This window comes from Paenibacillus agilis, from assembly GCF_007786455.1.
Lineage (GTDB): Bacteria > Bacillota > Bacilli > Paenibacillales > Paenibacillaceae > Paenibacillus_B > Paenibacillus_B agilis.
Genome location: NZ_VNJK01000001.1, coordinates 792476 through 907818, shown reverse-complemented (window position 1 = coordinate 907818; position 115343 = coordinate 792476). Strand labels below are relative to the sequence as shown.

The following is a 115343-nucleotide window of genomic DNA, read 5'->3' as shown; positions in this document are numbered from 1 at the left end:
CAGCTATCGCTTGGTACTCACCATTTCGCAATGAGGCAATTACACCCTGGAAGACAGGTCTAGTATCTATTTTATCGCCTGATTTCAATTCTTTAACCTGTTTATAGGGAATACCAATAGGAATTAGCACACGGTCCATTAAGTCGCCTTGAGCCTTTAGGGCGTCTTCACCTGTTTTCCTCTCTAATTCCTCATCTTGCCGTGATTTACGTAGATAGTTAATAATGGCGGTTACACCAAATTCAGATAAGGTATTGAAAGTTACAACCATATCTACTTCTAACCTCCGTTACTTTTGGTATAGTAAATAGTATATAGCACATACCAAAAAGATTCATTACATATTTTGTATAAATAAAGAAGCCGCTAAGTATGGGCAGCGGCTTCTTCTACTTCTGGTTTCTTTACGCGCCTAGCACTTTTTACAGCGATTTCAGCAAGTGTTCTGTGCAAGTCTACCCATTCGTCGTAAGTCGCTTCACGGTCTGGTACGATAATTCCGATCCTCCCATAAGGACCGTCTATGTACCTTGCTACATGTTCGCTTATATTTGAGTAGTCGCTGGTTACGTTATCCAAAACGACCGCCCCCTATTGGCTAGTGTTATATCGTTATTCTTGAAAAAGTTAATTATTACAGGCATAAATCCCCCACAAACCTAAACATCAGGCCCTGTCTATTGAATTAAAAAGAAGTAAAAATTTCTTTATTTCTTTACTTGTTTAGTCCTTGAATCCAGGCAAGAGCTTCGCCCCAATTCTGGAAGTCCGGGGCGTCATCCCGCGGTATCCTGGCACCGTACGCCTTAATCGGATAAACGCCCCATCTGTCATATTTTCGAAACGTGATGCCAAGGGTAAGACCTAAGCGGCGCGCCTCTTTTTCTGCGTTATTCACCGTCAGGCCCATACTGTTCCTGGATTTCTTGCCAATTCACCGAAACCGCGCGAAGTACATCCTGGTCGACTTCTTCGCGGGCTACTACGTCGTCAAAGCGCTCCCAGTCACGGAATTCCAGCACATTGTCTGTTATCAGCTTTTCGATAACTTCGGGCTGTAAAGCATCCAGTTCCCAGCATTCATATCCGTACTTATCTATATAGGCCGTTGCTCGGCTGTCAGTAAGTTTAGTAGGGTTAGGCGGCGGCCCGTATTCTTCGATTTGGTCCATATTAAGCGCTAGTCGCCTAAACTCAGGAGAAACGCCGAACAATTCCAGACGATCTACAATATCGCGCGACATATCAATTCCACTAGGGTCATGGTCACCCAGGTGAAGAATTACCGTCTGCTTTCTTTGCCATTTCTCCGCACGTTCTAGGCGTTGTGCCGCTGCCCACATTTCCGACTGACTTACATAACCCCGGCAGGAAAAGTATCGTACGTCTAGCTTCTGGCAGGCTTGACCTACAACGCCTACCAGGGCGTCCTTCTCTACCCATACTTCTACGTGGTAATCCTGGTCTGCCCACTTGTCATACCGTAAGCTGTGGACCGTAGCCTGGATGATATGTGCCGGGTCTTTCCAATGTTGATTCCCTCTTACATTCCGTGTTCGGTCTTCGATGGCGTGCCAATCGATAAGGCCCGACATACGGGCGTCACTGATAAGGCTCCCTAGGTTCTTATAACTACGTTCGTTATTTGGGATAACGTCGCGGGCTACAAGTTGGTAATATACTTGGCGCAGTGTAAGGGAATAGCCCTTGCTCTGGTATTCCTCTATAATCCCATTTACACGTTCTATCAACCGTAGACTTTCTTTCCTGAATCGTATTTCCTTATAGCAAATTTTCATAGTTTACCCCTCCCGATCATTACATACATGTAACAATATAGGTAAAAAAATAAAGCTATCTTTACTTCTAAAAAGAAGTAATTACTTATTGCATAGCTTGCCTTTGCCGTCTTCTGTAGCAATCCAGAAAGGTAACTGGCAGCCCTCAACCGGTCGTAATTCTGTATCAATGTAACCGGCCTTTTGTAGCTCACCTAGCCAGCTTCCTAGCTGTCCAGGACCTAATCCGCCGGACTCTTGAACGATCCATAGTAGCCCCTTCAAAATTCGAGATTCATTCATACAGGGGACGCGTACTTACAATATGCAAGGCTTCCTTATCGCTAAACCCTTCGGCCTTTAATGCCACGTACTTACTCCGTAACAGCTGCGCTTGCGGTTGTGCCTGGGCTATAAACACCGGCAAAAATTCCAGCATCTGATCCACTGCCATTTCCATTTCAACCTTTGTCATCTTGCCGTTAGGTTTATCTTGTTGATTCATTTTTTCCTCTTTCCCCTTCCTTGGCCTAGTCTACTACGCCAGCGATCAAATTCCGTTCGGTTATACCCCGGAGCCTGTACCAGCTTGCTACGGTAGGCTGCCTTCGGTTTCTCTTGGATATATTCTGTTAATTGTTTAAAACGGTTCATATCGTCCCCTGTATCCAAGACATTAGTGACATTTTGGGTAATCACCAGAAAGGCCTCCTGCAGACGCGTAGCGGTATCCCGCATAAACTGTATTAGTTGCTCAGTCTGTTCCGTGCTTAAGTTATGGTTAAGGCGGTTCTGCACCCATTGACGTAATTCTTCTTCATTCATACATCTAACCGCATTTCTAGCTGTAGTACATACGCCCCTGTTAACCGACACCATGTATAGCCGTTCATATACTCCAAGGTTCCCAGGGTTTCGAATGTTTCTAGCTTGTGCTGGGTCGCCAACTCTCTAGCCTCTATGAGTAAATCAGCCATGGGGCACCCTATAAGCTCAGACAACCGCAATAACCGGGTAGCTACTAACGCTTTGTCTGCTACAGGTGTTTCTTGTGGCGGCCAATATGCCAAGGTTTCCTTACTAGACTTCGGTACAGTCAATTGCGCTTTATACTTCCTATCCAACTGCTGCAGCACGTCTTCCAGCATATGCAGCTGCTCTAGCTTCCAAAAATTCGGCTTGGGTACTTTTACGCCTCGTTTTTCAATAACGGCTATGATTTGCCTACGCTTGGCTTTATGGGATTCTGTTGCGGCTTCAATCATCTGCTGCGCTTTCATTGACGACTACCCCCTTGTAGGGTTCTAGTAAATAACAGGCTTCTGGGTAAAGACGTTTCATATAATGATTTTCTATTTCGTCAGCTTTACGATCCAGCGCTATAAGCGCCCAGGATATTGCTTCTATTGCCTGTTCCTCTGGAATTGATTTACCTAAAGTCCTGGTAAGGGGGAAGAAATGTATGTGCAACAGTTCATGAACCATTGTTTGCTCCATATCATATGGAGCGATGGAACTCGGGTCAAAGTCATTAGCCTCCATCATACGGATACGCGCAACACGGCTTTCTTCTAAAAGAGAAATATCCGCTACATTCGGGGCCAGGTTAAATCCACGATCAAACTTCATTTCTATCTGCCAGTCTTGCAGCCGTAACTGTGCTTGCCAGTACCGCAGCCTATCTTCTAGCATTTCTATATCCATAAAATTATTTTGCATTCCATAGCCCTCCTAGCGCCCTGGCTGTCTTATCTGAGGGGCTAAAGTGTACCGGTGGCGTGGCCTCTTCGGCATAATCCATGACATAGGCCTGTGCTTCGGCATCTGTAGAAAGCTGAACCGGCGGTATTACGATAGTGGCTGCTATACCTTCTTGCTGTAGCAGCTGATCCGTAAGCGCCCCTAGTTTTACAGGTCCTAGCGCCTCTAAGGCCGGCCCGTCGTTTACTTCATGTGGCAAAACATAAATATAGTCACGTAACGTGTAAGTTAGCAGGCGCAGCTGCAGCTTATTTTCCAGATAGTCTACCTGGCCGATAAGTTCACTAGTACTTGCCACCTGCAGGCTGGTCATGTTTATAAGGTCCTTTGCACCTGGTGTCGCATCTACTTCCCAGACTTCTATAACCCGTACGTCGTCTGGCTGCCGTATATCAATCACTCTATTTGGTAGTAAAATACAACCATCGTTCAGGCCGTATATTTGCGTCTCTAGCCATTTATGAGCTTTGGCTACACTCTCAGCATGTTCTGCTGGTACATCAAACGTAAAACGGCGAAACGACGTTATGATTTCTGCTTGAATCATAGCTTAACCTCCGTTAAAGAAACTTCACTACAAAAACTAGCACAATCAATAATGTAGCTACTGAACCCGTCATAATTCCCCTGCGAAAAGCTTTACTTTGTTCCTGGCTCAATTCACGTACCATACCGTTTATTTGCGCTTGGTGCGCTTGATTAATCTCCTTTTCTGCTTCCCAAACTTTCTTATATTTCGCTACCTGCAGTTCTAGATTATGAATGTCTTGTTGATTCTCCCAGCTACGTTGGTGCTGCTTTCTTAATGCCCCTTTATGTTTCTTCTTCATTGCTTTACGCTCCCTTAGCTCTTCGATTTTTTGTGCTCGGGTTAGCTCTCTTTGCTTGTCTTGTTGCCGCTGCTCGTAACCCTTGGCCCAGTTGTGTTCTCTTTTTGGCACAAGGTGGCACCTCCAGCAGTAAGATCAGTAGCAGCCAGGCTAAGACCTACGCTGCAGGGTTTCACTACTCCCAATTGTCATTACATTAGCTATCAATAGTGCCACGCTCTTGTCTACTTGGTCCGTCAAGTCTAGCAGACCATTGTTTGCCCAGAAGTTAACCCAGTCATCTACTTGATACCCAGCAGCTAAACTGTAAAAATTAGCTTCATTTAACTGGTCTATTGGATTTTCTTTACGACGACTGGAATTCATATAAAGAATCCACTGAACGGTATAGTTAAAGGCATCTATGACGCTGTCGTGTACCCCTTCGCCTTTCACCTGCAGGTCACCGCGCTTTACCCAGGTTCGGCAACGATCCAGTTTCTTTTCTACTTCCCAGGCCCATATCGTGCGCGCAGCTTCATATCCTCGCTTACTGTTGTAATGGATCAATGCCCGCATAAACCGGCTTTCATAATCCGTATCCTTTGCTACAAATACGTCTGTTGCTTCGGCCAAGAATGTTTCCCATGCCATCGCTTATCCTCCTTTAAGGCCGTACCAGCTTGTCTACGGCTTCCTTGTTTTTGGCTGTTTCCTTTTCCCGGCGTAAGGCCCGGTTATATTTCAATCGATGCGGATTACCATCTTGCATAAACTGAGCTAGATTATCAGCTGCCTGGATTTCGTGCAGGGTTTCTTCATACTCAGCCATACGCTTTCCCCCTAGCCCGTACAGGATAGGGATTGCATCCCGTATATGATCGACAGCAACTTTATAGCTTTCAATATTCATATTTCGCGCGGATTCCTTTGAGAATTTATAGATAGCGTCAAACTTTGCTGCTGCCTCATCTAGTCCTGGCTTCTTAGCAGCCCCGTCACCGATTCCGTCCGCCTTCTGGACCAGGTTCAGCTTCTCCTGGAACCGTGCTACTCGTACGTCACCAATACCGAAACGCGCAGCTGCAGCGTCTAGTGCATGACCTATACCGGCTTCATAGGCTAGGTAATTACCCTGGATTATTTCTGGCTGGACAAAGGTCTTGCGGTTGTCATAGGCAGCTATTTCCCTTTCACGGCGCTTCCTCTCTTGCCTATCCATAGGTCAACCTCCCTTTCCCCGTAATAAAGTGTCGCTTCGTGCCGTCTGATTTGTGCTAGATTAATAGAATCCATAAATGTATGGGCCTTCTTTATCGCATCGGTATGATTTTTAGCTGCAATCCCCATAAAGTTCGCCCGGCCACGCTTACCCCCTAAGTCTCGCGCTGAATATTCCAAAAGGTATACCTTTTCTTCTGGCTTGGCCTGCTTTATTGCTCCTGTACGCTTGTCCTGACGGTATCTACTTACAACCCAAGCTATGCGGTGCTTTTCGCTGATCCAGCCTACAAAATCCCGTGGATCGGCCTTGCTCCGCTCTACACTTACCTTTTGCGTATATTGCGTTAATCTACGTGTACCTACAACATGCATCTGGTCATGCTCCTCTCTTTTCGGCTACCCATTCATAGGCGCCTTGTTTCTTGCCCCAGGCATAGCCTACGCTACCCTCTGCTTCAATTTTCACAGGGAAATCAGGTAATGGTGGCTGCTCCATACGTGCTTTAATCCAAGCATGCGCTGCGTCTACTACGTCTGCGTTATCGTCCATTTCGAAAATAATTTCATCATGGATTTGCGCTATCATATCGGTGTGACCATGCTGCAGAAGTACATGGGCCTCATTCCGTTCTACAGCCAGCTCCTGTACATCTATGTTTAATTCCTGTGCATCGAATACAAGAGCTGTACCGCGACCAATTTCGTCGTACACATCGTTCTGTACATCCTTCATGACGTCCGCAGCCGTTCCCTGGATAGGCGTATTTCCTGCTTGACGGCCTGCGCTCTCACGTTCATAACGATTGGTGCTGTTTATGCCTGGCAGCAATCGCTTATATCCGTGAATCGTTTCAGCGTAACCTGTGTCGCGGGCTTCGGTTACAACGTCTACCTGGTATCGTGGGACGCCTGGATAAGCACGTTTTACGGCGTTTACCATCGCCAAACATTCGTCTAGCGTTTTTCGTATACCGTAATCAGTTTTGTAGGTAGTCTGCAGGCTGTGTTCCGTGCCTCCGTACGCTATACCGAAGTTCGCCGGCTTGGCGTCTGTACGTTCCTTTTTCGTTACGTCAGCTTCATCCTTACCCGTCATTTCGCTAGCAGTCTTTTTGTGCATATCGCCGCCAGTGTTGAATAGTTCTATCATTACGCCGTCTTTCGCACGCCAGGCCAGTATCCGCAGTTCGAAGCCTGAAAAGTCTATAAAGAAGAGAATTTTACCGACGCCCGGTACATAGAAATTCCGTATACCAAACGCGTCATTATCCAAACGTGGGACGTTCTGACCGTTCGGCTTGCTTGAATTAAGCCGCCCCGTTTCCGTCCATGGTGTGTAATTTGCGTGAATGCGACCACTTACCGGGTTAAGGTGCTTTTCCCTACCGTTGATATGGCTGGAAAGCAGCGTAGCGTACTTTTGAATCTTCTTCATAAGTTCTAGCAGCTTAATTCCCTGTTCCTTGTAAGGGTGATCTGGGCGCTGCCGTATTCGTATCGCCTGGCGCTGGTCTTTACCCAGGTGCGGGTCTGTATCCGGGTCTATCTTTTCCCAGCCTTCGGGTAGTTCTACAGCCAAATACTTTTCTTCGGTAAGTACCGCAAGCTTGTGCTGCAGCATGAATTCCATATCTATAAGTGCTTCTTCATCCAGGCTTACGTTACGTTCGCCGGTCTTTGTGGGCTTGCCCCACTTAGCCGCCGGAAGCTTCATAAGCTCGAAAATGACGTGCTTTACTTCGTTGGTCTTACCACCCTTACCGGGATTAATTTCTATATCAAAAGTGTCACGTACAAGCTGCTTTATATCTTCTGCAGCGGCTTCCTGTGCGGCTTCTGCTTCCTGGCGCTTGACCTCAGCTAGGTCGCTGTCCCAACGCATGCCCCAGTATTCCATTAGCCCAATTACACGACCGAAAGGCATTTCAATGTTATTTAGCCAGTCTTCGTATTTCGGAATTTGTCTAGCTATTTCCATCCAGTACATGTCGTGTTGCACGGCGTAATCCGCATCCTCTGCGGAATAGGTCAAACCGTCGCCCTGGCTTGCGTCAATTTCGTCAAAGAAGTCTACGCTATGCTTCGCTAGCAACTCTTCAAAGTTCCCCATTTGTACGCCAAAAACGTCTAACGTCGCGGGCTTCAAGCCCCAATCAGTAGCCGGGCGCTTTGGATCACTTATCTTAGCAGGGGATGCTAATTGCATGCAGCGCACCCAACATACCAGGGGATCAGCTACCGGCTTCTGGATGTACTTTTCATATTTGGCTGCGAATTTCGTTTCAAATCCTAGATTTACGGCAATCTTCCGTACATTGCGGTTACGTAATATTTTTTTGTCCAGGGTGTCCATGAAGAGCTTCCGGGCAGCATCCCTAGATAACAGGGGCTCGAACACCTTGCCCTTTTTATGATCTATAGGTACTACCCGTACGCAGTGCGGCTCAGGACACAGACTTGCTGTACAGATATCCCCTTGCCAGGGATCAAGCGGCGTCTTGAGGTAAATTTCACGCTGGAATTCGTACTCTGCATCCAGTTCCGCTGCTTTTGCTTCCCATTCCTTCGCGGATTTTTCCGCAGCTTTTACAATCCGCTTCGCTTCTGTTTCCCTTTGTTTCTTGGTTAAGGTTGAAATGTCCAGGTCGTTCTTATCTCGTTCAGCCTGGCGGCGTATCTCCTGGGCACGCTCCAAGTATTCGTCCTTACGTTCTTCATATTTGAAATCTTCCAGCCAATCCTTCCAGCGCTGCTTCGTCTCAACACTGGCTGTAGTCTCCCAGTCAAAGCCGCATATGCCTGTTTCGATACACCGATCTAGCCAAGCTTCCAGGTCGGTTAGGGTTAAAATCGGCGCGTAATCTTTCAGCAGCTGTGGCTTTACCTTTGGCCATGTAATATTGAATTCCCCAGGTTTAGCCCTTTGGTAAGCCAGCTGTGATAACTGTTTAGCTGGCTGTTGCTCTTCGGCCTTCTGTGGTACAGCAGTAGCCGGTATACTCGGCACCTTGGCTAAGGTCTTCGGCTGTCCAAATAGTCCCCCAAGTTTCATAAGCTTGCTTCCCCTCCTTTTCATTACATACAGGTAACATTGATACTAAAAATTTTTTGTTAAAACTCGTCTTCATCGTCCAAGCTGTCAAAAATACCATGTTCAAATAGTTTTCCGATATAGCCGTTAAATTTGGCAGTTTTGCGGTAGCCTCCACTAGTTTCCTGAATCATCTGCATCTTAGTTAGCAGTGCAGCTATTGCCTTCGCTTCTTCCCGTTCTATTGCTAACATGTTCTCTATCGATGCCTGGCGCACGTAGCCTTGCTGTGCAAAAAGCTTTACGAATGCGAAGAACTTCGTTTCGCTTTGAAGCGTATCAAGTTTTTTTAGTGCGTTCGTGATTTTCTCGTACCTGTTGTCGTCTATTGCATCTTCTCGAATTGCTAGACGCGCATAATAGTTCAACCCACAACCTGGGGCGTTGTACAGTTCCTTAAGATATGCCCCGATAAACTCTACATGACCAGGCCATACTACGATTCGTTCGCCTGATTCATCCACACTATGAGTCAATGACGCCAGGGCAACTGCTAGGCGTGCTATTTTATTACGTTGATCCGAAGGCGATACCAGCGGTACGTCCGAAGCGTTACCGTAAATGCGGCTTAACTCCGTTGATACCTCTAAAATCCGTTCAATTGTGTCAGCTGTAAAGATAACGTGTTCAGGCTTCCGGGACCAGGCAAATAGTATGCTATTCTTTAGCGTTTCATCCGTAATTGTCTTCGGATAAGTAGGCAGCTGCCGGCTATACTGTTCAGGGGTAACGTCGCTAGATTTCATAAATACAGCGAAGTCAAAGCGGCGTATATCCTCGTTGTTGAAGATGTCCCGAAGCGATTGCACGCCTTGGCCGTAGTCAGCTAGGCGGCGGCCTTTAGGTACATTCCCAGAAAGGATTCCACGCACCCTGCAAGGTGTTTCCGCTGTAACAGCCCTTTTAACTTCCAGGCGTCCGTCAGAACGTGCTAGCGTCATTTCGCCGTACGCGTCCTTCTCTATGCCTGTATCCTCGTCGATCCATATCAATTCCTTATCAGCCAGCGGCCAAGCTCCCCAGACAATATACCAGGCGCCGCTGCTGCCACTTTGTTCCATCTTATAGGTGAGACCTGTGCGGCTAGTTGATTCCGCATTTACCCGTGTACCTAGGCCTACGTACTTCTGGATACTGTCGATCAATGCTGATTTACCTGTGCCTGTATCCCCTACTACTTTAAGCTCCAGCCAACCCCGTATAGGCTTGCTGTCCCAAGGTACAGAAAAACGTAGAACGGAATGGTAAGTAAGAAGTACTGCTAGTAGCGTTTCGTCTCGTTCTACTATTTTCGTCACATTGTAAGTAAGGTCCGCACAAATGGCGGCTAGCTTCTCTTCGATATCTGCGGCTGTATATTCCGCCGGCTGCAGCGCTCCTAGCTGCTCCTTAACTTTGTCATTTAGCTTAAAGCTGTCTACTACGTCCTGCAGGGGTTTTGCTTCTTTAATCATTATGGTAGCTTCCATTGTCTTTGGATGGGCGAATACGTACCCTGCCAGCTCGTAATATTTATTTTCGGCTACTGGCAACCCACCTACTGCGTAAACCTTCCGCAACACGTAGCCCCCGGCCTTTTCTTCGCTTTCTTCATTAACAGAAGCTGCCATAGGAATAACTAGCATTTCCTCTACGTTCGTCGTTTCGACAATCTCTGTGTTGTATTTGTTGCAAGATGGTATACCTGATAGGGTACGTAAGATACCTGTAATATTGTCGTCATTAGTACCAGTCATCTGAATCAATTCCCGATCCATAACGCCTAGGTCCCGGTAATACGTATGACTTGGGATGTCGTAAAGTGGGCAATGCGTTTTCTTACAACCTTCACGGCCCCAGCAATAGTATTCAATTTTTGACGGCACTATGTACGGCGTGTGTCTCTTACCTGCCACCATTACCTGAGTCTTCACTAGTTTTCCTGTCAGCTCCGCGTCGCCTGTTTTAGACAGGTGCAGCGTAGTTGCTGTTGCCTCGTCCTGCTGACTCTGCTTAATACAAGGGCACAAGCTGCCGGCACATGCTACCCGGTCATATTCGTTACTACCTGGGCGCTTTTCGCCATGTAAGCTACGGATAAAGGCACAACCGAAACGGTAATTATTGTCCTTGTCGTAGACGGCTTCTACGACGCTGCGAGTATTCGCCGCACGTTGATCTACTTGGTAACGGCTGTCGGCGCTAGTATGTTTCTTAACCCATTCGTCTAGGATACGTATAGCGTCTTCTTTCGGGTGGCCAGCTTCTTTGTAATAAGCAGCCAGCTGTACTGTCGCCTGGTTTCGGTCGCCGTCTTTCTTCCAACCACCCTCCAGAATGTCAATAACGCATACAGGCGGTCGGTCTTTCCTAAAGTTAAATTCCTCTTTTTCGTAGCGTGCGCCAGCTGTTGCCTGGGCTTCGCGCCACTCTTTCGCTTTATCTACATAGAAGGCATTGGCTGCAGGGCGAAGGCCCTGGGCTTCTGCTCGTACTTTCGTTTCAATGACAGCCTGTAAGCGCGGCATGCTAGCCTTGTCCTTAATCTGTTCAAGGGTAAGGGTCCGTAGTTCTTCCAGGCTTAATTCGATCTTAAACTTACGTGTACCGCTATGTAGGCTGTTTGGTAGCCTCAGCATGCGGTGGTGTGTATAGACAGCTAGGTCTAGCGCTTTGAGTTCTAGCCGGTGAATCAGATAACTAGCTGTATGCTTGTATATCTTGTGTAGGTCGGCCCCTGGCTCGATTCCTAGTGCCTTGTTGTCTATCAATATGTGAAATCCTTTACTCCCTGAGAAGTAAAGATTTATGTCTGTTTCAACTATGTCAAATTCATTCATAAAGAAATCTATTAATTTTACGGCGTCAGCCTGGCTTACAGCCGGGTCTTGCTTATAATCTAAGTCGAAGTACAACGGGGCTATGAATATTTCACCCTTGGTTCCCTTTGTTTTTGAAGCGAATCGCTGAACTGTACAGAAACAGTTAAAGTTATTCGCTACTTCTTGCTGGTACTTTAGAACGCCTTCGGGGTACTCTACCCTTGTCCATGGTACCGCCTGGCCGTTTTCATTTGTGTGCCAGGCATCTACGTACTTGTAGTCCTGTAGTTGTGGTTCTCGTGCCATAATTGCCCGCCTTTCTTGCTAAGGGTAAGGGCCAGCTTTTCGCCGGCCCTGTGTTATTAAGTTAAACCGTGATACCATAGTCTGCTGGGTTGAACATACCAAGGCATTCAAATTTGAGGCCCAAGTACGAATCTTTACTGCCTGCACGTGTCCGTTCTTCCGTTACCATTCGCGTTACTACCTTGTTCGCCCCAGTATTTGCAGGTACACCTATGCTTTTGGATTTCCCGTCGAAAATGCCCATTGCATAATTACCGAAGCCAAACGTATCACCTTGGGCAAACGACATAAGATAAATCGTTGGCGCCTGGTCTGGGCCTAACATAACCTGACCATTAGCGTGTACAGGTACGATAAACGTAGTAAGGCGTAGCTGAATATCCTTGATACTGTAGTCTGCTGCACGTTCTGGGTTTTGGCTTAACCAGCTTTCCAGGGCTGCAATAGCGTCAGCTTCTACAGGATCGGAAACGATAAGCACACCGTCTTCTGGACTTTCTTCTAGGCCCCACAAGGTGTACCGTTTTTCTGCTTTTGCTACTACCACGTCGATAGTGTCGCCATAGCTCACCAATTCGTCACGGGCTTCTACAAAATTACCCTTCTTGCTGATTTTGAGGTATTGCCCCATACGTACATAGTCCAGGTCAAGCCCTTCATTTGCTGCCAAGAAGCCTTCTTGTTTCGCCTGGATTGCTAGCGCGATATAGTTCGCGTTACTCATTACAGCCGGGGCTGTAGTACCTGCTGTTTGTACTGCGGTTTCTTCTGTCGCTTGTACTGCTTCTTTTGCTTTTGTCATAGTGTTTTGGCTCCTTCGGATAATGGATTATTTATAGTAAAGGCCTTTGCCCTGTACCCAATCATTCATTACATACATGTAACAGTAAGTGTAAAAAATTTTTGCCTTGCTTATTTTTAATCATAGGGGCAAGCTTCCAAAGTTTATGAAGTCCCCTTTTAGAAAATCTGCCACCCTATCGCGTTGGCTCTTTTTCTTCTTAGGAACATTCAACCCTAGCCGCTTATATACTTTGCGCCGGCTGTAGTATTGATCTTGGAATACGCCTACGTCGAAGTCTACATAGTCATACCATACAGCGTTTTTACTTGGGTTATTAGGGTCAGGACGTTGTATACGTCCTATTGCCTGCTCAACACTAGCACCGTTGGCCGACGTCCTAGCGTCACCTCTTGCCGGTGTAGTTAGGTGCCCCCGTGACAGATGGGGCATGTCCAGGCCTTCACGCGCCAGGGCGCCTGTAGCGAATAGTATATCTATCTCGCGATTGTAGGCAGCCGCCATAGTAACTTTACGCTGCGCTGAAGTCACCTGCCAGGCTGTAAACTCTGCTTCGGTGTACTGCTCTTGCTTTGCCTCCCAGCGTTGTAGGCGCTTATTCCAGCGAAATACTTCCGTGTCATAGTCTGGTGCGGGCTGAGAACATTTACGCCATACATAGCGTTGCATGCCTCCGTGTACAACCCCCATACGCGGGATATTCCCACCCAGGCGGGAACCAGCTAACTCCTTAAGTAGAGCGTGCAGCACCCATAGATACCTTACGCTATCTGCTAAGACGATTACCCCGCCCTTCTGTGGGGCAGCTTCGATGCAGCTTTCTAGTATTGATTCAACTACCAGTCTGGCCCGTTTTTCATCTGCAGTCAGTTCCTGAATCAAAGCTGTATAGTGGATGTCTTCCCCACCAGCGTCTACGTTATCAAGGGCAAATTCGTCTACAGGCCGCTGGTAATCTGTATAAATAAATCGAACCTCTGGTTTTATCAAACTTCCAGCGTCATGTAGCGCTTCCCGTGGTACTTCATAACAAACTGGACCTACTCCACGATACAGGTACACTTCCAAAAAGTCCTTACGTTTCGGCGTCGCCGTTACACCTAAAACGTACTTGGCATTAAATTTACCAACTGTCTCAATGAACTGAATCGCCGGGAAATGGTGCGCTTCGTCAATTACTAGAGCCCCTACCATCTTGTTAAGCGTTGCTACAAGTGTCGGGTTATTGGCTAGCGTCTGTACAGTAGCCACAATCAGCTTACCGTCGCCCCAATCTAGCTTATTGTCGCCTATTCGCCCTACTCTTCCTACACCAGGCATGTACTTCCGGGCAGCATCTGCAGATTGATTCATAAGTTCTATAGTATGCGTCAACCATAGAGTAGGAACGCCCCATGCGTGTATCGTGGCACATGCCATAAGTGTTTTACCACTACCTGCAGGGCTTACAAGTACGCCGGCTTTCTTAGTCCCAGAAGCTACGGCTGGTATCTGGTAATCCCGTGGTGGGTAATCCGTGTTCCAGGGCCCAAAGTCTACCTTTGCCGGCTCGTTCACATTCCAGGTTATTACCTTATCCGGGTTGATCCCGTGGTGTCGAAGAATGTCCTGGAGTTCCAAAGCAAAGCCCCGCGGTACTACTAAGTCGCCCTGATCCCATTCATATAGGCGCAGCTTTTCTTCCAGGCCGTAGATGTTGCGGCCTCTGTTCTTTTTCTTTGACTCAATATAGGCCGGGTTAGGTACCGTCAAAGCGTCAGTAATAGCTGCTCTTATCGGAATATTGGTATCCCGTAGCCGTATATTGTTGCTTATAGTAATTTGCAGCACTCTATCAACTCCTGTAAATCATAAGTAGGGTCTTCGGTGTCCTGACGCCGTAATAGCTGGGCGCAGGGCAGCTTCTTATGAATGAAGTCGTCTAGGTGTATATAATGCTGCCCTTTATGCTGCATGTAACGTAATGCTGTTACCAGCCGTACTGCATACGCGACGTCCCGACCTATCGCTAGATTGTGAAATGATATGAATACCAGGCCATAGCTGCGGTCTATTACTCTATCAAAATTTAATAGTCCCGTAATCTGATCTGACCGCAAGAAAGATAATTCGAAACGATCCCCTTCTGTTCGCTTATGTTCGCCTAATATATTTACTTGCTGCAGCAGTACCACTTCGTCGGCTACCTGCGTACCACCCTTACCATCCTTTAAGCGTAGGCGCCAGCAGTTTTTAATGTATGCCCAACTGCGCCGCATTTCGTCCTGGAATGCTTCCCCCCGTTGTTGTCTTTCACGTTGCTTATCACGCTGTGTACTCATGCTTGAAGTGAATTCATTGCATCCAAATAGTTACATGCAAGGTTCCCTAAAGCTTCATACGCTTCATCGCTAACGCGCTCGTCGTCTTCCCAACAAGGCTTTACTGTGCTCTGCATCCCAAAAGCAGTACGCTTCCAACCCTTTACAATCACTTGGCCGTCCACTTCCAGCTTTTCAGTAACGCTATCCGCTGTTATTTCTATCGTAATCTTATTCACTGTTTAGCGCCCTCCTGCCAACCAGTTAAGCAGTTCAGCCTGTACATGTGCTTTACTTCGTGCAGTTTCACTAGCCTGTACTACAGTCTCCCAGCCATCCCTAGCCTTTAGTGCTTCAATTTCCAGGGCTCTAAGTTCTCCTTCCACTTCTGCTAGGCGGCTGCGCTGCTCTTGACTTACGTTATAGCGGAAAGCATCGCGGGTTAAATCGTTGCTAAAAGGATACTTTACTCCCTTCCATGTGATTGTCTTACCGTCGGGACTAAGACCGTCCATAATAGCCTGAGCTTCCACGATCTTAATTTCAGTTTCTAACTTGGACTTTTCTTTTAATAGGTCGCCCTTATTTCCATACGCTGCTTCCCGTGCCAGCCCCTTAGCTAGAATGTCGTCTATACTAGCGTCCAAACTGTAAGCCGTTTGGTCCAAGCTTTGCGGGCTTAACATCTTATGAAATTCTGCGGGCAGTTGGCGCGTTGCCTGCAATCTACCTAGCATTGCTTCGGCTGCTGCTTTCATTGCTTCGGCTCCGTATGTCTCCTGTAAAGTAGCTAGCGTTTGCTGTACCTTTGTTTGATTCTCCGTCATATATTACTACCTCCTAATGGTGTTATACGTTCGAATGATAAGAAATTCACCGGCTGCAGGGCGGCCCTGTTCGTCAAAGGACCAAATTAACTGAATTGTTGTTGACTTGCAAGCTGGGCAGCTTACCTGGCTAGCGGTACATTCTGGGTTCAGCCAGGTAAACCCCATAACGGTTAAATTCTCGTCTAACTCAATTGGTTGCCCGCAGTTATTACAGCAAGTAGTCTTCACTGGTTTAATACCTTTGGTAGCGTAGTTTTAATGTTCCATGACTCCGTAGTAGTCCCGTATTTCTCGTTATACTCACGCAAAGTCATTTTATGAACTCTCAAATGTGCACGTAAATCTACCAGGTGCTTTTTACCGCATTCTTTGCATACTAAGGACTTCACTTGATGCCCTCCATTCTATACAGCAGTACGGGCTTCTTCAATCTTGGCCATAGCCGCTTCCCGTACCTCTGCAGGTATGTTGTTTTGTTCCGCTATCGTATCCACGATTTGCGGTATATCAAGCAGTACACGTTCACCTGTAGCTGTTTGTACCAGGGCAGCGAAGGATTCCATCGCATACTGCCTCTGTTGATCCGCCTCAATCTTGCTACGGTCTAATACATCAGGACCGGGTGCCGCACTCTGCAGGGGTATTAGTTCAATACTAGCCTGGTGGGACCAATCCCCAGGATTCAAGCCCCCAATCGTCTGTACATCAATCAGCGCTACTTGTACTGTTCGCTTAATTTCAGATTCACTCGCAGACAATCGCGTAAGGCTTCCTGGGTTGCAAAAGATAACACCGTCTCCCCTACGATAAACCCCATAGCCTGTATGATCGTGTCCCGTTAATACCATATTTGCAGAAGTTTTTACTTCTTGTACAAGCGTGAAACGGTCGAAGGGTGGTGTATGATCCAGCAGCATTCCATGCGCTACATGTATTCGATACGGGTTATGTCCTGGTGTAATTAAATTTTCTGGACTATACCCGTAGCCGTCTACGTCAATCTTCCCACTGTAAGGCGTAAAAGTAATTACTACCTCATCCTGACGACCAAAGTATATAGGCTGTGCTGGGTCATTGATTACATGCAACTTTGGTACGATCCGCTCCAGAAGCCGTAACGACGTATTTGCGTATGCCTGGATGTTGTATCCGGGTATATCGTGATTACCTGCTGTGGTATAGATCGGTATCGGGCATTCATTCATTACGTCAGCAAACTCATTTAACACGCTGTTAGCTACGTCTGGTAAGTCGAAAAAGTCACCGGATAGAATCACAGCTTCGGCCTTTTTTTGCTCCCCTAAGTAGAATAATTCCTTCAACTTAGCAATGAGTGCAGCCTTATAGTCGTCCTTACGGTTTCGGGGATTCGTTCCCCTAGCGTGCGGGTCACCTCCAAGGAGGAAACGCATAGATTAGCCCCCTTAACACCCTGAAGGTTCTGCTGATTCTTTTCTTTTCTGTACTTCTACTACGCCAGTATCTTGGTCTAGTGTGTAATTATGCTTGCGTTCAGATTCAGTAATACCTAATTCATCGTATACACGTTCCCATAATCTTTTACGTTCAGCTTCAAAAGTTACTAGGGCTGCCTCCGCTTCTTCTTCCCATTCAGCAGCTTTAAGATCAAATTCAGCTTCTGTAATCTCTTTCAAGACAAGCGCCCGTGTTGTATCTATTACTTTTTGTTCCAGGTCTATAGCCGCTAATAACTCATTAGTCACATGAGTAACAAAATCAACACGTAGTGTCGGGCTTACTGTTCCGATGGTTTCCTGTGTTACAGTGCCTTCAATTGCCTTTTTCACTTTGCATACGATACACATTTATATAACTTCCTCTCTTTAGTAAATTAATAGACTAGATAGCCGTTACTTTCGATACTCCAGCGCTTGTTTGCGTTACCCGTAGGCTTTTATCTCCCACGGCTGCCAGGTGTTCGTTGTGCGTAATGAGTATAATTTGACGTCCCAACTGTTCGCTGTATTGCTTCAAAAAATAAGCGACGTTAGGTGCATATTCAGCGCTTACGTGCTTCCCTACCTCGTCCATAAGCAAAGGCCCATCTATTTGTTCCAATTCAGCCAAGGCCAACCGAAGGGCTAGGGTTACAACATCAACAGCACCGCCACCGCGTCCATAATCAGGGCCTACCATTTGACGCATTACCCCTTCGCTATACAGCCAGTATTCAGCTACTGGCTGCAGCCCCTTTACATCAAGCACAATATGAAAGCTGTAACCCCTTTCCGGGAAAACGATCTGCAGCGCCTGGGTTACAATCTGTTCTACCCGGCCCTTTACTTGCTGCCGGGCGAACTCGCTAGACTTCTGCAGTAAAATCTGTACCTGGTCATTCACACCTAGCTGCTTAGATGCTTCCAGGCTTCTTAATTGGGCTTCGTCACGCTCCTGCAGCAGTAAATCCCTTTGCCCTATCCGGGCTGCAAGTTTTTCGCGTGCAGCCCGAAGGTCAGCCTTGACGGTATTAAGCTGAATCATTTAGTGCCACCTTTCCGAAGCCCCTGACGTACTTTCAGGGCTTCGATTTCTCCGCTGCAGTTACTCTTGCTGCCACAGCGTGGGCATTCCTCTCCAGCCTTTCCCTTAAACAAGTTTCCGCAAGTGCGCATTAAACATTTCCTAATCATACTGACACCTCCTATACCGCAGGTATCAGCGTTTCGACTTTATCTAAACTAGCTGCTATTTGCGCTTCCAATTTAGCTATTTCGTCGGCTATCGTTTCCGGGGTTACGCCTAGTTCCAACATTTTTACAGTGGCTTCTTCCTTTTGCTGTTCAGCCGCCTGCAGCTGCGTTTCTGCTACTGTTTGCGCTCTCTTCGCGTGTTCAATACGGGCTCTAGCTTGTTCAATACGGGCTTTAACGTCCATGGTTATAAATCCCCTTTACACGGTTTTAAGTTTTCAATGTGCATGTGTGCCGGCAGGCTGTTCGCATAATGGGCACAAGCCCCCAGCTTCCTGCCAAGCTACATTTAGTTCTTTATCAGCCTGCGCTATTTCGTCGGCTGCTCTTACCAGGTCGGCGTTTGCCCGTGCCCTGGTTTGGTCTTTTACGCTATAAGTTGAACTTATTTCATTGAGCGGTTGCAGTCTGTCATAGGCCATTTCTACAACGGTTAGTAACTCTGCTGCTGTATTAACCCCTACAAGATACTGCACATTTTCAGCGGCAGCTGTGCGTTGGTGAGTAATCCCCTGGAATACTTCCCACATTCCCGCCAGTACACTCTGCTTTTCTAGCAGCTTTTCTGCTTGCCGCAACAAAACTGCCGCCGGTTCTAGACCTTCGGAATTTCCTATAATTCCCTTTGATGTCTTTACGATTTGATCTAACCTGTGGTACTCTAGTCCTATTAAATGAATAGAGGCGCGCTGATCTGTTGCTATCTCTACATGCTGTAGAAGCCAAGCAGCAGATTCCAGACCGTCATACTCTTTAATCTGTTGGGTGAGGTCCTCTACTGTGGCGGTAGCTCTTCCCAACTGACTGTAAAGGTCCAGTAGCGTATCATAGCGCTGCTGGGCTTTTTCTATTGCCTTTAAATCTTCTTCCAAACCTGGCAGCTCTGCTAGCTTGTCCAGTGTTTCTGCTGCTTGTTGCAGCTGGTTTGTGGCTCTATCAAGGTTTAGACGAAGCGTTAGTATATCAGTTTTCTTTCCTAGGTCACTTTCGATCTGCTCTACAAGCCATTCAGCAGCGTCTATTTGCCCTCTTACGTCTGCTAGGTCCTGATAGTCTAGCAACTGCAATACCTTACGTTCATACTCTTTGTCAGCGGCGGCCTTCTCTGTACGTGCTGCATATGTATCCTTCGCTACTGACTTTAACGCCTGGTCTATTGCTTCGGTGCCGGCTAACTTTCCCAGTACTTTAGCTCCTGCGCTGCCTGGTTGACTAATAATGAAAGGTGGGTCCAGCTGATAAGCAAAATTCAAGTCATATTCCAGTTCTGGCTTACCTTGTGCGTCCCGACCGTATACGGTACTACCGATCCCCAGGGCTTCTTTTACAGCTGCAGGTACTTCGGCTTTCTCGAATGGTTCAGTAAAACCTGTTAGCCAATACTTCGTCTTGCCTTTACGTCGTGTCTTCTTAATTTCAGTGCCGTTGTCCAAAGTTACTTTTATCCCGGCTTCTTCGGCTTGCTGTAGTACTTCTCCGGCGGCGTTCTTTACAGTGTGTAAAAATTCTTCCCCACTAGGCTCACCTTTCGCTAGCCAGCGGAACGCCCTAAGTGTTCCCGATGTCTTTCCACCATCTGACGGCCCCGTTATAACAGTAAGGCCCGGTGCTAATTCGTATTTTGTATCTACGTGAGATTCGAAGCCCCATATTTCTACGGCTGTTATCTTAGGCATGGATTTAACCCGCCTTTCTGATAGATTTCCTGTACTACTTGACGGCTGTTAGCGTGAGCTTTAAAGCTCTGCACAGCCTCGCGTACTTCTTTGCCTTTCATAAGCCTGCTTGCATAAAGCATACTTTGTTTGCCGCTGGGCTGTTCTAAAATCCCTATAGTTGTTTGATCCACTTTGTTCACCTCCTTTCAAAGGCTATAAAGCTTTTCAATCATCAGGCGCTGGCTCTGGTGCTTTTTCCAGAATGAACTCGTCAAAATTCAATCCATTTTCTTTACAGTAATCGCGAATCTTACCCATGAATACCACGCCGGCTTTAGTTTCAGGCTTGTTTAGCAGCCTATGTAAGTGTGGCGCTGGTACACCTAACCTACGTGCCGCTTCGCGATAGCCTTCTGAATTTTTGCGTATCTTTTCTGTGTTCTTTAGTAAGTCGGCTATCAACTGCCGAAGGCGGTCCTTATTAAGTTCCATACTTAAATGTCCTTTCCCAGCACCTCATTGTTACCTGTATGTAACAGTGCCGTGACTAAAAGTTAGCACACATCGTTACACGCAGTCAACACTTTCCGACAAAATTTTTATTCTGTTGCTTACAGGTAACATTTTCTGTTGCTTGTAGGTAACACTATGTGTATAATCGTTATCAGAATGTAACAACTAAAGGGAGTGGCCAAGACGTGGCAGGATTCGATAAAGTAAGGTTTGCGGAACTACTTAAATTAGCAATGGGCAATAGATCATTGAATAAGTATGCAGAAGCCTCTGGCGTATCTAACGCGCATGTATCTAGGCTGCAGCGTGGTCTACTAGAAAAGGCTCCAGAAGCTGAAACGATTAAGAAACTAGCGGAAGCAGCACACAATGAAGTGACTTACGCTATGCTAATGGAAGCCGCTGGACATTTTACAGAAGGCAGCCTACAACAGCGCCTGGTTGCTCTCAAACAATTACAACAAGAAATGCTTGACGCAGATAAATTACTGATAACTAATAAAGCTGCTGTAGCTACAGCAGAACGAGATCGCAATGAGGCCGAAGCAGAACTTGAAGCCTTACTGACACTGGAAGCTGCAGGGGCTGAACACGTAAGCACGTTTTTACGTGTACCTGTGCTTGGAAGTGTAGCAGCTGGTTTACCTATAACAGCCCAGGAGGACGTACTACATCACGAAGTAATCCCTAATCCGGGTTGTAGAGAAGGTGAATTATTCTTCCTTATCGTAAAAGGTGACAGTATGATAGGTTCCCGCATTTATGAAGGGGACAAGGTGCTTGTAAAGGTACAGCCAGACGTTGAGGACGGACAAATAGCAGTTGTTAACGTGGACGGTGAATCTGCAACATTAAAGCGTGTTAAACGCATGAACGGAAAGGTATTACTTCTTGCAGACAATCCGAAGTACGAGCCTATTATTGTTAACTCAGAAAAAGCGCGCGTATGCGGAAAAGTAATCCAGGTTGTATTCGATCCAAATAAACGCTTTTAAAGTATCAGGACAGTAGAAGTAATTCCTACTGTCCTTTTTGCTTCCGGAAGAATTAGACAAAAATAAAAAGGCCCATATCCCCCTGGCCTTTTATCTCTCATTTAGCTAACTGATACCCCTATATACTCTTCCAAGCTAACAGGCTGCCGCTTTCTTTGGAACATGGTATGGCCTATTTGCTTTTCTAATTCGACATAAGTTCTATAAAGTTCTTGGTTCTTTTCTGCTCCATGCTTTAAATCGTTAATACTTCCCATAATACAAAACACACAGCTTAAACGTTCGTTCTTCTCATAGGCCCAGAAAGGTTCCTGCCCTGCTGTACGGATTACCTGAAATACCTCATTGGTTGCTAGATCAAATATAGGCATCCAATCATATACCTGGCGCCCCGCCTTGCTTTCCCTAACGTTTAGCTTTAGGGGTTCCTTTTTGGCTCTAGCTGTGGATTCTGTAGCACGGATACCGATACAATTCACTGCAAGATAACTGCCCCTTGCTTTTAAATCATGTCTTATAAATTTCATAATAGGGTCGCGCTTTAGATCACTGGTACATTGCCTGCAACTGCTAGAAGGCCATTTACCGCGTTCGCTAACCATTCCCAAGAGCGTTTTTTGTTGTCCATCCTTTTTTACAGCCTGTACAACATTCATAGGGTGCTGGGTATTCTCTACTATGTGTTGCTGTACACCCGGCCATTCTACAGCGCCAAGATCAGCATGTACCACTACGATTTGTGCATGCGGTATTACCTTCACTAACATCGCATACATGGCCTGGCTATCTTTCCCCCCTGAATGACTTACATAGAACACAGCCCCCTGGTTAATTAACTCAAAAATTTTGTCAGGTATCCGCATTGTTGTAACCCCTTACGCAAAAACGGCTTTTCTACAATACCGGCACTTTTTACAGTCAACCGCGTCTGGGCTCTGGTCACTTATGCTATCCGGATCAATTGTTCCAGCTAATGCGCAACCTGTATTGTTCTTACGGCCTGGTTCATATAAATGCAGCTGCGGACGGCCAACATATCGAACCGTTTGTACCAGGCGTTGTGGTTCAGCCTCAGTAGCTTCTGTTACTACCTCTGCAGGGGTTGCGTTGCTAACCATGTACCCCTGGGCAGATGCAACTGATTCAGGATTCAACACGCCCAATATTTCCAATGCTCTACTAGCTCTTTCTGGATACTTTTCAACGTACACCTTGTGCATCTCTTCCAGCAATTCGCGGTGGCCGGCTTTATCTCCTAACGCCTTAACTTGCGCCCCCAGCAAATGCTTAAATGCTACGGATATCTTTGTACTGTAAACGTCCAACTTTACGCCTTGCGTGATCTGTACACCTCTAGCCATGGGTATAACCTCCGCACTATTGTTTGTATGTAATATTACTTATAGGTAACAGTATAGGCGAAGGAAGTAAAGAAGTAAATACTTTTGATAGAAACAGAAATATATAAGAATCCCGAATTTTAAGGTAGGGGTACAACCATGGTACGAAGTATTCCAGGGGTTGAAAAGTAAAAGAGTACCCCCAGAAGAAAAAGGAATACTCTTATATATTATTAACTACTATATAAATACTATATATAATATATAAAATAAATATTATTAATAAATATATAATAATAGTATATATAGTTCTTTTAATTACTTAACAAGTTACCAAACTATTACAAATGCAGAGATAACTCTTTAAACTCCGCAGCTGTACAACGTACGTACACGCTGTAAGTCTGCCCCTGGGCTTCCAAAGCTATTACGGCTGTAGATGTGTCTTTACGGCGTCCACCCATGGCGGCACCAGCAATCGTACCGATACCTGGGGCTAATACCGTACCTACAATGGCCCCAGCTGCAGCCTTACCTCCGCTACGCTTCCCTGATTCTTGCCAATCGATTTCTAACAGCTTTACTTCTGTCCCATTGATCCAGGTTGCGCCCGTCTGTCCGTGCTTGGCTAGCTTAATTTCGTCCCCTTTTACGCCAGGCATACCACCTATGTATTCCAACTTTATTTCCTTTATGTGCGCGGAATCCTTCGCGTTCTGGACATCCTTCTTAACCTGTGCCTTTACCTTATCCCAGAAGCTCATGCTTATACCCTCCCTAGCTAATTGCTTGTATGTATCTAGTTTATGGCAGTGCGCAACAACCATCAATAGAAGAAGTAAAAATAGTAAGAAGTTTTTACCTTTGATTTTTTCCGTACGGTACCCTACTTTTAAAGTAAACACCCTGCTATAAAAGGCGTCTACAGCTGTAGGACATAAGGGGAGAAAGGTGGAGATTTGACGAAATTCCTGCAGCAATATAATATGTTAAGGTTGGTGCGTTACCTTTGGTTAACGGGAACGATAAGAAAAACTTAGAAATATTTGAACAAGAATTAGCGAAAGCACTGTCTAAAATCCATAAGAACATTATGGGTCGTGGGCCTATTTATACAGAAGTGCGAATAGTCGGAAACTCAGTGTTTACCCGATTTGAAACAGACTTGATCGGGTCGGAGAAAATGCTATACGGTTACCTCCAGGAAAACCAATACACTTATCGTTACTACGATTATTTACGCGAACAAGTAACACCTACTATTAATCGCATGTTTGTTAAAATGAATAAACTGCTACAGGTTGCCGGCATGGAATTCCGTGTAGATGAGCATTACACTTTTATGCTTATCACACTGAACAATGATCTAAGGCAGCTGGTAGAGATAGGCGCAGTGCAAACGCCACCAAAAATTGAAGATACAGCAACTTAACCATATAGCTTACTACAGTAATGTAACGTAATTAACGTACGGTATGGGCTGTAAAACGTAAGCAGTGACAACTTAAGTGACGAACGATGAGGGTCAGCAGTAGTTTTTACTACGCTGGTTTTTGTTGTATCGAGTACTACTCTAAACTTCCAGGGGGAACTTAAGTGGCACACATCGTAGAAAGTATGGAGATACTTACAAGCGCAAAAACGAAACTGGTTCAAGCAGAACAGCTGCTAGCACTTAACATCAAGTTTTTACAACAATTGCAGCTACATGTGGCCGAAGATATTGGAATTGTAGAAAGTGAATTAAAAAGAGCGCAACAGGCACTAGGTCCTGCAGATTTCGCGGGATAATTTTTTGCTTTTTTCTCTACGGGGGCGTAGAATATAAACCGTAGTAAACCTATTAAGGTTTACTTTTACCTGCCTAGGATACGGAAACCGTGCTCATATAGTGCGCGGGGATCAAGGCCCATACTATTCGCAAGCTTGAACGCATTTTTAAGTGATAATGTGCGTTCGTTCGTTTCCCATTGGGAAATTTGGCGAAAGTCAAAGCCCGTTTCATCTGCGCACTTTTGTTGTGTCCAGCCTTTTTCGGTTCTCCGTTCGAAGAGCAGGCAGCGGCCTAATTCTTTATCCATGCTGCGCCCCCGTATACGTATTAAATTCGTTGTTAATTCTATCACATCGCGCGAAGATAAGAACAACAAAAGAGCCACAGGGAACTACTCCTGTGGCTCTCCATCTTCATCATCTTCTCCGTTAACATCTTCTAGGATCAATAATTCATGTATGCCACACTCTAAGTAAGTGCACATCTTGGTAAGTAAATTACGCGGATATCTTTCCATTGTATCATTGTAAAGCTTCTGCACCGATTCCAGACGATACGGAAGTTCACTTGCCACATCTCTTACCGACTTTTTCGGCCCAAATTTAGCCTCGATTAGGAGCTTTGCATTTGATCGAATTCTAGCCATGTAACCGCCTCCTAGGAAAAATATAAACCGACCCGTTAAAAGTGTCAAATAACTATTGACCCGCTAAACGGGTCATGATATATTAAAGAGGTGGATGACCCGTTTAGCGGGTCAGAAACAGATTGGGGGTGAATGGGTTGGACAAGTGGATAGGGTTTATTACCGCACTTACTAACTTAACAATTGCTCTTATCAACGCTTGGCTCATTAAGCAAAAACTTAAAGAGTTAAAAACGAAAGACGCCGACCGTAGCAGCGGTCAGCGTCCTGAGTAAAACAACCTAGGAGTTGGGGCGCGTAAGCGGCCCCTTCTCTACCCCGATTATAATATAATCCGAAAGGAACGATCAATATGACAATTGCTACAATAGCGATTACGTGTATTGCGCTAGGTGTAACCGTTTGGAATATTGTAAACCGTAAAAAACTTAAATAGGGGTGTCTAGTATGCGGATAGAGGTGTTAAGGTCGTCGTGTTCATTCTGCAACAAACCCTTTTTTGAAAAAGAAAGCGGCGAACTACTCAATTGCCTGCACTGCCATTTAAGCACCAAGTACTGCCGACATGAAGGCGTAGCAGCGGTATATGAATTAAAGATTGATCCTGTAAGTGGTGTACTCAGTCTTGTTAAAATATAGATATAAGTTAAAGCCTTCACATGTTAAACTTTGGGTAACAAAACAGGGAGGTACTCTATGGACAATTTTGATAGGACGCTGGAGTTAATTATGACTACCTTGCCAGAAAACAAAGGCATCCAGGAGCAGCTGGAAAAACTCGAAATGAAAAGCCAATTTAGAGCCCCAGAAATGGAGGGCTTGAACTGGTTTGAACTAGCGCATAGCTTGAAGATGCTGCAGGTGGAAGAGCTTGCGCTCGTACTTGCCACTCAAGCGGACGCAATACATTTCACCAAAGAGGAAAAGAAGGAAATCGAAGTCGGTCTATTAAAAAATCGTACTATGCATTATAAAATTATAGGTTCTAGCAAGACCAGCGATCAAGATAAAACAAAATCAAAAGAATACCTTACACACTGTAAAAGTGCGATTATGAAAGTTACTGATGACCCCCAATTTATACATCATATTTTTGAAGGAAACGAAGAACAGTAAGACAAAAACAGCCCCCAACGTGTAGAGCCTGGGGGCTGTTTTCTTATGCCTAATTAATTTAAAGGAAGGAAGTAAAAACAACCCTCGTACCTTGGCCGATGCTTTCCCTAACTATACTTTAGCCTTGGTATTCATGTCCAGATGTTTCTTATCCTTGTCCCACGCAACAGTAGCGCCCAGGGCTTCCCCCATATCGCGTGCCGGTACGTAAGCCTTGCCGTTAATTAGTAGAGCCTCTTTAATAGTATTGCCGTTTCCTGTAGCAGTGATTTTCTCCATTTTGGCTACCTCTCCTTTCAACTCTTGATATAGTGTGCTCCAGGGGAATTTCGGTCCTGGGCATGAGGCTTTACGAATAGGGTCAATTTGAAAATGACCAATGACATGATAACTATCCAGCAGCAGCTGTCTACCCCATATGCGTTTTACTTCCTTCTGGATATGTTTATGTAGCCATATCGACGCTTTAAATTGCGCATCTGTTAGCTGCCCGTCTGTGCCTTCATGCTCGATGGATATACAGTATGAATTCGGGTTAATACCGGCATTATCTCGTACAATTTTTGCAGGCGCTTTATGTGTAGCACTGACTGTTAAGCCCTGCGTCCAGGCTGCTAATTTTATATCTAGGTATTGGTGTATACGGCCATCTTTAGCAATCCCAAAATGTGCAGATGATACGCGATTTCCAGGGCTTCTAAACCAGTTATCCATGCTGCTCATAGTTCCAGCAGAAATATGATTGACAATGCAAGTTGGTACATGATTTTTACGGCTGCTATAGTTTGTATGCTTATTGCCCATTTGAATGATCTGCATTACTACCACCGCCTTTCGATGTCTGTTTCACCAGTTGATGCCCGTATACAGCTAAGGCTCCACACAGAATGCCCTGGATAATTGCAGCTGTAGTAAAGCCTAGTAATCCTACCGCCAGTACTACAGCGACGGCTGTCACAATGTAGATTATCGACCAGTTTGGCACGTTAGGCGTCCGTTTAAGCGCAAAGCCTAATGCCCAGCAAGCCAGGACAACTATGATTAGTGTAGGGTCAATGTAATTAGCAACTGCCCCCCATGTAAAATTGACAATTGTAGCGTGATCCATAATTAACCCTCCCTTTCCTCCAGGCGATCAATGCGCTTGTGCGCCGATTTCGCCATCTCTTCAACTCGTATTACGTGACCAGATAAATCCGCCAATTGTTTTGCTTGATATTTCTGATCAACGCGGATTTCATCTACACCGCGTTTGATATATTCCATATCTGTCTGTAGTACTGCTTTAGCGCCTAGCCTGCTTCCAGCTCTTCCAGACCAACCTAACCAGATAGCGCTTATGACGCCAACAGAACCCACGCCACTAAAGAAAATTGACCAATCCAATGTACTCACCCCCATAGAAAAAGCGCCACCTATACGGTAGCGCCTAGAATCTGCTGCATTTCTGCAGCCGTTATAACTTTAAACTTTACATACAGCTGCAGTTGTCCGCTGGTAGCCCATCCACAATCATAATAATACTTGATGCGTTCGTATTCATTGTTAAACAACTTTACCAGCCCCTTCTAGATTTAATAATCGTAATTCTAGTGATACAAGCGTCGCACCTTGCGCAGTGTTCTGGGCTTTCAGCTCCATTACTTCCAGTTCCCGCGCTACTAACTGCTGCCCCAGCGTTTCTACAGGGTTAGGTTGTGGCTTAGGCTTTAATGCGTCTATTTCAGCTTGTGTAAGACCATTACGCCAGTACTTTGCGCCGTCTACAGTAGTAGGTGGTTGGGGCTCTTGTGCGGTGCCCTTTGGATTATAGACGGCTAAGGCTTCCAAGTACACGGAATACGCTGCAGTATAGGCAGCGGCGGCAGCACGATACCCTGCAACGTCGAAAATCGGTTCGTAGAGTCCGTCAGGCATGGGTAAGGCTACCGTATAACCTGTTACGACCGTCTGGGGCTCCGCTGGTGGTGTTGTGCCTTCTGGGACAGTTACTTGTTCAACGATATCAAAAACGCCTGCCACGGTGTCCATGACAAGCGTTGGTTCGATGTATTTACCTTGTAGGTCGGTTATAAATGCTTCTTTCATGGCGATCCTCCTTATTTTATCTTGTAGGGAAAACGACATTTTCAAGATTGACCTCACCATTTTGATCGTAAACAGTGACATCGCCATTAGTCTCTACCCCTACTGTACAAGATACATTAACACTTCCAGTATACGCACGAACTACAAACAAACTGTTCTCGTGTGGCAGAAACTCTTTCGGCAACCTGAAAGCAACTTTTGATAAAGAACCCCCCTTTAACCTACCTCGAAAGTACACGACGCCTTTTACTTTTGTATAACTAGCGGTATAGGTCTCATTAAATTGTTGCCACCCGTTTATTAACGTTGGCTTTATCCATGTTAATACTTCGGCAGCGTCGGCCTTCTGTATCTCCACCACAGACAAGCGGCGCTCAACGTCCCCAACATGCTCAACCAATTCCGCCACTGTACCGCGCATATTTGCCGCTGCTTTGACATGGAAGGATGCTGCGAGTGTTGGCGTAAGCATTGTGTAGGTTGTATAGTAGGTTGCCGTAGGATCATATTCGTCCGCATCCGTGTAGGCGCGTTGGTTGCCGTGCGCAAGTGTGTTATCAATCGTCCAAACAGTGTCAAGGTGTGCGCCGCGATAAATCGAAATGAATGATTTCAATTTGTGACGCAAAGGACTCCTATCTATACGGTTTATCTGCTTGCCATAACCCTCATCCCCGTAAAGGGGTGCCTTCTCACGAATCACAATGCCACTGCCGACTTCGACCACATTGGCGCCCGTTGTTAGCATCGCGCCCGTTTCGTACTTTTCGACGGGAACGACGGATGGTTTCGCTTTGAGGTATTGAAGGCGGTACGGCGTCCAGTCGGTAGCCTGCACGGTGGGCAGCTCCGCTGTAGCATTCTGCCAGTCGCGTCCATTACCTCCTTTCCGACGAACCCACCATTTAGTACCTGTACCGTTGTAAAGATTATTTGCTGGAACATCGGGGCTGTTCCCCGCCGTGCCGCTGTACATTGTCCAACCAAGGAAATACGCCTTGATTTCCTCCTCTGTTGGCGTGTATTTGTCACCCCAACCGCTGTCAACGTTGGAAATGGAAATAATTATATTTCCGTTAATGTAGAGCTGCGAAAGGTCACCTTTAGTCCACATAACACCCCCACCTATATTGGGTAGCATAGTGCCGTCAAATTTTGATACTAATTGACTATAATGCACTCCATTATCAATTGGCGAATAAACCCGTTTAAAGCCAGTGTAAGTGAGAGTTTCCCCTGTCCATTGCATTTGGCTAAGGTCCTTAACCTTTTCCCACTTTTCGAGAACGTACGGAAGTCCGTCATCCCCCGTATAAAGTGCGTCAGCATCAGCGCCCGTTACAGGATTGGCTGCAAGCTCAGTCTCGACCGCCCACATGCTACGTTTCTGCGGTTGGAACGGTTTTGGTTCGGAGCCTACGGTAAGCATAGGGTTTTTAAAAGTGAAGGTACCCTCAAACCCCTCGGCATTTGAAAAATTGACATCAATTACTGCATTGTTTTTAGTGTTAAATGTAACTTTTTTGTCAGATGTCGTATTTGGTACAAGTGATTCCTTAGATGTTACACCATACACACTAATACGCCCATCATGCTCAACTGAAAGTGTATAGTCAGTGTTGGGCTGCACTTGTATGCCAGCTATCGAGTACCATTGTAATTTCGTAGTTGTTGTGATCTTAACCTCGTAGTCGTTTTTTAGTTCTACCTTTACCCCACTAGACACCCCGCTATACAGCGGAGGTAACATGTTCCCTCCTGTTACGATTGCGTATGGGTTGGTGACGTTGGTCATGCCGTCTACGTACGGATATTTTGCGGCAACCTTGTCAGAAGTCATAGCCTCTATAGCGGCATATTCAGCTTGTGATAATTCATATAGGCGAAGGGCATCTATATTTCCGTATTGGCCTTTTGCCCCTGTTACTTGAAACACTAAGCGGCTTAGAGTACTATCCGCAGCTATTTTTTCTGTATCTATTAATGTCCAAACGGTTGTAAACCTATCTGTTATTACGGAAGTACCCCGCGTTGATTCGTACGCCTTCCAGTCAGAAAAGAGAAGTTCTACTTTGACAGCATTCCCGTTTTTCACATCAGCAAGCGCTATAAACTTTTTATTCGCTCCACGTTTAAAGATAGTAGTATCTAGGTCATAGACCGTATTCACGTATGGGTGCCCGTCTCCGACTGTCGATTTAATAGAGGCAATTCCATTTACTTTGGTAGTCGTATCGGTGCTATGTGTCCCTTGCGCTGACGAAAATTTACTTGCATCCTCACAATTCCCGGTGCGCCCTAGTAAATTAACCAATGTGCGTCCCATTACATTATCGACAGTGACAGGTGTATCAATCTCTGATTCTATAACTTGTACACCTGGCGTAAATGCTAACGTTCGCGTTTCGTTTACCTCCAGCATTCTATGAGCGTCCCCAACACCTTTTTCTAAATTGTTAAGAGGCAGCGCAGCTACTGGTGTCCCTTGCTGGATAATGGTGCCTGTACTGCTATCAACAATGTGATCTTTCCATTCTGTCCGTGTATACGCCACCTAGTTCACACCTTCCGTAATGTATATTTGAAAACAACAAGCAACCCATTTACCTCTGGCTTTTCAATCGAATCAGGCTGATCATCGAAAACGTCGCCGTCCTGGTCTATTAGCTGAAATCTTGTTATTGCCTGGGCCCCTGTACCCGTCCCTGTAGCCGTTAGATATAGGTAAAAGGTAACTAGGTCACCAACCTGCTCTACTTTAAAAATAGGTGTGGTGTACGCGGTATTACCTACAAAGTAACGGCCTTCTTTGATAAAGCTTTGTAACCAGGCTTTCATTTTGTTATGACCTGCAGGCGTGAGCATGGGATTGCACCTCCTTATCTATATCAAGATTTTGGCCAAGTACCGCAGATTAAGGGTCCACAAAAGGGCACAGCATTTAAAACGCTGTAGGATTCCGTGGACAGTTCTACAACCGTTCCATATGTGAAAACTGCGCGATATTCCATGCCTAGATGTGCATGCATAATATTTTCGATTTGCTCGTAAAAACTTTGATCGGTGATAAAGGACTTTTCGAAATTAAAAGTCACTATGCCCGCATCTATGTTAACTGTTACTTTCACAGGCTGCTGCGTATATGCTTCTGCGATGCTTTCCAATCTTGACGCTCTTAATGGTGCTTTACTACGAATCTTTGCCTGGATCTTTTTACGTCTAGTTTCATAATCGTTCACAACGTCTACAGGCAAGCCTGTGCGTACTTCCCAATATTTTAGCCCCCAGGTTGCAGTAGCTGCCCGCAGCTGTAACGATAAATCGTCGTTACCGTTACTCACTCTGCCCAGCTCGTCGGCATTCGCTTGCTGTAATCCAGTGTATACCCGGCTATTCTCGTAATAAGTAGGAGCACTTTCAATCATCCGTACAGCGCGTTCGGTCATCTGATTATCACGTCCCCAGTAACGGGCGTTTGTGTTGGGCCTACAGGTATATCCAACGTACCACCGTTTAGTGTCAGCTCACTGTAGTTCACTACACCTTTTGTAGACAACAGTTTGGCGCCTATTTGGTTGTAGGCTACTGGGTAAGGTTTTCCTGTGCTATCGTTTACGAATACCAGGCTTGTAAGGTATGCAGAAAACGTGACCATGAAGGCTGCCCGCACTTGATCCACAGTAAAACCGTTATCCAGTACCAACTTTACCGATATGTTTATCTGCAGTCCTTGTGCTGTCTCTACGGTGACCTTGGCGCCGCAGGGTGCTTTACCTTCGCCTAGGCCTGTGCTGCCAGGGTCTATATACTCCTGCAGCTTATTTACTACTGTAGTAGACGCTGGGCGGTAATCTGTGCCCACAATAACGATTTTAACCGTGTTATTCCCATTCCACCTGGGAATACATTTCGCCTTGCCTACACCCTGAAAGTCTACAGACCACCGTACATAGTCGTTTTTATTGCCCCCAGTGTCTTCGTTTGAAACCCACAAAAGGTACCGCTGCCAGGCATCGGCGTCACTCTCCTGGTCACGTCCTATTATGGTGGGACCAATGTCCGTAATGCTGCGTATACCTGGTATCGGAGGTAACAGTATAAATTGCGTCCCCACTGGAACGTTTGTTATCGCGCCAGCTGTTCTACAAGTCAGGCTTACGGCATGTATTCCAGCTGCCGCAAAGGTTGTAGTGGTATCTACAGCAAATTCCAGGGGGTTCCCGTTATCGTCCAGGACTACAACGCTGGCTGTGTGATCTGCAGGTATAATTACGCCAGCGTCGGCAGTAATACTAATCTGGCGTTTGTTAGGTGTAGCTGCGTGCCGTTTAAGTCCAATCTCCTCCAAATGTGCGTCCATGTATTCGCCTTCCGCGAATTGTGGAAAAGCGTTGCGTAGAATTGTGTCCTGGCTTATCTGCAGCTGCTGGACTTCTAACGGTACAGGTGCAACAACATCATAAATAAAGTCGCCAGGTTCCTTGCGCCATTCTGCTAACCTTGCATGATCCAGCATACGCTGCTGGATTATATATTCTTCTTCCTCAAAGTGCCGTAGTTTTTCAACCATTCGCTACTGTCACCTCCGCGATTTCCGATGTACCAAAAACGTGATGAATAGTTGCATTACCATAATAGGCCCATTCGCCCTTATCATCTTGCCGCTGTTCTATTTCAATGTCCGTAACATCATTTATCCAAGGATCATAAACTAGCGCGTCCAATATATTCCGCTTAAGTTCGCTTATTTTCGCTGAATTGGGCATGTCCATCACAAGCGTGTGGACTGCATCGTTACCGTACTTATGATCCAATTCAGGCTCTTCAAGATTGGCATAAATTAAAAAAAGCCCCCTAATCGTTTGGGTGGCCTTCATTACAATCTGTTCTACTGCCTCTGCGCCGGTGGCAGTAACTATTCTCCCCTGTAAATCTACTAAGAAGTCCCCTGTATCCCAATCGAAGACTGGTGTCTTTAAGTCATCCATGCCCCCACCTCTTTAATACTTGTTCAATATCATGTACTTAAGCCTATCCCCATCTACTACAGGGGCTATGCCTACGCGATCCCCAGCCTTTAGCTGGCGCACGTCCGTAAAATCTGCAGGGATTAAGAGCCTATCCACGTTGTAGGTTATAGCCATACCGTCAGGCTGTAGACTGTTAGCACTTTTCATAGTGGCCATAACTTTACCACTAGTCACTTTAGCCAACACAGCCCATCTGCCGCTGTCCATTGTTACAAGGGGATAGACCAGCAGCCTATCGCCTACACGCAAGGGATACACGTCTACAGGAGTTTCGAAAAGATCAAGGTCTAGGGCTATGTTAGTACCCGACATGATTAGCGTTACTTCGTCGGGTTCAGTTGTCTTTACTTCTGCAATTCGTAAAGCTAATCCGTCGGCAGGGTTGCCGCCTAACCCTGCTAGGAGTTTAAGTAGCTGCAGCGTTTTATCTGTCTGTACCAAGCCGTCACCCCTTACATGTACTTATCTATTACTTTCTGCATTTCAGGACTATACGTACCAGGGCTGCCATTGCCATCCTTGTCCTTGTCTTTCTTATTTTTATCTTTCTTACCTTGTTTATTTTTCGTCTTCTTTTGTTCTTGCTTATCGTCAAATTGTATCTGCGGTACATCTGGCGCGTTTTGTAGCGCAAAAGCTAACTGAATCGTTTTGCTGTCTACAATTGTCTGGGATACGCTACGGATGTGATAAGCCCCGAATACTTGAGTCATTTCTTCCTCAACATAAATTACGTCACCACTATAAAACTGAGGCATAGCTAAGTTAAGGTTCATGCCCTCCATATTTATAGTAGTCTTTACTTTCTTTTTTTCCACCAGTAAAGCAGCGGCATCCCGTTCCATGGTTGCCGCTTTATCCTTGTCTACTTCTTCTACGTGTGTCCTGACACCGTAGTCCAGGGCCAGCTGCTTGTCCGCTTTAGCTACTTTTTTACCTGTTTCTCTATTTATTAGATGCACCACATTAAAATGTTCTTCCAAACTTTCATCGAATTTGGCGCTTGTCATATTAACGCCGCGTTGGAAGGCCCATAGGTCCCGCGGTACGACACGTTCATAAATTTCAGCGCCAAATTCCCGGCCTTCTTCTGGGTTGAAACGTAGCCAATATTTTTTACTCGTTGTTTTGTAAGTACGGGCCAGCACGTCTATTATGACTTTATCCCCTTCTGCCTTTTGATAAAGCTTAGGGGCTAGGACGGATTTGGTATCCGCAAGAATACCTGCCTTGATACCCACGGTGCTTAATACCTGTGCTGCAATCTGTTTAGCGGTTTGGTTTTTGCAGTAATAGTCATATGGGTTTTTCTTGAGAAAGTACAAGGGGTCATATGCCTTGTACGTTATGACACCGTTAGCATCCCAGCCGGTCACTTCCAAAAACCCGTAAAACCAACGCTTTCCGCCCAGGTAAAGCTGGACCGCATTTCCTAAATAGTTTGTAAGGCCATCGGCTGCCTGTAGCTGAAATTCCAGTGTTCGACATACGCTGTCTATTTCGTCGTTTATCTTTGGGGGCCCTGACAGTAACGGCGCCACATCTTGCTTATTTACAATTAGCTGCAGCGTCATATTTTTAACACCTGCCCGGCTTTAAGCTTGCTGGGGTTGGGTCCTATCACTTTTTTGTTTGGTTCATACAACTTCGTACGCCACGGTGTTATTCCCAGCCTTTTAGCAATCCCCGTTAGCGTGTCACCTGATTTAACTGTGTACGTCTTACCTTTAGGTTTATTCTTTTTCGGCACAGCGCTTCGACTCTCAGGCGATTTACTTTTACTGACACGCGTAGCTTTTGTAGATATCTTTTTAGGGGCTAGCGTCTTAAGTTCCCGAAAAGCAACGTCGTAAAAAATATCCCCCATAGCATTAGGGGGCTTCCATGTGAAAGTTTTAAGGTAAACCGTTTTATTTAGCCCAGCCCAAGGCCATATCAGCTGTAAAGGGGTACCTGCATCTTTCCAGCCAGAAAAGCGATTCCTATATATTTCAGGGGCCTTAAGACCGGCTGCTGTCACATCACAAATATGCGGATCGTGTTTGCCTGGGAAAAAGCTGCTCCAGCCTATTTGGTCCAAGTCCACCCCTGCTGGGATATCTACCGTACCTACATCAAGAATAGTAACTGTAGTAGCTTGCTTTTCACCGTCCGTAAATGCTGCGCTGTCATCTATCGGACGAACAGGAAGGCCTAGAGGCTTTCCTGTCGTCTTGTCAATAATGATTATGGTCTTTTCTTTCCTATCCTTGACTATGCCCACTACAGCAACGCCTCCATTTCTCCGCTGCTTAAGATACCGGCCGCTTCTTTTGCGCGGCGGTGGAAGATGTTTATAAACTTTTCGTACAATTCTTCCGCATCGTCGCCCGGCGCTGCGTGTATTTCAACTTTATCTACTAGTTTTGCGATGTTGTACACAGGTGCCGCGCTTTTACTAGTAGGCTGTGAGGCTCCCCGGACACTATCAAAGCGCCGTGTCTCCTGCGCAGTTGTTTGCGGCACGAATGAGCGCTGCTGCTCTCGATTGATAGGTGCGAATCCTGTCATAGATTGCGCTGCAGCTTGACGGAAGCCCATAGCTGTATCATATTGCCGTGCTTGTGCTGCCGTTAATACAGCTTCGCCTCGGTGTAGGGTTGCCGTGTACCCGTCAAATGGCACCTTATTAAGACCTGTAGCGTGGCTGCCATCCGTACCGAAAACTGCATCTGACATGCCCCCGACTACATCCTTGGCGCCATTCCATAGGCTGCCGGCCTTATCGCTTATCCATTCGAATTTCTCAGTGAGCCACGCAAATTGCTCTTTGAACCAGTCAATTACTGCGGTCCAGGCTTCCTGCACTCTGGTAGCAACTCCGCTAATAGCTTCGCTTATACCGTCCCATACATTTGTGACAACAGTTTTTACTTCTTCGAATCTCGCGCCTATCCAGTCAGCTACGGGTGCGATAATGTTATCTTGTACAAAGGTCCAGGCTGTCGAAGCCGCCTCTTTAATCCTAGTCCATATGCCGGCTAGAATAGCTACGAAGCTGTCCCATTTTGTCATAATAAAGTCTACTGCATCTTGCACGGCTGCTACGATCCAGTCCCAGGTAGCGGTGGCAGCGTCTGCGATCCATTGCCATACGGATAAGGCACTTTCCTTTATGATATTCCAGATATTCAACAGGAAAGCCTTAACCTTGTCCCAGTTATTTACTAGCAAAATGATAGCTCCGATTAGGAGCCCAATCCCTGTAATGATTAGTCCAATAGGGTTCATGTTCATGACAGCATTAAATGCTAGCTGCGTTTTAGTCCAGATAAGCGTTGCACCTCTGACAAGTAACGTCCACATGTGTACTAGTTTTAGATAGCCATAATAACTTCCCCAGGCTAAAGCAAGACCAAGTACAAACGGCTTGATAGTTGACCAGTTTTCGGTGAACCAGGTCGCTACATCAACTACCCATACGCCTACCTCGACAAGGATGTCCTTAAGCGCTGGAAGGCCGGTATTAACCAGCCAATCTATAACATCGTTGATTACAGGCTGCGCAGCTGCGTAGAATTCATTCCACATATCCGACATCCGCTGGCCTATCGTTGTTATAGTTGTAACAGCCTTACCGCCGGCTTGTGCGGCAATTTCGTCAAAGAGGGATCGTACCCAAGCTATAACATTTTGCACGCTGGTTATTAGCCCCTGAAAAGCTCCTACAATGATATTTCCAGCAAAGACAAATGCCTGCCATAGTAGCCCGGCCCAGTACTGAATGTTTTGCATCCATTGTTGTAATTGACCGCTTTCCTTAAGCCGGTTAGCCCAGTTTAGTACATCCTGTAAGCCTACTTTTAACTTATCAAACAGGGGCTTCCCTAATTCGCGGCCCATAGTTCCGATAAAGTCACTAGCGTTAGACAACATCCCTTTAAACGTTTTACTCTGCATGGCCATACCACCGGCATAGCGTTCCTCCATTAAGGAGAACAAGGCCGCATTAAATGCCTTTTGGTCCGTAATCTGGCCCGTGTTATTTATAAACTTAGCGCCCATTTTTGCGCCCTGGGCTTCGATCATCTTTTTTGTAATACCAAATTCTTTTAAGCGCTCCAGTTCGCCTGTCTGAGCATCTGCAATAGCTTCGACGGCTTGATCTAAAGACTTACCCATGACAGAAGCCATATCCCCGGTAATCGCTAGTACTTTCTTTGCTTCCATCCCGTACGCTGATAGTTTTGTAGTTGCTTCGACTACCTGGGGAATTTCAAATGGAGTTTGTGCCGCAAAATCAGCAGCCCATTTTAATGTATCAGCAGCCTTTTGCTGGTCCTTAAGGATGACTGACAATGTATTCTGATACGTCTCCATATCGGCATTCCCTTGCACCAACCAGCTATATCCTTGCTGTACTGCCGCGGCACCGGCTACAGCTGCAATAGCGCCCTGCAGACTTACTAGCTGCCCCCTTGCGCTATTGGCTGCATCGCCCATTTCCCGCATTTGGGCTTCTTGCTTTTTCGCAGCAGCGACGAAACGGCCCATTTCGTCCCGAAGCCTACCATTCGCGTCTCTGTACGTTTTTGTGCCCTCTTCCGCTCGTTTCATGCTGTCCCGAATAAAGCGTAAGGGTCCGCTAAATGCGTCGGTTAGGGCAAGTCGCGCCCCCATGACAAATTCTCTGGCCATGTTACCCCCCTCCGTTACGTTTTGCGTCTATTTGCATTAGGGCCGCCTGGTAGCAAAATTCACGTTCCAGCGGCTCTAAGTTGTAAATGTCGCCCGGTAGGCGCCCCGTTTCCATAAAGATATAAGCTAACAGGGCCGCCTCCCCGTCCGACTTAATTAGTTTTTTATGTCTTCTGCAGCTTCTTCCTGAGCCTCATCAGAAAAACCAGCAGTTTCTTGGATTTCCATTGCCCAGTTATGAATCTCCCCTGGGGATACCAAACGCTCTACAGCCTGTTCCGCCGTTGTTACGCCTAGCTTCTCCAGCAGGGGCTTGCTAGCGAAAGTAAAATCACTGCGTGGGTCTTTGTCTACAACTTCGATAATTAACCGTATTTTCAGTTTGTCGTCGTCGAAGTCCATTTCGGGTTTCTGGCCCTTCTTTGTAGGTTTAAGCTTAAAGCAACCTTTTTTTGCTGCTTTGTACTCCGGTTGGTCTACCGTTGTCCAGGGCACTTTACCTTGAAGCTTAGTTACAAAAAATTCTCCCTGGGGCAGCTTGGCCAAGTCTTTTGTATCTCGTGTTAGAATGTCGTCCAGGCTCAAGAAAGACGCTGTTTTTGTTGTCATATCTATCTCTCCTTCGATTTATGAAATAGAAAAAGGGACCAACTTACGCCAGCCCCATTAAAGTCTTTACTTCTTATTCGATAGTGTCCTGATATTCGTAACTGTCAGCCGTAAAGTTGATGTCAATTTCCACGGACTCCCCAAGTTTGTAGGCCATGATTGGATTGCTATCGAACGATACGCCGCGCATTAAAATTGCTTCTTGTCCATCGGAATTAGGGTCCGCTAACTTACCGATATAGTTAAACTTCGCAGCTGGATTATCTGCGATCTTTTTCTGCAGGCGGCTATCTACTTTCAAAAATTTGACCTTACCAGTGAGCTTACCACCCATAACTTTATGTTTAGAATGGAATTCACCCGGCAGCTTAAATTCTACTTTTTCGAATTCGTCTTTGAATTCGAATTCTTGTGTCGTATCTAATTCACGGCCGTTTTCGTCATAGACATAACCGTATAACCCGTTAATGATCTTATTTACATCTACATTAGGCATCTAATTTATCCCCTTTCTACGTCAGCCTATTAAAACTGTACGCCAAATTTTTGATAGATTTTTTCCATACTGTCTACCGGCTGATAATTTGAAACAAAAAATGCCTCGTCCAGCTTTGGCGTGAACGCGGCATCTTTACCGTGGTAATTTGGATCTTCTTTGTAACTGTAGCCTGGCTGCACCACTTCCATTCTTGCCAGGGGGCTAAAGAATTCGTCCTCTACTAACGATGCATAAGCCCTGCGGGCAGCTTCGGTATTACTTCGAGTCTTTTTATAAGCATTTCCGAACTGCTCCAAACTCCCGGCAATATGGTCTATTGCCGTATTGATTCGAATTTTCCCCATTTCAGGTACATCATTACCCACAGCGGCGGTCAAGGTATTCACACCTTCGTCAACCAATACCTGGCCACCCTCCATAACAAAAATGAGTGTACCGGCCTGTTTTGCAGCTGTACGACCACCTTGGGTAAGCGGCTTTTTAACATTTACTTTTTCAAACAGCACAACCTGATCCGTTACGCTGGCGTTCAATGCTATAGCAGCCACATAGGCTGCCGCAAAGATTGCCATATCAGCTGCTGTATACCCATCACAACCGTTTCCGACATTTACAGCGCCCCGATAGTTTAGTGATTTGGATACCGCATTGGCTAAGGCTAAATCATTATCCCAGGCTGTAGGGCCTCCACGTAGTGCCGTAATGTAAAAACCTTCGTCACGTACACGACGTAACCAGGCGTCTAATACAGCAAGTGTGGCCGTATCAGTTACACCGTCAAAAGCGATACTGTTCGCAGTGTGATCCGCCTCTACTTCTTGCAAGAACGCCCCGTACTCTGTCGCCGTAACCGTTGCGCCATTATTGCCGCCAGTAAACGGCACCCCAGCTGCCGCAGTAGGTAGCGCTGCCCCTGCAGCTTTAACGGTTACTATGCCAGTAGCGTCCAGCTTGGTTTTTAAACCGTCTACTGTTGTATCTTCTACAACGGCCAGCACTACGTTGTTTTCAATAATCTGTACAGCTGTAGCACCTGCAGCTGTACCAGGCTTTACAATTGCTTGGAAAGTGCGATCAGACGGGTATACTGTTTCCAGCGTCCAGCCCGTAGCTAATGTTGCGCTGCCCTTAGCGGCGTTTGCTGTTGCCATACGATACCCTACGACCTGGTACGGCAAAGCCTTATAGGCTAACGTCCTTACCTTTTGTGCCGTTGTTGGTTCTCCAATTCCAGCAGCTCCTTCCTTGGTGTTATACGTCGCGTCAAATTCAGTAGCACGCCCCATTACGGTAAGCGTGTTAACGGGCCCCCAATTAGCTGTAAAAGGCACAGCCACGATACCCCGTTGACCTGGCGTTATACTTTGCACAATCGCCTTAATAAGCGAGTATACGCCTGATAGTACCTTGCTTTGGCCCTCTTGATAAGTTCCAGCCATTACTTTTCTACCTCCTTAGTAAGAAAGGCTTCCAGGGCTTGCTGTGCTTCTTTCCTAGTTAAAGGCTCCGTATGACCATATAAAGCCCCGGCCATTAATTCTGGTGTAGTGCCGAAAGTCTCAGCTCCCGCAATAAAGTCCACAGGGTCGTTTTTGACTTCTACAGCCAGTTCTTTCTTTTCTGCTTTTTCGGCCATCTTTATAGCCCCTTTCTATTTAATTCAGGGCATTCCCGGCATTACAACCTTAGTAACTACTTTAGTTGCTGCTGGGTATACCGTACGATTTCGTTTGTATGTCGCTTCATATTCAACCCTGATAGGTATGTCCAGGCCTTTGGCGTTTTCGAAATGTAATTGTACTTCGCGCAACTGCCCTAGTATTACTCCTGTAGGTCCCGCCTGGTCGTATATCGGCAATTGGTTTATAAGCTTATGACGGTCCCGGTATTCTTCATTCAAGTCTGTTTCTAAGGCATCCTGATACTGTATGAGCTGATTTACACTAGCAACATATAACGTTCCAAACTGCGTAACTTTGTTTGTGTATTGCCATCGCCCCAAATTCCGTGCTTTGGCCCTGCTGGGTGCCTCCCATACAATAACAGGTCGGGCCAGCTGCGCCGGTGCTTCTGTTAATCTATAGCTAGCTAATTGCGCTGCACCCCATACCCAGCGCTGTATCGCGTCTAGTTCTTGGCTTAGGCTCACAGGCCCGTCCCCCTAACTTTAGTGTAATAATCGGTATAACCGTCTAAATTCAAAGTCCACAATATCAGGCATATCTTCTTCTAGGCGGTTCATAGTTTTTTCAAACATATGGGCTCCAGGAATGATTTTTCCTGATAGGACCATGCCCCCTATTTTCTGCGCCTTGGCTTGCTCATATGGTACGTAGTGAAAAACACCGCTCTTCCAGAAGCCTGGCACAAACCTGCCGGCTTTCTGTTCGAATCCGTCATTTATAAATTGCGCATAGGCTACAGATGTACCGACGAATATATACGAAGCCTTGCCCACCTGCAGCTGAAATACATTATTTTTATCCCCGAATTGGAAGGACTCCCGAAGAACTCCAGAACGTACAGGCGTTAAGTCGTCTAAGTGTGCCAAAGCCTGCATGCCAGACTTCCGTAATATACGGTCCTTAGTTGTCTTTACTTCCTTTTGTTCTAGCTGGGCCAGCCACTTCTGCCACTTCTCCATGCCTTCAATTTTAAATTCAAAGTCCGCCATACTATCCGCCTAAAAACATAAAGCCTTTGTCGATACTTGACGAATTTGACTGCTCATAGGCAGCTCTATATGGGTCTAGCATTTTGTCCACTGTTCCCAGGGGCTTGTTGCTTCGGTCACTACGTTGAAATTCCTGGCTAGGGGCTGCTATGGTTATATTCCCGTTTGTTGCATTTGTCTGCCCTTGCTGCCCTTCTGCTAGAATTTCAAATGCCATAGCAACAACAACCTTTAAATTCCTCTGGTCTGGGTCCCAGGCTAACAGCGGAGGATATCCGCCAATGTAACCCAAGCAGTAACTATTTGCACGCTGCAGATATGTGCTTACTTCCGTTGCTGCCATCTTATCTGCCAACGCGTAATACATAGGCAATTCTTGCGCTGCTAGTAGCATGTAGCCTGCCTCCTTATTTAAGCAAAGCTGCTGCCTTCCCTTGTGCCATAATCATATCGATAAGTACACCTTTTTTTACGTCATAGGGAAAGTCTACTTCTGCTAGTTTCGCTTCTGCTTTTAATTCTTCCAGCTTGTACTGGTCGTCCAGGGCTTTCTTTGTTAGCTCTACGTCATCTTCTGCAGTACCAGGTGCTTCGGCTCCACTAGATGCCAATACAGGGTCTACAGGGTCGCCTGCTTCGTTGACTGCATAGCCTTTACCTTCGTTGATTAAGGCCAGAAAGCTTTTATGGTCACCAAGAGTAATTACTTCACCTACGGCCACGTCTGCACCGTCTTTTGTAACACCTTCTACTTGGATAATAATTTTATACATAAACGTTTACCCCTTTCGATTTAAAGGCTGTAGTTTGACTACTACAGCCTGTTAATTACGTACTAGGTAAGAACCGTACAAGGTTGAATAAATTGTGGACCTAGAACTTTCGGGAAGGAAGAAGCAACAACCTGGATAATATCGCGTCTAGGCAATTCAGCATGAATGGTATGCGCAAAAATACCAGGATTCATTTCGTTCTCAATAGTAGGCCCCAATAGTTGCTCACCAATAGCTTTACCTTCTTTAAGGAATACGCCTTTGTTTGCCGCAAGTAAGCGCTGTGACACCCGTTTCCCGCCTGTTTTTACATCACGATAAGTAACCGAAGCGTCAAACGCTTCCATAGGTGCCATTTGACGTCCAATTAGAAACTTGTTAAGTTCAGTCAGTTCCAAAAGTTTCTCAGAAGCACCCGAAACAGCTTTTCTTACCGCAGGATCGTTAAGAACCGTTCGTATAACTTGAATAGACGTTACAAACGTGTCAGCACCCTCACCAGCTCGATCTAAGTAATCCTGATTCCATTTCTCATAATCAGTAATAATCGTAGTGCCTGTTATAGCATCCCAGCGTGTCGCGGCAGTTTTAAACTGTGCTGGGTCAAGTCCGAAATCAGTTGTCAGGTAGATACCGTCTTTTTCATAGATTAAACGGCCATTCCCCATTGCCTGCCAGCCCATCCATTCGATACGTGCGTCAATGTTCTCTTTAATCGTTTTCGCCTTACCCAAAAGCTGCGTTTCTGCGATTTTTCGACGTTGTGGGTTACCTTTATCCATAAGGGCCCCTAGTTCTTCCTTAGTAACAACGTATCCCTGAGAAATATCAGAGATTTCGCCACTTACGGCTTTCATTGGATCACGGTCAGTAAGCGGTACTTCCGCAAGGCCCGAAACGATATTCGCCATATCAGCCTGACGAACTACTTGAGATTCATGGAATTTAGTTTCGTAGGTTTCTTCCCTAGGTAAAAAACGGTGGGCAATGTACCCCTTTTTAATCGGTACCTCCTTAATCACATTTGTAAACAATGGGTTCGCAAAAAACGGACTATACTGTTCTAATCCTGCCATTATGTTAGTTCCCCTTTCAGTTGTTTAATTAAGCATGAAAAAAGCAGCCCAGGGGCTGCTTGATTATTAGAGAATTCGGATAGCTCCGCTCAGTTTGTCCTGGAAAGCTTGCGTCCAACCGATTAACATGCCTTGATAAACGTCAGCACGTACAAGTACCTGTCCTACGATACGGTCCGCATTACCACCGCTATCCTTTAATTCGAACTTTACTGATTGGTCCAAAATTACTGGATTAGATTTACCAGGTTCAAATGTACCGGCTGTAGTTTCCTTGTATTTTTCGTACTTTCCAGTTGTATTATCTTTAACCAGACATGTACCCTCCAGCACTAGTTCCCCGTTTGCGAATTTACTGCCATCCAATGTAATACCATTTGTAATATAGTTGTAGACTGGGCTAGCCTTAATTTCTCGGCCACCTAATACTTCAATTCTGCGGATTTGACCGTCATAGTTACCTACTGGCATTGTGTTATTCCCCTTTCGTTTGTTTAATTATCAAGCTTGATTCCCATACGCTGCAGGGCGTCATTTTTCATTTCCTCAGCTTTCGCAGCTTGTCTTGTTGAGCCTGAACCGCCTACAGCTCCTCCAGGTGCTCTGCTGCTAAATCCACCTTGTGGATGGGTTTCATCCTGGTTATCCGGGGTTCCACCCTCACCGTCTGCCGTTTTGAATAGGTTAGGCTCAGTCTTAGCTAGCTTGGAAATTACCCCTTGTACGCTTTTCTGTGTAGGCAGGCCGGTTTCATCGTCAAATTCGATTAAGTCGGCGTAGTCGCTCATAGCCCGTACAACTTGTGCAGGGTTATGCGGCTGGTATTTACCTGCCGATTTCAGTACAGCTACCTCTAGGGAAAGGTTTTTAGTCGATGCTTCCAGGGTTTTTACCTTCGCAGCATCCTTACGTAGCTGCGCTATTTCTTGTTCGGTGGCGGTGGCTCCTTTACCGTCGGATTCTTGGCCGGTCTTTGCCAGGGCTGCTACTGCGGTAATAAGCCCCTTATTATCGGCGTCAATTTCTACGCCTTGCTTCTTTAGTTCCTGGCGAAGCTTACGGTTAGCTACGTTAATAGCCATACGCTGCATATCTTCTTCGGAATAGATAAGCTTACCGCCTTCGGGTTCCTTTGGGTCAAATTCCAGGGCTTCGTCGTATTCCGCTTGTTCTAGGTCGCCGTCTTCCAGCAGGTCCTTTACCTTTGCTTCGTACTGTTCCTTTGTCAACTTACCCGCCCTGTATTTTTCCTGTAGCCTTTTCAACCACTCCATAGACACCTAACCTTTCCCGCAGTTAAAGGGCTGCTACCCCTGCGCCCCGTTCTTCCATGCGATACGGGTAAAACGCTTAATATGCAAGGTGCCATATGGCGCCCTTTTTCATGTAATAAGCTGAATACTTTCATTGCATGAAAAAAGGCAAGAAGTTTTACCTTCTCGCCTTCGCTTTTGTTTAGAAGGTCGGCTGGGGAAGCCCCCGGCGTTCCTGGTTATTCAAATACCGGCCTGGGTCGTCGTTTCGTAAGCGTTCGTCCAGGTCAATACCGCGCTGCTTCGCGTATTCTCGGTAGTCGGCTACCTTTACGTAGGTCCGTTCGCCGAATTCGCTAGGCGTGTCGCCGGCGCCCCTGGCGATCCGTTCCCTTACCCGATCCTTTACCCCGGAAACTACCGGGCTGTACTTGCAGCGGCAGTTCGGATGGTTCGGGATTCGTTCGCCAGGTCGCCCTGGCATTTCGGCCGTATCGTACGCCAGGTCGTATACCTTGCGGTCGTTCGCGGCGTCTTTCGGTGCCGTCCTGGCGTCCAGCGTAGCGTTCCAGCGCTTGCCGTCCAATATATCGGCGTTCTGCATAAATATATGGCTGCTTGCCTGGCTGGCGGCCCTGTTTATCTCGGTACGGGCCAGACGTACGCTGTTAAGGTAGCCTTCGCCGGCTATGTCTTCGATATGGCGGGCCGTTTTGTTCCAATCCCAGCCCATATTTACCGCATCGGCGATCCCGGCGCGCATTTTATCGGCCAGGTACGCCGTATTCGCGCGTATGCGGTCGCTATACGTATTGCCGTCGGGTAGCCAGGGATTCGCCAGCACGCCCATAACGCCGGCCGCGTTAAGCTGCGGGACGTTGATAGCCAGCTGCGTAGCCTGTTCCAGCCCCCAGGCGTGGAAGTAATAGCTATCAGCATACGTATAGGCCAGGTTACGCCGCATTTTTTCGGGCATATCCGCCTGGGCCAGCGCTACCATTTGCTGCGCCAGGATCGTAAGCCGGTCGATTTCGCGCTGCATGTTCCGATACTTTGCCGGGTCTATCGGGTCCTGGGTAATCGGGACGCGCTGCGCGTCTACCAGTTCAGCATGCAGCTTCTTCAATTCCTGCAGTATGCGAAATGTCGCCTGCTGCCAGAAGGGCAGGACTTCCTGGGCGAACAGCTGCTGCCGCCGGTCCAGGATTTCGTTATAGCGGTCTATATAGCCGTCCAGGTCCTGCTGCATGCGTTCTACAACAGCTTTTTCCTGGGCCTTGTTCGCCTTTGTTCGTTTTGGGGGTTTCGGATTTTGGGACATAAGTTACGCCTCCCTGGATTCGCCCGATTCTTCCCCGTCTTCATCTTCATTTTCTGTTACGTTAGTTTTACTGAATTCCCCACCCAATCCCATAGCTGCCAGTCCTGCCTGGCTTGTCCGTTTGGATGCAGCATCTTTTTGCGCCTTCATTTCGTCTAAGGCGGCCTTTGGGTCAGGTATAAACCAAAGCAATTCGTACAAATAACTATCCGGCACCTTATCCGTTAACAGACTTACGATTTGGGCAATCTCCAGATAGTTCTGCGGTAAGTTGCGGTTAAGCGTAAACTCTACCCATTCACTATCGTACAGACCATTTGCTGCAGGGTCCTGTAGCTTATCTTGATAACCCTGGGGTAATTGGCCATTACCTGCAAGCTTTCGGGCATTAAGGAAGTCAGTAAGTATAGCCAGCAGCTGCTTGATTGCACTTTTAAAATATGTTTCCTTTTTACCCGCCTTTATGTCTAAACCTGAGTACTTTACCTTAATTTCTGTAGCTGTAGCCCCGGAAAGGTCAGATAGCTTAGGCACGAAAGCCATTTCGTGTATCGTGTCCCTAGTGCGGTTAAGGTGATTTTCTACTGCCGTGTCTTCTTGCGATGGAGAAATGTACTCCGCATTAGCGTTTTCATTCTTTAGGGCAATTGCTCGCGCCTTCCTCATGGCCAGTACTTCGGCTTCTCCGCTTTTCTGATTACCCAATTGGACGCCTATCAATTTCAACAGTTGGTCCTGCATACGGTCTACAGCGTTCGCCTTGTCGCTCATGCTGTGGGCGTACTCGTTTACCAGGCTTAGAATACCACCCGCCAAGTCACTAACCCCGGCTTTCTTTTTACGTTCACTGTACCGTGCTGGTGTACCATTAAGGAATACAGCGACAGGGATACGGCCCGCCTTATGGTCAATTACGGCCAGGCCTTCGTCATTGTCTAAGCTGTATGACTCGCCGCTTTCGTCCGCTGTAACAGACGTTATATACCGGTTATCGTATATTTCAGCTTTGTAACGGAAGTCTTCCTGTGCCGCGTCAGGTTCCGCATTATCTACTAAGTAGAAACGTACTACCAGGCGTAGGCGCCCCCGTGTATCGAATACAGGTACGATTTCCTGATAGGGGAATTCTTCATAGTCAATCTTCCCCGATTCATCCACCCAGCCTATTACAGACGATACACCGGCTACCCCTCCCTGGGTAAGTGTTTCACGTAATACGCGCTGTGCATCTTCCGTTTCTAGCAGCTGCAGCAGCTCTTTGCGGTAGTCTTCCATTGTGGCTGTATCTGCACCGACTTGCTTCGGGTCCTTAAATGACCAAACAATAGGCTTACCTAGTAGGTAATCTACAGGTGTGTCCACTACTAGCTGTGCCATACTAGCCATTATCTTATGATTAACATCGTCCCCGCGGCTTTTGTCGCGGTTTTCGACCTCTTCCAGCTCGCCGTCATATGTTGCCTGGTAAAGTTCCACGTTTTGCGTCTTTATTAGCTCCTGGTGATCCTTAAGCAACTTAGCAAGCCAGGCGCTATTCGTCGTTACCCAGGCTTCGGCGGCTGCCTGGGCTTCGGTCAACGTAGCGTGTATATCTAACAACTGCGGTATCTTGTTTACTACGGCCACTTCGCCACCCCTTTCAATATCAGCCGCCTATATCAGCCCGGTTAAAGGCCGAAGCTTTCCATTTATCCGGGTCTTTGATGCCCCAGGCTGCACGTATAAGCATAAAAATAGCCAGTGCCACGTCATCATGCGGTACGTGGCCTGGCTTCCTTGGTTTTGCATTTCGTGGTACATGGTAGTTTATCTTTTGTGCCTTACGTGCTTCCCGTACCAGGTGTTCCAGCTGGTATTTTGCTTCGTCCCATAAGTCACCTTGCTGTAAGTCGCTTATCGGCCTTTTGGGCATCTTGAACATGCCCGCCTGAACTGTAGCATATACCAGATAACCCAGCTTGCTCTTATTCTCGTCACCTTCTGCCTTGAACTTATAGGCTTCTATAAGCATATCCGGCAGCTGCTCAATCAGCCAATAGGCAAGAGGTTCCCCGATCCCTGTAGCGTCACATACCCCGCCTACCGTACCCCAGTGCTTGAGTATCGTTTTTATCTGGCTGCGCTGCTCTGTATGCCCACGCCCTACCCACTGGTAGAAGCAAACAGGAACTAGTACACCATCTGGCATAAGCTCCCCTATTACCAGCTGTGTAGCGTCTCGCTTATGCTTTCCTGCCTCTACCTCTTGCTGGCCTGTGGGATTTTCCTCTTGACCTGCTACGTCAATAGCAAACGCATACCGGCTGCCTGGCTTGGGTCCTTGTCGCATGTCATATGGACTATCCGCAAATATCAACTTTAGTTGTTCTTCGTCAAAGTACCGCCCGATACTGTCCACAAAGTTAAGCAGGTACTGGGTCTGGATAGCTATATGGTTAACCCCTAGACGGGCTACCTGGTTTTCGAAGGCCTTTTTATAGCTGTCGTTACCAGAAGCTATAACTCTATGGGCGTCGATCTTAAATACTAGCTTAGGCCTATACCCTAGATCATCTTCTAGGCGCTTCTCCATTTCATAGCTTTGCTGCATGGCCTTGTATATATGGCTTTCCTTTGTCCAAGCTACACCCCAGAAAACGGTTGTCGCATTTTTAAAGCTTCCCATAGGCTGCGCGTCACGTTCCCATTTGGCGCTATCTATGTCCTGGGCTTCGTCACCCTCCAGCAATGTAAAAGCTGTCTGCGAAGCCACATTAGCTGTAGGGTTGATAGAAAGGAACGCCCACTTATTCGAATCCCTTGGCTTACCTATATGGTACTTGTAGCCGTCAGATTTACGGTAAAGCTTCTTCGTTAATATGCTGCCTGCCATGCCCCCAGCGTCCGGGGCGTCGGCTCCCTCTAGCCTGTCCATACTAGCCTGTACCTGCGGCTTATGTACTGGGGCAAACTTTACGCCTGATACTGGAATACCGTGATACCAGCCATATAACAGTAAGTACTGCTCTATAAAGGCTGATTCTTCGTTCTTCCCACTTTGCCGGGTCTGCATAACGGTAAACTGCCACCCCTGGGCAGCCAGGCATGAATAGATAATAGCGTCTACTACTTCCAGCTGATAGTCGAAAGGATCATTACGTCTTAGCAGCCGCCAGGCTTCTCGTAAGTTCTCACGCAGAAAGATTTCGCCCAGGTCTTTTATTGTGTTGTATGGTACGCCTTCCTTGGCTTCCTGTACCGTTCTTGGTACGGCAGTCATTGTAGGTGCCCCACTTATAGGGTCTACGTCTTCCCTGTAGTCGTATTCGACAAGCTGATAGGCGCTACTTCCGTCGATCATGCTTGTATCACTTCCCCAGGTGTTAGGCTTTCCGCAGTGCCGTATAACTCTTTAGGTTCCAGAATCAAGCTGCCATCCATACATACACTTACTATAACGAACTCCTTGCCTAATACCATTACCAAACGCCCGGCCCATAATTCGTTATTGGGGTGCTGTACAACATGTGTCATGTCCCTTTCTCCTTTCTGTAGAAGCAATTACTTTCAGGTAACAAAAATCGCTATTATTACACTCAGTTAACACCATAGGCACAACAATACCTATTCTGCAGGGCTTTCCGTTCTTGCCTGCGGCTTACCGCCCCAGCTTACGGATACTTTGCCCTGGCTAGCTGCCTGTAGCTCCTTATTGATAGACGTCAGTAGATCGTCGCCAGAATCTTGCGTTAAACGGGCATGCTTTTCGATAAGCCGGCCTAAAGTGTTTAGGGCCCTGTCCAGGGTGCGGTCTTCCAGGCTTCCAGCATGGTAATAGCTTCGCCCGTTTTCCCCATCTGTGAAATAGACCTTAGTCTGTCTATCAGCGTATTCTTCGGCCTCTACTGGGGTACGTTCAGCTACCCAGCGTTCGACTTCCTCCAAATGCTTTTCGCCGCACTTGGCGCTAATACAGTAACCAGGCTTTACTTCCAGTTCCCCGTACACATGAACGGCCCCACAATCGGGATTCATGCATTTATACTTTACATACTCTTCGGCTAATTTGGCCTTATAGAAACGGTCCCATCTGCGCCGCCAGCGTGATAAGTACACTAGTATTTTAGCCTTTAGCATGTAGATTTCATGCTGTAAGCCTAGGCTAGCCTCTTCTAGCTGTTCTTCGTATACTTCCCGTTCCTCCGGGCTTATCGCCTTGCTGTAGAAACCGTGCTTTCTGGCGTTTTGGCTAACGGCTGCCTTTCCTGCCGCTGTCTTCGGCCCCGTATTCATACCGCCGCAATATTTACACCGGCCATAGCCTGGGTGATCCGTACCCGTACCAGCTAACGCCTTGCAGAAGCCGCCGCCTTTCTTAATGGGCTTATTTGCTCCACAACACAATACCGTTTTTCCTCTGCGCGATTCTAAGCGGTTCTTTTCGTCGGCTTTCTTGTGCAGCTGCCGTTTGGCGTTCATGTCGTACGGGTCCAGCGCAGTTGCCGGCGTAGTCTGTTCGTCGGTCAAAACTCGCGCCCCCTTGTCTAGAAAATAGAAAAGCCGACCTAAGTAGGCCGGCGGAATTGAGAAGTAAAAACTTCTTTACTTATGGATTCTGTTCCGAAAATCAGGGGTCAGCCTCTGGAAATACCGTTTCCGCCCCCAGCTTGTGCTTCATCCTCTAAGCACAAGTAATGCATCTTACCTAAAATATACGATTTTGAGCGCATTTTGTCAACCCCTAGCGATTCGGTCATATAAGGCCTGTATTCCAGCTGCCTTTCCGTTCACCTGAATGTAAAGCTGCTCGATAGCCAGGTCGCAACGGTTATAATAAACCGACTTCGATATCCCCAGCATTTTAACCGTATCTTTAACCGGCAGCTGCCGCGTCCACCTGCACTTTACTACAGCCCGCATAAACGGCGACAGCTCCGCGATAGCATTATCCAGCATGATCTTATTCAGCCGGCCACCACTTACACCGTCATAAGCCTTTGGCCCGCCATTCTGCGGCGCAGCGTCCGGGTTAGGCATCTGGTCGCCGGTCTCCAGCGTATGGTAATTTTCCAACAAGCGGCGGATATTCTTTTTAGATACAAACCCCTCTATTTTAAGCACAAACAACACTCCCCTAGTAAAATATGTAAGTACCTTAGTAAAAATAATAACTATATATAAATAATAAATAATCAATAATAAATATTTATATAATATAAGTGTTTATTAGTAGTAGTTAATTAAGTACTTAAGGGTTTAAGAATATATAACTGCTGGAGTATTTCGGTGAGGGGTGCTTTTCGAAACTCGGCTGGTGCTTGTCCATTTTCGTATCAAGTACCCCTCACCTAAAACCCCGCGTTTTTATATATTGCTTTCGTAACCCGTTTAACTGTAAGGCCTAGCTTAATTTGAGCTATTCGGTTCTTCTTTTGGTCTTATCAGTATATACTAGGTTCATCCGCAGAGATCAAAGCGAATCTTCCTGCCTTAAAATTGCCCTCTTGCGTTAAGGAAAGCAAGTTCCAAAGAAATTTCTCATCGCACTTTAACATCTCCTGGAACTCCATGACACCCCGGTTGGCTTTATTCAGTTCACCGTCGAAACGATAGGCTCGTGGATCAGATTCTGAACCGTATTCGGTAATCGTCGAGAAGTCGATACTTCCCGTCAAATCCGCAATATCCTGCGACTTCGGATCAGACGGACTAAATGTCCCGATACCAATACGATTTTCTTCCGAGATCAGCACCCGCTCAACTAATACATTTTCAATTTCTCCATTATATTCGGTACGGAGACGCATTTGGCACGATGGGCATAAATTGCCCTCAATCCGAACACCAAGTGCTTTCTCTACTTCTGGCCGCAGCTCATTCGGTACGAGATGCAAGGCTTCTTCATGCATAGGGCAGCCTTTGATCGCATATACAGCGCCTCGCTCTTGCCGTGAATATTGCTCCAAGCCGCGTTTTAGCATCGTGACAAGTGTCGATTTTCCTCCACTCACTGGCCCCATTAGCAATAGAATCCGCTTGCGTACATCCAGCCGTTTCGCTGCGGAGTGAAAGTATTCTTCCACCAGCTTCTCAATCGCTCGATCCAGCCCAAATATCTCTTGTTCAAAAAACTTGTAACGCTTATGCCCATTCACTTCTTCCACACCATGTGAAGAAATCATCTCATACACCCTTGCATGGGCGGTCATCGCCGGAGCGGGGTCGCGTCGCAACAGTTCTACGTATTCTTTGAACGTACCGGTCCAGCTAAGCTGTTCACTCTCGGTACGGTGTTCAGCTATTCGCTTGAAAATGTCCATCCCTCTTACCTCCATTGCTCCCGATTCACAACACTGCCCTCCATCGCCATCTTACTTCTGTCGTTGTTATTAATAGGCGCGTGCCACCTTGAGGATTGACTCGCGCTAATGAACCAGCAACCTAAAAAGAAAAGTGTATTACATACCTATGCGCATAGGTGGGATTAGTTTCTAACAATTTTGCCTGAGACAATATTGTTAGATTCTCTTCTAGGAGGCAGAACGAGACGGTTAAAACGCTGGCTAACAGGAATCGTGATATAATGGAATTTGTAGCGATTATGAGCGTTTCGCGCAAGGCATGGAGGCTGCGCATGAAGTAGACAAGGACGGGATGAAGAATGACGAAACGACAAGAAACCGAATTGTATGCACCTTTAAAACAATACTGGGAGCAGTTGGGGTATGAGGTCCGTGCTGAAGTACGACATTGCGATCTCGTTGCCATTCACCCACAGTTCCCCGAACAACCGGTCATTGTAGAAATGAAAGCAAGCGCGAATCTTACCTTGCTGCTGCAAGCGCTGGATCGGCAAAAATCTGCTGCCCACGTATTCATCGCAATAGAAGCCAAACGCGGCAAACAAGCTAGCCAGAAGCGACTTCGCGCCGTAGCTGAACTATGTCGACGGATTGGGATTGGCTTTTTAACCGTAACTCTCTATGCTCGCAAGCCGGCATTTGTAGAACTACATACTACACCCTATGGATGGGAGCAACGAAGCTCGCATCCTTTGTACATAAGCGCTGGTGTTCATGAACAGAGTGAGGGCTATAGTGATCAGAACGTTCCTGCAATTCCTCCCAAAAAACCAATAACGGCTCGTCAAGCCAAGCTAATACGGGAATTCAGCGGACGAAGTGGTGATTATAATGTAGGCGGATCTACGCAACGCCCGCTCGTCACCGCTTACCGAGAGAAGGCACTTCGTGTCGCCCTAGCCTTGAAGCAAGGGCAAAGCAAGCCTGTTCGAGTCAAGGAAGCAAGCGGCATTGGAGATGCCGCTGCTATTTTGCGTCACAACTATTACGGTTGGTTCTCCCGTATCGAACGTGGCCAGTACGCCCTGACCAAGGCCGGAGAAGCGGCGTTGTTGCAGTATGCCGAAATTGTAGATTTATAAATAAGTTGTTATCTGTTACACATCTGCATAACGACCCGTAAATTCGCCAATTGCTTCCCCAAGGCGCTCCATGCCTGTACGGATGACGTCAGGGGAAGCAAAAGAGAAGTTGAGCCGCATCGTATTGCGCTTACAATCTTCAACATAGAATGGGAAGCCTGGTACGAAAGCGACGCCTTTCTGTACAGCAACACGAAGCAAATGTTCAGCATCCAATCCTTCGGGCAGTTCCAGCCATAAAAACATTCCGCCCTGCGGCTTGTTCCACTGCGAACCTTTCCACGCTTCATTCTGCTGCAAGCTTGTTAACATCGTCTCCATTCGTTCCTTATAAATGAGAGACACTTTATGAACATGGTCATCTAATGAAAATGAATCGGAACGGAGCAATTCGCTTAATAGGAGCTGATCCAATACACTGGAATGCAAATCCGCCGATTGTTTGCCTCGTGCAAGCATTTGAATAATGCGTCGATCCGCAGCAACCCAGCCTGTGCGCAGACCAGGGGCAACAAGCTTGCTAAACGTACTCGTATATACAACAAGTCGATCTGGCGCATCACCTTCCAGGGCAGCGAGCGTTGGCAGCTGCTGATTGGTAAAGCCTAGCTCCCCATAAGGATCATCCTCAAAAATAACAGTTCCTGTTCGACGACACTGCTCCAACAAAGCTTGACGGCGAGCCAAACTCCATACACGTCCCGTCGGGTTGCTGAATGTCGGAACCACATACACCATCTTCGGACGATATTTGTCCAGCTTGTGAGCAAGATCTTCTGGAATCATGCCTTCTGCATCACTTTGCACCCCAACAACTTGAGCACCGTACAGCTTCATTACTTGTAAGCAAGCCAAGTATGTAGGGTTCTCTACTAACACGACATCGCCTGGATCAATGAATGCTTTGGCCATTAAATCAATCGTTTGCTGTGAGCCGGAAGTTAGCATCACCATAGAAGGCTCAACAGTAATTTTTTTGTGAAGTTCCATACGTTTTGCCAGCTGTTCACGCAGTTCCATAATACCCTCGGTGACCCCATACTGTAACGCTTTAGGACTTTGCTTAAGTACGATGTTGCTGACCTTGCGTATCGCTTCCATAGGGAACCATTCCTCCGCAGGGAGTCCCCCTGCAAAGGAAATGATGGATTTACCTTGAGTAAGCTGCAAAATGTCACGAACAACCGAACTTTGTACGGATTGAATACGATTCGAAAACGTATATTCCATCTGCCAGCTCTCCTTTCATCTTTCTAAAAAGAATACACTTCACCTTTTCAATTGGCAATTTTTTTATGTGCAATACGTAAAAAAAACAGAACGAGGAATGTCTTCTCTTCGTTCTGTCTTCTAAAACTCACGTATAAAAGCGGGGCTATTTGTTCTATTTCGCTGACGCATTCCCACTCATCGCATATTCAGATTGCTTCTCTGAGCTTAGCGGCACGTTGACTTGAATAAAGGAGCCGATCTGATCAGGATATTGCGTGGAAACAAATTTTCCATCTAACATGGTTACTCTGTTTCGCAATTGCTTGAACGTATATTCCTCAATGACTACTTCATTCATGTCGTAATGGAACCCTATCCCATTGTCCCTATAAACAATATGAGCATGACCATCATGGACGTTAATCTGAAGTTGAAGCTCTGTTGCATACCCGTTTACCTTGCCATTGTACAGCAGCAGCTGAGAGATACGGAATACACCCGTGACCCAATCTTCCGTCTGAACGTCCAGTACAAGTGAAGGTTCATCTACATGGAGAATCACTTTCGTTCGATCTGTGAACTCCCTTTCGATCCATTGACGAAGAGCATTAGCGAATCCAGCTGTTTTCAACAAGGTAGGCTTTAATGTTTGACATAAATGCTGCAACTGACTGTTTACCTCGAAAATGCTTTCCTTCACTTCAACTAAGACGATTTTGTGCATTTCTTTGCTCAATTCCGTATCTGCACTATGGAGGCTTTCTTCCAATGCTACCGTAACATCATGAAGCAAACGCATGACACGCTTCTGAATTTCCGCAGAGAATCTACTCCGTTCCTGTTCATCCATATCAAAAAGATCGCCCATCACATGGCGCTCTATCGATTGTCTTAACTCGGAGTTCCTGTCTGTATAGCCCGACAATTGCGTACGAAGCGTTTGAACATGATAAATATGATTTAAGCTAAGTGATAAATAAGTAATCACTTGCTGCATCCACTTATCTTCTTCGTGGTTAAGCTTCGCCTTTGTAGACTTGCGCACAATGACAACATAGTAGATCGAATCAGCCCGCAAATTGATTTCGTACCAAAAGTAATGATGATGACGGAAATGAGAAGCTTTCAACTGACGCTCTACTTTTTCCTGATCGACATCACCTTCAATGGACATTTCAATCGTACCCAAATGGTCTTTACGTACAAGCGCAACTCCATCAGCATCAAGGGCTTTCACAATGAGCGGAAGTATTCTCGTATACCATTCATCTTGATGCTGGTGCTGACCAAGCCGCTCTGCAATAACGATTAATGCGTGATGCAGCTTGTGCTTGCGAGGAATTAGAACCGCTTCTAGTTTGTTTACGTAATAGTCAAGCGTATGTGTAATCGCAGTAATAACAAATACCATAAACAAATAAGTAAAGAACTGATAACTAAAAGGACCCTCCTGAACAAATACGACACCATACCAACCTAGAATGAGCGCGCTCGGCACCATGGCAATTAACACATGGACAAACAATCGTCTAAGAATGACACCAATATCATTTAATTGGTAGTGCATCGTCAACAATGCAAATACGAGGAGCATCATAATAGCAATCCAGCCAGCAACGAGCGGAGGCACAAGTGGCGGCAGTCCCATCAAATGCGGAATGAAGGACAGACCTATGACCGGTATCGCCGCGATGCTCACAATCACAAACACGATGAATACGACCGAACTGAAATACGAGCGCTCATGCCTGAATCTTAAATATAATCTCGTTATGTATATTAATGTGACCCCTATTACAAAGGCAAAAAACAAATAAGTAATCATGTCATCAAACTGGGTAGAAGCATATGACCATTGCGTCAATAAATACATCCATTTGACAACGAGGCAAATAATAAGCGAACCGTACAACCATTTAATATGTTGCATTGGCAGCTTGATGCTAGACTTCTCTTGTATAAAAGAGCAAATAAATTGCAAGAATAGAATCGGCAAAATCATAATGCCGCTATACATAAGCCATCTACCTACGATATCTCCACGTATCGATGCACCATAAGAGATGTACACCAAACTAATCGATAAAAAAAGTAAGCTTAGCTGTACAATCGCCGTCGATGCACCTCGCCTCCGATAAAGGAACTGCGCGATAAAGAGTAAAAATATCGTTGATACAACAGGTAACACATCATATAGATGATGAGGTTCCCCACTAGTAAGATATACAAAATGATAATGTCCGTCTCTTTCTAGTAGAACATTCTCCGCCTGTTCAAGCTTTCCCCACTTCTGCAAATAAAAATGGGTTGTCGCAGGTTGTCCATTTACCTCTATTAGTCGGTCGCCCTTCTGTATATGAAAGTCTGCACCGACTCCTCCATTAAGCGCGTAGGATACACGCCAATCATCATCGTCCAATTTGGCATACACACCAATAAAAGGGTGTGAAAATGTGACAATTATGAGCCAAATATATACGAGACCGAGAGCTATCAGCCCACACTTGCGTATAAAAGTAAGATTCATCTTTTCCCTCAATCCTATAACAAATACTAATTACGATAAGCGCACAATTCGACGCCATTCTCTAAAAACTAACATACTTTGATTGTATAGAAGCATGCACATATGCGCAATGAAAAAAAGTCCTATCTGTTCTTTTGAAGGTGAGCGACTTCGTGCATATATAAGGTAGTTTTTATCGCCAATCAAGAAGTTGATAGGATTCAAGAAGCTAAATCTATCAACTCTATCTAATGGTGAGAAGAAAGTTGGCCTTTTTTGCTTGCGCTTGACGGTCGTGATAGAATAATAGGATGTATTGAAAGATTTGGGTCAACTTGGATAAAAGTAGCTTTGAGGTGATTGGATATGCAACCTTCTTTCGAGAATGAACGGGAGCCTTCCCGCAGATCCCGAACGAAGGCGAACAGAGTAAGCCCCGCATGGTTCTTATTGTTCTGGTTCGTCATGATTGCGGTCGGGATAACCGCAACTTATTATTACAGTCAGCACATGAAGCAATCCATGATTGAACAGGTGCAGGCACAAACAAATGCGCAGATTACCAACATGCAGCGCAATTACGAGAAGCAGTTGAAGCAAATGAATGACAAGCTCGACCAGATGCAAAGCAAAGTACAGTCATTTAATGAATTGCTTGAGTTTACGAAGGACAATGCGTCTAACAAAACAGATAACAGCAATAAGCTTTACTCTCAGTTGAATGAAGTGAAAAAGCAGTTGGCAGCACTGCAGAAGAAAATGGATCTTTTAAAATGATTGAGGACAGCCGATGACACAAGTTAAACAAATAAACCGCATGTTTATGATGGTTGTCGCTCCGTTCATCGGGATGATGATATTCATCCTCATCTCTTCCTTACAAGTATCCATTCAACTGACGCTGCCAGATAATGCTTCGTTCACGCAAGATTGGAATGAGAGTCAGAAACAGATTACGCAAGGGTTAACGAAAGCCCAGCACACCGCAGAATATACAATGGAGACAGTAGGTCGTGTTTCCAAGCTGTATCAAAAGACAACGAACGCAATGAATTCCATTGTTAACGCCGCTTCTGCGCAGTCTAAGCGTCCTGAACAAATTTACAATCGTCGCATTACAGCCAAGCTTGGCACACCTATGGACCAAGTCAATAGTGATAAACTAACAGCAGAATTATATCGCATAGGATCAACATCCTATAATGGCTACGCGATGAAAGTAAAGCTGAAATCATCTGATGCAATGAAGATGACGCTTGGCAATGACAAGTTCGGCGGCACTGAAACGACAATGCAAGCTGTACAGCGTTATGGCGCTGTTGCAGGTGTCAATGCAGGCGGATACGCAGATGGCGGTGGTGGAAGATATCCACTAGGCACTACCGTTATGAATGGCAAGTATATAGGTGGGTTCCATCCAAGCTTTAAGGATCTTACCTTTGTCGGCTTTGATAAAGAGTCTAAGCTCATTGGCGGTAAATTCTACAGCCAATATCAATTGGACAAGTTGGATCCACATTTCGGTGCCAGCTTCGTTCCTCAGCTTCTGCATAATGGCGTCTCATTAAAGATTCCTGAGAAGTGGGCAAGCTCTCGCGCTCCACGAACCGTTATCGGAAACTATAAAGATGATCAACTTCTCATTATGGTTGTAGATGGCTATGATGAGAACGGAAACTCCGGAGCATTGCTATCAGAGATGCAGAAGAAAATGCAAAATCTCGGTGTGCAAGATGCTTATACGCTCGATGGCGGCGGTTCATCTTCTTTAATTTTTAAAGGACGAGTTGTCAATAGTCCATCGGATGGACACCTACGCCAATTACCGACACATTTCTTGTTTTTCAAATAGTCTCTAGCATAAGATGACTCGTAGATGTAATCCAATTTCGTAGAAGAGACTTCCTATCTCTATCCATTCATGTTTTCATTTTCTTTTTGGTATGTATTGGTTATAATAATGGTAGTTTGTAGGAGGTGCTTCATATGACATTCTGGATTATTATGCTCGTATTCGTTTTGTTCTTATTGGCTATGTTCACCTCTGGATACAACGAAGATAAGACCGCTGGTCTGTAACATCATTGACCAATAAGAGCAGTGCGAGACGTCGGCCAAGTGCCGGCGTCTTTGCGTATTTACGCCAACTTCATATAGTTTTTCGATAACAAAAAAGAGGCATTGACCTTGCAATGCCTCTTCCTTGCCCCCTATTTACCTTACCAAATGCGTCATTTCGGTCATGCATGTTGAACAGATATAACGTTCTTTAAATTCTGCTACGCCATCCATATTACCGCAGAATACACATTTTGGACGGTAACGCTCCAAAATGATATGATCCCCTTGAACTAGAATTTCGACAGGATCCCCTTCATTCATCTGATAACGTTTACGTAGTGACTTCGGAAGTACAATGCGCCCCAATTGATCGACTTTTCGGACTACACCGGCAGGTTTCATCAGATCCACCTCTCTTTGCTATCTCTCATGACTTACCCTTTTTGAACTCTGCCCCTACTTATTCGATGCCTGATCTGAAAATCCTGCTGAAATTTGTCAATTTTTTTAGGTTTGCTTTATTTTTTGTAACAAAGTGACTAAATGTCGCATAAAATCACGATATTAGGTCTCAATACTCATAATTATAGGCGTTCTTTCTCAGACATTTCACTGCCTACCCTCAATTTCTATTGTTCCTAATTGTTAGTTACATTCGTTAATCCAATCCTGGATAACCTAGCTGTCTTAATGCTTCATATACTACGATTGCTGCCGTATTGGATAAATTCAAGGAACGAACTTTATCTGTCATCGGCATTCTCATACATGTTTCCGCGTTTGCAGCAATTAAAGATTCAGGCAACCCCTTCGTTTCCTTACCGAATACGAAGAAATCCCCATCTCGGAATTGAAAATCACTGAAATTGTTCTTCGTCTTCGTTGTGGCATAAAAAAAACGCGCTCCCGCGTGTTTGTCCTGCAATTCCGCAAACGAATCATAATAATGAACTTGTACGGCACTCCAGTAATCCAAGCCTGCACGCTTCAACGTGCGATCATCCGTATTAAACCCAAGCGGTCTAACCAAATGCAGATGGGTCCCTGTCGCTGCGCATGTACGAGCAATATTGCCTGTATTTGCAGGAATTTCAGGTTCGACGAGTACGATATTCAGAGCCATCTGTTATTTCACCTCACATTCATTCATGCCCTTATTATACACCAATGCACAAAATGAATCGATAAATGTCTTCTGCGGCTTATAATTTTGGATCTCCAGACTGCTGTATAAACATAGTTCATCGTGGGATGAACGGACTATCAAGGAGGGAGACTCGGATATTTTGTTCGTTCAACATGACACTACAAAGTATACAAATCTGTTGTTCCCTCTGGTTCTTAGCTACTGAAAATGTCATTACATGATTCGAGTGAGTGGTGCAATTCATAACGATCTATATCTATTGTTATATATGCGCCAATGTATTCGCGAAGACTATAGATTCGTTACTTTACAATATTAGATACGGGATAGGATTTGCTCAGATGGCTGTTAGCAGCCCTTTGTAAAAAAGATAGGATTGCTTTCCATGCATGCTGTTCAGCTGCAGCAACCGCAGCAGGGCTTACATTAGGATGGAATACAACTGCAGGCAAGTTAGGAAGGAAGAAGGAGTGTCCTGCATCAGGATAGCGTAAATGTTTCACTTCATATGGATATGAATGATCGGATAGGGTGTTTTGGATAGACGAACTCATATCTGAGGTTGGCCCCATTTCATCTTGATCACCGGAAATAAGCAGCACATTCGCGCTCATTCGCTCAACTGGAATCCGAGATTGTTCAACCGCTTCTGTATTTTGCAAAGCACGTGTAATAATATCTCGCAAACTGGATTTATCAAAAGATGCGGTAGCTGTATAATCATCCGGATAGGGAAGGAATGCGAGCGGCTCCCCCTGATAGGACCAGGAGGATTGGGGGATATGATTCGTCATGGAGATCCCTTGCATAACAATATGGGCAGGTGCAATAGCTACAACAGAGCTTATCGACTCGTGGTATGTGCTTCCGAGCAGCAATGAGAGTTCAGCCCCCTTTGAAATGCCGACAACCCCTATTCGTTCACTGTCAACTTCAGCTCTTTGCTGTAACCAATCGATGCAACATTCAAAAGATTCTAGCGGAATGTCTACTAATTCTTGAGGCAAACCATAACTACCTTGATAATCAAAATAAGCAACCGCCATCGTTGCAATGCCTCTCGAAGCAAGTACAGAAGCAATTTGAGCAGACCAACCAAACCCGCCACCTGACCCGCCTACGATGATGACTGCAGGCAACTTGTTGTAATCCTTGCTGGTAGTTGTTTTCGTGGCTGGCATATAATATTGTCCAATAAATCCATCAGTAACATCGATCACCTGAACATGGTCAGCTATAAAATTCATTTCGAATGAATGTTCAGCTACAACTGTTTTCGCTTTATAGGAATCGTCTTTTGCAATATTGCGGTCATCCCCTTGTGCACAGATGAATTCGTGTACTTTTACGCTGTAGCAGTTAGGATTCAAGCTCATCTTCATATAAAAAGGTATAGAGTGGGCATGCCCCCATGATAGTTCCCCAGCCTGCTCCTTCAACTGCATAGACCAGAACAAACCATTTGCCATAATGCCGCTGTAGCTCCCGCTGCGCGCAGAATGAACTGCCGTATCAAGTTCCCCTTTGTTATTAGTTTCAAACTCTGCATTAGAGCACCACGTGCGTCCTAGATCATCCAGCATCTCAACCACGATCTCATACAGCCCTTGCGGATGAAGACCAGTAATACAGAAACTTATCGGCTCATCCACCATACAGCTTGCTCGATTTACCTCGATTGATACGTTTCGACTCATCATACTTTGAAACCCTCCCCATTCATCTTTATTGTTCATCCTTTACAGAGGAAACTCGATTGTGGCTTGAACCGGCCAGTACTCTAGATGGACGCAAAAAAAGCCCTTAAAGGAGTACATCTTTAAGGGCTTTTCCATTTCCTCTGTAACTAAGAATCTAGTTTAGCTAAAAGCTAAGATGATTTTTTACGTTCAAATAGCTTATATTGCTCATTATCCCAGTTCGCCAGCAGCGTATATTCATCCACCTGATATATTTTCGTACCTTTGGAAAGTTCATTTGACGAGAACTCTCCCTTCGGTAGCTGATTACTTCTTACCATCTTCGATACCGATCCTACCTGGTTCACATTAGGATATTGCGCTTTAGCTACCAAGTTGTCTCCTATGTATTCCTGATTGTTGTAGATCAGAATGGAAGCATGGCTTTGAGATTCTCCACTGCAACCGACGAATAAAGTAGTGATTATGCAAAAAAGAGCCATACCTATAATACCCTTCTTCACTTTTCCACCCCGCTTATGAATCGTTACTCTATTACATACAAAGAACACCATTTAGTTAGAAAAGATGCTCCTTATAAAGAGACGATCCAAAAACCCATTTTGTTGCAGTGAAATGAAAATTTTCTCAGGAAAAGTTGGTACATGGATTAATGAATTATTCAAACATGCTGTACACTAAGCCATTGTTATGGTTCGTTACGGCTTTGTACATTTCACTCTTTGCCTCTTCCGCAGAAAGTGCGCGATTCCATATTTTAAGGTCAGCTATTTGTCCATTAAATTTATAGAAATCGTCACGACCCCAACCAGATACAAACGCCTTGCTAACTACATTCCGACTCTTTGCCTCGTTCCCCGATTTAATCAATGTCTGCTTTACACCATTAATATATAACTCACTATCATACACATTTCCGTTATTAAATACAGCTGTAACATGGGTCCAACGATTCATTAAATTTAATGATGATATACCATACATATCTGCGACACCTGTATTAAAACCGAAACGATTCTCAGCCAAATACAATGTATATGCCTCTTCCAAAACCCCACTTCCCCAATTAAATGGCATTTCAGCGTTACTTCCATCCCACTTCATCCAAAATTGAACCGTTGTTTTTGCTCCTGGTTGTTTGTTGACCGGAATATCACTTAGTTCTATTCTTTGTTTCCCTTTTAGCTTCAATGCGCTATCTGGAGCTTCGCCCAACTGCCATCTTCCGATTAAATCATTCGCAGCAACAGGCTCTTGCTTCATTACACTACTTGTAATCTCAGCTGGGGTTAATGCTCGGTTCCATATTTTAAGATCTGCAAGTTGTCCTTTGAAATTGTAATCATTATTTTCCCACCAGCCACCAATTGTCGCATTAGCAGATACATGTTTTGTAAATGAATTAGTACCATATAGCTTTAGCGTTTGGCGCTCTCCATTAATATACAATTCGCTCTTCGTAATATCCCCATTATTAAATATTGCGGTAACATGGACCCATTTATTTTTAATATTCACTGCATTAAATCCATAGACTTCGCCATTAAAAGTGTTAAAGCCTAGAACGTCACTTGTTATGTATAAATCATAACCTGAGCCCCAAGAGAACGGCATTTGCTGGCTCTGCCCCGACCAGTTCATCCAAAATTGCACGGTTGTACGACCATTCTCTGCTTGATTCAGACTATTCGCCACTATACTTACCTTCTTATCTCCAGCAAAAGTCATTTTTTCAGCAGGTGCATTGCTGAGATCGGTTAATTTGATTTGCTTTTTTCTAATTAAGTTACCGTTAGCATCATACTCGTAATGAACAGAATTGTTTGCAAATGCGCTGCTAGTAAATAACATACTTAGCAGTACTACTACCATAAGTGCTTTGGTGACAAATTTCTTTTTCATGTTCATTTCCCCTTAGATGTTCTTTTATTGTGTAACTATATATTTTATCGCATAAAAAGGGCCTAAGCAAGCTAAAGACTACTCTTTCCAAGTAGATTGCCATTGGCATCGTATTTGTACGTCACGACTTTACCGTTCGGATACCTAATCGTCTTCAATTGCCCATTTTCATTGTATGTATATGTTTTAACTTTCACATTGCCTGTGGCATTTAAGAACGAGAGAGTTACATTATCCACATCCAAATAAGCACGCTCTTGACCACCAACTCCGAAGCGAATATCTACCGTAGTAGCCTTAGGATGAACGACGAAATACTCCAACTTTTCTCTCCATCTCCACTGATCATTCTGATAGACGTAATGTACTTCGTCTACTATCTCTCTTTTTCCGTTGCGTTGAATGACACTCATCTGTACTTTACCGTTCGCTGCTGCATAGCGTAAATGTGCATTTAGCTTATAAGCCGCCCCGCTGATAACGGGTATGGATTCTGACACTGTATACTGATAGGACGAAGCTTCTTTTTCACCGCTATATAGTCGCAAGTGATATTTTCCCGCAACAGGTTCATAGGGGGCTAATTTCGAAAATGGATTCTCACTAATACCGTTTCGCCAATTCAACTCCCAGAAGTCCGCCAAATGGTTCTGATTGCTATCTTCTTCGAAAGTTCCATATTCGTTCAAAGACTTCAATTCCACTTGATCCACATCGAGATAAGCTCCTTCTTCCGCCCAACCAACTCCAAACCGAATTCTAATCCCAACGGTTTCTGGCTGTACAACAAATCGATTATTCGTATCTACCCATTGCCAAGCACCTTTGCTGTACGTATATTGAAGTTCACCAACGTTATTTCCTTTGCTGTCCACTTGAATGATAGAGATTTGGGCCATTCCGCTTGGCAGTGTATAGCGTAATTTGGCTTTGAGTTCGTAAGCATTTCCACCTTTAACTGCTATAACATTGGACAACGCATATTGAGCTGCCGTCGCGTCTCCCATTCCATTATATAGACGCAAATGATACTTCCCACTTACCGGTTCATAGGGAGCCATTGTAGCAAATGGTTTGGTACTAGTGCCATTTCTCCAATTCATCTCCCAGAAATCCGGCAGATTATTCAGATTTACGTCCTTCTCAAATCCACCGTTAATCGCCTCCATATGAGGAGATGGAGTGGTACTTCCAACTGCATGTACCTGTAAAGTGGGGATTATAGATAGGATCAATGTACTTACTAATAGCAACATAATTACCAACTTACGCATATTTTTTATTCCCCTTCTAAATTGTGATTTCCCTTTTTAATAGGAATATATAAATGAATTAGTTGTAGACTCCTTTCTGGTCTACTAGATTTCCATTTTGGTCGTAATTATAGTAAATCGATTGAAACTCGGAAATATAATGATGTAAGAGACGTCCCGCCTTATCATAGGTATAATGAGCTCTATCTATTTTGACATCATCCAGAGACATCGCGCCTCCGTTATGAATGCCCCAGATCAAATAATAATTATCCTTATCACCTGTCGTGAAGGTAATCGTCTTCTTACCACCTTTGCCTGTCTCGGCTGTCCAACTAGAAAAGCCTAAATCTGCACTCCTATCGTTATCGGCACTACGAACTAAAAAGTAATAAAAGCCTTCTTTTTCAGTAACCGGCGCTTCAATCGCTTTATAAGAGAATGACACTTGATACCTGGTGTTTTTCTCGAACTTGACACGCTTTGGGTTGCTATAGGAGAACTCATTCCATTTTAACGAATCTGGGGATGCTAAATACGCCGAATAGGTTCCACTAATCACTTTGTCAGCATCATTTGTTATCGTGCCCGCCCAAGCTTCATAGTCGGTGTCACTATATGTACCTCTTTCAAACGATTCACTTCGTTTCTTCATATGTATATCATCGAGTGAAATCTCTCCACCGTTATGAATACCCCAGATGAGATAGTAATTGTCTTTCGAGCCCGTAGTAAATGTAACTGTCTTGGTTCCTTTGTCCCCATTCTTCTTGGCCTTCCATGTTGTCCAGCCAATATCCGCTTTCACATCATCGTCTGCACTTCGTGCCAAAAAATAATAATACTGATCATCTACTGATGTGGCTTTGTTAGCTTTATAAGAGAACGTAACCGAATATGTAGTATAAGGCTCAAACTTCACACTTTTAGGATCGGAATATGCAAATTCACTCCACTGCTGGGAGGGAGCAGAAACAAGATTGGCTGAATATTTTCCACTAATGACTTTGACCGGATCACTTGTTATACTACCCAACACGGGTCGAAATGCCGTATCTGTAAAGCTACCTTTTTCAAAAGACTCACTAATCTTCTTAATCGTAATATCATCCAAAGATAGCGCTCCACCGCCATGGATACCCCAGAGTAAATAATAGTTCTCTTTATTTCCCGTCGTAAAATATACCGTCTTCGTATCTACTGTGCCTGTCTCAGCATGCCAAGTCGTCCAGCCTCTATCAGCACTTACATCATTATCTGTACTACGGACCAAGAAATAATACCGTCCATCCTTGCTCGCATCAGGCTGTTCAACAGCCTTATATGAAAATGTAACTGCATAGGCGGTGTTTCTTTCAAGGCGGATATTTTTAGGGTCAGTATAGGCCATCTCCTTCCATTTGTCCGTCGACTTGGATTCTAAGTATGCTGAGTATTTTCCATTCACGACCTTTAGAGAGTCTTCCGTTATACTTCCAGAAACCGCTTGGAAGTTCGTATCTGTAAAGCCCCCTGACTCAAACCCTTCGGAAGGTGACACACTACTACCCAAATAATCGGCCTGTGCAGTATGCTGAAAACTGAGCTGTCCTACTAACAACATACAAGCAAACACGACAGTGTTAAGAAAATAACGTTTTCCTTGCATAACTATCCTCCGTTTATACTAATGAAATTGAAATTCTCTGTAGACAAATTGAACCCTGCACTACATTCTGTTTAATTATGAACTAACGTGCGAACTAGATTTCCATTTGAATCATAGTGATATGTAATCTTGGAGCCACTAGGATTCGTGTGCTTAATAAGTCTTCCGGCATCATCATATTGATAATCCATTTCTTTAATGGTGACATCATCTAGAGTTATCGCTCCCCCATTATGGATAGCCCAGATGAGAAAATAATTGTCTTGATCCCCTGTTTTGAATACGATTGTCTTCTTACCCGTACTTCCTGGAGCCTCATTCCACTCTGTCCATCCCTTATCACTCGTATGATCGGAGCCTACTCCTCGGGCGGTGAAGTAAAAATATCCATTCTGATCTTTCACCGGAGCTGTGACCGACTTATAAGAAAAGGTTACCGAATAGGTTGTATGCTTCTCAAATTTTACTTTTGACGCATCGCTATACATAAGATCTTTCCATTGCTGTGTAGGATCTGACTCCACGTAAACGGAATACTTCCCTTCCACTACTTTTGTAGGATCACTTGTTACCGTGCCTGAAGCTGCCTGGAGTTTTGTATTCGTAAAGCTTCCTTGTTCGAAAGACTCACTTACCTTTTCTATTTTCACATCATCGATAGATAACGCTCCGCCATTGTGAATTCCCCAGATTAGAAAATAATTGTCCTTATCCCCTGTCTTGAACACGATCGTTTTCTTGCCTGTCTTACCCGTCTGATCATTCCACTCCGTCCATCCTTTGTCGCTCGTATAATCAGAACCGACTCCTCGGGCGGTGAAGTAAAAATATCCGTTCTGATCCTTCACCGGGGACTTGACTGACTTGTAAGAGAAAGTGACTGCATACGTGGTATGCTTCTCAAATTTCATTTTCGCTGCGTCGCTATACATGAGATCTTTCCATTGCTGCGTCGGAGTTGACTCCACATAAGCGGCGTATTTTCCCGTCACTACTTTTGCAGGATCGCTCGTGATTGCACCTGATGCAGCTTGAAACGTTGTCCTGGTGAAATCCCCTTGTTCGAAGGATTCACTTATCTTTTCTATTTTCACGTCATCGATAGATAACGCTCCGCCATTGTGAATTCCCCAGATCAGAAAATAATTTTCCTTATCCCCTGTCTTGAACACGATGGTTTTCTTGCCTGTCTTACCCGTCTGATCATTCCACTCCGTCCATCCTTTGTCGCTCGTATAATCAGAACCGACTCCTCGGGCGGTAAAATAAAAATATCCGTCCTGTTCCTTAACTGGAGCTGTGACCGACTTATAAGAGAAAGTTACCGAATAGGTCGTATGCTTCTCGAATTTCATTTTCGCCGCATCGCTATACATGAGATCTTTCCATTGCTGCGTCGGAGCTGACTCCACATGTGCAGAATGGTCTCCTGCTATTACTTTTGAAGGATCATTTGTTACAAGACCCTCTCCAGCCTTATAGATTGTTGTGGAAAAACTTCCACCTTCTAATGCTTCCACCTCATATTGGGCATTACTTACAGCAATTGAATTCATCCTTGCTTTAGAAGCAGTTGCATCCGCAGCTCCATGAAAAGAAAGCGATGTCCATACAAACGACATGATGAATGCTATCATTGCTATTTTTCTTATACGCTGAACCATTTTGTACTATCCCCCTGAGTTAATCTCATTCTTCTCCCTGAGTATATAAATATATGAATATATTTTAAGATTACTTTGCAGTCTGCCTTCTGTCCTTGATAATTATGTATATTTCTAATTTGACTTCCTTTTTGAAATGAAAAAAACCACTTGGAGTAAACTCACAAGTGGTTATCGAATGGCTGCGTCTCTAGGTATTTGCTCCTCTATTGTCTTTCTATCTTTTCTTCATTTCCATAGAATCGACATAGACTACCCCAGAACCAGGCCTGTCGCCCGTGGCTCTGATTACTGCATATACACGAACATATGCCGTGTTTTGAGGTGTTGTTGTCTGGGCTGACAGTGTAATAAATTGTTTTGTAGCTTCGGAATAAGATTTGAACGTATTCGTGTTAATAAAAGCATTAGAGCTATCGAAGTAATCAACATACAAGTCTATTCTTGCATGTTGAAGTGACTCAATATGAAATTGTCCATTTATTTGATACGCTTGTCCACCCTCAGCATGTATATCTTGATAAATTAACATCTGAGTACCTTTCGGTAGTTTAGAAGCAGTAATCTTTTGAGCATAGGTTCCGTGTGATGTCGTCTGTTTAACAACAGATAAGCTTCCAGATGCTTCTTGATCGATATGGCTCCCCCAGTCTGCGGCTAGTCCATTGAATTGGACCCTCCCCTCAAAGCTTGGGTTACTGATCATATTAAGCTCGTTATTATAGTGAAGACTCATGGAATCCACATGTACTACCCCTGCCCCAGGCGTACTAGCCGTAGAACGAATAACCGCATACAATCTTATAAATGCCGTATTTGGCGGCGTAATGCCACTGTTGGTTAAAGTAATATATCCTTTGGTATTGTTACTATATGATTCAACCTTTTTAGCGTTAATAAAGTTATTTGAGCTATCTAAAAAATCGACAAATAAATCAACTCGCGCATTCTTTAATTTTTCAATCTGATATCTTCCACTAACCGTATACGCTTTGCCTGCTTCAGCGTGAATGTCCTGGTAAATTAACATTTGAGTGCCTACAGGCAGATGTTCAGCACGTATAAATTGCGATTTATCGCCATTAGAACCTAGTGGATCAAGACCAAATGTTCCTACTACCTCAGGATCAATATGACTGCCCCAACCTGCAGCTAGGTTGCTGCCTTCTGTCTGTTCTTCAAAGCTTGGATTACTTACTACGTTAGGATCATAAGTATGTTTTACACTCATGGAATCCACATACACGAGACCATTCCCAACAGCTTCGTTACCTGCACGAATTACGGCATGTACTCGAATAAATGCCGTTTTCTCCGGAGTTACTCCATGCGTAGATAAAGTAATAAAACCCGGTGTAACATGGTTATAGGATACCACCATTTTGGCATCAATAAAATTTTTCGAACTATCTAGAAAATCCACAAACAAGTCAACTTTTGCATGGGATAATGCATCTATGCGATAACGTCCGCTCACATTATATTCTATTCCTGCTTGCGATTTCACATCTTGATAGATAAGCATTTGAGTACCTTTAGGAAGGTTAGTCGCATGCATCTTTTGAGACTTAGTTCCATGTGAAGAGATCTCTCCATCAAGCGCAAATGTTCCTGTTGCTGTGTTATCAATATAACTACCCCAATTATCAGCTACACCATTTGAGGCATTGTATGTTTCAAAACTATGATTACGTAAAAGGTTAACATCTGTTGACTTGGTGATTCGAACTATATTTCCATTTTGATCATAGTGATAATCGTATTGGAATTCTGGAGTCTTTGTAGATTGTAACTTACCATTGTTATCATATATATACTCTGATGCGGCGGCTATAGCCTGTGGGATTCCGTATAAGGCGAAGATAGATAAACATAAGAAAAATAAGAACGATTTCTTGAGTGGTGACTTCATAAATTTTCATTTTCCTTTCGTACGTAATAAGTAATGAAGTGATTCGTATTCTTTAAGATTACTTTGAAGGCCGCCTTCTGTCCTTGCTAATTATGTATATTTCTAGTTTTAATATCTTAGTTAAATGAAAAGAACCCACTTGGAGGCGAGCTCACAAGTAGGTTCATAATAACTTTAGGTTTTAATTATAGAAGATGCTGATGAATTGTTGATCAAATACACGGATTCTTCTAACCATCTTTATAATTCTTCACGAGCCCAGTCTACAAATAATTTTGCTTGTACACTATTCCTTAGAATAATATGTTCAACCGTAGAATCTGGGTACTTCAATTTAAAGCTTAACTCCGCATCTTTAACATAGTACTCATCATCCATTGGCTCATAATGTAAATCCTCTCCATACAACTCTTCTAGTTGAGCAAGAGGAGTTCCGATACTTATTTCTCCGTTTACTTTGCCTGCGTAACAATCACGAAGTGTCATCATGACTAATTCTCGTGACTCTCCATCAAAGAACAAATCAATAAATTCACCCTCGATAACGACCCCAGAATTCTCTACAATTTCATAGCTGAAATCGATTTTTTTGAGTACTTTTTAATGAAAGATCGAATAGTCCTGCTCCAGCGATTACTTCTTTATCTAAATAAGTGCTCACTGATGGAGTCTCCTCTCTTAAATACAAACCAATCCAGTTTGCATTAATACGGATAAATACTGAGGAACTAATTAACTGCTCTGCCTTTTGTTATACTTTTTTAAAAATAAGCCAATTAAATTCCCAATTACTATTGTTGGAATTGATAATATTAAAACAATGAATAAAATTAATCCTTCTCCATTTTCATCATCGATTTCTTTACTAGGATCCCCTATTGCTATTTTAATCGCCACAAGAAATACAACCAAAGCAACAAATATCACTAAACTAAGAAAATACTCTCGCCAACTACCCGATTTGAATGAATATATATAGCTCACAGCATTAATTCCAATCATTAAGCAACTAGAAATGATAATGAAACCTATTGAAAAGAACCAATCAAAATTAATTAAACTGAAACCAATGATAAATGTAAGCACTACATGAATTACGGGGTTAATTAAGTTTTTTATCCTCACTTTGTCAACTACATCTCCTTTCAATGCCTGCTATAATATATCTTCACCCCTATATGAATCATAGCGGTATCTCTTGGATCATCGAAATAAGAAGAAAAATAAGAAAAATCAGACGTTCCAGACTTTATTTGATACATGCCTGCACCAAATTTCAGAAATTCACCACCATAATCAAATACTCCTCCAGCATATCCGAAAAAAATGTTCCCCAAATCATCGTTTCTATATAATTCTCCATCATATACATAAAATTTATTATCCTTAAAGTCAGAATTTTTCACATCTACCCTACCACCCGTTTTAACTAAACTAATAAAAGTTAGTAGCTTAGTTGCAGGGTTTGCAGAATAACCTGCATAATCAGATTTAAAATCATTCATCAGTGAAGCCATTCTAGTTGTAATATTAGGGGCACTAACTTCATTTTTCCTAAAAACAACATCTTTCGGTAACGTTCTGTTGTGTAAATTATAATATGCTACCCTAACTCCATCAGCACCCTTTTCGGCTTCTAGTTGTATTTTCTTGTACTTATCAATATTCCCCAAAAAACTTTGTGCCTGCTTACACATTGTTGGTGTATAACAAGAATTAACACTCTTCCGAATAGTATTAATAGCCCTCTGAGCATTCTTCCATTTATTAGTGAACCCTTGTACTAATCCTGCCAAATGTTTGTTATCCGATGATTTAGACCGTCCACTTGGATCAGTATACTTTAACGGATTGTTCTCCACATACGTATACAAGTTCAAACTTAATGGATTCCCTAGTTCCCCTTCATACGTATCCTCACTAATAAACCGTCCCATGCTTGGGTCGTACCATCTTGCACGAAGATATTGAAGTCCTGTCGTCTTATCCCAATATTCGCCTGCGTATTTGAGGATATTTGGCACCGTCTCTTTCTCTTCTAATGGCAATCCCCAGATGTCATAACGATATTCATTCAACTTCTTACCCGTTTCATCGACAACAGCTACAACATCACCATGTCCATTTAGCTGATAGTATTGTAACTGACTTGTTGCCGCATCTTGGCGACCGATAAGCTTACCATTTAAATCATATAGATATACATACTTAATCTTTGCCTTGCCATCTGTACCAACAACTGCTTCTGCTAACAATAGCTTATTTGCATCGTAATAGTAACGGTTTCGGACGTTATTCTCAACACGCTCATATAGCAATCCTTCTCCAGTGTAAGAATACGTTACCGGATTATGATCTCCTGTTGCCTTCGTTAGGCGATTCTTCTTATCATATTCGTACTGTGCTGCCTTTATCGATGGCGCTCTATTACTATCTAACGTCTGCCTATTATACCTTGCATCGTACGAATACATTTCGTCGAACTCACTGGATGTCTGAATCTGATTCAACGGCGTGTACATGAAGTTGGTGATGTAGTTATTTTCATTACGCTGCGTGATGTTTCCAACCAAGTCATACCCATATTGGAAGGTGTTCTGCGCAGCTCCATCTTTTGCATACCTAAGCTGCTTCAACCTTTTATCTACATATTGATAATCCGTTACAAATGCGGTACCGTACGTTTGCTTCGCGAGTTGCCCATTTGCCAAGTGATCATATGTAATTGTCTTCGCTGGCTGATTACCGCCACTCAGAATGTTCAACTGCTTTAACTGGTTAACGTTGTTGTAAGCTCCATCTACCTTGACATTAACACCTGTTGCTGCGAACTCATACCCCGTCTTCTTGTTCAGATCATAGTTGTTTGTCAGCTTCACACCATCTGGATATTGAATGCTCGTCAAGAAACCAGAACGCGCCTGATATTCATAGCTCGTCGTTCCTCGATGATCCGTCATCGTGAGCGGTCTACCTTCAGTATCGTAGCTGTATTGAACCGTTTCATTTCCAAGCGTATTGTGTAAAAGTCGGTTCATTGCATCATAGCGATTTTCTGTAACTGTACCACTGCGATCAATGTATTTCTCTAGGTTGCTATTTGCATCATAGTAATACTTCTGAACTTGATTTGTCCCATTTATTTTTTTAGAAACACGACCAAGTTCATCATATTCTTTCTTCATCTTCTGGTTGTTTGCGTATGTTGTCTCAACAAGATTACCTAAGCGATCATAGAGATAACTTGTCGTCTGTTTCTGAGCATCTGTAACCGCAGTCAATTGGCCTCCAGCGTCATACTGATATGCCGTGCGATTGCCATTTGCATCTATTGCAGAAGTGACCGCACCCGCAAGATTATACTCTGTACGCTGAACTGGGACGTAGTTCTGCTTGTTCTGGTACGACTCCACCAAAATCGTTCTGCCTAACACATCACTAGTCGTTTTCGCGCGATTTTGCTCTGCATCGATAGCAGTTACTGTCAGCTTCACATCATCGTACTCAACTCGATCTGAGGTACCATTTGCATAAGTAGTTTGAAGCGGGCGCCCAAATCCGTCATATGAATACGTTGTACGATTACTATACGCATCTTCTGTCCATTGCAGCTGACTTGTACGTTCATCATAACCGTATTTCACTTCGCCTAAGCCTTGAGTTTCTCTAGTCTTACGACCCAATGGATCGAACCATGCTTCGGCCACTTCTCCGAGCGTATTCTTCATTTGCAAATGGTTTTGAGCATCATTATATACGTAGCTTATCTGGCTTTGGTTCGGCATTGTGACTGATGTTGTTCGTCCCAATGGATCATATCCATACGATGTCGTTTGCTGTTTACCATCTGTGTAAGAAAGCAAGCGTCCTGTTACTGGGTCGTACTTCGCTTTTTCTACAATGGTAGACACTTGTCCATCTGCATTTGTAACATCCACTTCTTGCTGCGTAAGGTATCCATGTTGATATTCAGCACCATAGTGGTATCTAAATACGGTGGGTTTTCCTTTATCGTTATGAGCCGTTACTTTCGTAACATTACCAAATCCATCATACTCATAATTGATATGACCAAAAAGCTGTCCGCCTTCTGAGTTGGTGTACGTTTTAGATTCAATTACAGAACCTTTATCATTACGAACTAATCGGGTAAAGCTCTGCTGATTTGCGTCCAATTTGGACGTAATCGTTTCTGCTAGTCCCCATTTTGCATCGTAGGTAGTTGATGAGCTAGCTCCTAAGTTATTCGTCTCACTCGTTACATTACCATTTTCATTATACTGACGATTAACGATGAGAGATGGGCTCTCAACCCCATTACTTATTTTCTTTGAAGTAATTTGGGCAGGATAAGGATTTAAAACATTTGACGTGTATGATTGATTCGTCACATGCTGCACATGCCCTGCTTGTTGCACCGTCTCTACATTTCGGAATACAGGATCATCACCCGAGCGTACTTTGTCATAAGTAGATATGCTCGTGGCATCTCCGCTCTTAAATATCGTTTTATGTCTACCATTCGAGGCAGAAGCATATGGATCCGATTCATATTGGATACTTGTCTGATTACTCTCGACTACTGCGCCATTCACATACTGCGCAACATCTTTTCGTTCCACTACCCTGTACTGTTCTTGTTTTGAATCAAGTCCAAAATTTCGGAGCACTTTGTCATAACGGTATTCGGTACGTGCTCCTGTTGGATGATGGATTGCTTTTAATAAGGCATAGTCATTTCGTTGATTAATTGGATCCGAGGTCATCGAAAATTTCGATTGGGCAGGATCGTATCCATAGTGAGTCGTTCGGCCCATCGTATCCGTAACAGACTCTAAATACGGTATGTCTGTTCCATCAAACTTTTTATATGCATACTTAACCGATTCATTCGCATTAGTCGTAGCTGTTATAATACTATTTTGCCAGTCATAGCTGAATTGAATGTAATTCCCTAAGGAATCTGTCACTTTTCCTAATCCGTAACCTAAATGTTGAAAATCTATAAAGTTTGAGTAGTTATCTTCTACTCGTATCAGGTCACCTCTTGCATCAAAGTAATACGTTGTACCTTGCTTCATTTTCAATGCGTATGCTGAAGTATCGTACCCTACCTTTCGGCTGCTGTCTTTCGTTAACACAGCATCTTTCCAAGGATAACTCTTAAGATTGAGATCTTTATCTACCTGGTAGACGCCTCCTGCTGGCATACGAATAAAAGCCTCTTCATGTTCAAACTTCATATACGGGATATCCCATGACCAGCCTCTACCCAAAATCGAATCTTTACTATCTCTCTCTATTTTATTATCAGGGTATTTACCAGGATACAAATAGCCTGAATTCCGTACAATCTTATAATTCTCACCATCATCACATTTGATTTTTTCAAAGTCTATGTCATAATGCATCGATATCTGAATTGATTTGTTGATTTCACTTGCTGGAAATTCAACTTCAGCTAACGGCCTCATTGCCTCCTTTTCTTTTCCATAAAAGTATTCTACTTTTCTTTGTTCAAATTGATAACTATACCGACCATCTACACCTGGATAAGTAAAATAACCATAATCATCATTTTTATTCTCAGCCCACCATACTCTTTGTCCTCCACCTAATTTCTTGTAAGTCGTCCCTTTGACACACGGAGTAATAAGAGCTGAAGCATAAAGTTCAGGCTGTACGGTTTTCTTATAGAATTCAGCATCATTGCTGTCGTAAACTCTGCGGAGCGAGAAAGACAGTCCATTTCTTCCTGGTAAAGAGAGATCCGTTGAGGACAAACTCAAGGAACCATCTACACTCGAAATGGTTTCGTTACCTGTTTGAACAGAGTATGGTGCTTGGTCTAGCTTCTTATGCTGATTTACAAGACTCAACTTATCATGATTAATTCTAGGTATATCGTAAATACTTCGTTTCTTCCTTGACCCATAGACAGATTCTGTAACATTTCCATAAGTAGCCCCCGTTACATCTCCTAGATTAGGAAAGAGCAAGTTGAAACCTGGCATCTGCAATCCGTATGTCGCATCCGTCACCGCAGGAGGTTCATATTTCTTCCCTACACCCGGATACATCTCCTCAAGCGTAGCTTCCAACGATGTGATCTCAGGATTTTTCGCTAAAGCATCATGAAGATGCTTCAAAGAGTATCCTTCATTCAATCGCAAAAGAATATCAGAAGGAGATACGTTGTATTTCTTCGCGATGTAGTCAATCGTCAGCAATGCCCTATTGTCAGCCGTCTGAGTGGAAATTGGCTTAGGCGCTACCACTGCTTCTGCAACTTGCAAAAATAAAGGTGCGGATAATTCTAAAAACAAGACTAAAGCAAGTAAACTTGATAGCGCTCTCATTTTTTTCATCTGCTTAGATCCCCTATTGTTTATTTTGACACTTCCATCTTACTTATCGACTCTCTCCAATTGGAGGTTATCTGCATAACCAACGCCTTTCGCATTGCCATCGACAACGACACGCACATTGATAAATAACGTGTTCTTATTTGTGACAAACGTATGGGAACCTGTGACCCATTTCCCTTTTTCAAGTGCCTCGATTCCTCCACCGTCAACAACGACTTCGTTGTGAATATCTTTCTCCAGCACATCTACATAGAGATTTCCTTGCTGCAATTGATTAAAAAGATGTCCCTTTAACACATACTTTTGAGAAGGAATTACAGGGATGATGTAACTCTCTGTCGCTGTTCCATGGACATCTGTATTCGATTCGAATTTGATACTTCTCTTCCCTTCAAATGGTGTAGAAGTAACGAGTTTCATATGTGGTGAGAAATGCCATAAATCATCGTACTCAAATCCATGATTGGCAACTAAGTTCCTACTCGTAGATACCGATACCACATTTCCAGATTGATCGTACCTATACTCTCTCTTTACTTTCGGTGTTACGAAATGTGTTAGAAGGTTATTTGCATTATAGAAATAAGAGTATTGCGATTCACGTTTGATAATCTCTTTCTTTTTCACTAGAATCACTTGTTTCAAAGACTCTCCGAACCAAGTTACCCCGTCTTGGACCATTCTCCAGTCGGTTGTATACGTTCCTGGAATATCAGGAGCTTTCAATCGAAATACAAAGGTACGTTCAGAGGCATAGCCTACTTCTTGGCCATCTGATATGGGATGGCGTCCTACTGCAAATGGATCTTGATCATCTACAGCTCCTAACCTTACTTGCTTCTGTTCCGACCAACTTGTCGACCCCACATTTCTTACTGTGACTTTAGCTTCATATTCTTCCCCTACATACATCGTCTTAGGGAAATCATAGGAAACAATCTCGGCATCCAGCTTCTGTTTAGGTCCAATGTACAAATCATCTATGTAACCCCTAAATTGTCCTTTCATTGAATGGTCTCTATCGTCATACGCGATGAGTACTTTTTTGATGGTCTTGCCTTGAAACGCATCTAAATTAACTTCCACCCAATGCCATTGATTTAGTGGCATATTACGATATGCTGGATGCACACTGTTACCATGCTGGTCTTTTGCTCCCGAATCTCTCAAAGATGTACCATCGTCAAAGATCAAATCTACCGCTATGTTTTTACTGTTTTCAAACGAATAGTGATAGACCCAATACCCAAGATACATACCTTTTACAACTTTCAAATTCAAATTGTCATATGGCTTAAAATAGATGTTGCTATTCTCTGTGCTGCTCGTGTCTGTACCTGCAATGCGGTAAAAATAGCTTCCATTCTTCGCAGAGACATACCAATCAGGCGTCGGTACCGTCGAACCTTCCGGCTGTATACCAGAGTAATATCCTTCGACCCAATGACTCGATTCCACCTGTATCATGCTGTCGTTATCATGCGGTTCAAAGCCATTCGTTAGTATGTTAGAAGAGATAGTAGCTTGAGCAGTATTGCTAAATGAATTCAGTAATACAAACAAAATGAATACGGTACTGCAAATTCTTGATGTCCATTTCACGTGCGTTCCTCATTTCAAAAATAGTAAATATGTATGTATTTCTTACAGCGTGGATCGTTATGTTTATCTATAGATATCCCCCTTTTTGTACATTCCAAGATTGATTGATATTTTTGCACAGCGCACTCTTAATAATTAGAAATATTCAATTATATTGAATATTTGGTCATATATTATGGTACTTTTTCTTCCACTATTTGTCCTTGATATTATTGGTATTTTTAACAAGCAGACTGTTCGAGTTAAGTTATTAGATATATTTAATATTGCGTCTGTGCTTTAAGATGCACAAAGACCCCAGAAGTGAGCTTCTGAGGTCTTGAGGCTTACTCTTATTGAATTACATTACCTATCAAGTGATTTGTTTAATCTTCATACACTCAATAATCTTCTAGTATTTCTTACTACTGCTGTGAAAACAAAACGAAATAACAAAATCTTCACACTTATATTTCAAAGGTTATTTGGTTCCGCATTGATTAATTAGTTCATTCATCAACCACATTTCTAAATTAAGAAGCCTCGTAGGCATGTAGCCTATCTAGGTATCCTATAGGTCATACTTTCTCTATCGTTGGTTCCCAACATACAACTTCAATTATTATGTCTTGGAAAGGGAACACATAATGGTGAGCCTTTTCCAGAAAATCCGCAGTTGCATCTTTCTCAGCTAGTGTTAATTTCAATTTATTTAGCCATTCCGATTCTTTAACTTCAAGTATATGAAATGGTCTTTTACCATTTATCATAAATAACTCTGTTTCAATACAATCTATCGTAGTAACCCTAAATCCTTGATAAGGACAGATTGTAGCTCTCCACCTCACTTCGTCTGAATCATCAAACTCAATTGAAATTTCAGTTGTATTTATTTTTACTTCTTCCAATGGAGTTACATGTAACTCTATTTCCTCAAATACAATTTGCATGATACTCTTTCTCCTTTACCTTACTCTAATTGATGTGCCACCATTCTTCGTGGTAAATTTCCACGCTTCTTTTGAAACTTCTTCTGGCGTCGCCATTCTGTAACTTACTCTGACCCCGGCTTCTTGAGCCGCGTAAAGACGTCGGTTATCTAATGTGTATATTTCACCATTTTTCTCAAAAATTCTTATAGCAGGTAAATCTCCTGGTTTAATAGTACCTTTCTTTAATCCATTAATAGTATCCTCAACAGTCTTTCCATCACTAAATTTACGCGAAATACTATCTTGAGAAAACTTCACATTTTTTGCGTTAATTGAACCGCTATATGCAAGTTTTCCCGTCGGCTTAATAGAGCCCATTGCACCTATCGTACCAAATGAAGCTGCAACTTCCAAGAGATATGGTATTTGCCATTCATCGTAAGCGTCAAGAAGCTCTTCTTTTGCCCAAGCTGCATTCCCTTTACTATTTTTGTATGAACTTGTTTGAGTTAATTGTCCATATAAATACTTGAATCTATTATTATTCCGGTCATTAAAGACAGGTTCAAAAATTCCCCCTAAATATTGTCGAGTTGCCCAATACTCATCTGCCTTGGTAGAGTTTAATTTCATTGCATGGTCGAGTACTAATTCAAGTTCAAGAAGATCGTAAGATTTGTATCTGTGCCCACTCGGATCAATATAGAGCAATGGATTGTTTGCAACATACGTATACAAATTCAAACTTAGTGGGTTACCAAGCTCCCCTTCATACGTATCCTCACTAATAAACCGTCCTATGCTCGGGTCGTACCATCTTGCTCGTAGATACTGAAGCCCTGTCGTCTTATCCCAATACTCGCCTGAGTATTTCAGGATATTCGGAACTGTCTCCCTCTCTTCTAATGGCAATCCCCAGATATCATAACGATATTCATTCAGCTTTTTACCAGCTTCATCGACGATAGCTACTACATCACCATGACCGTTAAGTTGGTAATATTGCAACTGACTTGTTGCAGCATCTTGACGACCAATAAGTTTTCCGTTTAAATCGTATAGATATACATACTTAATCTTGGCTTTGCCATCTTCCCCGACGACTGCTTCTGCTAACAATAGCTTGTTCGCATCGTAATAATAACGGTTCTTAACGTTATTCTCTACACGCTCATACAGTAATCCTTCTCCCGTATAAGAATACGTGACTGGATTATGATCTCCTGTGACCTTAGTCAATCGATTCTTTTTATCGTATTCGTACTGCGCATCTTTGTCTGGTAGCTCTCTAGAACTGTCCAGTGTCTCACGATTATATCGCTCATCATACGAATACGTCTCATTGAACTCACTGGATGTTTGAATTTGATTCAACGGTGTGTATGAGAAGTTCGTGTTGTAGTTATTTTCATTACGCTGCGTGATGTTTCCAACAAGGTCATAACCATATTGGAAGGTATTCTGCGCAACTCCACCTTTCGTATGTTTTAGCTGCTTCAATTTTGTATCTTCGTATAGATAATCCGTGACAAATGCGTTGCCATATGTCTGCTTCGCGAATTGTCCATTTGCTAAATAATCATACGAGATTGTTTTAGCTAGCTGATTGCCACTACTCATAATATTCAATTGCTTTAATTGGTTTACATTATTGTAGGTACCATCTACCTTCACTTTGACGCCAGGAGCCGCGAATTCGTACCCCGTCTTCTTGTTCATATCATAGTTGTTTGTCAGTTTCACACCATCTGGATATTGAATACTTGTTAAGAAACCAGATCGTGCCTGATACTCATAGCTCGTCGTTCCTCGATGATCCGTCATAGTGACCGGTCTACCTTCGGTATCATAGCTGTATTGAACCGTTTCATTGCCTAGCTTATTTTGAATCAACTGGTTCATTACATTATAGGAATTCTCAGTAATGTTTCCACTACGATCAATATATTTCTCTAGATTACTGTTCGCATCATAGTAGTATTTTTGAACCTGACCTGTTCCGTTAATCTTTTTCGTAACTCGACCGAGTTCATCATATTCCTTCTTCATTTTCTGCGAATTCGCATACGTTGTTTCGATCAAATTGCCTAAGCGGTCGTATTGATAGCTTGTCGTTTGCTTTTCAGCATCGTTAACCGCAATTAGCTGACCACCAGCATCGTACTGATACGCTGTATAATTACCATTCGCATCTGTTGTAGAAGTAACACCACCTGCTAAGTTATATTCCGTACGCTGAACAGGCACATACTTCTGTTTGTTCTGTAAAGACTCCACCAAAATCGTTCTGCCTAATATATCACTTGTCGATTTTGTACGATTCTGCTCTGCATCAATTGCTGTTATCATCAGCTTCGCATCATCGTATTCGACCCGATCAGTTGTAGCATCTGCATACGTAGTCTGAAGCGGACGTCCAAATCCGTCATATGTGTACGTTGTACGATTGCCATACGCATCTTCTGTCCAAATCATTTGACTTGTACGTTCATCATAACCGTATTTAACTTCGCCTAAGCCTTGTGCCTCTCTAATCTTACGACCCAATGGATCGAACCATGCTTCGGTCACTTCTCCGAGCGTGTTCTTCATTTGCGCATGGTTTTGAGTATCGTTATATACATAGCTTAACTGGCTTTGATTCGGCATCGTAACAAGTGTCATGCGCCCAAGTGGATCATATGCATACGATGTCGTTTGCTGTTTACCATCTGTATAAGATAACAGTCTCCCTGTCGTCGGATCATATTTAGCTTTCTCGACAATCGTGGAGACTTGCCCATCTGCATTCGTAACATCTACTTCTTGCTGCGTCATGAAAGCCGATTGGTATTCTGATCCATAGTGATATCGGAATTCCGTTGGTTTTCCTTTATCATTATGAGCCGTTACCTTCGTAACATTTCCGAATCCGTCGTGTTCGTAATTGATATGACTAAGAAGCCGACCACCCTCTGCGTTGGCATACGTTTTGGATTCGATAACAGCGCCCTTTTCATTTCGTTGCATCCGTGTAACGGACTGCTGATTCGTATCCAACTTGGACGTGATCGTTTCTGGCAATCCCCATTTTGCATCGTACGTAGTTGTCGCGCTGGCTCCGAGATTATTTGTTTCACTCGTCACGCTACCATTCTCATTATATTGACGATTGACGATGAGAGATGGACTCTCAGCCCCGTTACTTATTTTCTTCGAGGTAATTTGAGTTGGATAAGGATTGAAAATATTCGTTGTATATGCTTGATTCGTGACTTGCTGAGAATGACCTGCTTGTTGTACGGATTCTACATTCCGGAATGTAAAGTCATCACCTGCATACACCTTGTCGTATGTAGATGTAATCGTCGAGTCTCCGTTCTTAAATACAGTCTTATGTTTACCAGGCGATGAAGAAGCATATGGATCAGACTCATATTGAATGCTCGTTTGATTACTTTCGACTACTGCTCCATTCACATACTGTGCTATATCTTTACGTTCAACGACCCTGAACTGCTCCTGCTTGGAATTATGCCCCAAGTTTCGAAGCACTTTATCGTAACGATACTCGGTACGAGCTCCTGTAGGATGATGAACAGCTTTTATTAATGCATAATCATTTCTTTGATTAATCGGATAAGATGTCACTGAGAACATAGATTGGGCAGGATCATATTCATAACGAGTCGTTCGGCCCATTGTATCCGTAACAGATTCTAAATAGGGTATCTCTGTTCGCTCTGTCCCGACTGTTCCCTGAAACTTATTGAATACATACTTAACCGTTTCATTCGCATTATTCCTAGCTGTTATATTTCCATTTGAATCTCGGATGAGATGAATGTAGTTCCCCAAAGAATCTGTAACTTTCTCCAGTCCCCACCAGGCATATTGGAAATTTAAAAAGTTTGCATAGTTGTCTTCTATTCGAATCAGCTGACCACTAGAATCAAAATAATAAGTTGCACCTTGTTTCATTTTTAATGCATATGCTGAAGTATACCAATCTACCTTTTTGCTAGTATCTTTCGTCAGCACAGCATCTTTCCAAGGATATTTTTTAAGATTAAGATCTTTATCTACTTGATAGACTCCACCTGCTGGCATGCGAATGTAGGTTTCCTGATCTTCAAATTTCATATATGGAATATCCCAGGTCCAGCCCTTACCTACTCCTACTCGCGAATCCATCCTATTTTTCTTTACTTCATTATCAACGACCGGAGGGTAAGGAATATTATGACCCCCTACCACTTCATAGGTCTTCCCACTATGTTTATTTGGTGCTATAAAAACTTCCATATCATACGGAGCATCCCAAGTAAACTCATCTTTCTTCCAGTACTTCCCATTTTCATACAAGTTGAAGTTTTCTGGTTTGAACATTGCACTAGCTTGCGGGTCAACTTCCTCATCTCTTCCTGATAAATGTGGAATACCGACTTCAGGATATTTGAAGAAGTAGGTAGGACCAAAAATAAGGACTCCTTTTTCTGAACAATATTTCCCCCAGCTCTGTCTTGGATAATTGCGCCCATTCAGATATTTATATAAATTTCCACAAAAATAAGGGACGACTTGTGTACTATAATAGGAACTACTTTTTACTGATTTTTGAAAAAACTCCGCGTCATTACTGTTGTAGTTTCTACGCAGCGAAAAAGATAGCCCATTTCTTCCTGGAATAGATAAGTCGCCCGAAGACAAGCTTAAGGAACCATCTACACTTGAAATCGATTCATTTCCTGTTTGAATGGAGTACGGAGCTTGATCTAATTTAGTATGATGTTTTACAAGACTTAGAGCATCATGGGTGATAGGAGGAAGGCTAGTTAAACTCCTCTTCTTCCTCGATCCATACACGGACTCCGTTACATTTCCATACGTAGCCCCTGTTACATCTCCTAATTTAGGAAATGGCATATCGAATCCTGTCATCTGCAAGCCATATGTCGCATCCGTCACCGCAGGAGGTTCGTATTTCTTACCTACACCCGGAAATAGCTCCTCCAGCGTAGCTTCCAACGCTGTTACATCTGGGTTCTTCGCTAAAGCATCATGAACATGCTTCAAAGAGTATCCTTCATTTAGACGCAAAAGAATATCCGAAGGAGTTACATTGTATTTTTTTGCAACGTAGTCAATTGTCAGCAACGCCTTATTGTCAGCAGTTTGAGTTGTCACTGGCTTAAGCGCTACCGCTGCTTCTGCAACCTGGAAGAATAACGGTGCAGCTAATTCTAAAAACATAACTAATGCTAGTAATGCTGATAACTTCCTCATTTTTTTCATTTGCTCACATTCCCCTGTTATGTATTTCGGATATGTACTACTTTTCAAACTTAATCGTTATATCATCTATTGAAAGTTCACCCCCTTTATGGATCCCCCAGATTAAATAATAATTTGTTGAAGATCCTGTTGTGAACGTTATCGTCTTGCTCCCCACTTCCCCTGCCTTGCCTTTCCATATCTTATGTCCTCTATCATTCTCCTTATAGCTTCCATCTGGCGTTCTTGCTATAAAGTAATAATAGCTGTTAGGGCCTAGTTCTTGATTCCCTTTGTAGTTAAATGTAACCTTGTATGTGGTATTTGGTTCAAACTGAATCTTGCTTATATCCGTATGTAAAAATTCGAACCACTCTTGGCCACTTGCAGACTCTCCTACTACGGAATGGCCGCCATTGATTACTTGAGATAGTTCATTTGTTATTTTTCCTCTGGATGTATAATGTCCCTTCGTATACGATGGAAGTACATAACCTCCGCTTTCAAACGACTCTATTTCTTTTGTAATTTGAATATCATCAATTGATAGTGAACCACCGTTGTGTATACCCCATATCAGATAATATTTGGCTGATGAGCCCGTTGTGAACGCTACCGTCTTACTTCCTGTTTCTCCAGCCTTCCCTTTCCATATCGTATGTCCTCTATCATTCTCTTCATAGCTTCCATCCGGCGTTCTCGCTATAAAGTAATAATAGCTGTTAGGGCCTAGTTCTTGATTAACCTTGTAGCTAAACGTAACCTTGTACGTGGTATTCGGCTCAAACTGAATTTTGTTTCTATCCGTATGCATAAACTCGAACCAATCGTGCGTACTCTCAGCTTCGCCTAGCACGGAATAGTTACCTTGAATTACTTTTGTTGGTTCGTTCGTAATTTTACCTTCTCTTGTGTAATATCCCTTTGTATAAACTGTCACCGCATAACTTCCGCTTTCAAATGACTCTATTTCTTTTGTAATTTGGATATCATCGATGGATAACGATCCACCTTTGTGAATTCCCCAGATCAGGTAATACTTTGCTGAAGATCCTGTTGTGAATGTTAGCGTTTTGCTCCCTACTTCCTCTACCTTTCCTTTCCACCATGTACCTCCCTTGTCATTTCCTATACCACCGTCAGGCGTTCTAGCTAAAAAGTAATAGGAGCTATTTGGGCCTGTTTCCTGATTCACTTTGTAGCGAAAGGTTACTTTGTACGTGGTATTCGGTTCAAACTGAATTTTACTTATATCCGTATGTAGAAACTCATGCCACTCTTGCCCACTTGTAGATTCTCCTACAACGGAATAACTACCATTAATTACTTTAGAAGGTTCATTCGTTATTTTCCCTTTAGTTTCATAATATCCATCTGTAAATCTAGTTTGATCAAAGCTGCCTTGCTCAAACGTGTCTTTATACCAATCCTGTTCTTGTTTTACCACATTCCCATTCAGATCATAGTGATAGTTCGTCATGAGCATTTGACCGAATCGGTTAAATGTAGTCATCGTAAGCTTATTAGCTTCATCATAAAAATGCTGATTTTTGAAAGGATCGATAAATGGTTGTGCATGTGTATACGGCATGAACAAACATGAAAATAGCATGACTACAATTAAAATTTTTATTTTGTTTTTCACAATACACCTCTTTGTGTTATGGGTAACATTAATAATTGAATTTTTCTATTAGCTTCAAAATGTTTACTCCCAAATAAAGCCTTCATTTTCATTCCTTACATTCACCATTAAAATGATTAGTTGAACATATACTAGATTACCTACAAAATAAATTTCTGTCCTTGTTAATATTGTCATTTCGTTCATACATACCTTTAAAACTTTGTTAATTCATATATTGGATAATCGTTCTGAATTTCAAGAAATAACAAGACCCCAGAAATGAACATCCAAGGTCTTTAAACTAGCTTATAGTGAACGTTTTTTCTCTAATCATCTCGAAAATAATTTATGCTGAAATCTATCATATTCTAGCTAATTATTTAGCAGAAATATGAGGCTCGAGATGTATCACAGGATCCCAGTAGGTTGAATCATAATCGATTGTTTCAATTTGATTTACAATGAAATAGATGGCGTCTCCCTTTGCAACTTCCGTTGCTATCGATACATTAACCCCCTTCGTATCGTCATGCGCAATCACTTGCCAGCCAGTTGAAGGCCAAATCTGACTATTATTTTTCATTACCTTTACGCGAACACCATCTCCAAGAATCTGTCCCTCTGCCTTAGAAACTTTCCCTGTAATCGATATGTTTCCACTCTTAGGTGAAGTCCACTTACGAACCGAATTATTTCCAGCTGGATGCTGAGAATCACCCGATACCGAAAGCCATTCCTGACTTCCTTTCCACATTCGCCAATCATCGTTCCACGTCATATTTTTAAAGTTCGTTCCGTCCCACTCTTGATACTGCCAACTACCTTCCCCTTGAATCTTTGCAAAGCCTGCTGATGCTTTATAGGTTAATGGAACATAGCTTATGATTGGATCCCAATAGGTCCCGTCATAATCTATTGTTGTATTCTGATTCACAATAAAATAGATCGCGTCTCCTTTTTGAACTTCCGTTGTTACTGATACTTGGACACCCTTCGTATCATTATGTTCAATCACTTGCCAGCCGGATGAAGGCCAGATTGGATTACTATTTTTCATGACTTTAACGCGAACACCGTCTCCCTGTATCTCTCCCTCTAGTTTCGCAACTTTACCTGAAATGTCTATTTTCCCACCTTTAGGTGCTATCCATTTCCGCACGGAATCACTTTCATCTGGATGTTGAGAGTTTTTAGTTACTCTTAGCCACTTATTATTCCCTTTCCAATGATTCAAGAAATGATCCCATGCAATGTTTTTATATTGCTTACCATCCCATTCCTGATAAGACCAATTATTTTTACCTTGAACTTTCGAATAACCATCAGACGCTTTCTGAGATAATGGAATATAACTTATTTTTGGATCCCAATACGTCCCATCATAATCTATCGTTTTATTTTGATTCACGATAAAATAGAGCGCATCTCCTTTTGCAACTTCCGCTGTTATTGATATTTGGAAGCCTTTGGTATCATCATGTTCAATCACTTGCCAGCCGGATGAAGGCCAAATCTGACTATTGTTTTTCATTACCTTCACACGGACACCATCTCCAAGAGTTTGCCCATCACTCTTTGCAACTTTACCTGTAATCTCTATCGCTCCACTCCTAGGCGCAATCCACTTACGTGCCGAATCGCTTCCATCTGGATGTTGAAAGTCAGTCCCTATTCTTAGCCACTCACCACTTCCTTGCCAATGATTCAACGCAGTATTCCAGGTGATATCGGTATACTTTTGCCCGTCCCATTCTTGGAAATACCAATTGTTCTTATTTTGAATGGAGGAAAAATCATTCGATGCTCTATAAGAGGACGGCGTATACGTAATTGTTGGGTCCCAGTAGGTTCCGTCATAGTCGAACGTTTTATTTTGATTCACGATAAAGTAAAGTGCATCTCCTTTTGCAACTTCCGTGGTTACTGACACGTTGACACCTTTCGTATCATTGTATTCAATAAACTTCCATCCAGATGAAGGCCAGATTGGAATATTATTTTTCATAATACTTACACGAACGCCATCTCCATGAATTTGTCCATCTAATTTTGCAACCTTTCCAGTAATCGTAACTGTTCCACTCCTGGGAGCAATCCACTTACGCACTGCATCGCTTCCATCTGGATGCTGATAAGTAGGAGTCAGCATCAACCATCGATTGGTTCCTTTCCATAAACCCAGATCATTGCTCCACGCAACATCTTTGTAGTTCTTGCCGTCCCATTCCTGATAGTGCCAACTGCTCTTACCTTGGATCTTTGAGAAACCTTTCGATGCTGTGTAGGACATCATATCTGATTTTTTTGTTACATTACCGTTAGTATCGTATACGTATTGTGTGTCATTCGTTTGTACTAATTTTCCTGCCTCGTCGTATAGGTAATCAACATTAAACGCGTTTGCATTTCCAAGCAATAACGGCATACTTAGTACACTGACTAGCATGAATACTACTATTCTTTGAAGTTTCTTCATGTCCATTCCCCTCTCCTATCAACTTTATATACGCATGTACATTTGATCATATAATAGATTAGTTGCTAGTTTGACATCTGTCCTTGATATTATTGTCATTTTTATCAACCATGTCGTTTACACTTTTATTGTTTCGCTCTTCAGCTCATATTTCTACAAATACGAAACAAAAAAGAGACCCCTGAAATAAACCTCCGGGACCTCAAACAATCTCATAAAAAATAGCTAAGACTTAACATATCCTTGCTCTGTTAAATTTCCTTTTTGATCATACTTGAAAAATTGATAACTTCCATCCGTAAAAAGGATCGCCTGCAAACGATTTGCAGCGTCATAGAAAGATGCCGTTTTTGTAGGCAATTGCAACTTACCGTGATCCACATCTAACCCAATAGCATTTAATGTAATCCAATCTAAATCGATGTAAGCTTTGTCCATCCAATACGTACGAAGTTCCAATCGATGACTAGGACGATCGAAATCAAATTTAATATCAAACTTCTGATACTTATTTGCCTCGGCAAATTGCCCCCTTGTGATGACTTTAGATTGGATAATTTCACCTGCGTCATAATCATAAACTTCCAGCCTTACAACCTCTTCGTTATTTGCGGTATTGTTATCAATTAATAGTTTCCACTGAGCTAAGTAGGTTCCTCTAGGCAGCTTATTTTCGTATGGTCCAAAACTTAAATATCCCGGCTCATCTTCAAACGTATTAGCGGACCAATTCGTTTGTTTCGCCCTGCCTGTTGAATGTGCAAGATCCGTTGCTTCCCAACGTTTATTGTATGGGGCAGCAGCGAGCTTTGCAGCCGTTACTTGCTCAAATGAAACATCGTATTCGCCATACCAAAACACCCGAAATTCCAAACTATGCGAGACGTTGGCATGCGCGATTTTTAAATCGAAAGACTGGGTTGCGCCAGCATAATAAAACTCTCTCGCAGTGATGACTCTTTCACCTAACACAGTATTCGTAGCGCTATCATAAACATCAATTTTTACAACCGCATTCGTGCTATTAACAGGCTTATCAAGCTTAAATTTCCATGATATATTCCATAAACCTAGTGCCATATCGTTCACATATGGCCCATAGCTCAAATATGTATTCGAAACATCTTTGTTCACTCTTGCAGTCCTCACATTTCCTTCATTCGTTCCTGTACGTGAAGGAAGAGAGGGAGCACTCCAAGATCGTTTCGATGTAACATCAGCCACTTTTACTAGTACTAATTTCTCAAGCTGTACAGAGCCTTGTCCATACCAGTAACTTCGGAACTCTAGGGAGTGATTGGCTGCATACGTCGTATTAAAGCTTAGTGAGAAATCCTGAAACTTCCCTGCTTGTTTAAAATCCGATGCTTTAATTTTTTTTAATGCTAGAACTCGACCTGTATGATGATCAACGACTTCAATAAGTAACACATCCGTGTCACTCGCAGCAATTAATTGTTCCATCATCAATGACCATGTAATCGAGTATTCAGCTTCACCAAGATGTTGAATGTATGGGCCGTAATTTAAGAACCCTTCTTTGTCAACAGCTTGCTCCGCATGCCATACAGCCCCTTTTTGACGTCCAGTCGTATGCCCAAGCCCAGGATCGGTCGCTTCCCATACAGCAGAGAAAGCAGCAGGCTGATTGTTGACCTTACTTGAAGTTGCCGTGTTGCTAGTACCTGCAGCAAAAGCATTACTTGGAAGTTGTAAAACTAAAATTGTGATAAGAAGTAAAAATAGTAATCGAAATCTCATAGGTCACCTCAAGAAAATAGTAATTTTCAACTCTAAGTGTTCATTGATTTTATTTAGTCATTTTCGTTACTTGAATGTCATCAATTGAAATGGCTCCTCCATAATTCGTTCCCCAGTACAGTTGATAATCAACAGAAGGTCCCGTTGTAAAGGTCACGACTTTACTTCCTACACTCCCCACTTTATCTTTCCATTCGGTCCAACCCTTATCTTGCGCTGTACTTCCTGTGCTAGTTCTACTAAAGAAATAGTGACTTCCCTTCTCACTAGGAGACTTGATTACCTTATACTTGAATGATACCGAATAGCTGGTATTAGGCTCTAGCTGCACTTTTCTAGGATCTGTCGTTAGGAACGCGTTCCATTCCCATGTGACATCACTTTCCCCATACACCGAATACGCACCTGTTACTATTTTTTCGGGAGCCTTTGTCACCTTACCTGAGTATCCAGGATTGCCTGACATATAGTCCGTTGTACTGAATCTCCCCTTTTCAAATGATTCCGATAGCTTTGTTACTTGAATGTCATCGATTGAAATAGCTCCTCCATAACTCGTTCCCCAATTGAGTTGATAATCCCCATAGGGACCAGTTATAAAGGTTACAACTTTACTTCCTACACTTCCCGCCTGATCATTCCATTCGGTCCAGCCCTTATCTTGTGCTGTATTTCCTGTGCTAGTTCTACTAAAGAAATAGTGCTTCCCCTTCTCACTCGGGGACTTGATAACCTTATACTTGAACGATACTGTGTAGCTTGTATTCGGCTCTAGTTGCAATTTTCTAGGATTGGATGCTAGGAAGGAGTTCCATTCCCAGGTAGCTTTGCTTTCCCCATAGACTGAGTACGCTCCTGTCACTACCTTCTCAGCTTCATTGGTCACTACACCCGAATAGCCGGGGTTACCCGATATATAATGAGTCGACTCGAACTTTCCTCTTTCAAATGATTCCGATTGTTTCGTTACTTGAATGTCATCGATTGAAATTGCTCCTCCATATTTCGTTCCCCAATTGAGTTGATAATCCCCATAAGGACCAGTTGTAAAGGTTACTATTTTACTGCCTTTACTTCCCGCTTTATCATTCCATGTCATCCAACCCTTATCTTGCGCTGTATTTCCGGTGCTACTTCTACTAAAGAAATAGTGGCTCCCCTTCTCACTAGGAGACTTTATCACTTTATATTTGAATGACACTGTGTAGCTTGTATTCGGCTCCAACTGTAATTTTCTTAAATCCGATGCTAGGAAGGTATTCCATTCCCATGTGGCGTCACTTGCTCCATAGACTGAATACGCTCCTGTTACTAACTTATCAGGGGTATTTGTAACTTCACCTGAGTATCCGGGATTGCTCGACATATAGTCTGTTGTTTCAAAATTTCCTCTTTCAAATGTCTCACGATATCTTGAAACTTTCTTCACTAGATTTCCGTTATCGTCGTAGAAGTAGTCCAAATAAGTTCCATCTGAAAATTTAGAGAATAGCAACTGCCCATCACTTGAGTAAGAGTAAGTAACCCCACTATCCATCGCTCCTGCCGAAGATGAAATCGTGAAAGAGAATAGTATAGCCAAACTTACTACGAATATCCGACATCTTTGAATGCTTTTATTACTAAACATAACTTCCCCCATCTTTCTATATGCCTGCTAAGTAAACAACCATCAAACTGTATACTCGTTACGATTCAAAGCATATAAAAACTACTTATAACTTAGCACAGCTGAATCCCAATATACCGTGCCTGTTCCTCCATCTGCCTTACTGATGATATACATCTGCATGACTCCATATGCTGTTCCGACAGGCGTCTTTCCACTAGTATTCAAAGTCATATAACCGTTCGTCTTATACGTGACGTCAGTTGTTCCTATGGTTGATAAATACTTTCCTGCTGCATCATGAAAATCTATTGTCATTAATACGCGTGCGTCTTTCAAACTTTCTACTTCAGCTCGCACAGTCGCTTGGATCAATTTCTCTGGTTGCAGCGATACCTTCTGATATAGCGATAACAAATTTCCTTTGGGAAGTTGACTTGCGCTTACTTTCTGCGCATATCGTCCAGAATCTACGGGATGCTGCACGAGTTGAGTTGATGTCGGTAATTCACCACTATTTTTCCACGTCGCCCAGCTGCTCGCAACTGACTGCTCGTTCTCGACTTTCTCCATGCTGCTGTTACTTAATAGGTTCGGTTCACTATATTTTAGTGCTGCGGAATCCCAGTATACCGTGCCTGATCCTCCATCTACCTTGCTGATGATATACATCTGCATGACTCCATATGCTGTTCCGACAGGCGTCTTTCCACTAGTATTCAAAGTCATATAACCGTTCGTCTTATATGTAACATCGCTTGTTCCTATGGTTGATAAATACTTTCCTGCTGCATCATGAAAATCTATCGTCATTAATACTCGTGCATCCTTCAAACTTTCTACTTCTACTCGCACAGTTGCTTGGATCGATTTCTCTGGTTGCACTGATACCTTTTGGTATAGCGATAACAAATTTCCCTTAGGAAGTTGGCTTGCACTTGCTTTCTGCGCATATCGTCCAGAATCTACTGGATACTGCACGAGTTGTGATGATGTCGGTAATTCACCACTATTTTTCCACGTCGCCCAGCTGCTCGCAACTGACTGTTCGTTCTCAACTTTCTCTGTGCTGCTGTTACTTAATAAGTTCGGCTCACTATATCTTAGTGCTGCGGAATCCCAATACACCGTGCCTGAAGCGGCATCTACCTTGCTGATGATATACATCTGCATGACTCCATATGCTGTTCCAACTGGCGTCTTTCCACTTGCATTCAAAGTCATATAACCGTTCGTCTTATTTGTAATATCGCTTGTTCCAATAGTAGCTAAATACTTTCCTGCTGCATCATGAAAATCTATTGTCATTAATACACGTGCGTCCTTCAAACTTTCTACTTCTGCTCGCACGGTTGCTTGGATCGATTTCTCTGGCAGTAGTGCTACCTTCTGGTATAGCGATAACAAATTTCCCTTAGGGAGTTGGCTTGCGCTTACTTTCTGTGCGTATTGTCCAGAATCTACTGGATGCTGCACGAGTTGTGATGACGTTGGTAGCTCGGCACTGTTTTTCCATGTCGCCCAGTTGCTTGCAACTTCTGCAGTTTGATTTTTCAACACCTCAAAGCTAGAGTTAATAAGAAGATTTCGATCTTTAAACCGACCTATTACGTTACCTTGTAAATCGTATTTATAGTCGATAGTCCCATCATTAAAACTCTTCTCAATCAATCTTCCATCTTGATCATATAAATAATGGTTTTTGTTTAGAGCAAACGAATGATTGGACAAGAAAACGACGGTGACCAACGAAATTATTAGGAATGAGTTTATCATTTTGCCAAAAGGTTTAAAGGTGTTTTTAGTCATACTATAGCTCCATTCTCCATTGTTCTCTTACTACGATTAACACGAGCATTTGATTACTTCATACTTTTCTATTAAATATAATGAATAATTGAACATATAATAGATTACCTGTAACCTCATCATCTGTCCTTGATATTATTGTCATTTCTTACACCGATGTTTTTCATACTTCGTTATTATGAGGTAATAAATCATGTCGCAGCATTCTATGCAAAAAATAGACCCCAGAAATAAACTTCTGAGGTCTTGTGTTTATCCTTTCCTTCTTTGAATCAGGTTGCCATTTGCATCGTAATAATAATGGACTACTTGCCCAGATGGCAGCGTGATCGTTTCCAAGCGGTTAGCGCCATCATAGGCGTAATCGGACATATTCGATGTGGTAGTGTATTCGATCTGTGCATCCCAGAACGTACTATCACAATCAATATTTTCACCAGCATTAACTACGAAATACAACGCCTGTCCTTGTGAAACAGGTGTCGTCATATTATAAGCGGTACCTTTGTCATCATTAGCAGCTAGCTTAGTTCCCCATAATTTCGTCTTACCTTTATAAATCATGGTCTCCACACCATTTCCGCAACTAATGTGACCTTTGACAGGATTTCCTGTCAGTCGGACTGTTCCTGATTTGGGAGCAACCCATTTGCGTACTGCCGCTGATGGATCGGGATGATACATATTAAAAGTAAGCGTAGAAAATTCACGAGCACCCTTCCACTCTTGCTTTTTCGCGTCAAAAGTCATATCTACGTAATCTAGGCCATTTAATTCTTGGTAATACCAGTTAGATTGCCCTTGAGCAGAACCAAAGTTTACTCTTGAAGAGTAAGACAGTGGCTGCTTCGGATCTAAATACGTGATCGTTGGGTTAAAAGTCGTCCCGTCGCAGGAATTTTCTCCATTTTGAGAAGTAACAAAACGTATCCGATCATCCGCACGCACGGACAAATCATGTTGAATGTTATAGCCTACTTTATCATCAAATAAGACAGGAGTTGTCCACACTACTTTATCGTTCTTATATATCTTCGCTATAACTCCATTACCACAAACCACATTATCTTTTACAAGTGGTCCGGTAATTCGGACTACACCTGAAGTAGGCGCTAACCACGTCCGGACAGAGTCTCTTGCTTCCGGATGCTGCCAATGATGTCCGATCATAGAGTACTCCGCATTCCCTCTCCATAGGGTTTCTGCCTTGATCCATGTCATTGGGTAGAACTTGTCCTTGTCCCGCTCTTCGTAATACCAGTTATTCTGACCTTGGATGGGACTGTAGCCTTCCGATGCTGTATACTTTATTGGTTGAGCATCATAGGTAATCGTTGGATTGAAAATTGTTCCGTCACAGGAGTTTTCCCCGTTTTGAGAAATAACAAACCGTAAGCGATCGTCAGTACGAACCGTTATATGCTGTTTAATTTGAAAGCCTACTTTATCATCGAAAACTATGGGAGTTGACCAAATAGCGTTATCATTTTTATAAATGGTAGCTATAACTCCATTGCCACAAGAAATATTTTCTTTGGCAAGCTTTCCTGTAATCTGCACAACCCCTGAAGTCGGCGCTGCCCATGTACGGACAGAATCTCTCGCCTCCGGATGCTGCCAATGATGTCCAATCATGGAGAACTCCGTACTCCCTCTCCATAGATTCTCTTTCTTTATCCATGTCATTGGGTAGAACTTATCTTTGTCCTGTTCCTCGTAATACCAGTTATTCTGACCTTGGATAGAGCTATATCCTTCCGATGCTGTATACTTCAATGGTTTCTCATCATATGTAATGGTTGGGTCCCAGAAAGTGCCGTCGCAGCTGTTTTCTTGCTGCTGATTCACGATAAAATAAAGGGCATCTCCCGTTGCTACGTTTGTCGTGTAGCTCGCAGATACCCCTACCTTATCATCATATCCGATCGCCGTTGACCAAATGAGCTTATTATTTTTACGAATGATTGCTTTCACACCATCACCGCATGTCGGATTACTCTTCGCTACTTGCCCACTAATATGGACAATGCCCGACTTGGGTGCAACCCATTTTCGAACAATGTCTACATGATCGGGATGATGGATATTAGCAGCGATAGTAGCATGCTTGTTTTTACCTTGCCATAATTTTTTGGAGTTATCCCATGCTAAATTCGTATACGTAGAACCATCCCATTCTTGGTAGTACCAATTATTATCGCCTTGAATGGTACTGTAATCTGTACTTGCACGGTATACGTTTTTCTCTGTGCTAGCGGCTGACCAAGTTACACGATATGTTAATGTAGTTACCGATATCACTGCTATGAATAGTACAACTGCAAACAGATATTTTTTTACTTGTTTAGTCATTATCTACTCCTTTTGTAGTTTTGTGAAATTAAATTATGTGAATCTTACATTTAAGAGATAGATTCCTTCAACACTGGATAGCCTCTACCTAAAAAAGAAATCCTGAAAAGGCTCAGCTAATCAGGATTTCTTTTTTAACTATATTTTTATTTCTTGTCTTATTAAAGAGTCAATTTTATCGGTCTTCATCGACCAGTAATCGTCTAATAGTTCCTCCATAGGTGTCGTTTTATTAAGTTCGAATACTTTGAGAAGCCCTGCTAATGAATCCTGAGCAAGTATTAAAAAATTCACTTGTTGAAAAACTATTTTTATTCCAATATTCGCTTCGACTATCCAATTAATATTGTTATTTCTCCAAGTTGCTACATCACTCAAAATAAATATATCCTCTAAGTTGTTACCCTCATACATTAATTTGTAATCAGGGCTTAATGTTGTTGCATGTTCAATTATTAACTTAGGATATTCATCACCATCAGATGCATTGGTAGGAGTATTTTTGATATTTATCGTCCTATCAGAGCTTTCAATAGCAAAGTTGAGTGCAAATTCTCCAACTTCGTCGATGTACAATTTCAACGATGAAGCACCCTTAATACCTCTCAGTATATCAATTTGCTCCTGAATTATATCGTTCTTTATAACGTGTTGCACTTTATCCTCCCCTTTTTTAGGGTATAAAATGAATTTTTTGCTGTTTGAAAGTCTTGCCCCCATTAATATCAACAGCAGGAGTACCATCAGAATGCGAAACTGATCTGTAAGTTATCGCTGTTCCATCATTCAAAATCCTGAGAACTTTACCATTTCCAATGTCTTTTTCAGTTTTAAACCCTTGAGTTTTTTCTTCAAAAAATTCCCTTGCAGCCTTATCTCCTCCTGTTAGATTTCTAACTTTAGTATTTCCACTTTGGCCGACTACTCCATAGTAACCATTTGTATTTGGAGTAAACCTAGGAATATTGCCCTTAGGCTTAATGGAACCACTCTTTAATCCCGCAGCTCCAAAACCAGTCATCGCATAAGAAGCTAATACATCAGCATACGCCAAATCAGAATAAGCATTCAACAACTGCTCTCTTGCCCACTCTGCATTAGCTAATGTATTCAACTTAGAATATGGACTTGTTTGAGTTAGCAATCCATACAGGTAATTATATTGGTTTGCATTACCTTGGTAATAACCTCCAACATGTTCGAAAAGCAACTGTTTATAAGGTAAATAGTCTCTATGGTTCTTAGAGTCTACATCACTCATCAATTGATTCATTAGGTACTTTACATCACCAAAATTACCACCTTCAAACCTCTTTCCATTGATGTATATATTTCCACTTGGGTCAATATACTTTAATGGGTTATTAGCAACATACGTATACAAGTTCTGGCTTATCGGACTTGCTAAGTCCCCTTCATACGTATCCTCACTAATAAACCGTCCCATGCTTGGGTCGTACCATCTTGCTCGAAGATACTGAAGCCCCGTCGTCTTATCCCAATACTCGCCTGAATATTTCAGGATATTCGGAACTGCCTCCTTCTCTTCTAATGGCAGCCCCCAGATGTCATACCGATATTCATTCAGCTTCTTACCCGCTTCATCAACAATGGCTACGACATCACCATGACCATTAAGCTGATAATATTGAATCTGACTTGTTGCAGCATCTTGACGGCCGATAAGCTCACCATTCAAATCGTATAGGTATACATATTTTATCTTGGCTTTGCCATCTGCACCGACAACTGCTTCTGCTAACAATAGTTTATTTGTATTGTAATAGTAACGGTTCCTGATGTTATTCTCTACACGCTCATACAACAGACCTTCTCCTGTGTATGAATACGTTACCGGATTATGATTACCTGTTACCTTGATTAATCTGTTTTTCTTGTCGTACTCATACTGCGCTTCATTTATCACTTGCTCTCTAGTACTGTCTAGCGTCTCACGGTTGTATCTTGCATCATATGAATATGCCTCGTTGAATTCACTAGATGTCTGAATCTGATTCAAACTCGTGTATGAAAAGTTTGTGATGTAGTTATTTTCATCTCGTTGCGTGATGTTTCCAACCAAATCGTAGGTGTATTGGAAGCTGTTTTGTGCAGCTCCATCCTTTGCATGCTTCAACTGCTTCAGCTTTGCATCTTCGTATTTATAACCCGTTACAAATGCATTGCCATACGTTTGTTCAGCCAGTTGTCCATTTTTCAAATAATTATATGAGATCTCCTTCGCTGGCTGATTGCCAACGCTCATAATGTTGAATTTCTCTAACTGGTTAACTTTGTTGAAAGTGCCTTCGACCTTGACATTCACACCTGGGGCAACAAATTCATAACCTGTCTTGTTATTCTTGTCATAGTTGTTTTTCAGCGTTACTCTATCTGGATATTGAATGCTTGTTAAGAAGCCAGATTGCGCCTGATACTCATATCTTGTCGTACCGCGATGGTCCTTCATCGTCAGCAGCTTGCCTTCTTTATCATAGCTGTACTCTACGATCTCTGATCCTACCTGATGATGAATAAGTTGGTTCATCTCATCGTAGATATTATTCGTTGACGTTTTGCTCCGGTCTTCATATTTTACCAAGTTACTGTTGCCATCATAGTAATACTTCTCGACTTGACCTGTTCCGTTAATCTTTTGAACGACACGGCCAACTTCATCGTATTTCTTCTCCATCTTCTGCTGGTTCGCATATGTGGTCTCCACCAGATTACCTAGTCGGTCATACAAATAACTCGTTGTTTGTTTCTCTGCATCGGTGACTGCGATCAACTGGCCACCTGCATTATATTTATACCCCGTATTGTTGCCATTTCCATCGATGGTGGATGTAACTCCGCCTGCAAGATTATACTCAGTACGTTGTACAGGTACATAGTTTTGTTTATTTTGCTGTACTTCAACAAGCGTTGTTCGACCAAGAATATCACTTGTCGATTTTGTACGATTTTGTTCCGCATCTGTCGTCGTAACCGTTAGCTTAGCATCGTCGTATTCGACAAAATTTGAATTGCCGTCATCATATTTCGTTTGAACAAGCCGTCCGAAGCTATCATAGTTGTAGGACATGCTATTTCCATTTGCATCTTTGACCGATTGCAATTGACTCGTACGCTCATCGTAAACATACTCAGCTTGTCCGAGTCCTTGCGTTTCACGTATTTTGCGACCAAGTGGATCAAACCACACTTCAGAAATGTTCCCACTTAAATTATGTTTCACCTGTATATGGTTACCTAGATCGTTGTATACATAACTAATATCACTAGAGTTGGGCAGAGAGACTAGCGTTGTACGACCTAACTTATCATAGGCGTACGATGTTATTTTTCCGTTACCATCTGTATATGATAATAGTCGTCCTGTTAACGAATCATAAGCTGCGCTCTCTTTTATAGTGGAGATACGTCCATCTGCGTCGGTAACATCTACTTCTTGTTGAGTTAAGAAGGCAGCTCTATGCTTAGAATCATAAAAATATCTATAAATAGATGACTTTCCTCGATCATTATGAGCGGTTACTTTCGTAATATTTCCAAATCCATCATGTTCATAAGTAATATGACTGAGCAGTTGACCGTTCTCTGCGTTTGCAAATGTTTTAGAATCAACAACAGACCCTTTATCATTTCGAACTAAGCGAGTAAAGCTTTGTTGGTTCGCATCCAACTTCGACGTAATCGTCTCTGGCAGCCCCCACTTTGCATCATACGTAGTCGTTGTGCTAGCACCTACGCTATTCGTTTCACTTGTTACGTTACCATTGAAATCATATTGGCGATTCACAGTTAATGATGGGCTTTCAACACCATTGCTAATCTTTTTAGTAACAATTTGCGCAGGATATGGATTAAGCGAATGTTCATTATACGATTGCAAAGTAATGAATTGAATTGCACCAGCTTGCAGTGTCGTATCTAATTGATAGAAATTCGTTTTTCCCGATCCAGTATTATAAGTTTTCTTGTAACTGATCGTTGTCGTATTAAGTCCATTAGAAACAATGGTTTTATAATTATTGTCATGCGCTCTAGCATATGGATCTGATTCGTATCGGAATGTCTGCTTATTGCTTTCAATAGTTTGTCCAGTCGTCGCATAGGTAGTTAAATCTTTTCTTTCTGTAACACGATATTGAATTTGCTTTGTTCCGGTACTTGGATTACGCTCAATTGGTGCGTAAGTAAATTCTGTCCTAGCTCCCGTAGGATGATGAATACCCTTAATAAGAGCAAAGTCATTACTTGTTTCGAGCGCACCTCCTTTTAGCGTAAATGTAGATTTTGCAAAATCATGGTTATAGTGCGTTGTTCTACCCTCTGTATCCGTAACAGACTGTAAATATTGCAAATCCGTGTTTGGAATCGTTGCCTTTTGGTAGATAACAGACTCTCTTCCATTTGAAGCAGTGATCTGATTCCCTGAATACGTTAAGGTCAGTTTATTATCTAATGGATCTGTTACTTCTGTTAGTCTATATTGATCATCGTATTTTCCATGCTTAAAATTAATAAAGTTGCCATTCGTATCTTCTTGGCGGATAAGATACCCATCATGAGCAAAGTAATAAGTCATGCCGCTCTTATATTTCAAGACATACCCTGCTTCAATACCGTTGATGACTCCACTATTACCTCTAGTAAACGTTACGTCACTCCATGGATAGTTCTCCAATCGATTATTGGAATCTACTGAATATGTAGAACCACCAGGTAGAGTAACATATGTTGTTTCATCTCCTGGCATGACATATGGAATATCCCATGTCCAACCTTTACCTAAAGCAACGCGTTGATCCGTCTTGCTATCTTTAGTAGCATTTTTAGAGCCTAACGACCCTAAAACTACTGGTTCTCTAATAAAATACACAAAGCCATTGCCGATGGGATAAAACTCAAGTAACATAATATGTCCTGAATTGCCGAGTTCTACGTGCGTGTTCCAAAATAATTTATCTGGAGGGAATTGCTTGTCAAGTTCTTTAGCTAGTTTCCCAAAATCATATCCCTCATATTGAAAGATTGGATATTCTGGAACAGTATAAAGGTCCTTCTTTATTACTTCATTATTATAGGTATGTTTAAATTGGAGAACATTAGTCTCGGTAATGTAATGTCCCATATCGTGATACTGTGGATAAATCCCTGGTATTAGCAAAGTTTGTTTTACTCGAAAAATAGGAACTACATCGCTTCTAACAATGTCTGCCCGTTCAACGGTCTTCTCATAATATTCAGCCGAATTACTGTTATAGGTTCTTGTCAATTGAAACGACAAACCATTTCGACCAGGAAGACCTATATCTGTACTCGTAATATTAAGCGAGCCATCCAATGTCGATACATCACTGTTTCCATCACCGACACTATAAGGTGCTTGATCGATTTTGACATGCTGATTTTTCAGGCCTAACTTGTCATAATCATCCTTAGAGCTCATTAACGATCTCCGTTGACGAGAATATACCGATTCCGTAACGGAATTGGGCTCCAATATATTTCCTGTAAACTTGGACATCATATCTGGCCACAAATAGGTTACATCCGTTACAGACGGCATTTGCAAACCATATGTCGTATCCGTCACCGTAGCTGGGACATATTTCTTCCCTACACCCGGAAATAGCTGTTCAAGCGTAGCTGGCAACGCCGTTACATCTGGATTTTTCGCCAGAGCATCATCAATATGCTTCAATGAATATCCTTCATTTAGACGAGAAAGAATATCGGAAGGAGATACTTTGTATTTCTTCGCAATGTAGTCAACCGTCAATAACGCCTTATTATCAGATGTCTGAGCTAAAATAGGCGCATTTGCAGACTTAGGCGCTGCCACTGCTTCTGCAACTTGCATAAACAATGGTGCTGCTAATTCCAAAAACATGATTAAAGCAAGTAAAGCGGATAACTTCCTCATTTTTTTCATTTGTTCACATTCCCCTGTTGTTTATATTAATGTAATGAAAAACCTCAATTAAGATATCGATAAATCATCGACATACACAGTACCTTGTCCATTGTTACTTGAACTGCTTAAGTGAACATGTATTCTTACTTTGTGCGTGTTGGCTGGTGGCTTGAAGCTCTCGGAAATAGATAGCCATTCACCGTTCTTTGCGTAAGATGCAACATTCCATGAACCGATGGCGTTATTGTTGCGATCATAGTAGTACATAATAAACTGTAAGTTGGCGTCTTTCATATTTTCCAACTTAAGAGAGCCCGTTAACTGATAGCTCGTTTGTGGAGGAACTAAAAAATCTTGCCATATGTTGATGCCATCCCCAGCCCTCGGCATGCTATTAGCTACCATCTTCTGAGCACGTTTACCACTTTTAACGATATTTCTACTTATTTCATGAGAACCCTTAATACCTTCTCCTACATAACGGAACCAACCATCCGCTGCTCCATCTGAACCGCTCGCCAATTCAAAGTTACCATTGAATAGAAGCTTTTGCTTGTCTCCCGGCTGAATCGACATAGCATCCACATATACCATTCCCTGCCCGTTTGCCTTCGTTGCGCTTACATGAATATGCAATCTCGCTTTTATCGCCTGAGCAGGTGGGGTAAATCGTGCGGATACTGTAAGCCAATCGTTATTGTTCACCAATTCTAATGGGCTTTCTGAGCCAATTTGCTTATTGTTCTTGTCATAGTAATAGAGAATGAATCCGAGTTTGGAATCTTTCATCTGTTCCAATCGAACCCTTCCATGCATGACATGAGGCTTCTGTTCACTAACAAAGAAATCCTGCCAAATGTTAATACCGTCGAGTACATTCATAATGTTATCGGCAGCTATTTTCTGCGCCCGCAAGCCCTCAGATGTGACCACTTGGCTAATTTCATGCTTTCCTTCAACTGCTCCTACATAACGACTCCAGCCATCCGCTGTTCCATCTGTCCGAGAAACGACTTCAAAATCGCCATTCGTAAGCAAGTTAATAGGCTTGTTCCTCTTTACGGAGAGCATATCTAAGTGGACGGTTCCTTTGCCCCCAGCTACAGTGGAACTTACATGCGCATGAATCCTTGCTCTCGTCGCATTAGCAGGCGTTACAAATTGCTTAGAGAACGTTACCCAATCTGTATTACTGTCATATCCGAGTACCATTTCCCCGCCAAACTGATTGTTATCCTTATCATAGTAATAAATAAGATATTCCAGCTTGGTGTTCTGAACATCTGCCATTCTCATTTTTCCAGACAGCGTGTATGTAGTGTTGCCAGTTACGGAAAAGTCCTGCCATACATTCATACCATCATTGGTACGCGGAATGGACGTAGCTTCCAGCTTCATTGAACGTGTGCCTTCAAGCAAACTCGTATCGACTTCGTGCTTTCCCTGAATATCCGCTCCCATGTAATAATTCCATGCCTTTAACGTGCCCTGCGAATTAACCAATTCAAATCCGCCATCTATCAGATGCTCATCGGTAAACTTACGATCTACGTTTCCATTCTGATCATACTGATATTTCGTTACTTGATTTTTGTGCTTGGCATATCGCAATTTACCGGCATCATCATAAAAATATTGTTTGGAAGTGGTCGCTGCTGCAAAGGCTTCCATACTTGTACAAGAAACAAACAGAACAACCGCTAGTAAAGATACGATGGTCTTATTTTTCATATCACTTTCCCCCTTTACTACATATTCAACTTGGATGAAACTAGATGGCATCAAAATTTACCGATACCTCATGGCTTCAAACGATTTACTGGCCTAGCAGCTGAATAGAATCATTACAGTTAGTGTGCTTACCTTCCAATTGTTAGATGCCTTACTCATCTTATAAATAAAGAAAATATATGTCTATATGAATATTTGTAAATTTATTTGATTTAAAAATTAAAATAGAATATATTCGAAAGACCTTGAAGGAATTGCCCCCAAGGTCTTTAATTCATAAATACCAATCAGTTTATACAATTCTATTGCAATGCCAAATTGCATATTTTCAATGAAAATACTAGCGATCTTCAACCTTCGTAACCGCGCCGCCAAAGTATTTTCCATCTACCCATACGTCGTTATAGTACACGCCTTTTTCCATATTGTGTTTTGAAAGTAATACGGTCGCTTTCCAGATTCCTGGCGCAACTTTCTTTCCCTCTACATACGGATGTGCTAAGTCATCCTGTCCATTCAAATCCGTCCATGTTGGAAATTGAACACTTTTCGCCGTTGGGCTTACTCCGTAGGCAATTACTTCATAGGATCCGCTGGAATAGCTTACTGCAGGGGGTGCTTTTACTTCAGGTTTGACTTTTGTCTCTCCTCCATATAGAGGCATTTGATTCCCATGCTTATCATGAGCGTATATATGTGTGATGTAAGTCCCCGTTTCGTAATTGTGATCACTGAATTTTATTTTTGCTTTCCAAGTACCATCTTCTATTTTTTGTGCTTCAACATGTTTGATGTCATCTTGTCCTTGCTGCGTTGTCCACACTGGCATAACTATTTTGGCTACGTCTTTGCCAACGCCTGTGACCACAACTTCATATTCCCCTGCTGAATACCCAATCTCTTGCGGGAGGCTAACTCTAACATTATCTTCAACCTTCGTAACGGCCCCACCAAAAAACTTTCCATCTACCCATACGTCGTTATAGTACACGCCTTTTTCCATATTGTGTTTTGAAAGTAATACGGTCGCTTTCCAGATCCCTGGCGCAACTTTCTCTCCCTCTACATACGGATGTACTAAGTCGTCCTGTCCGTTTAATTCCGTCCATGTTGGAAACTGGACACTTTTCGCCGTTGGGCTTACTCCATAGGCAATTACTTCATAGGAAACATCTGAGATGCTCACTTTTGAGGGAACTACTACGCTAGGTGTTTTGACTTTTTCGATTTTAACTATATTCCCGTTTTGATCATATTTATAAACAAACAATTGGTTAGATGATGGCAATTGAATATACTTTAATTTGGAATCTTCATATATATAATGACTTTTCTGCTGGGCATAGATAGACATACTCGATAATGCCATCGTGAAGACGAAAAGAAACACAATAAAAATGCTTTTTGAAACTTTGCTAGATCGATACAATAACATCCCTCAATTCTAAAACTTTTTTAGCAGCCTAATAAAGACCTCTATCTTTTCACCTCTACTACATGCCCTTGGAAAAATACATCGTCGATATAAATATGCGTCACATAACTTCCTGTCTCGTTACGATGATCACTGAGCTTCACTCTGCCTCTCCATACGCCATCACTGATTTTTTCGCCTTTGATCTCTTTTAAATCATCTTGATCTTGGAATGCGGTCCAAGTAGGGAATTGGACTTTTTTAGCCGCTCGATCAACACCATATACATAAAGGTCATACCATTGCTCATCCAGACGAACCGAATTCTTAAGCTTTACACTTTGCTCTGCAATTACTTCTGTAGAACTGATCATCTCCATATTTTCATATTGGTCTACCGCATACACATGCGTAATATACCGTCCCGCTTCATTGCTATGATTCCTAAAATTAACCGTATAGACCCAGTCGCCATTACTTTCGCGTATACCTCTCTCCCAGTAACTAGCCAGATCATCTTGACCATTGTGGAACGTCCATGTCGGGAAATACACCCTTTGAATATCTTTAGACAAGCCAGATATTCGAATCTGATACTGTCCTTCCTTCAGATCTATTTTTTGCGGTGCTTTAAGAGAGATATCACTACTAACCATAACGTCTACTCCACCAAGTTCCTTTTTGTCTCCATAAACATGCGTGGTGTACTTCCCCGTCTCGCTGTTGTGTTTCTTGTAAACAACCGTACCTTTCCAAACTCCTGGAGCAATCTTCTTACCTTGAATCCATTCAAGATCGTCTTGATCGTTATGAGTTGTCCATGTCGGGAACTCAACTTGCTTTACAGCCGGATCCACACCATATGCATAGACATCATGAGAAATGTTTTGCACTTTTGATTGTTCAGGCGCTTTTACACCAGCTATTGCTTCGTATTCTCTGCCGATAATAAACTTTGCATTTCCTTGCTGATCAAACGCATATACATGTGTGGCATAACGGCCAAGCTCATAATTATGGTCAGCGAATGGGATAACAGCTTCCCATTTATCAAGGTCTACTTTCTTCCCTTGTATATGCTTTATATCATCTTGTCCGTTAGCAATGGTCCACGTAGGAAACTCAACCTTCGAAACAGTAGGTGATACGCCAGAAACTTGGATTTTGATAAACTCATCACTCAGAGAAACAACAGGCTTATAATCTGCCTCCACCGTTTCCACTGCCTTAATTTCAACTTGTTTGACAGAAGCACCATTAATGAACACCGTAGATTCAAATAACTGAGCACCATCATGCCACTTTTCGAGTGGTATAACGGCTTTCCAAACACCGTTGCCAAGTTTCGTCGCCATCGTTTCAACATAGTCTGGCTTGGACTTATCTTTACGTGTATGTACTTTTACCTCATTAGTAGTCGTTGGATTGGCCTTGATGTATAAAGATATCGAAGCATTACTTGTTGAAAATACAAGTTTATCTGCCTGTACATATTGCTTAATCAAGTTCCCCTTGAGATCATATTGCTTAATAATCGTTTTGCCATTTTGAAATGTCGTATGGAGCTTCTGATCTCCATCATAGATATACACGGAGCCTTTACTGTTGTCCGTGTTCACCATGATAGAGTTCGTTGCATCTACTTGTACAGCTGGTGCAGCAGATACTTGATTGGTAGTGAAATTAAGTGCTGCTGCCTCAAGAAACAGTACGATACAAACTGTGAACAAAACCACTACTATATTGCGTTTACTTATAATTGAACTGAACGTTGTCAACTGTTACCGCTCCCCCACCATCGTTATTCGTGCTTCGTATAAGTACATAGACATGAGCATATGCTGCATTGGCCGGAATGTCTCCAGAATTACTGATCTGAATCGACTGATTTCCTGTTGACTGGTTATGTTCTTTTATATTGGCTTGGATATGTCTCCAATTTTTATCAAACAAATCAACGTATAATTGGACTTTAGCGTTTTTTAGCTCATGTACCCGCATGGTAGTTGATACATCATATTTTCGATGTGGTGTGACTAATAGCCTCTGGTAAATACCTACCGTTCCATGCGTTTCAATACCGCTGCCTTTCATAAATTGCGAAATACCACCTGTATCCGTCTTCACAAGCTGTAACTGATATTTACTTACAGTCCATAGGTAAGGACTCCATAATGCAGCCGTATTATCGTTCATATGGTAAACATTGAAGTCACCATTCACACTTGTCGTGCTATCATCATAAATAAAGGCGAGATTATCTACTTGAATCGTCCCCGAACTATTATTTTGCTCCCCTCGGATTAACGCATATATTCTAGCAGAAACTGCTTGCGCTGGAACCACTCCATGATTGACAAACTCTATACTCTCACCAATCGTCACCGAATGATAAGGCGTGACGTTAGCGCCTATGTACCCACCGTTACGATCCAAAAAGTCAACATACAACTGTGTATATGCGCCATTCAACTCTACGTTCTTAAAAGTACCTGACACTTTAAATGGTTTGTTCGGTTCTACTTCGATTAATTGGGTAATTCCTGAAATAGCAGCCCCACTACTAATCTGTCTTGATATGATTTCTTGCACATAGTTACCTTTATCGTTTAGTCTATTATACGTTGAGTTCTGATGCTCTCCCCCATGCTTGATCCATCCCTCTGCAACATGCTGTTCATTACTAATTTGCAAATGTCCGTTGTAAATGAGGTTTGGATCAACCCCGTACCCGAAGCTAGCGCTAGATACTTGAATGCTTCCTGTCCCATTGTCCGTATTACTTCTAACTAGCAGATAAGCCGTAGCTTTCGCAGCATCATTTGGCACTACTCCAGATACGCGATACGTTGTCATCATGGAAGTCCCATTGTCTTCGTGTATATCTTTTACGTTTGCAGCAACCCACTGGCCCTGTTTATTATAAAAATCCACATACAATTGTACGTGTGCCCCTGCTAGTTTCTGTATATCTAATGAAGCATAGTAAACGTAGTGCTGTTTCGGCTGCACAGAAATGGATTGACCTACACCACAGTAGTAGTTCACTTTCATCTCAGAACATTGGATCGTAAGTCCCTTGTCTTCCCCTTGTGTAAACGGCTGAATCTCTATTGCAGTGGCACCCCAATGATGTGGAGTCCATCCTTTTGAGCTCTTTAAATACTGCTCAAAGTTCCCGTCTATTAAACGATTGTTAGTCGGCACTACTGCATTTTGTTTTACTATTTGATTGACTAGACTTCCATTATCGTTGCGCTTGTACTCTACTTTTGTGTTGGACTGGTAATTATACTGGTAATCCAACTGCCCATCTGCGTTGTACACATACTCCGTAAGAGCACTTACGCTTGTAGTAGAAGTGAATAAACAGATACAAGCCATTAAGATACAACATATTCGTTTCATGTAACCACCCTTTTAAGTTTCTGAAATTTATTTTTTAGTTAGGGATTAAGCTAACTGCAGTCATACACTCACTTTCCAGCTCTTAAATACCTTAATCATCTTATAAATTAATTTAATATATGTCTATATGAGCATTATTTTTTAAATTCTGAAATACTATTAATGACTAACGAATAAAGAATCGTTATCTAACTGTTTAAAAGAGTAAAAAGACCTTGAGGTCTAATACCTCAAGGCCAAACTTCGTATAAAGATCACTCTCCGTAATCAAAAGCTTTTTCACAAACAAAACCAAGCTTTATTAACTTTCTAGCCAATGCTGACAGGAAATCTTCATTCCCCTCATGTTCAGGATCATGAAATACCAGATTGTATTGTGTATTATTCTTTGTATAGTCACAAATCTGGAGAGACTGTAATAAGTTTGCAAGATGCCTTCCAGGTGTTCCGTATAATACCAATCTAAAATCTAAATCCGCCTCATAGGGCTCCTCTGAATCTTTAATAAGTTGAGGTAATTGGTCGTTTAGCTCTCCTACAGCTGAACTATTTTTTAATTTATCATACTGTTTTATATTTACATTTGCATATGAGTCTAAACACGTATCCTCTTCCACATTTAATTCACTAGAGAATATGATTTTTAGTAAATCTGCCACGAATTCATTCGCATACTTAAAAATTTCGTCCACCATTTCATCTGTCATACTATATTCACCAATAACATAAAGCAAATTGCTTCTTATATCTATTTTGTTGTTAATGAAATGCTCAACAAATAATGAGATATTCAAAGTCATATCATCTAGTATAAAATTTAATTTAAGAGCCTTGCAATTATCGTCTTCAACTCTTTCTTCGACAATTTTTACATGATTTGAAATTGAAGACCCTATTACTTCCGAAAAATTTATATCTATTAATTTCATGTTAGGCACCTTATTCCAATGGAATTTTCTTTTTTGGTAATTCAATGTATCTCTACGCTAGCTTTATCAATCTTTAAAATAATTCTTTTTCATTTTACTTTCATGAATGGGAAATGCATTTACAATATTATCATAGCTATCATAATACGCTTTAATATGCATTCCATTTTTAGCTTTAAGAATACGCTCAGTACCATTCCTTTCAAGTACAGTTGCACTATTAATCACGTCTACTACTTGTTGAGGCGATAAGCCTGGACTAAAGAAAGTACTGTAACCCTGTTTTTTAGTTCCTCCAATTGAGACTTCTGCTTCAAAACTTCCCCACTTATCAAACCCTTTTCTAACCTTCAGTACTTTATTCCCATTTTCTATAGCATCTTTTGAGAACAAATAATGCCATCCTTTATTACTATGCCCCTTAAAAATATGTTCAACTGCCCATCGTGTAAGCTTCCCTTTATTCTTTACACTATGGATGCCCATATTAACTGTAAATTCTGCGACACTCGAAGTAGCTCGGGATACTTTATTGGTGTTCTTTGCACCTTTTACCCCTCTCGCAGTCGCTCCAGCACCTGTCACAAATGGGAAGAAAGCAGCTCCTGTATCCAGAGCAAGATACCCCGCATTTTCCCAACTAGGATCTGTAAAGAGCTGATACAAATCATAACCAATAAATCCAATATCCGCTACAGTATCAGCGACATTACCACTTGGATCAATATACTTCAAAGGATTATTCATTACATACGTATAAAGGTTCAAACTACTAGGATTAATTAGTTCTCCTTCATACGTATCCTCACTAATAAACCGTCCCATACTTGGGTCGTACCATCTTGCTCGAAGATACTGAAGCCCTGTCGTCTTATCCCAATACTCGCCAGAGTATTTCAGGATATTTGGAACTGTTTCCTTCTCTTCTAGTGGCAATCCCCAAATGTCATAGCGATATTCATTCAGCTTCTTACCCGCTTCATCGACAATGGCTATAACATCACCATGGCCATTTAGCTGGTAATATTGCAATTGACTTGTTGCAGCATCTTGGCGACCGATAAGCTTGCCATTTAGATCATACAGATACACATACTTAATTTTAGCTTTTCCATCTGCACCAACAACTGCTTCTGCTAGTAACAACTTGTTAGCATCGTAATAGTAACGATTCTTAACGTTATTTTCTACACGCTCATACAGCAATCCTTCTCCCGTGTAAGAGTATGTTACTGGATTATGATCTCCTGTTACTTTCGTCAATCGATTCTTCTTATCGTATTCATACTGAGCTGACTTTATCGACGGTGCTCTAGTACTGTCTAATGTCTGTCTATTGTATCTTTCATCGTATGAATACGTCTCATCGAACTCACTCGATGTCTGAATCTGATTCAACGATGTGTAAGTAAAGTTGGTCGTGTAACTATTTTCATTGCGCTGCGTAATGTTCCCAACCAAGTCATAGCCGTATTGGAAAGTGTTCTGTGCTGTTCCATCTTTCGCATGGTTCAGCTTCTTCAGTTTCATATCTTCGTATTGATAATCTGTTACAAAAGCATTGCCATACGTCTGCTTCGCTAGTTGTCCATTTGCCAAGTGATCATACGAAATCGTCTTCGCTGGTTGATTGCCACCACTCATAATGTTCAATTGCTTTAATTGGTTAACATTATTGTAGGTACCATCTACCTTTACATTAACGCCCGGAGCTGCGAACTCATACCCCGTCTTCTTGTTCAGATCATAGTTATTTGTCAGCTTCACGCCATCTGGATATTGAATGCTTGTCAAGAAACCAGAACGCGCCTGATACTCATAGCTCGTCGTTCCTCGATGATCCGTCATCGCGACCGGTCTGCCTTCAGTATCATAGCTGTATTTAAGCGTTTCATTACCAACCGTATTTTGAACCAGTTGGTTCATAACATTATAGTGATTGTCCGTTACCGTTCCACTATGATCAACATATTTCTCTAAATTGCTATTCGCATCGTAGTAATACTTCTGAACTTGTTCTGTACCGTTAATTTTCTTAATAACGCGACCAAGTTCGTCATATTCTTTCTTCATTTTCTGTTGATTCGCATACGTTGTCTCAAGCAAATTGCCCAAGCGATCATAGTGATAGCTTGTTGTCTGTTTCTGAGCATCCGTAACCGCAGTCAGTTGGCCTCCAGCATTATACTGGTACTCGGTACGATTGCCATTCGCATCTGTTGCAGAGGTAACTCCACCTGCTAGATTATACTCCGTACGCTGAACAGGTACATAGTTCTGTTTATTGTGCAGAGCCTCTACTAGAATCGTTCTACCTAATACATCACTAGTCGTTTTTGTGAGATTCTGCTCTGCATCGATTGCTGTTACTGTCAGCTTTGCATCATCGTATTCAACGCGATCCGATGTACCATTTGCATAGGTAGTTTGAAGCGGACGTCCAAATCCATCATACGCATACGTGGTACGATTACCATACGCATCTTCTGTCCATTGCAGCTGACTTGTACGCTCATCGTAGCCGTATTTCACTTGCCCTAAGCCCTGCGTCTCTTTCACCTTACGTCCAAGTGAATCGAACCATACTTCGGAGATTTCACCGAGTGTGTTCTTCACTTGGATATGATTTTGAGCATCATTATATACATAGCTAATCTGGCTATTGTTCGGCATCGTCACTAAAGTCGTGCGTCCCAAGACATCATACGCATACGATGTTGTCTGCTGTTTACCATCTGTGTAAGAAAGCAAACGTCCCGTTGCTGGATCATACTTCGCTTTTTCCACAATCGTAGAGACTTGCCCATCTACATTCGTAACATCTACTTCTTGCTGCGTTAGGAAACCATGCTGATACTCAGCGCCATACTGGTATCTAAATACGGTCGATTTCCCTTTATCGTTATGAGCAGTTACTTTCGTAACGTTTCCAAATTCATCGTACTCATAATTAATGTGACTTAGAAGCTGACCATCCTCTGTGTTTGCATAGGTTTTAGAATCAGTTACCGAGCCTTTATCATTACGAACTAAGCGAGTAATGGTTTGTTGATTGGCATCTAGCTTCGTCGTAATTGTTTCCGGTAGACCGCGCTTCTTATCAAAGGTAGTCGTCGTACTAGCACCTAAACTATTCGTTTCACTCGTGATGTTACCGTCCATATTATAACTTCGATTAATCGTGAGAGATGGACTCTCTACACCGCCACTTCGCTTCCTAGTAATAATCTGCCACGGATATGGATTAAGAGATCCCTCATAGAAAAACTGCGATATAATATGTTGAGCAGCACCAGTGTCCTGGATGGTTTCAATATTATAGAATTTATCCTGCCCATAAGAACTATATGCCTTCTTGTAGGTGTCCGTTGTTGATGCGATACCATTGGATATAATCGCCCTGTACTGAGAATTATTGTCCGTCTTAAAATAATCATACTCATATTTTATGGTGTTCTTGTTACTTTCCTGAGTGCTGCCGTCCACATACTCAACTACGTCTTTCCGCTCATTCACTCGATACTGAGTCTGTTCATGGGCACGTTCGACCGAATCATAACTAATTAATGTCTTTGCACCTGTCGGATGGAAGATACCATTGATTAGTGCATAATCATTGCGCACCTTATCATCCATACCTGACGTCATATCGAAAGTAGACGGGGCAAATTGATGAGAATAATAAGTTGTTCTCCCTGCTGTATCGGTAACCGAATGTAAATACGATACATTTACATTGTGCTGTTCATCGTAAACGTAAGCTTTCTGATAAGTAACTTGTTCCTTACCATTAGAAACTACAATTTTGTTGCCTTCATATGTAAAAGTCAATTTATTTCCAATGGGGTCTCTTACTTCTGTAAGATACGGTGCTTCTTTATAATTTCTTCTATAGGTAAAATAAAGAGAGTTACCATACGCATCTGTTTGTTTATGTAAGGTACCGTCTCTATCGAACGTATAGGTCATTCCGTTTTTATAAGTTAGTTTATAAGGAACAATACCATTATCATAGTCCCAAAATCCATAACCTTCGAAGGTTAAATCATCCCATGGATAGCCTTCTAATTTTTTGTCATTTACAATTTTATATACGGCTCCCCCAGGAAGTGAAATGTACTTGTTTTCACCCTCAATCTGGATATAAGGGATATCCCATTTCCATCCCTTTCCTAGTTTGATTTGATCATCCATCTTTTTTGGAGTAACGATAGTTTCCCATCCAAAATGATTAACAACATCAAACTGAACAGGAGCATGTTTTCCCGTGTAATACATTTCGAAATAATAAGTCGAATTATCCGGACCAGGTAATTTACCGGTATGGGCCAATTTGCTAGTATCCGAGTATTTTTCCTTCATTATTCTCTCTAAATCATCATCTCTACCAAACAGATCAAATGAATAATCAACAGGAATGTCTAACACATGCCTACCATCAAACCTAACTTCAGTACTCGTTGTCTCAAAGGGCGCTAACTCTAGCTTTATTGGGTTATTCCCATGTATGATGCGTGTTACTTTAACTTTTAGCATCGGGACAAATGTAAATCTCATAATCGGAGTAGATCTTACATCCTTATTGAAATACTCTGCTTCATTACTGTTATACATCCTTGTCAAGTTAAAGGACAAGCCATTGCGTCCAGGAATTCCAATATCGGTCTCACGCAGACTTAATGATCCATCTTGAGTAGAAATATTTTCTACGCCTGTACTTACACTATAAGGTGCTTGATCAAGCTTTACGTGTTGATTAATAAGCGCTAGCTTATCATAATCAGAATTTACTGATCTTTTTCTTCTCGAAAGAGAGTACACCGATTCTGTAACCGTTAAGTCTCCATAAGTAGCACCTGTTACATCTCCTAGATTAGGAAATGGCAGATTGAAACCCGGTATCTGCAAGCCATATGTCGCATCCGTCACCGCAGGAGGTTCATATTTCTTCCCTACACCCGGATACATCTCCTCAAGCGTAGCTTCCAACGCTGTGATCTCTGGATTTTTCGCTAAAGCATCATGAACATGCTTTAAGGAATATCCTTCATTCAATCGCAAAAGAATATCCGAAGGAGATACATTGTATTTCTTCGCGATATAGTCAATCGTCAGCAATGCCTTATTATCAGCAGTTTGAGTTGAAACTGACTTAGGCGCTGCCACTGCTTCTGCAACTTGCATAAACAATGGTGCTGCTAATTCCAAAAACATGATTAAAGCAAGTAAAGCGGATAACTTCCTCATTTTTTTCATTTGTTCACATTCCCCTGTTGTTTATTTT

103 protein-coding genes and 1 pseudogene (1 of these 104 cut by a window edge) are annotated in these 115343 nt (G+C 43.0%); 8 read left to right on the top strand and 96 right to left on the bottom strand.

Annotated features, from left to right (window positions below):
• The 28 genes from FPZ44_RS03870 to FPZ44_RS03735 form a co-directional block, all read right to left on the bottom strand.
• A protein-coding gene (locus FPZ44_RS03870; protein ID WP_144987579.1) for a recombinase family protein crosses the window boundary here: on the bottom strand, positions 1–271 show its beginning. The gene continues 1385 nt to the left of window position 1, outside the view; 271 of the gene's 1656 nt are visible here — the first part of the coding sequence; it begins with the start codon at positions 269–271; the stop codon falls past the left edge of the window.
• A gap of 95 nt (positions 272–366) precedes the next feature.
• Positions 367–579, bottom strand: coding sequence for a hypothetical protein (locus FPZ44_RS03865; protein WP_144987577.1), 213 nt, complete (start codon positions 577–579; stop codon positions 367–369).
• A 311-nt stretch (positions 580–890) separates the two neighbouring features.
• A complete protein-coding gene (locus tag FPZ44_RS03860; protein ID WP_144987575.1) occupies positions 891–1799 on the bottom strand; it encodes a hypothetical protein in 909 nt (302 codons plus the stop codon).
• 81 nt (positions 1800–1880) lie between these two features.
• Positions 1881–2081, bottom strand: a complete 201-nt coding sequence (locus FPZ44_RS03855; RefSeq protein WP_144987573.1) for a hypothetical protein — start codon at positions 2079–2081, stop codon at positions 1881–1883.
• Complete coding sequence (locus FPZ44_RS03850; protein ID WP_144987571.1) at positions 2074–2283, bottom strand: hypothetical protein; 210 nt, start codon at positions 2281–2283, stop codon at positions 2074–2076. Before FPZ44_RS03850 ends, FPZ44_RS03855 begins: the two co-directional genes overlap by 8 nt.
• Positions 2280–2603, bottom strand: coding sequence for a hypothetical protein (locus FPZ44_RS03845; RefSeq protein ID WP_144987569.1), 324 nt, complete (start codon positions 2601–2603; stop codon positions 2280–2282). The genes FPZ44_RS03850 and FPZ44_RS03845 overlap by 4 nt, the downstream gene beginning before the upstream one ends.
• A complete protein-coding gene (locus FPZ44_RS03840; protein ID WP_144987568.1) occupies positions 2600–3058 on the bottom strand; it encodes a hypothetical protein in 459 nt (152 codons plus the stop codon). The genes FPZ44_RS03845 and FPZ44_RS03840 overlap by 4 nt, the downstream gene beginning before the upstream one ends.
• On the bottom strand, positions 3036–3497 hold the full coding sequence (locus FPZ44_RS03835; RefSeq protein WP_144987566.1) for a hypothetical protein: 462 nt from the start codon (positions 3495–3497) through the stop codon (positions 3036–3038). The genes FPZ44_RS03840 and FPZ44_RS03835 overlap by 23 nt, the downstream gene beginning before the upstream one ends.
• The gene (locus tag FPZ44_RS03830; protein ID WP_144987564.1) at positions 3487–4086 is read right to left on the bottom strand and encodes a hypothetical protein; all 600 of its coding nucleotides are present in this window, start codon (positions 4084–4086) and stop codon (positions 3487–3489) included. Before FPZ44_RS03830 ends, FPZ44_RS03835 begins: the two co-directional genes overlap by 11 nt.
• Positions 4087–4099: 13 nt before the next feature.
• The gene (locus FPZ44_RS03825; protein ID WP_144987562.1) at positions 4100–4480 is read right to left on the bottom strand and encodes a hypothetical protein; all 381 of its coding nucleotides are present in this window, start codon (positions 4478–4480) and stop codon (positions 4100–4102) included.
• Positions 4481–4519: 39 nt separating this feature from the next.
• Entirely contained in the window at positions 4520–5002 is a 483-nt protein-coding gene (locus FPZ44_RS03820; RefSeq protein ID WP_144987560.1) for a hypothetical protein, read from the bottom strand.
• A gap of 13 nt (positions 5003–5015) precedes the next feature.
• Entirely contained in the window at positions 5016–5570 is a 555-nt protein-coding gene (locus FPZ44_RS03815; protein ID WP_144987557.1) for a hypothetical protein, read from the bottom strand.
• Positions 5531–5944, bottom strand: coding sequence for a hypothetical protein (locus FPZ44_RS03810; RefSeq protein ID WP_144987555.1), 414 nt, complete (start codon positions 5942–5944; stop codon positions 5531–5533). Before FPZ44_RS03810 ends, FPZ44_RS03815 begins: the two co-directional genes overlap by 40 nt.
• 4 nt (positions 5945–5948) lie before the next feature.
• Positions 5949–8624, bottom strand: a complete 2676-nt coding sequence (locus FPZ44_RS03805) for a DNA polymerase (protein WP_144987553.1) — start codon at positions 8622–8624, stop codon at positions 5949–5951.
• A gap of 59 nt (positions 8625–8683) precedes the next feature.
• A complete protein-coding gene (locus FPZ44_RS03800) occupies positions 8684–11770 on the bottom strand; it encodes a DNA primase small subunit domain-containing protein (RefSeq protein WP_144987550.1) in 3087 nt (1028 codons plus the stop codon).
• Between the two features lie 61 nt (positions 11771–11831).
• On the bottom strand, positions 11832–12572 hold the full coding sequence (locus FPZ44_RS03795) for a hypothetical protein (protein WP_144987548.1): 741 nt from the start codon (positions 12570–12572) through the stop codon (positions 11832–11834).
• A 120-nt stretch (positions 12573–12692) separates the two neighbouring features.
• Positions 12693–14402: a DEAD/DEAH box helicase gene (locus tag FPZ44_RS03790; protein ID WP_144987546.1), complete on the bottom strand. Its 1710-nt coding sequence runs from the start codon at positions 14400–14402 to the stop codon at positions 12693–12695.
• Positions 14384–14893 carry a hypothetical protein gene (locus FPZ44_RS03785; protein WP_144987544.1) on the bottom strand — a complete coding sequence of 170 codons (510 nt, stop codon included), beginning with the start codon at positions 14891–14893 and terminating at the stop codon, positions 14384–14386. The genes FPZ44_RS03790 and FPZ44_RS03785 overlap by 19 nt, the downstream gene beginning before the upstream one ends.
• Entirely contained in the window at positions 14890–15111 is a 222-nt protein-coding gene (locus tag FPZ44_RS03780; RefSeq protein ID WP_144987542.1) for a hypothetical protein, read from the bottom strand. Before FPZ44_RS03780 ends, FPZ44_RS03785 begins: the two co-directional genes overlap by 4 nt.
• Before the next feature lie 3 nt (positions 15112–15114).
• A complete protein-coding gene (locus FPZ44_RS03775) occupies positions 15115–15699 on the bottom strand; it encodes a hypothetical protein (RefSeq protein ID WP_144987540.1) in 585 nt (194 codons plus the stop codon).
• Positions 15700–15926: 227 nt separating this feature from the next.
• Positions 15927–16091 (bottom strand): MucR family transcriptional regulator, encoded by a 165-nt coding sequence (locus tag FPZ44_RS27065; RefSeq protein ID WP_144987539.1) that lies wholly within the window; start codon positions 16089–16091, stop codon positions 15927–15929.
• Positions 16092–16106: 15 nt separating this feature from the next.
• Entirely contained in the window at positions 16107–17114 is a 1008-nt protein-coding gene (locus tag FPZ44_RS03765; protein ID WP_144987537.1) for a metallophosphoesterase family protein, read from the bottom strand.
• Positions 17115–17126: 12 nt separating this feature from the next.
• On the bottom strand, positions 17127–17528 hold the full coding sequence (locus FPZ44_RS03760; protein ID WP_144987535.1) for a hypothetical protein: 402 nt from the start codon (positions 17526–17528) through the stop codon (positions 17127–17129).
• Between the two features lie 34 nt (positions 17529–17562).
• On the bottom strand, positions 17563–18204 hold the full coding sequence (locus FPZ44_RS03755) for a P-loop NTPase family protein (protein ID WP_144987533.1): 642 nt from the start codon (positions 18202–18204) through the stop codon (positions 17563–17565).
• A 160-nt stretch (positions 18205–18364) separates the two neighbouring features.
• Positions 18365–18598 (bottom strand): hypothetical protein, encoded by a 234-nt coding sequence (locus FPZ44_RS03750; RefSeq protein ID WP_144987530.1) that lies wholly within the window; start codon positions 18596–18598, stop codon positions 18365–18367.
• 33 nt (positions 18599–18631) lie between these two features.
• The gene (locus tag FPZ44_RS03745) at positions 18632–20089 is read right to left on the bottom strand and encodes an AAA family ATPase (RefSeq protein WP_144987528.1); all 1458 of its coding nucleotides are present in this window, start codon (positions 20087–20089) and stop codon (positions 18632–18634) included.
• Positions 20077–20262 carry a hypothetical protein gene (locus FPZ44_RS03740; protein WP_144987526.1) on the bottom strand — a complete coding sequence of 62 codons (186 nt, stop codon included), beginning with the start codon at positions 20260–20262 and terminating at the stop codon, positions 20077–20079. Before FPZ44_RS03740 ends, FPZ44_RS03745 begins: the two co-directional genes overlap by 13 nt.
• Before the next feature lie 34 nt (positions 20263–20296).
• Entirely contained in the window at positions 20297–20563 is a 267-nt protein-coding gene (locus FPZ44_RS03735) for a hypothetical protein (RefSeq protein ID WP_144987524.1), read from the bottom strand.
• Between the two features lie 206 nt (positions 20564–20769).
• On the opposite strand from FPZ44_RS03735, the gene FPZ44_RS03730 reads away from it, so the two are divergent.
• Positions 20770–21579 (top strand): S24 family peptidase, encoded by an 810-nt coding sequence (locus FPZ44_RS03730; RefSeq protein ID WP_144987522.1) that lies wholly within the window; start codon positions 20770–20772, stop codon positions 21577–21579.
• A 101-nt stretch (positions 21580–21680) separates the two neighbouring features.
• Here FPZ44_RS03730 and FPZ44_RS03725 read toward each other — a convergent pair whose 3' ends face one another.
• From FPZ44_RS03725 to FPZ44_RS03715, 3 genes are all read right to left on the bottom strand, one after another.
• Positions 21681–22442, bottom strand: coding sequence for a phosphoadenosine phosphosulfate reductase domain-containing protein (locus FPZ44_RS03725; RefSeq protein ID WP_144987520.1), 762 nt, complete (start codon positions 22440–22442; stop codon positions 21681–21683).
• A 12-nt stretch (positions 22443–22454) separates the two neighbouring features.
• On the bottom strand, positions 22455–22940 hold the full coding sequence (locus FPZ44_RS03720; protein WP_144987518.1) for a hypothetical protein: 486 nt from the start codon (positions 22938–22940) through the stop codon (positions 22455–22457).
• 320 nt (positions 22941–23260) lie between these two features.
• Complete coding sequence (locus tag FPZ44_RS03715; protein ID WP_144987516.1) at positions 23261–23683, bottom strand: hypothetical protein; 423 nt, start codon at positions 23681–23683, stop codon at positions 23261–23263.
• 245 nt (positions 23684–23928) lie between these two features.
• On the opposite strand from FPZ44_RS03715, the gene FPZ44_RS03710 reads away from it, so the two are divergent.
• Together FPZ44_RS03710 and FPZ44_RS03705 are read left to right on the top strand one after the other, a co-directional pair.
• On the top strand, positions 23929–24351 hold the full coding sequence (locus FPZ44_RS03710; RefSeq protein WP_144987514.1) for a Na-translocating system protein MpsC family protein: 423 nt from the start codon (positions 23929–23931) through the stop codon (positions 24349–24351).
• Positions 24352–24515: 164 nt separating this feature from the next.
• Positions 24516–24710: a hypothetical protein gene (locus FPZ44_RS03705; RefSeq protein WP_144987512.1), complete on the top strand. Its 195-nt coding sequence runs from the start codon at positions 24516–24518 to the stop codon at positions 24708–24710.
• 65 nt (positions 24711–24775) lie between these two features.
• On the opposite strand, the gene FPZ44_RS03700 is transcribed toward FPZ44_RS03705, so the two are convergent.
• Positions 24776–25078: a helix-turn-helix domain-containing protein gene (locus FPZ44_RS03700; protein WP_144987510.1), complete on the bottom strand. Its 303-nt coding sequence runs from the start codon at positions 25076–25078 to the stop codon at positions 24776–24778.
• Positions 25079–25084: 6 nt separating this feature from the next.
• The gene (locus FPZ44_RS03695; protein WP_144987508.1) at positions 25085–25339 is read right to left on the bottom strand and encodes a helix-turn-helix domain-containing protein; all 255 of its coding nucleotides are present in this window, start codon (positions 25337–25339) and stop codon (positions 25085–25087) included.
• Positions 25340–25476: 137 nt separating this feature from the next.
• On the opposite strand from FPZ44_RS03695, the gene FPZ44_RS26325 reads away from it, so the two are divergent.
• On the top strand, positions 25477–25614 hold the full coding sequence (locus FPZ44_RS26325) for a hypothetical protein (RefSeq protein WP_186785904.1): 138 nt from the start codon (positions 25477–25479) through the stop codon (positions 25612–25614).
• A gap of 421 nt (positions 25615–26035) precedes the next feature.
• Positions 26036–26455 (top strand): hypothetical protein, encoded by a 420-nt coding sequence (locus tag FPZ44_RS03690; RefSeq protein WP_144987506.1) that lies wholly within the window; start codon positions 26036–26038, stop codon positions 26453–26455.
• Between the two features lie 111 nt (positions 26456–26566).
• Here the strand turns inward: FPZ44_RS03690 and FPZ44_RS03685 are convergent, their stop codons facing one another.
• The 32 genes and pseudogenes from FPZ44_RS03685 to FPZ44_RS03535 all read right to left on the bottom strand — a co-directional run.
• Positions 26567–27274, bottom strand: coding sequence for an N-acetylmuramoyl-L-alanine amidase (locus FPZ44_RS03685; RefSeq protein WP_144987504.1), 708 nt, complete (start codon positions 27272–27274; stop codon positions 26567–26569).
• Positions 27249–27563: a phage holin family protein gene (locus FPZ44_RS03680; protein WP_144987502.1), complete on the bottom strand. Its 315-nt coding sequence runs from the start codon at positions 27561–27563 to the stop codon at positions 27249–27251. The genes FPZ44_RS03685 and FPZ44_RS03680 overlap by 26 nt, the downstream gene beginning before the upstream one ends.
• Positions 27564–27565: 2 nt before the next feature.
• The gene (locus FPZ44_RS03675; RefSeq protein ID WP_144987500.1) at positions 27566–27856 is read right to left on the bottom strand and encodes a hypothetical protein; all 291 of its coding nucleotides are present in this window, start codon (positions 27854–27856) and stop codon (positions 27566–27568) included.
• A 14-nt stretch (positions 27857–27870) separates the two neighbouring features.
• Entirely contained in the window at positions 27871–28008 is a 138-nt protein-coding gene (locus FPZ44_RS03670) for an XkdX family protein (protein WP_144987498.1), read from the bottom strand.
• Positions 28001–28543: a hypothetical protein gene (locus tag FPZ44_RS03665; RefSeq protein ID WP_144987496.1), complete on the bottom strand. Its 543-nt coding sequence runs from the start codon at positions 28541–28543 to the stop codon at positions 28001–28003. The genes FPZ44_RS03670 and FPZ44_RS03665 overlap by 8 nt, the downstream gene beginning before the upstream one ends.
• A gap of 16 nt (positions 28544–28559) precedes the next feature.
• Complete coding sequence (locus tag FPZ44_RS03660) at positions 28560–31097, bottom strand: hypothetical protein (RefSeq protein ID WP_144987494.1); 2538 nt, start codon at positions 31095–31097, stop codon at positions 28560–28562.
• A 5-nt stretch (positions 31098–31102) separates the two neighbouring features.
• Entirely contained in the window at positions 31103–31408 is a 306-nt protein-coding gene (locus FPZ44_RS03655) for a hypothetical protein (protein WP_144987492.1), read from the bottom strand.
• Between the two features lie 23 nt (positions 31409–31431).
• On the bottom strand, positions 31432–31989 hold the full coding sequence (locus FPZ44_RS03650; RefSeq protein ID WP_144987490.1) for a putative phage tail protein: 558 nt from the start codon (positions 31987–31989) through the stop codon (positions 31432–31434).
• Complete coding sequence (locus tag FPZ44_RS03645) at positions 31986–33113, bottom strand: baseplate J/gp47 family protein (RefSeq protein ID WP_144987488.1); 1128 nt, start codon at positions 33111–33113, stop codon at positions 31986–31988. The genes FPZ44_RS03650 and FPZ44_RS03645 overlap by 4 nt, the downstream gene beginning before the upstream one ends.
• The gene (locus FPZ44_RS03640; RefSeq protein WP_144987486.1) at positions 33106–33531 is read right to left on the bottom strand and encodes a DUF2634 domain-containing protein; all 426 of its coding nucleotides are present in this window, start codon (positions 33529–33531) and stop codon (positions 33106–33108) included. The genes FPZ44_RS03645 and FPZ44_RS03640 overlap by 8 nt, the downstream gene beginning before the upstream one ends.
• Before the next feature lie 12 nt (positions 33532–33543).
• Positions 33544–34014, bottom strand: a complete 471-nt coding sequence (locus tag FPZ44_RS03635; protein WP_144987484.1) for a hypothetical protein — start codon at positions 34012–34014, stop codon at positions 33544–33546.
• An 11-nt stretch (positions 34015–34025) separates the two neighbouring features.
• Positions 34026–35147: an XkdQ/YqbQ family protein gene (locus FPZ44_RS03630; protein WP_144987482.1), complete on the bottom strand. Its 1122-nt coding sequence runs from the start codon at positions 35145–35147 to the stop codon at positions 34026–34028.
• Positions 35144–35836, bottom strand: coding sequence for a LysM peptidoglycan-binding domain-containing protein (locus tag FPZ44_RS03625; protein WP_144987480.1), 693 nt, complete (start codon positions 35834–35836; stop codon positions 35144–35146). Before FPZ44_RS03625 ends, FPZ44_RS03630 begins: the two co-directional genes overlap by 4 nt.
• Complete coding sequence (locus tag FPZ44_RS03620; protein ID WP_144987478.1) at positions 35836–38250, bottom strand: tape measure protein; 2415 nt, start codon at positions 38248–38250, stop codon at positions 35836–35838. Before FPZ44_RS03620 ends, FPZ44_RS03625 begins: the two co-directional genes overlap by 1 nt.
• A 156-nt stretch (positions 38251–38406) precedes the next feature.
• Positions 38407–38859, bottom strand: coding sequence for a phage tail assembly chaperone (locus FPZ44_RS03615; protein ID WP_144987476.1), 453 nt, complete (start codon positions 38857–38859; stop codon positions 38407–38409).
• 73 nt (positions 38860–38932) lie between these two features.
• A complete protein-coding gene (locus tag FPZ44_RS03610; RefSeq protein ID WP_144987474.1) occupies positions 38933–39355 on the bottom strand; it encodes a phage tail tube protein in 423 nt (140 codons plus the stop codon).
• 29 nt (positions 39356–39384) lie between these two features.
• Positions 39385–40797 carry a phage tail protein gene (locus FPZ44_RS03605; protein WP_144987472.1) on the bottom strand — a complete coding sequence of 471 codons (1413 nt, stop codon included), beginning with the start codon at positions 40795–40797 and terminating at the stop codon, positions 39385–39387.
• Positions 40797–40994: a YqzN/YkzM domain-containing protein gene (locus FPZ44_RS03600; RefSeq protein WP_144987471.1), complete on the bottom strand. Its 198-nt coding sequence runs from the start codon at positions 40992–40994 to the stop codon at positions 40797–40799. Before FPZ44_RS03600 ends, FPZ44_RS03605 begins: the two co-directional genes overlap by 1 nt.
• A gap of 24 nt (positions 40995–41018) precedes the next feature.
• Positions 41019–41507 (bottom strand): hypothetical protein, encoded by a 489-nt coding sequence (locus FPZ44_RS03595; protein WP_144987469.1) that lies wholly within the window; start codon positions 41505–41507, stop codon positions 41019–41021.
• Between the two features lie 18 nt (positions 41508–41525).
• The gene (locus FPZ44_RS03590) at positions 41526–42032 is read right to left on the bottom strand and encodes an HK97 gp10 family phage protein (protein ID WP_144987467.1); all 507 of its coding nucleotides are present in this window, start codon (positions 42030–42032) and stop codon (positions 41526–41528) included.
• A 1-nt stretch (position 42033) separates the two neighbouring features.
• A complete protein-coding gene (locus FPZ44_RS03585) occupies positions 42034–42426 on the bottom strand; it encodes a hypothetical protein (RefSeq protein WP_144987465.1) in 393 nt (130 codons plus the stop codon).
• 13 nt (positions 42427–42439) lie between these two features.
• Positions 42440–42805, bottom strand: a complete 366-nt coding sequence (locus FPZ44_RS03580) for a hypothetical protein (RefSeq protein WP_144987463.1) — start codon at positions 42803–42805, stop codon at positions 42440–42442.
• Positions 42806–42867: 62 nt separating this feature from the next.
• Positions 42868–43881, bottom strand: a complete 1014-nt coding sequence (locus FPZ44_RS03575; protein ID WP_144987461.1) for a major capsid protein — start codon at positions 43879–43881, stop codon at positions 42868–42870.
• Between the two features lie 66 nt (positions 43882–43947).
• Positions 43948–44352 (bottom strand): hypothetical protein, encoded by a 405-nt coding sequence (locus tag FPZ44_RS03570; RefSeq protein ID WP_144987459.1) that lies wholly within the window; start codon positions 44350–44352, stop codon positions 43948–43950.
• Between the two features lie 23 nt (positions 44353–44375).
• Entirely contained in the window at positions 44376–45155 is a 780-nt protein-coding gene (locus FPZ44_RS03565; protein WP_144987457.1) for a hypothetical protein, read from the bottom strand.
• Between the two features lie 181 nt (positions 45156–45336).
• On the bottom strand, positions 45337–46455 hold the full coding sequence (locus FPZ44_RS03560; RefSeq protein ID WP_222429787.1) for a phage minor head protein: 1119 nt from the start codon (positions 46453–46455) through the stop codon (positions 45337–45339).
• A 3-nt stretch (positions 46456–46458) separates the two neighbouring features.
• Positions 46459–48081 (bottom strand): phage portal protein, encoded by a 1623-nt coding sequence (locus FPZ44_RS03555; protein ID WP_144987455.1) that lies wholly within the window; start codon positions 48079–48081, stop codon positions 46459–46461.
• Between the two features lie 19 nt (positions 48082–48100).
• Positions 48101–49795 (bottom strand): terminase, encoded by a 1695-nt coding sequence (locus FPZ44_RS03550; protein ID WP_144987453.1) that lies wholly within the window; start codon positions 49793–49795, stop codon positions 48101–48103.
• Complete coding sequence (locus FPZ44_RS26320; protein ID WP_186785903.1) at positions 49792–49968, bottom strand: hypothetical protein; 177 nt, start codon at positions 49966–49968, stop codon at positions 49792–49794. The genes FPZ44_RS03550 and FPZ44_RS26320 overlap by 4 nt, the downstream gene beginning before the upstream one ends.
• A gap of 90 nt (positions 49969–50058) precedes the next feature.
• A complete protein-coding gene (locus FPZ44_RS03545) occupies positions 50059–50913 on the bottom strand; it encodes a hypothetical protein (protein WP_144987452.1) in 855 nt (284 codons plus the stop codon).
• 255 nt (positions 50914–51168) lie between these two features.
• Positions 51169–51471 carry a sigma-70 RNA polymerase sigma factor region 4 domain-containing protein gene (locus FPZ44_RS03540; protein ID WP_144987449.1) on the bottom strand — a complete coding sequence of 101 codons (303 nt, stop codon included), beginning with the start codon at positions 51469–51471 and terminating at the stop codon, positions 51169–51171.
• 419 nt (positions 51472–51890) lie between these two features.
• Positions 51891–52754 (bottom strand): annotated as a pseudogene (locus FPZ44_RS03535) (protein prkA); the annotation flags it as partial.
• 341 nt (positions 52755–53095) lie between these two features.
• On the opposite strand from FPZ44_RS03535, the gene FPZ44_RS03530 reads away from it, so the two are divergent.
• The gene (locus tag FPZ44_RS03530) at positions 53096–53878 is read left to right on the top strand and encodes a DUF2161 family putative PD-(D/E)XK-type phosphodiesterase (protein ID WP_144987447.1); all 783 of its coding nucleotides are present in this window, start codon (positions 53096–53098) and stop codon (positions 53876–53878) included.
• A gap of 15 nt (positions 53879–53893) precedes the next feature.
• Here FPZ44_RS03530 and FPZ44_RS03525 read toward each other — a convergent pair whose 3' ends face one another.
• Both FPZ44_RS03525 and FPZ44_RS03520 read right to left on the bottom strand, forming a co-directional pair.
• Positions 53894–55108 (bottom strand): aminotransferase-like domain-containing protein, encoded by a 1215-nt coding sequence (locus tag FPZ44_RS03525; RefSeq protein WP_144987445.1) that lies wholly within the window; start codon positions 55106–55108, stop codon positions 53894–53896.
• A gap of 154 nt (positions 55109–55262) precedes the next feature.
• Entirely contained in the window at positions 55263–57617 is a 2355-nt protein-coding gene (locus tag FPZ44_RS03520) for a sensor histidine kinase (protein ID WP_144987443.1), read from the bottom strand.
• Positions 57618–57962: 345 nt separating this feature from the next.
• On the opposite strand from FPZ44_RS03520, the gene FPZ44_RS03515 reads away from it, so the two are divergent.
• Positions 57963–58373, top strand: a complete 411-nt coding sequence (locus FPZ44_RS03515) for a hypothetical protein (protein ID WP_144987441.1) — start codon at positions 57963–57965, stop codon at positions 58371–58373.
• A gap of 13 nt (positions 58374–58386) precedes the next feature.
• The gene (locus FPZ44_RS03510; RefSeq protein WP_144987439.1) at positions 58387–59448 is read left to right on the top strand and encodes a phosphodiester glycosidase family protein; all 1062 of its coding nucleotides are present in this window, start codon (positions 58387–58389) and stop codon (positions 59446–59448) included.
• Between the two features lie 362 nt (positions 59449–59810).
• Here FPZ44_RS03510 and FPZ44_RS03505 read toward each other — a convergent pair whose 3' ends face one another.
• The 29 genes from FPZ44_RS03505 to FPZ44_RS03365 form a co-directional block, all read right to left on the bottom strand.
• Entirely contained in the window at positions 59811–60059 is a 249-nt protein-coding gene (locus tag FPZ44_RS03505; RefSeq protein WP_028594356.1) for an AbrB/MazE/SpoVT family DNA-binding domain-containing protein, read from the bottom strand.
• A 256-nt stretch (positions 60060–60315) separates the two neighbouring features.
• Positions 60316–60780, bottom strand: coding sequence for a tRNA (uridine(34)/cytosine(34)/5-carboxymethylaminomethyluridine(34)-2'-O)-methyltransferase TrmL (gene trmL / locus FPZ44_RS03500; RefSeq protein WP_144987437.1), 465 nt, complete (start codon positions 60778–60780; stop codon positions 60316–60318).
• A 326-nt stretch (positions 60781–61106) separates the two neighbouring features.
• Positions 61107–62504, bottom strand: coding sequence for an acyl-CoA thioesterase/bile acid-CoA:amino acid N-acyltransferase family protein (locus tag FPZ44_RS03495; RefSeq protein WP_186785902.1), 1398 nt, complete (start codon positions 62502–62504; stop codon positions 61107–61109).
• 170 nt (positions 62505–62674) lie between these two features.
• Positions 62675–63007: a hypothetical protein gene (locus FPZ44_RS03490; RefSeq protein ID WP_144987434.1), complete on the bottom strand. Its 333-nt coding sequence runs from the start codon at positions 63005–63007 to the stop codon at positions 62675–62677.
• Between the two features lie 154 nt (positions 63008–63161).
• Positions 63162–64406, bottom strand: coding sequence for a LamG domain-containing protein (locus FPZ44_RS03485; protein WP_186785901.1), 1245 nt, complete (start codon positions 64404–64406; stop codon positions 63162–63164).
• A 71-nt stretch (positions 64407–64477) separates the two neighbouring features.
• The gene (locus FPZ44_RS03480; protein ID WP_144987430.1) at positions 64478–65680 is read right to left on the bottom strand and encodes an RHS repeat domain-containing protein; all 1203 of its coding nucleotides are present in this window, start codon (positions 65678–65680) and stop codon (positions 64478–64480) included.
• Positions 65681–65738: 58 nt separating this feature from the next.
• Entirely contained in the window at positions 65739–67307 is a 1569-nt protein-coding gene (locus tag FPZ44_RS03475; protein ID WP_144987428.1) for a hypothetical protein, read from the bottom strand.
• Between the two features lie 71 nt (positions 67308–67378).
• Positions 67379–68971 (bottom strand): RHS repeat domain-containing protein, encoded by a 1593-nt coding sequence (locus tag FPZ44_RS03470; RefSeq protein ID WP_144987426.1) that lies wholly within the window; start codon positions 68969–68971, stop codon positions 67379–67381.
• A 217-nt stretch (positions 68972–69188) separates the two neighbouring features.
• A complete protein-coding gene (locus tag FPZ44_RS03465; RefSeq protein WP_144987424.1) occupies positions 69189–70883 on the bottom strand; it encodes a hypothetical protein in 1695 nt (564 codons plus the stop codon).
• Between the two features lie 240 nt (positions 70884–71123).
• Positions 71124–71372 carry a hypothetical protein gene (locus FPZ44_RS03460; protein ID WP_144987422.1) on the bottom strand — a complete coding sequence of 83 codons (249 nt, stop codon included), beginning with the start codon at positions 71370–71372 and terminating at the stop codon, positions 71124–71126.
• Between the two features lie 243 nt (positions 71373–71615).
• A complete protein-coding gene (locus tag FPZ44_RS03455) occupies positions 71616–72032 on the bottom strand; it encodes a hypothetical protein (RefSeq protein ID WP_144987420.1) in 417 nt (138 codons plus the stop codon).
• Positions 72029–77251 carry an RHS repeat-associated core domain-containing protein gene (locus FPZ44_RS03450; RefSeq protein WP_144987418.1) on the bottom strand — a complete coding sequence of 1741 codons (5223 nt, stop codon included), beginning with the start codon at positions 77249–77251 and terminating at the stop codon, positions 72029–72031. The genes FPZ44_RS03455 and FPZ44_RS03450 overlap by 4 nt, the downstream gene beginning before the upstream one ends.
• Positions 77252–77290: 39 nt before the next feature.
• Entirely contained in the window at positions 77291–78853 is a 1563-nt protein-coding gene (locus FPZ44_RS03445; RefSeq protein ID WP_222429786.1) for an NBR1-Ig-like domain-containing protein, read from the bottom strand.
• A 557-nt stretch (positions 78854–79410) separates the two neighbouring features.
• On the bottom strand, positions 79411–79782 hold the full coding sequence (locus tag FPZ44_RS03440) for a hypothetical protein (protein WP_144987416.1): 372 nt from the start codon (positions 79780–79782) through the stop codon (positions 79411–79413).
• Positions 79783–79797: 15 nt separating this feature from the next.
• Positions 79798–85038, bottom strand: coding sequence for an RHS repeat-associated core domain-containing protein (locus FPZ44_RS03435; protein WP_144987414.1), 5241 nt, complete (start codon positions 85036–85038; stop codon positions 79798–79800).
• A 37-nt stretch (positions 85039–85075) separates the two neighbouring features.
• A complete protein-coding gene (locus tag FPZ44_RS03430; protein WP_144987412.1) occupies positions 85076–86662 on the bottom strand; it encodes a hypothetical protein in 1587 nt (528 codons plus the stop codon).
• Between the two features lie 358 nt (positions 86663–87020).
• On the bottom strand, positions 87021–89120 hold the full coding sequence (locus tag FPZ44_RS03425) for a hypothetical protein (protein WP_144987410.1): 2100 nt from the start codon (positions 89118–89120) through the stop codon (positions 87021–87023).
• A 225-nt stretch (positions 89121–89345) separates the two neighbouring features.
• Positions 89346–90881 (bottom strand): hypothetical protein, encoded by a 1536-nt coding sequence (locus FPZ44_RS03420; protein ID WP_144987407.1) that lies wholly within the window; start codon positions 90879–90881, stop codon positions 89346–89348.
• A 49-nt stretch (positions 90882–90930) separates the two neighbouring features.
• A complete protein-coding gene (locus FPZ44_RS03415) occupies positions 90931–92511 on the bottom strand; it encodes a hypothetical protein (protein WP_144987406.1) in 1581 nt (526 codons plus the stop codon).
• A gap of 81 nt (positions 92512–92592) precedes the next feature.
• A complete protein-coding gene (locus tag FPZ44_RS03410; protein WP_144987404.1) occupies positions 92593–94299 on the bottom strand; it encodes a hypothetical protein in 1707 nt (568 codons plus the stop codon).
• A 252-nt stretch (positions 94300–94551) separates the two neighbouring features.
• Entirely contained in the window at positions 94552–96651 is a 2100-nt protein-coding gene (locus tag FPZ44_RS03405; RefSeq protein WP_144987402.1) for an RHS repeat protein, read from the bottom strand.
• A 138-nt stretch (positions 96652–96789) separates the two neighbouring features.
• Positions 96790–97308: a hypothetical protein gene (locus tag FPZ44_RS03400; protein WP_144987400.1), complete on the bottom strand. Its 519-nt coding sequence runs from the start codon at positions 97306–97308 to the stop codon at positions 96790–96792.
• Between the two features lie 16 nt (positions 97309–97324).
• Positions 97325–102595, bottom strand: coding sequence for an RHS repeat-associated core domain-containing protein (locus tag FPZ44_RS03395; protein WP_144987397.1), 5271 nt, complete (start codon positions 102593–102595; stop codon positions 97325–97327).
• A 48-nt stretch (positions 102596–102643) separates the two neighbouring features.
• The gene (locus tag FPZ44_RS03390; RefSeq protein ID WP_186785900.1) at positions 102644–104308 is read right to left on the bottom strand and encodes a carbohydrate binding domain-containing protein; all 1665 of its coding nucleotides are present in this window, start codon (positions 104306–104308) and stop codon (positions 102644–102646) included.
• 340 nt (positions 104309–104648) lie between these two features.
• On the bottom strand, positions 104649–105737 hold the full coding sequence (locus FPZ44_RS03385) for a GBS Bsp-like repeat-containing protein (RefSeq protein WP_186785899.1): 1089 nt from the start codon (positions 105735–105737) through the stop codon (positions 104649–104651).
• 47 nt (positions 105738–105784) lie between these two features.
• Entirely contained in the window at positions 105785–107500 is a 1716-nt protein-coding gene (locus FPZ44_RS03380) for a GBS Bsp-like repeat-containing protein (protein ID WP_144987391.1), read from the bottom strand.
• A complete protein-coding gene (locus FPZ44_RS03375) occupies positions 107472–109130 on the bottom strand; it encodes a hypothetical protein (RefSeq protein WP_144987389.1) in 1659 nt (552 codons plus the stop codon). Before FPZ44_RS03375 ends, FPZ44_RS03380 begins: the two co-directional genes overlap by 29 nt.
• A gap of 254 nt (positions 109131–109384) precedes the next feature.
• On the bottom strand, positions 109385–110059 hold the full coding sequence (locus tag FPZ44_RS03370; RefSeq protein WP_144987387.1) for a hypothetical protein: 675 nt from the start codon (positions 110057–110059) through the stop codon (positions 109385–109387).
• A gap of 66 nt (positions 110060–110125) precedes the next feature.
• Positions 110126–115315, bottom strand: a complete 5190-nt coding sequence (locus FPZ44_RS03365) for an RHS repeat-associated core domain-containing protein (RefSeq protein ID WP_144987385.1) — start codon at positions 115313–115315, stop codon at positions 110126–110128.
• Between the last annotated feature and the right edge of the window lie 28 nt (positions 115316–115343).

Excerpts from the sequence above, each read along its gene's own strand:
- FPZ44_RS03690 (WP_144987506.1), top strand. The coding sequence starts at position 26,036 with ATGGACAATTTTGATAGGACGCTGGAGTTAATTATGACTACCTTGCCA.
- FPZ44_RS03695 (WP_144987508.1), bottom strand. The coding sequence starts at position 25,339 with ATGGCTAGAATTCGATCAAATGCAAAGCTCCTAATCGAGGCTAAATTT.
- FPZ44_RS03645 (WP_144987488.1), bottom strand. The coding sequence starts at position 33,113 with ATGGTTGAAAAACTACGGCACTTTGAGGAAGAAGAATATATAATCCAG.
- FPZ44_RS03605 (WP_144987472.1), bottom strand. The coding sequence starts at position 40,797 with ATGGCTGGAACTTATCAAGAGGGCCAAAGCAAGGTACTATCAGGCGTA.
- FPZ44_RS03860 (WP_144987575.1), bottom strand. The coding sequence starts at position 1,799 with ATGAAAATTTGCTATAAGGAAATACGATTCAGGAAAGAAAGTCTACGG.
- FPZ44_RS03425 (WP_144987410.1), bottom strand. The coding sequence starts at position 89,120 with ATGAAGAAACTTCAAAGAATAGTAGTATTCATGCTAGTCAGTGTACTA.
- FPZ44_RS03640 (WP_144987486.1), bottom strand. The coding sequence starts at position 33,531 with ATGGATGACTTAAAGACACCAGTCTTCGATTGGGATACAGGGGACTTC.
- FPZ44_RS03510 (WP_144987439.1), top strand. The coding sequence starts at position 58,387 with ATGACACAAGTTAAACAAATAAACCGCATGTTTATGATGGTTGTCGCT.
- FPZ44_RS03675 (WP_144987500.1), bottom strand. The coding sequence starts at position 27,856 with ATGGGGGTGAGTACATTGGATTGGTCAATTTTCTTTAGTGGCGTGGGT.
- FPZ44_RS03650 (WP_144987490.1), bottom strand. The coding sequence starts at position 31,989 with ATGACCGAACGCGCTGTACGGATGATTGAAAGTGCTCCTACTTATTAC.
- FPZ44_RS03850 (WP_144987571.1), bottom strand. The coding sequence starts at position 2,283 with ATGAATCAACAAGATAAACCTAACGGCAAGATGACAAAGGTTGAAATG.
- FPZ44_RS03585 (WP_144987465.1), bottom strand. The coding sequence starts at position 42,426 with ATGCTACTAGCAGCGCAAGAATTGCCTATGTATTACGCGTTGGCAGAT.
- FPZ44_RS03805 (WP_144987553.1), bottom strand. The coding sequence starts at position 8,624 with ATGAAACTTGGGGGACTATTTGGACAGCCGAAGACCTTAGCCAAGGTG.
- FPZ44_RS03840 (WP_144987568.1), bottom strand. The coding sequence starts at position 3,058 with ATGAAAGCGCAGCAGATGATTGAAGCCGCAACAGAATCCCATAAAGCC.
- FPZ44_RS03420 (WP_144987407.1), bottom strand. The coding sequence starts at position 90,881 with ATGAGATTTCGATTACTATTTTTACTTCTTATCACAATTTTAGTTTTA.
- FPZ44_RS03775 (WP_144987540.1), bottom strand. The coding sequence starts at position 15,699 with ATGACGGAGAATCAAACAAAGGTACAGCAAACGCTAGCTACTTTACAG.
- FPZ44_RS03855 (WP_144987573.1), bottom strand. The coding sequence starts at position 2,081 with ATGAATGAATCTCGAATTTTGAAGGGGCTACTATGGATCGTTCAAGAG.
- FPZ44_RS03395 (WP_144987397.1), bottom strand. The coding sequence starts at position 102,595 with ATGAAAAAAATGAGGAAGTTATCCGCTTTACTTGCTTTAATCATGTTT.
- FPZ44_RS03845 (WP_144987569.1), bottom strand. The coding sequence starts at position 2,603 with ATGAATGAAGAAGAATTACGTCAATGGGTGCAGAACCGCCTTAACCAT.
- FPZ44_RS03525 (WP_144987445.1), bottom strand. The coding sequence starts at position 55,108 with ATGGAATATACGTTTTCGAATCGTATTCAATCCGTACAAAGTTCGGTT.
- FPZ44_RS03545 (WP_144987452.1), bottom strand. The coding sequence starts at position 50,913 with ATGAACGCCAAACGGCAGCTGCACAAGAAAGCCGACGAAAAGAACCGC.
- FPZ44_RS03460 (WP_144987422.1), bottom strand. The coding sequence starts at position 71,372 with ATGATGACACTTCGTGATTGTTACGCAGGCAAAGTAAACGGAGAAATA.
- FPZ44_RS03375 (WP_144987389.1), bottom strand. The coding sequence starts at position 109,130 with ATGAAACGAATATGTTGTATCTTAATGGCTTGTATCTGTTTATTCACT.
- FPZ44_RS03665 (WP_144987496.1), bottom strand. The coding sequence starts at position 28,543 with ATGAAAGAAGCATTTATAACCGACCTACAAGGTAAATACATCGAACCA.
- FPZ44_RS03655 (WP_144987492.1), bottom strand. The coding sequence starts at position 31,408 with ATGCTCACGCCTGCAGGTCATAACAAAATGAAAGCCTGGTTACAAAGC.
- FPZ44_RS03370 (WP_144987387.1), bottom strand. The coding sequence starts at position 110,059 with ATGAAATTAATAGATATAAATTTTTCGGAAGTAATAGGGTCTTCAATT.
- FPZ44_RS03810 (WP_144987555.1), bottom strand. The coding sequence starts at position 5,944 with ATGCATGTTGTAGGTACACGTAGATTAACGCAATATACGCAAAAGGTA.
- trmL (WP_144987437.1), bottom strand. The coding sequence starts at position 60,780 with ATGGCTCTGAATATCGTACTCGTCGAACCTGAAATTCCTGCAAATACA.
- FPZ44_RS03580 (WP_144987463.1), bottom strand. The coding sequence starts at position 42,805 with ATGTATAAAATTATTATCCAAGTAGAAGGTGTTACAAAAGACGGTGCA.
- FPZ44_RS03615 (WP_144987476.1), bottom strand. The coding sequence starts at position 38,859 with ATGACAACAAAAACAGCGTCTTTCTTGAGCCTGGACGACATTCTAACA.
- FPZ44_RS03390 (WP_186785900.1), bottom strand. The coding sequence starts at position 104,308 with ATGAAAAATAAGACCATCGTATCTTTACTAGCGGTTGTTCTGTTTGTT.
- FPZ44_RS03450 (WP_144987418.1), bottom strand. The coding sequence starts at position 77,251 with ATGAAAAAAATGAGAGCGCTATCAAGTTTACTTGCTTTAGTCTTGTTT.
- FPZ44_RS03815 (WP_144987557.1), bottom strand. The coding sequence starts at position 5,570 with ATGGATAGGCAAGAGAGGAAGCGCCGTGAAAGGGAAATAGCTGCCTAT.
- FPZ44_RS03465 (WP_144987424.1), bottom strand. The coding sequence starts at position 70,883 with ATGAAGTCACCACTCAAGAAATCGTTCTTATTTTTCTTATGTTTATCT.
- FPZ44_RS03755 (WP_144987533.1), bottom strand. The coding sequence starts at position 18,204 with ATGATTCAGCTTAATACCGTCAAGGCTGACCTTCGGGCTGCACGCGAA.
- FPZ44_RS03530 (WP_144987447.1), top strand. The coding sequence starts at position 53,096 with ATGACGAAACGACAAGAAACCGAATTGTATGCACCTTTAAAACAATAC.
- FPZ44_RS03475 (WP_144987428.1), bottom strand. The coding sequence starts at position 67,307 with ATGCAAGGAAAACGTTATTTTCTTAACACTGTCGTGTTTGCTTGTATG.
- FPZ44_RS03600 (WP_144987471.1), bottom strand. The coding sequence starts at position 40,994 with ATGGCCGAAAAAGCAGAAAAGAAAGAACTGGCTGTAGAAGTCAAAAAC.
- FPZ44_RS03470 (WP_144987426.1), bottom strand. The coding sequence starts at position 68,971 with ATGGTTCAGCGTATAAGAAAAATAGCAATGATAGCATTCATCATGTCG.
- FPZ44_RS03410 (WP_144987404.1), bottom strand. The coding sequence starts at position 94,299 with ATGACTAAAAACACCTTTAAACCTTTTGGCAAAATGATAAACTCATTC.
- FPZ44_RS03835 (WP_144987566.1), bottom strand. The coding sequence starts at position 3,497 with ATGCAAAATAATTTTATGGATATAGAAATGCTAGAAGATAGGCTGCGG.
- FPZ44_RS03565 (WP_144987457.1), bottom strand. The coding sequence starts at position 45,155 with ATGGAGTGGTTGAAAAGGCTACAGGAAAAATACAGGGCGGGTAAGTTG.
- FPZ44_RS03485 (WP_186785901.1), bottom strand. The coding sequence starts at position 64,406 with ATGAAAAAGAAATTTGTCACCAAAGCACTTATGGTAGTAGTACTGCTA.
- FPZ44_RS03495 (WP_186785902.1), bottom strand. The coding sequence starts at position 62,504 with ATGATGAGTCGAAACGTATCAATCGAGGTAAATCGAGCAAGCTGTATG.
- FPZ44_RS03540 (WP_144987449.1), bottom strand. The coding sequence starts at position 51,471 with ATGCCTAACCCGGACGCTGCGCCGCAGAATGGCGGGCCAAAGGCTTAT.
- FPZ44_RS03760 (WP_144987535.1), bottom strand. The coding sequence starts at position 17,528 with ATGTGTATCGTATGCAAAGTGAAAAAGGCAATTGAAGGCACTGTAACA.
- FPZ44_RS03520 (WP_144987443.1), bottom strand. The coding sequence starts at position 57,617 with ATGAATCTTACTTTTATACGCAAGTGTGGGCTGATAGCTCTCGGTCTC.
- FPZ44_RS03570 (WP_144987459.1), bottom strand. The coding sequence starts at position 44,352 with ATGCCAGTAGGTAACTATGACGGTCAAATCCGCAGAATTGAAGTATTA.
- FPZ44_RS26320 (WP_186785903.1), bottom strand. The coding sequence starts at position 49,968 with ATGACACATGTTGTACAGCACCCCAATAACGAATTATGGGCCGGGCGT.
- FPZ44_RS03720 (WP_144987518.1), bottom strand. The coding sequence starts at position 22,940 with ATGGCTAGAGGTGTACAGATCACGCAAGGCGTAAAGTTGGACGTTTAC.
- FPZ44_RS03505 (WP_028594356.1), bottom strand. The coding sequence starts at position 60,059 with ATGAAACCTGCCGGTGTAGTCCGAAAAGTCGATCAATTGGGGCGCATT.
- FPZ44_RS03590 (WP_144987467.1), bottom strand. The coding sequence starts at position 42,032 with ATGGCGGACTTTGAATTTAAAATTGAAGGCATGGAGAAGTGGCAGAAG.
- FPZ44_RS03725 (WP_144987520.1), bottom strand. The coding sequence starts at position 22,442 with ATGCGGATACCTGACAAAATTTTTGAGTTAATTAACCAGGGGGCTGTG.
- FPZ44_RS03480 (WP_144987430.1), bottom strand. The coding sequence starts at position 65,680 with ATGCGTAAGTTGGTAATTATGTTGCTATTAGTAAGTACATTGATCCTA.
- FPZ44_RS03680 (WP_144987502.1), bottom strand. The coding sequence starts at position 27,563 with ATGGATCACGCTACAATTGTCAATTTTACATGGGGGGCAGTTGCTAAT.
- FPZ44_RS03515 (WP_144987441.1), top strand. The coding sequence starts at position 57,963 with ATGCAACCTTCTTTCGAGAATGAACGGGAGCCTTCCCGCAGATCCCGA.
- FPZ44_RS03745 (WP_144987528.1), bottom strand. The coding sequence starts at position 20,089 with ATGCCTAAGATAACAGCCGTAGAAATATGGGGCTTCGAATCTCACGTA.
- FPZ44_RS03415 (WP_144987406.1), bottom strand. The coding sequence starts at position 92,511 with ATGTTTAGTAATAAAAGCATTCAAAGATGTCGGATATTCGTAGTAAGT.
- FPZ44_RS03575 (WP_144987461.1), bottom strand. The coding sequence starts at position 43,881 with ATGGCAGGATTAGAACAGTATAGTCCGTTTTTTGCGAACCCATTGTTT.
- FPZ44_RS03610 (WP_144987474.1), bottom strand. The coding sequence starts at position 39,355 with ATGCCTAATGTAGATGTAAATAAGATCATTAACGGGTTATACGGTTAT.
- FPZ44_RS03765 (WP_144987537.1), bottom strand. The coding sequence starts at position 17,114 with ATGCGTTTCCTCCTTGGAGGTGACCCGCACGCTAGGGGAACGAATCCC.
- FPZ44_RS03620 (WP_144987478.1), bottom strand. The coding sequence starts at position 38,250 with ATGGCCAGAGAATTTGTCATGGGGGCGCGACTTGCCCTAACCGACGCA.
- FPZ44_RS03785 (WP_144987544.1), bottom strand. The coding sequence starts at position 14,893 with ATGAGTACACAGCGTGATAAGCAACGTGAAAGACAACAACGGGGGGAA.
- FPZ44_RS03630 (WP_144987482.1), bottom strand. The coding sequence starts at position 35,147 with ATGACGCTGCAGCTAATTGTAAATAAGCAAGATGTGGCGCCGTTACTG.
- FPZ44_RS03795 (WP_144987548.1), bottom strand. The coding sequence starts at position 12,572 with ATGACAAAAGCAAAAGAAGCAGTACAAGCGACAGAAGAAACCGCAGTA.
- FPZ44_RS03365 (WP_144987385.1), bottom strand. The coding sequence starts at position 115,315 with ATGAAAAAAATGAGGAAGTTATCCGCTTTACTTGCTTTAATCATGTTT.
- FPZ44_RS03735 (WP_144987524.1), bottom strand. The coding sequence starts at position 20,563 with ATGGAACTTAATAAGGACCGCCTTCGGCAGTTGATAGCCGACTTACTA.
- FPZ44_RS03560 (WP_222429787.1), bottom strand. The coding sequence starts at position 46,455 with ATGTCCCAAAATCCGAAACCCCCAAAACGAACAAAGGCGAACAAGGCC.
- FPZ44_RS03435 (WP_144987414.1), bottom strand. The coding sequence starts at position 85,038 with ATGAAAAAAATGAGGAAGTTATCAGCATTACTAGCATTAGTTATGTTT.
- FPZ44_RS03715 (WP_144987516.1), bottom strand. The coding sequence starts at position 23,683 with ATGAGCTTCTGGGATAAGGTAAAGGCACAGGTTAAGAAGGATGTCCAG.
- FPZ44_RS03800 (WP_144987550.1), bottom strand. The coding sequence starts at position 11,770 with ATGGCACGAGAACCACAACTACAGGACTACAAGTACGTAGATGCCTGG.
- FPZ44_RS03405 (WP_144987402.1), bottom strand. The coding sequence starts at position 96,651 with ATGACTAAACAAGTAAAAAAATATCTGTTTGCAGTTGTACTATTCATA.
- FPZ44_RS03820 (WP_144987560.1), bottom strand. The coding sequence starts at position 5,002 with ATGGCATGGGAAACATTCTTGGCCGAAGCAACAGACGTATTTGTAGCA.
- FPZ44_RS03440 (WP_144987416.1), bottom strand. The coding sequence starts at position 79,782 with ATGCAAATTGTATTTGAGGAAATAGAGTTACATGTAACTCCATTGGAA.
- FPZ44_RS03685 (WP_144987504.1), bottom strand. The coding sequence starts at position 27,274 with ATGCAGATCATTCAAATGGGCAATAAGCATACAAACTATAGCAGCCGT.
- FPZ44_RS03750 (WP_144987530.1), bottom strand. The coding sequence starts at position 18,598 with ATGGACGTTAAAGCCCGTATTGAACAAGCTAGAGCCCGTATTGAACAC.
- FPZ44_RS03550 (WP_144987453.1), bottom strand. The coding sequence starts at position 49,795 with ATGATCGACGGAAGTAGCGCCTATCAGCTTGTCGAATACGACTACAGG.
- FPZ44_RS03830 (WP_144987564.1), bottom strand. The coding sequence starts at position 4,086 with ATGATTCAAGCAGAAATCATAACGTCGTTTCGCCGTTTTACGTTTGAT.